At 54.2% G+C, this 115343-nt stretch carries 95 protein-coding genes and 1 pseudogene (2 of these 96 only partly in view); 37 read left to right on the forward strand and 59 right to left on the reverse strand.

Annotated elements, in window-relative coordinates:
• The 5 genes in view from pqiC to rlmKL are tightly spaced (at most 16 nt apart) and all read right to left on the reverse strand, a layout consistent with a single transcriptional unit that may run on beyond the window.
• Window positions 1–543, reverse strand: the 5' portion of a protein-coding gene (gene pqiC, locus C1N59_RS13395) for a membrane integrity-associated transporter subunit PqiC (protein WP_033737612.1). It extends 42 nt beyond the left edge of the window; only the first 543 of its 585 coding nucleotides appear in the window; the start codon lies at window positions 541–543; the stop codon falls past the left edge of the window.
• Window positions 540–2183 (reverse strand): intermembrane transport protein PqiB, encoded by a 1644-nt coding sequence (pqiB, locus tag C1N59_RS13400; protein WP_033737613.1) that lies wholly within the window; start codon window positions 2181–2183, stop codon window positions 540–542. Before pqiB ends, pqiC begins: the two co-directional genes overlap by 4 nt.
• On the reverse strand, window positions 2170–3438 hold the full coding sequence (pqiA, locus tag C1N59_RS13405; RefSeq protein ID WP_054634216.1) for a membrane integrity-associated transporter subunit PqiA: 1269 nt from the start codon (window positions 3436–3438) through the stop codon (window positions 2170–2172). Before pqiA ends, pqiB begins: the two co-directional genes overlap by 14 nt.
• A 16-nt stretch (window positions 3439–3454) precedes the next feature.
• The gene (locus C1N59_RS13410; protein WP_394549716.1) at window positions 3455–5380 is read right to left on the reverse strand and encodes an ABC transporter ATP-binding protein; all 1926 of its coding nucleotides are present in this window, start codon (window positions 5378–5380) and stop codon (window positions 3455–3457) included.
• Between the two features lie 5 nt (window positions 5381–5385).
• Window positions 5386–7500, reverse strand: a complete 2115-nt coding sequence (gene rlmKL, locus C1N59_RS13415) for a bifunctional 23S rRNA (guanine(2069)-N(7))-methyltransferase RlmK/23S rRNA (guanine(2445)-N(2))-methyltransferase RlmL (RefSeq protein WP_282498637.1) — start codon at window positions 7498–7500, stop codon at window positions 5386–5388.
• 108 nt (window positions 7501–7608) lie between these two features.
• On the opposite strand from rlmKL, the gene C1N59_RS13420 reads away from it, so the two are divergent.
• Window positions 7609–8718: a YcbX family protein gene (locus tag C1N59_RS13420; protein ID WP_033737617.1), complete on the forward strand. Its 1110-nt coding sequence runs from the start codon at window positions 7609–7611 to the stop codon at window positions 8716–8718.
• Window position 8719: 1 nt separating this feature from the next.
• On the opposite strand, the gene C1N59_RS13425 is transcribed toward C1N59_RS13420, so the two are convergent.
• From C1N59_RS13425 to C1N59_RS13440, 4 genes are all read right to left on the reverse strand, one after another.
• Complete coding sequence (locus C1N59_RS13425) at window positions 8720–9262, reverse strand: cell division protein ZapC (RefSeq protein WP_006118654.1); 543 nt, start codon at window positions 9260–9262, stop codon at window positions 8720–8722.
• A 142-nt stretch (window positions 9263–9404) separates the two neighbouring features.
• Entirely contained in the window at window positions 9405–10415 is a 1011-nt protein-coding gene (gene pyrD / locus C1N59_RS13430) for a quinone-dependent dihydroorotate dehydrogenase (RefSeq protein WP_033737618.1), read from the reverse strand.
• Between the two features lie 134 nt (window positions 10416–10549).
• Entirely contained in the window at window positions 10550–11851 is a 1302-nt protein-coding gene (locus tag C1N59_RS13435; protein ID WP_039341264.1) for a flippase, read from the reverse strand.
• 83 nt (window positions 11852–11934) lie between these two features.
• Entirely contained in the window at window positions 11935–12915 is a 981-nt protein-coding gene (locus C1N59_RS13440; RefSeq protein ID WP_110267713.1) for a glycosyltransferase family 2 protein, read from the reverse strand.
• A gap of 756 nt (window positions 12916–13671) precedes the next feature.
• On the opposite strand from C1N59_RS13440, the gene ssuE reads away from it, so the two are divergent.
• The 5 genes from ssuE to ssuB are packed head-to-tail and all read left to right on the forward strand — an operon-like array spanning window position 13672 to window position 17932.
• Window positions 13672–14223, forward strand: coding sequence for an NADPH-dependent FMN reductase (ssuE, locus tag C1N59_RS13445; protein ID WP_039341268.1), 552 nt, complete (start codon window positions 13672–13674; stop codon window positions 14221–14223).
• Window positions 14224–14232: 9 nt separating this feature from the next.
• A complete protein-coding gene (locus C1N59_RS13450) occupies window positions 14233–15186 on the forward strand; it encodes a sulfonate ABC transporter substrate-binding protein (protein ID WP_006118649.1) in 954 nt (317 codons plus the stop codon).
• Window positions 15187–15196: 10 nt separating this feature from the next.
• Complete coding sequence (gene ssuD / locus C1N59_RS13455; protein ID WP_394549718.1) at window positions 15197–16345, forward strand: FMNH2-dependent alkanesulfonate monooxygenase; 1149 nt, start codon at window positions 15197–15199, stop codon at window positions 16343–16345.
• A 10-nt stretch (window positions 16346–16355) separates the two neighbouring features.
• Entirely contained in the window at window positions 16356–17147 is a 792-nt protein-coding gene (ssuC, locus tag C1N59_RS13460; protein WP_033737624.1) for an aliphatic sulfonate ABC transporter permease SsuC, read from the forward strand.
• Window positions 17144–17932: an aliphatic sulfonates ABC transporter ATP-binding protein gene (gene ssuB / locus C1N59_RS13465; RefSeq protein ID WP_164483106.1), complete on the forward strand. Its 789-nt coding sequence runs from the start codon at window positions 17144–17146 to the stop codon at window positions 17930–17932. Before ssuC ends, ssuB begins: the two co-directional genes overlap by 4 nt.
• A gap of 32 nt (window positions 17933–17964) precedes the next feature.
• Here ssuB and pepN read toward each other — a convergent pair whose 3' ends face one another.
• Window positions 17965–20580 carry an aminopeptidase N gene (gene pepN, locus C1N59_RS13470; RefSeq protein ID WP_039341279.1) on the reverse strand — a complete coding sequence of 872 codons (2616 nt, stop codon included), beginning with the start codon at window positions 20578–20580 and terminating at the stop codon, window positions 17965–17967.
• A 241-nt stretch (window positions 20581–20821) separates the two neighbouring features.
• Here pepN and pncB point away from each other — a divergent pair, with 241 nt between their 5' ends.
• The 4 genes from pncB (at window position 20822) to C1N59_RS13490 (ending at window position 26395) form a co-directional block, all read left to right on the forward strand.
• Window positions 20822–22027 carry a nicotinate phosphoribosyltransferase gene (gene pncB / locus C1N59_RS13475; protein WP_006118645.1) on the forward strand — a complete coding sequence of 402 codons (1206 nt, stop codon included), beginning with the start codon at window positions 20822–20824 and terminating at the stop codon, window positions 22025–22027.
• 157 nt (window positions 22028–22184) lie between these two features.
• Window positions 22185–23585, forward strand: coding sequence for an asparagine--tRNA ligase (asnS, locus tag C1N59_RS13480; protein ID WP_039341285.1), 1401 nt, complete (start codon window positions 22185–22187; stop codon window positions 23583–23585).
• A 300-nt stretch (window positions 23586–23885) separates the two neighbouring features.
• Window positions 23886–24995 (forward strand): porin OmpF, encoded by a 1110-nt coding sequence (gene ompF, locus C1N59_RS13485; RefSeq protein WP_033737627.1) that lies wholly within the window; start codon window positions 23886–23888, stop codon window positions 24993–24995.
• A gap of 209 nt (window positions 24996–25204) precedes the next feature.
• Window positions 25205–26395 (forward strand): amino acid aminotransferase, encoded by a 1191-nt coding sequence (locus C1N59_RS13490; RefSeq protein ID WP_394549720.1) that lies wholly within the window; start codon window positions 25205–25207, stop codon window positions 26393–26395.
• A gap of 41 nt (window positions 26396–26436) precedes the next feature.
• On the opposite strand, the gene C1N59_RS13495 is transcribed toward C1N59_RS13490, so the two are convergent.
• From C1N59_RS13495 to cmoM, 7 genes are all read right to left on the reverse strand, one after another.
• A complete protein-coding gene (locus tag C1N59_RS13495; protein WP_058701021.1) occupies window positions 26437–27066 on the reverse strand; it encodes an MBL fold metallo-hydrolase in 630 nt (209 codons plus the stop codon).
• Between the two features lie 36 nt (window positions 27067–27102).
• Window positions 27103–27654, reverse strand: coding sequence for a YcbK family protein (locus C1N59_RS13500; RefSeq protein WP_033737630.1), 552 nt, complete (start codon window positions 27652–27654; stop codon window positions 27103–27105).
• 187 nt (window positions 27655–27841) lie between these two features.
• Window positions 27842–29656 (reverse strand): L,D-transpeptidase, encoded by a 1815-nt coding sequence (gene ldtD / locus C1N59_RS13505; RefSeq protein WP_133745113.1) that lies wholly within the window; start codon window positions 29654–29656, stop codon window positions 27842–27844.
• A gap of 169 nt (window positions 29657–29825) precedes the next feature.
• On the reverse strand, window positions 29826–34292 hold the full coding sequence (gene mukB, locus C1N59_RS13510; RefSeq protein WP_394549721.1) for a chromosome partition protein MukB: 4467 nt from the start codon (window positions 34290–34292) through the stop codon (window positions 29826–29828).
• Window positions 34289–35014: a chromosome partition protein MukE gene (mukE, locus tag C1N59_RS13515; protein ID WP_006118636.1), complete on the reverse strand. Its 726-nt coding sequence runs from the start codon at window positions 35012–35014 to the stop codon at window positions 34289–34291. The genes mukB and mukE overlap by 4 nt, the downstream gene beginning before the upstream one ends.
• Window positions 34995–36317: a chromosome partition protein MukF gene (gene mukF, locus C1N59_RS13520; RefSeq protein ID WP_033737632.1), complete on the reverse strand. Its 1323-nt coding sequence runs from the start codon at window positions 36315–36317 to the stop codon at window positions 34995–34997. Before mukF ends, mukE begins: the two co-directional genes overlap by 20 nt.
• Window positions 36314–37105, reverse strand: a complete 792-nt coding sequence (gene cmoM / locus C1N59_RS13525) for a tRNA uridine 5-oxyacetic acid(34) methyltransferase CmoM (protein ID WP_110267717.1) — start codon at window positions 37103–37105, stop codon at window positions 36314–36316. The genes mukF and cmoM overlap by 4 nt, the downstream gene beginning before the upstream one ends.
• Before the next feature lie 125 nt (window positions 37106–37230).
• On the opposite strand from cmoM, the gene elyC reads away from it, so the two are divergent.
• The gene (elyC, locus tag C1N59_RS13530; protein WP_394549723.1) at window positions 37231–38004 is read left to right on the forward strand and encodes an envelope biogenesis factor ElyC; all 774 of its coding nucleotides are present in this window, start codon (window positions 37231–37233) and stop codon (window positions 38002–38004) included.
• Window positions 38005–38104: 100 nt separating this feature from the next.
• Here elyC and kdsB read toward each other — a convergent pair whose 3' ends face one another.
• The 11 genes from kdsB to serC all read right to left on the reverse strand — a co-directional run bounded on the left by kdsB (window position 38105) and on the right by serC (window position 51079).
• Entirely contained in the window at window positions 38105–38854 is a 750-nt protein-coding gene (gene kdsB / locus C1N59_RS13535) for a 3-deoxy-manno-octulosonate cytidylyltransferase (RefSeq protein WP_394549724.1), read from the reverse strand.
• Window positions 38851–39033: a Trm112 family protein gene (locus C1N59_RS13540; RefSeq protein WP_006118631.1), complete on the reverse strand. Its 183-nt coding sequence runs from the start codon at window positions 39031–39033 to the stop codon at window positions 38851–38853. Before C1N59_RS13540 ends, kdsB begins: the two co-directional genes overlap by 4 nt.
• Before the next feature lie 84 nt (window positions 39034–39117).
• Window positions 39118–40335, reverse strand: a complete 1218-nt coding sequence (locus C1N59_RS13545) for a winged helix-turn-helix domain-containing protein (protein WP_394549725.1) — start codon at window positions 40333–40335, stop codon at window positions 39118–39120.
• A 21-nt stretch (window positions 40336–40356) separates the two neighbouring features.
• Entirely contained in the window at window positions 40357–41358 is a 1002-nt protein-coding gene (lpxK, locus tag C1N59_RS13550) for a tetraacyldisaccharide 4'-kinase (protein WP_054687942.1), read from the reverse strand.
• Window positions 41355–43103, reverse strand: a complete 1749-nt coding sequence (gene msbA / locus C1N59_RS13555) for a lipid A ABC transporter ATP-binding protein/permease MsbA (protein WP_006118628.1) — start codon at window positions 43101–43103, stop codon at window positions 41355–41357. Before msbA ends, lpxK begins: the two co-directional genes overlap by 4 nt.
• A gap of 34 nt (window positions 43104–43137) precedes the next feature.
• Complete coding sequence (locus C1N59_RS13560) at window positions 43138–45393, reverse strand: DNA internalization-related competence protein ComEC/Rec2 (RefSeq protein WP_394549726.1); 2256 nt, start codon at window positions 45391–45393, stop codon at window positions 43138–43140.
• Window positions 45394–45594: 201 nt separating this feature from the next.
• Complete coding sequence (ihfB, locus tag C1N59_RS13565; RefSeq protein WP_003849360.1) at window positions 45595–45879, reverse strand: integration host factor subunit beta; 285 nt, start codon at window positions 45877–45879, stop codon at window positions 45595–45597.
• Between the two features lie 82 nt (window positions 45880–45961).
• Complete coding sequence (gene rpsA / locus C1N59_RS13570) at window positions 45962–47635, reverse strand: 30S ribosomal protein S1 (protein ID WP_033737767.1); 1674 nt, start codon at window positions 47633–47635, stop codon at window positions 45962–45964.
• Window positions 47636–47756: 121 nt separating this feature from the next.
• Window positions 47757–48437 (reverse strand): (d)CMP kinase, encoded by a 681-nt coding sequence (gene cmk / locus C1N59_RS13575; protein ID WP_394550858.1) that lies wholly within the window; start codon window positions 48435–48437, stop codon window positions 47757–47759.
• Between the two features lie 189 nt (window positions 48438–48626).
• Entirely contained in the window at window positions 48627–49913 is a 1287-nt protein-coding gene (aroA, locus tag C1N59_RS13580; RefSeq protein WP_394549727.1) for a 3-phosphoshikimate 1-carboxyvinyltransferase, read from the reverse strand.
• Window positions 49914–49993: 80 nt separating this feature from the next.
• Entirely contained in the window at window positions 49994–51079 is a 1086-nt protein-coding gene (gene serC, locus C1N59_RS13585; RefSeq protein ID WP_006118621.1) for a 3-phosphoserine/phosphohydroxythreonine transaminase, read from the reverse strand.
• A gap of 310 nt (window positions 51080–51389) precedes the next feature.
• Here serC and ycaO point away from each other — a divergent pair, with 310 nt between their 5' ends.
• From ycaO to pflA, 4 genes are all read left to right on the forward strand, one after another.
• Window positions 51390–53153 carry a 30S ribosomal protein S12 methylthiotransferase accessory factor YcaO gene (gene ycaO / locus C1N59_RS13590; protein WP_058707603.1) on the forward strand — a complete coding sequence of 588 codons (1764 nt, stop codon included), beginning with the start codon at window positions 51390–51392 and terminating at the stop codon, window positions 53151–53153.
• A 378-nt stretch (window positions 53154–53531) separates the two neighbouring features.
• Window positions 53532–54392 (forward strand): formate transporter FocA, encoded by an 861-nt coding sequence (focA, locus tag C1N59_RS13595; protein ID WP_033737642.1) that lies wholly within the window; start codon window positions 53532–53534, stop codon window positions 54390–54392.
• Between the two features lie 72 nt (window positions 54393–54464).
• Window positions 54465–56747, forward strand: a complete 2283-nt coding sequence (gene pflB, locus C1N59_RS13600; protein ID WP_006118617.1) for a formate C-acetyltransferase — start codon at window positions 54465–54467, stop codon at window positions 56745–56747.
• Window positions 56748–56900: 153 nt separating this feature from the next.
• Complete coding sequence (gene pflA / locus C1N59_RS13605) at window positions 56901–57641, forward strand: pyruvate formate lyase 1-activating protein (RefSeq protein ID WP_039341323.1); 741 nt, start codon at window positions 56901–56903, stop codon at window positions 57639–57641.
• Window positions 57642–57748: 107 nt separating this feature from the next.
• Here pflA and C1N59_RS13610 read toward each other — a convergent pair whose 3' ends face one another.
• The 6 genes from C1N59_RS13610 to lrp all read right to left on the reverse strand — a co-directional run bounded on the left by C1N59_RS13610 (window position 57749) and on the right by lrp (window position 66823).
• The gene (locus C1N59_RS13610) at window positions 57749–58903 is read right to left on the reverse strand and encodes an MFS transporter (RefSeq protein WP_006118615.1); all 1155 of its coding nucleotides are present in this window, start codon (window positions 58901–58903) and stop codon (window positions 57749–57751) included.
• A gap of 316 nt (window positions 58904–59219) precedes the next feature.
• Window positions 59220–60512, reverse strand: a complete 1293-nt coding sequence (gene serS / locus C1N59_RS13615; RefSeq protein ID WP_039341327.1) for a serine--tRNA ligase — start codon at window positions 60510–60512, stop codon at window positions 59220–59222.
• A 91-nt stretch (window positions 60513–60603) separates the two neighbouring features.
• Window positions 60604–61947 carry a replication-associated recombination protein A gene (locus tag C1N59_RS13620; RefSeq protein ID WP_394550860.1) on the reverse strand — a complete coding sequence of 448 codons (1344 nt, stop codon included), beginning with the start codon at window positions 61945–61947 and terminating at the stop codon, window positions 60604–60606.
• Window positions 61948–61954: 7 nt separating this feature from the next.
• A complete protein-coding gene (gene lolA / locus C1N59_RS13625) occupies window positions 61955–62566 on the reverse strand; it encodes an outer membrane lipoprotein chaperone LolA (RefSeq protein WP_039341330.1) in 612 nt (203 codons plus the stop codon).
• Between the two features lie 182 nt (window positions 62567–62748).
• Entirely contained in the window at window positions 62749–66210 is a 3462-nt protein-coding gene (locus C1N59_RS13630; RefSeq protein WP_394549730.1) for a DNA translocase FtsK 4TM domain-containing protein, read from the reverse strand.
• 118 nt (window positions 66211–66328) lie between these two features.
• Window positions 66329–66823 (reverse strand): leucine-responsive transcriptional regulator Lrp, encoded by a 495-nt coding sequence (gene lrp, locus C1N59_RS13635; protein ID WP_006118610.1) that lies wholly within the window; start codon window positions 66821–66823, stop codon window positions 66329–66331.
• A 524-nt stretch (window positions 66824–67347) separates the two neighbouring features.
• On the opposite strand from lrp, the gene trxB reads away from it, so the two are divergent.
• From trxB to infA, 5 genes are all read left to right on the forward strand, one after another.
• Window positions 67348–68316, forward strand: a complete 969-nt coding sequence (trxB, locus tag C1N59_RS13640; protein ID WP_033737645.1) for a thioredoxin-disulfide reductase — start codon at window positions 67348–67350, stop codon at window positions 68314–68316.
• A 135-nt stretch (window positions 68317–68451) separates the two neighbouring features.
• A complete protein-coding gene (gene cydD / locus C1N59_RS13645) occupies window positions 68452–70218 on the forward strand; it encodes a heme ABC transporter permease/ATP-binding protein CydD (protein WP_033737646.1) in 1767 nt (588 codons plus the stop codon).
• Window positions 70218–71948 (forward strand): heme ABC transporter ATP-binding protein/permease CydC, encoded by a 1731-nt coding sequence (gene cydC, locus C1N59_RS13650; RefSeq protein ID WP_394549732.1) that lies wholly within the window; start codon window positions 70218–70220, stop codon window positions 71946–71948. Before cydD ends, cydC begins: the two co-directional genes overlap by 1 nt.
• Window positions 71949–71981: 33 nt before the next feature.
• On the forward strand, window positions 71982–72674 hold the full coding sequence (gene aat, locus C1N59_RS13655) for a leucyl/phenylalanyl-tRNA--protein transferase (RefSeq protein WP_006118606.1): 693 nt from the start codon (window positions 71982–71984) through the stop codon (window positions 72672–72674).
• Between the two features lie 344 nt (window positions 72675–73018).
• Window positions 73019–73237: a translation initiation factor IF-1 gene (gene infA, locus C1N59_RS13660; RefSeq protein WP_002211347.1), complete on the forward strand. Its 219-nt coding sequence runs from the start codon at window positions 73019–73021 to the stop codon at window positions 73235–73237.
• A gap of 90 nt (window positions 73238–73327) precedes the next feature.
• Here the strand turns inward: infA and clpA are convergent, their stop codons facing one another.
• Window positions 73328–75604: an ATP-dependent Clp protease ATP-binding subunit ClpA gene (clpA, locus tag C1N59_RS13665; protein WP_006118605.1), complete on the reverse strand. Its 2277-nt coding sequence runs from the start codon at window positions 75602–75604 to the stop codon at window positions 73328–73330.
• 53 nt (window positions 75605–75657) lie between these two features.
• Window positions 75658–75978 (reverse strand): ATP-dependent Clp protease adapter ClpS, encoded by a 321-nt coding sequence (clpS, locus tag C1N59_RS13670; protein WP_006118604.1) that lies wholly within the window; start codon window positions 75976–75978, stop codon window positions 75658–75660.
• Window positions 75979–76296: 318 nt separating this feature from the next.
• Here clpS and cspD point away from each other — a divergent pair, with 318 nt between their 5' ends.
• Window positions 76297–76521 (forward strand): cold shock-like protein CspD, encoded by a 225-nt coding sequence (gene cspD / locus C1N59_RS13675; RefSeq protein WP_006118603.1) that lies wholly within the window; start codon window positions 76297–76299, stop codon window positions 76519–76521.
• A gap of 67 nt (window positions 76522–76588) precedes the next feature.
• Here cspD and C1N59_RS13680 read toward each other — a convergent pair whose 3' ends face one another.
• Window positions 76589–78238 (reverse strand): ATP-dependent nuclease, encoded by a 1650-nt coding sequence (locus C1N59_RS13680; RefSeq protein ID WP_058707609.1) that lies wholly within the window; start codon window positions 78236–78238, stop codon window positions 76589–76591.
• Window positions 78239–78373: 135 nt separating this feature from the next.
• On the opposite strand from C1N59_RS13680, the gene C1N59_RS13685 reads away from it, so the two are divergent.
• The 3 genes and pseudogenes from C1N59_RS13685 to ltaE all read left to right on the forward strand — a co-directional run.
• The gene (locus C1N59_RS13685; RefSeq protein WP_033737650.1) at window positions 78374–79273 is read left to right on the forward strand and encodes a lysine exporter LysO family protein; all 900 of its coding nucleotides are present in this window, start codon (window positions 78374–78376) and stop codon (window positions 79271–79273) included.
• Between the two features lie 123 nt (window positions 79274–79396).
• Window positions 79397–81118, forward strand: a complete 1722-nt coding sequence (gene poxB, locus C1N59_RS13690) for a ubiquinone-dependent pyruvate dehydrogenase (RefSeq protein ID WP_033737651.1) — start codon at window positions 79397–79399, stop codon at window positions 81116–81118.
• A gap of 62 nt (window positions 81119–81180) precedes the next feature.
• Window positions 81181–82179 (forward strand): annotated as a pseudogene (ltaE, locus tag C1N59_RS13695) (low-specificity L-threonine aldolase); the annotation flags it as partial.
• 90 nt (window positions 82180–82269) lie between these two features.
• Here ltaE and C1N59_RS13700 read toward each other — a convergent pair.
• Both C1N59_RS13700 and C1N59_RS13705 read right to left on the reverse strand, forming a co-directional pair.
• Window positions 82270–83070, reverse strand: a complete 801-nt coding sequence (locus C1N59_RS13700) for an N-acetylmuramoyl-L-alanine amidase (protein WP_193751009.1) — start codon at window positions 83068–83070, stop codon at window positions 82270–82272.
• Between the two features lie 20 nt (window positions 83071–83090).
• Window positions 83091–83411, reverse strand: a complete 321-nt coding sequence (locus C1N59_RS13705) for a heavy metal-binding domain-containing protein (RefSeq protein WP_039341355.1) — start codon at window positions 83409–83411, stop codon at window positions 83091–83093.
• Between the two features lie 105 nt (window positions 83412–83516).
• Between C1N59_RS13705 and C1N59_RS13710 the strand changes: the two genes are divergently transcribed.
• The 6 genes from C1N59_RS13710 to C1N59_RS13735 all read left to right on the forward strand — a co-directional run bounded on the left by C1N59_RS13710 (window position 83517) and on the right by C1N59_RS13735 (window position 87993).
• Window positions 83517–84056: a lipoprotein gene (locus tag C1N59_RS13710; RefSeq protein ID WP_058701036.1), complete on the forward strand. Its 540-nt coding sequence runs from the start codon at window positions 83517–83519 to the stop codon at window positions 84054–84056.
• 222 nt (window positions 84057–84278) lie between these two features.
• Window positions 84279–85007, forward strand: coding sequence for an arginine ABC transporter ATP-binding protein ArtP (gene artP / locus C1N59_RS13715; protein WP_110267732.1), 729 nt, complete (start codon window positions 84279–84281; stop codon window positions 85005–85007).
• A 15-nt stretch (window positions 85008–85022) separates the two neighbouring features.
• Complete coding sequence (gene artJ / locus C1N59_RS13720; protein WP_033737655.1) at window positions 85023–85754, forward strand: arginine ABC transporter substrate-binding protein; 732 nt, start codon at window positions 85023–85025, stop codon at window positions 85752–85754.
• A gap of 6 nt (window positions 85755–85760) precedes the next feature.
• Window positions 85761–86477: an arginine ABC transporter permease ArtQ gene (artQ, locus tag C1N59_RS13725; RefSeq protein ID WP_033737656.1), complete on the forward strand. Its 717-nt coding sequence runs from the start codon at window positions 85761–85763 to the stop codon at window positions 86475–86477.
• Window positions 86477–87145 carry an arginine ABC transporter permease ArtM gene (gene artM / locus C1N59_RS13730; protein WP_058707612.1) on the forward strand — a complete coding sequence of 223 codons (669 nt, stop codon included), beginning with the start codon at window positions 86477–86479 and terminating at the stop codon, window positions 87143–87145. The genes artQ and artM overlap by 1 nt, the downstream gene beginning before the upstream one ends.
• A 116-nt stretch (window positions 87146–87261) precedes the next feature.
• Window positions 87262–87993 (forward strand): arginine ABC transporter substrate-binding protein, encoded by a 732-nt coding sequence (locus C1N59_RS13735; protein ID WP_033737657.1) that lies wholly within the window; start codon window positions 87262–87264, stop codon window positions 87991–87993.
• A gap of 60 nt (window positions 87994–88053) precedes the next feature.
• Here C1N59_RS13735 and rlmC read toward each other — a convergent pair whose 3' ends face one another.
• The 10 genes from rlmC to C1N59_RS13785 all read right to left on the reverse strand — a co-directional run bounded on the left by rlmC (window position 88054) and on the right by C1N59_RS13785 (window position 96933).
• Entirely contained in the window at window positions 88054–89199 is a 1146-nt protein-coding gene (rlmC, locus tag C1N59_RS13740; protein ID WP_394549734.1) for a 23S rRNA (uracil(747)-C(5))-methyltransferase RlmC, read from the reverse strand.
• Window positions 89200–89247: 48 nt separating this feature from the next.
• Entirely contained in the window at window positions 89248–89715 is a 468-nt protein-coding gene (locus tag C1N59_RS13745) for a YbjO family protein (RefSeq protein WP_033737659.1), read from the reverse strand.
• Window positions 89716–89788: 73 nt separating this feature from the next.
• Window positions 89789–90634 (reverse strand): putrescine ABC transporter permease PotI, encoded by an 846-nt coding sequence (gene potI / locus C1N59_RS13750; protein ID WP_375096527.1) that lies wholly within the window; start codon window positions 90632–90634, stop codon window positions 89789–89791.
• Window positions 90631–91593 (reverse strand): putrescine ABC transporter permease PotH, encoded by a 963-nt coding sequence (gene potH, locus C1N59_RS13755; RefSeq protein ID WP_039341374.1) that lies wholly within the window; start codon window positions 91591–91593, stop codon window positions 90631–90633. The genes potI and potH overlap by 4 nt, the downstream gene beginning before the upstream one ends.
• A 9-nt stretch (window positions 91594–91602) precedes the next feature.
• A complete protein-coding gene (gene potG / locus C1N59_RS13760; protein WP_033737661.1) occupies window positions 91603–92736 on the reverse strand; it encodes a putrescine ABC transporter ATP-binding subunit PotG in 1134 nt (377 codons plus the stop codon).
• 110 nt (window positions 92737–92846) lie between these two features.
• On the reverse strand, window positions 92847–93956 hold the full coding sequence (potF, locus tag C1N59_RS13765; protein ID WP_033737662.1) for a spermidine/putrescine ABC transporter substrate-binding protein PotF: 1110 nt from the start codon (window positions 93954–93956) through the stop codon (window positions 92847–92849).
• A 492-nt stretch (window positions 93957–94448) separates the two neighbouring features.
• Entirely contained in the window at window positions 94449–94928 is a 480-nt protein-coding gene (locus tag C1N59_RS13770) for a type III secretion system chaperone family protein (RefSeq protein WP_033737663.1), read from the reverse strand.
• Window positions 94929–95014: 86 nt separating this feature from the next.
• On the reverse strand, window positions 95015–95917 hold the full coding sequence (gene rimK / locus C1N59_RS13775) for a 30S ribosomal protein S6--L-glutamate ligase (protein WP_054687952.1): 903 nt from the start codon (window positions 95915–95917) through the stop codon (window positions 95015–95017).
• Window positions 95918–95939: 22 nt separating this feature from the next.
• On the reverse strand, window positions 95940–96662 hold the full coding sequence (nfsA, locus tag C1N59_RS13780; RefSeq protein ID WP_054687953.1) for an oxygen-insensitive NADPH nitroreductase: 723 nt from the start codon (window positions 96660–96662) through the stop codon (window positions 95940–95942).
• 16 nt (window positions 96663–96678) lie between these two features.
• Window positions 96679–96933 carry a DUF1418 family protein gene (locus C1N59_RS13785; RefSeq protein WP_054687954.1) on the reverse strand — a complete coding sequence of 85 codons (255 nt, stop codon included), beginning with the start codon at window positions 96931–96933 and terminating at the stop codon, window positions 96679–96681.
• Between the two features lie 236 nt (window positions 96934–97169).
• Here C1N59_RS13785 and C1N59_RS13790 point away from each other — a divergent pair, with 236 nt between their 5' ends.
• Window positions 97170–97433 carry a GrxA family glutaredoxin gene (locus tag C1N59_RS13790; RefSeq protein WP_033737667.1) on the forward strand — a complete coding sequence of 88 codons (264 nt, stop codon included), beginning with the start codon at window positions 97170–97172 and terminating at the stop codon, window positions 97431–97433.
• Between the two features lie 105 nt (window positions 97434–97538).
• Here the strand turns inward: C1N59_RS13790 and ybjM are convergent, their stop codons facing one another.
• Complete coding sequence (ybjM, locus tag C1N59_RS13795; protein WP_033737668.1) at window positions 97539–97904, reverse strand: inner membrane protein YbjM; 366 nt, start codon at window positions 97902–97904, stop codon at window positions 97539–97541.
• 254 nt (window positions 97905–98158) lie between these two features.
• On the opposite strand from ybjM, the gene C1N59_RS13800 reads away from it, so the two are divergent.
• Entirely contained in the window at window positions 98159–99847 is a 1689-nt protein-coding gene (locus C1N59_RS13800) for an aspartate:alanine antiporter (RefSeq protein ID WP_033737775.1), read from the forward strand.
• Window positions 99848–100214: 367 nt separating this feature from the next.
• Window positions 100215–100820 carry an undecaprenyl-diphosphate phosphatase gene (gene ybjG / locus C1N59_RS13805; RefSeq protein ID WP_033737669.1) on the forward strand — a complete coding sequence of 202 codons (606 nt, stop codon included), beginning with the start codon at window positions 100215–100217 and terminating at the stop codon, window positions 100818–100820.
• 91 nt (window positions 100821–100911) lie between these two features.
• Here ybjG and C1N59_RS13810 read toward each other — a convergent pair whose 3' ends face one another.
• A complete protein-coding gene (locus tag C1N59_RS13810) occupies window positions 100912–102114 on the reverse strand; it encodes a serine hydrolase (protein WP_058701041.1) in 1203 nt (400 codons plus the stop codon).
• A gap of 273 nt (window positions 102115–102387) precedes the next feature.
• On the opposite strand from C1N59_RS13810, the gene C1N59_RS13815 reads away from it, so the two are divergent.
• Window positions 102388–103044, forward strand: a complete 657-nt coding sequence (locus tag C1N59_RS13815) for an HAD family hydrolase (protein WP_058701042.1) — start codon at window positions 102388–102390, stop codon at window positions 103042–103044.
• A gap of 1 nt (window position 103045) precedes the next feature.
• Here the strand turns inward: C1N59_RS13815 and C1N59_RS13820 are convergent, their stop codons facing one another.
• Together C1N59_RS13820 and C1N59_RS13825 are read right to left on the reverse strand one after the other, a co-directional pair.
• On the reverse strand, window positions 103046–104182 hold the full coding sequence (locus tag C1N59_RS13820) for a PQQ-dependent sugar dehydrogenase (RefSeq protein ID WP_394549737.1): 1137 nt from the start codon (window positions 104180–104182) through the stop codon (window positions 103046–103048).
• Between the two features lie 159 nt (window positions 104183–104341).
• Window positions 104342–104977: a carbonic anhydrase gene (locus C1N59_RS13825; RefSeq protein WP_033737671.1), complete on the reverse strand. Its 636-nt coding sequence runs from the start codon at window positions 104975–104977 to the stop codon at window positions 104342–104344.
• 375 nt (window positions 104978–105352) lie between these two features.
• Between C1N59_RS13825 and rimO the strand changes: the two genes are divergently transcribed.
• The gene (gene rimO, locus C1N59_RS13830) at window positions 105353–106681 is read left to right on the forward strand and encodes a 30S ribosomal protein S12 methylthiotransferase RimO (protein ID WP_039341398.1); all 1329 of its coding nucleotides are present in this window, start codon (window positions 105353–105355) and stop codon (window positions 106679–106681) included.
• On the opposite strand, the gene C1N59_RS13835 is transcribed toward rimO, so the two are convergent.
• The 6 genes from C1N59_RS13835 to C1N59_RS13860 all read right to left on the reverse strand — a co-directional run bounded on the left by C1N59_RS13835 (window position 106678) and on the right by C1N59_RS13860 (window position 113466).
• The gene (locus C1N59_RS13835) at window positions 106678–107127 is read right to left on the reverse strand and encodes a DUF4385 domain-containing protein (RefSeq protein ID WP_033737673.1); all 450 of its coding nucleotides are present in this window, start codon (window positions 107125–107127) and stop codon (window positions 106678–106680) included. The genes rimO and C1N59_RS13835 overlap by 4 nt on opposite strands.
• Window positions 107124–108029: a glutathione ABC transporter permease GsiD gene (gene gsiD / locus C1N59_RS13840; protein ID WP_394549739.1), complete on the reverse strand. Its 906-nt coding sequence runs from the start codon at window positions 108027–108029 to the stop codon at window positions 107124–107126. The genes C1N59_RS13835 and gsiD overlap by 4 nt, the downstream gene beginning before the upstream one ends.
• Window positions 108029–108955, reverse strand: a complete 927-nt coding sequence (gene gsiC / locus C1N59_RS13845) for a glutathione ABC transporter permease GsiC (protein ID WP_058701044.1) — start codon at window positions 108953–108955, stop codon at window positions 108029–108031. Before gsiC ends, gsiD begins: the two co-directional genes overlap by 1 nt.
• A 109-nt stretch (window positions 108956–109064) precedes the next feature.
• Window positions 109065–110600, reverse strand: coding sequence for a glutathione ABC transporter substrate-binding protein GsiB (gene gsiB, locus C1N59_RS13850; RefSeq protein WP_033737674.1), 1536 nt, complete (start codon window positions 110598–110600; stop codon window positions 109065–109067).
• A 54-nt stretch (window positions 110601–110654) separates the two neighbouring features.
• A complete protein-coding gene (locus C1N59_RS13855; RefSeq protein WP_081049466.1) occupies window positions 110655–112544 on the reverse strand; it encodes a dipeptide ABC transporter ATP-binding protein in 1890 nt (629 codons plus the stop codon).
• A complete protein-coding gene (locus C1N59_RS13860; protein WP_033737675.1) occupies window positions 112507–113466 on the reverse strand; it encodes an isoaspartyl peptidase/L-asparaginase family protein in 960 nt (319 codons plus the stop codon). The genes C1N59_RS13855 and C1N59_RS13860 overlap by 38 nt, the downstream gene beginning before the upstream one ends.
• A 218-nt stretch (window positions 113467–113684) precedes the next feature.
• On the opposite strand from C1N59_RS13860, the gene moeA reads away from it, so the two are divergent.
• On the forward strand, window positions 113685–114920 hold the full coding sequence (gene moeA / locus C1N59_RS13865; protein ID WP_394549741.1) for a molybdopterin molybdotransferase MoeA: 1236 nt from the start codon (window positions 113685–113687) through the stop codon (window positions 114918–114920).
• Window positions 114921–115343: the 5' portion of a molybdopterin-synthase adenylyltransferase MoeB gene (gene moeB / locus C1N59_RS13870; RefSeq protein ID WP_394549743.1), read on the forward strand. Its footprint extends 345 nt past the window's final position; the window shows 423 of its 768 coding nt (coding positions 1–423); it begins with the start codon at window positions 114921–114923; the stop codon falls past the right edge of the window. It abuts the gene before it with no gap.

Genomic DNA, 115343 nt, shown 5'->3' on the forward strand with positions numbered 1-115343 from the left:
TGCAATCTGCTGTGCGATTTGCTGCCAGCCCTGTGCCAGCGTTTTAACCAGCGAATCATAGCCATCTTCACGCTGCGGTAGCACCAGATTAAAAGCCTGCTTTGTGAAGCGCCCCTGATGTTCCAGTGTCCACTGACCGCTGATTACCGCCTTGCCATCATAACGGCCCTGGAAATCATTCACCGTTACGCTCAGCGTATCGTGCTCCTGACCGATAAGCGTCTGGGTAACCAGACGGCCGGGTAACGCTTTCGTCAGATTAGTGATCAACGTTTGTTGCAATTGCTGATCGAGCGGGCTGGCCCACAGATTATTAGCGGCAATGACATATTTTACGTCGCTGGTCTGATAGACCAGCCCATTGCCCGCCAGATAGTCGGGGACCGTAATTTGCTGCACCCATAATGTCGGCTGCGCATTCGCCTCGCTGCTTATCACCTGCATTGAGGCTGCCCCCGAGGGCAGCTGATAATAGGTAGTATTGACCGTACTGCTACAGGCACTCAGTGCGAGAGCGGCAAAAAGCATTAATCCTTTTTTCATTGTTTCGCCCTCTTTGGCTGGGGATCCTGTCCCGGTTTGGCCTCAAACACTAACGCATTACTTTTCGCATTTAACGTTTTTAACACGGGCTGAAGTTCACGCAGCACCTGATCAAGCCGTTGCATATCGCCCACCAGCTTGCTGTAAGCCGGGGAGCCTGGCTGTAACCCTTTCATGCTACGGTTCAGCTCACGAAGCGTCTGCTGCGTTTCTTCTGGCAAGGTCTTCATCGCCGGACTGCTGGTCACCACATTGATGTTATCAATAGTACGCTGCAGATCCCTGAGCGTCTTCTGGCTCTCTTTCAGTGTGCCCGTGGCTTCCGTCACCATGTTGTTCAGCGGTAAACTGTTAATCTTATCCAGCGCCGCCATCAGTTTTTGCTGGATCTGACTGAGGCCGCCGCTTACTGTTGGAATCACTTCGTATCCCGCGACTTTATCCGGACCGGTATACGGCGGTGCGTTATTATAGAAGTCGATATCCACATACAGCGCACCGGACAGCAAATTGCCCGTTTTCAACGTTGCGCGCAGGCCACGTTTCTTACCATCCTGCAAATGCTGCTCAAGATCGAAGTTTTGCCCTAAACGGTTAATAAAGCGATCGGGTTCAATACGAATCAACACCGGCACGCGATAATCATTATTTAACGCCTGAGCGGTGCCCGCATTCATGAACGGCACTTCGGCAACGGTACCCAGACGAATGCCGCGGAATTCAACCGGCGCGCCCACCTGCAAGCCACGAATCGAATCCGAGAAGAACATCAGATAGTCGATATGATTGGTATACAGCGAATCCTGAATACTGCGTTGATCGTCGAACAAATGATATTCAGCCTGATTCTGCGCCGCTTTGCCTAAATCCCACCCGTCCGGGACGTCAAAACTCACTCCGCCGCTAAACAGCGTGGTCAGGGATCCCATTTCGACGCGCATCCCTGAGGCCGACATATCGACCGCGATGCCGCTGTCTTTCCAGAAGCGCACATTGGTCGTCACCAGGCGATCGTAAGGCGCGGCGATAAACAGCTGATAGGTCATCAGGCGTTTATCCGTGTCGAACGTGCTGGTTTCAACGGTGCCGACACGGAAACCGCGGAACAGAACCGGATCGCCCGGATTCAGTTGGCCTGCTTTATTACTGTCGAGCGTAATCCGGATACCTTTGGCATCCGGCGGGGCAAGCGGCGGTGAATCCATCAGGGTGTACTGCTCCAGAGGCGCTTTTTTGGTGCCGGGCTGCAGCTCAATATAGGCCCCGGAAAGTAACGTGCCCAGACCGGTGATCCCTTCACGGCCCACCTGCGGTTTAACTACCCAGAAGACGCTGTCGCTGTGCAACAGTTTTTCCATACCGGCATTCAGTCGGGCTTTAATTTCCACATGATGAAGATCGTCTGTCAGCACCGCACTTTCCACCACGCCAACGTTCACGCTGCGACTTTTAATCGTGGTTTTGCCCGCTTCGATCCCTTCTGCACTCTCGGTGATCAGGGTCACTTCGGGCCCCTGATGGCTGAAGTGATAAAACAGAATCCAGCCGCCTATTAATAACGTGACAATAGGGACGATCCATACCGGTGACCAGCGCTTAATCTGGTCCACTTTGGCATAACCGTGATTATTTTCCGTCAAGATGCGGCTCCTTCATGTTTTTCTCACCAGCACGATCCCAGGTTAAGCGCGGGTCAAACGTCATTGCCGCAATCATGGTCAGAATCACCACCAACGCAAACAACACCGCTCCCCATGCCGGATAAATTTTCATTAATTGCCCCATGCGCACCAGCGCAGAGAGCACGGCAATCACAAAGACGTCAATCATTGACCAGCGCCCCACAAACTCAACGACTTCATAAATCCGGTGCATTTTGTGACTGTCGCGCTGCCCTCGCCCACTGGCATCCCAGCACAGCCAGCCAATCGCCAGCATTTTCAGAGACGGCACCATAATACTGGCGATGAAAATCACCAGCGCGACCGGATAAGAGCCATCGCCCCATAGCAAAATGACGCCAGCCATGATGTTGGACGGCATCGCGGAGCCCAGGGTTTCCGTAATCATGATGGGCAGCAGATTGGCCGGCACGTAGAGCATAATGGAGGTGATCAGCAGTGCCATGGTCCACTGCAGGCTGTGCTTACGTCGGGCATGGGCGACTACGCCACAACGGGGGCATTCCTGCTGCGCCACGGGCAAGATCGCCGTACAGCAAGGACAGGATCGCAGCCCCTGCCTGAGTCCGCTAATGCCAGGCTGTGGCGCATGCGGCAAAGGCGGCGGTGCCTCAATTTGCAGCCAGAGCCAGCGACGGTCCAGGCACTGAAACGCCCGCAGTTGTAAAAGACAAAACAGACACCAGGGCCAGAAACTGGTTTCAAGGCTGATTTCGCCATAGGCCATGAGCTTCACAAAACTTACCAGCACACCGGCCATAAAAATTTCGGCCATGCCCCAGCTCCGCATATGAAACAGAATACGCGCCAGCCCCAGTTTCAGGCTAAGGGGCATCTTGACCTGGTTGACCAGCAGGACCAGCGTGACCATGCAAAACGCCGGAATCGCCTGAACAAACAGCAGAAACAGGGTGGCCAGGCTGGCATAGTCATCGGCCACCATGACACCAGGAATTTGCATCAGGCTAATCTGGCTGGAGAGCCCAGCCACTTTCATGGTGATAAACGGGAACAGATTAGCCAGGACTAACATAAACAGTGCCGCCAGCGCATAGCCGGTGGGACGTTTGCGTGGCTCTGACCAGTTGACTGTCAGGGACGTGTGGCAGCGCGGGCATGACGCGCGGCTGCCAACAGGGATATCCGGCAGTTTGACCATCAGGTCGCATTGTGGACAAAGCATCCACGCACTGGTTTTGTCTGCAGAACACATTCCCTGACCCTTATCGCTAGCCGCCGTTTTTCATTGATTCCAGTTCTTCCCAACGCGCAAACGCGGTTTCCAGCTGCGCTTCTACCTGAGCCAGTTCATCCAGCACCGGCTGCGTTTTATCGTGCGGCTGGCTGAAGAAATTCGGGTGGCTCATGCTTGCCTGCAGTTCGCCGATACGCGCCTCTAACTGTTCCAGTTTTTGCGGTAATTGCTCCAGCTCACGCGTCAGGTTATAGCTTAGTTTGTTCGCGCTGCGTTTGGCAGATTCATTTTTCGGTTCAGCAGACTGAGCGGCACGATTTGCCTCTTTCGCTTTCGCGGTCACCTGCGTTTTTTGCTGCTTATAGGCCGCACGCTGCTGTTGGGCATCGTGATAACCCCCGACGAAGGTGCCAATCTCACCATTGCCTTCAAAGATCCAGCACTCCGTCACGGTGTTATCCACAAACTGGCGATCGTGGCTGACCAGCAGCACGGTGCCCTGATAGCCGTCGATAAGCTCTTCCAACAGTTCCAGTGTTTCCACATCAAGGTCGTTGGTCGGTTCATCGAGGATCATCAGGTTACTTGGGCGCAGAAACAAACGCGCCAGCAGCAGGCGGTTACGTTCTCCACCGGACAGCGCTCTGACAGGTGTCATCGCCCGCTTGGGATGGAACAGGAAGTCCTGCAGATAACCCAGCACATGGCGGGGCTTACCGTTCACCAGCACTTCCTGCTTCCCTTCGGCGAGGTTATCCATCACCGTTTTGCCGGGATCGAGTTCTGCACGATGCTGATCGAAATAGGCCACTTCAAGCTTGGTGCCTGAATGCACGCGGCCATGGTCGGCCTTAAGCTGTTGCAGCATCAGGCGCAGTAAGGTGGTTTTGCCACAGCCATTTGGGCCAATCAGGGCAATCTTGTCGCCGCGCTGAACCTGCGCCGAGAAATCGTTGACCAGTTGCTTGCCGTCTACCGCGTAATCGACATTCTCCAGCTCAAAGACAATTTTGCCGGAACGGGACGCTTCGCCGACCTGCATATTGGCTTTACCCATCACCTCACGGCGCTCTGAGCGCTCGCGACGCAGGGCTTTTAACGCGCGGACGCGGCCTTCATTGCGGGTACGGCGCGCCTTAATCCCCTGACGTATCCACACTTCTTCCTGTGCCAGCTTGCGATCAAACTCGGCGTTTTGCATTTCTTCAACGCGCAAGGCTTCTTCTTTGCCTTCCAGATAGGCGTCGTAGTTACCCGGCCACGAAACCAGTTTGCCACGATCCAGATCCACGATACGGGTGGCCATATTGCGAATAAACGAACGGTCATGAGAGATAAACACGATGCTGCCGCTGAAACTTTTCAGGAAGGTTTCCAGCCAGTCAATCGTTTCAATATCCAGGTGGTTCGTTGGCTCATCCAGCATCAGTACGCGTGGATTACTGACCAGCGCGCGTCCGAGCGCGGCTTTACGTAACCAGCCGCCCGATAACGACGACAGCTCCGTATCCGGTGACAGGCCAATCTGCTGCAACACATCATTGATGCGACTTTCCAGTTGCCACAGATTGTGGTGATCCAGAATGCCCTGCAAGCGTGCCATCTCATTGAGGTTCCTGTCGCTCGGATCCTCCATGACCTGATGGGAAATCGCGTGGTAGGCTTTCAGATGCTCCGCCTGTTCCTGCACGCCTTCTGCCACAAAGTCGTAAACCGAGCCGGTAATATTTCGCGGCGGATCCTGTTGCAGACGTGCGACGACCAGATCGGTCTCATAAATGATGCGGCCATCATCCAGCGGTTGCTCGCCGTTGATGATTTTCATCAATGTGGATTTACCCGCACCGTTACGACCAACCAGACACACGCGCTCATTCTCTTCGATGTGCAGCTCGGTGTTATCTAACAGCGGCGCATCGCTGAAGGAGAGATAAGCGCCGTGGATACTAATTAATGACATGTAGCTTATTCCTTACCGGCATGTGTAATCAGCCAGCAGTTGTGAATTTGGCGATTACGCGCAAAATCCTGTGACAGGGTTTTCTGTGTGATGTCCTGCGCCTGAAGGCCTAATGCCTTAAGGCCGTCCAGATCCATTTTGAAACCACGTTTGTTATTCGAGAACATGATGGTGCCGCCTTTGCGCAGCAGACGCTTCAGATTGCGCATCAGCATCATATGGTCGCGCTGCACATCGAAACTCTCTTCCATACGTTTAGAGTTTGAGAACGTAGGCGGATCGATAAAGATCAGATCGAAATTTTCATCAGTTTCATTCAGCCAGCTCAGGCAGTCCGCATGCAATAAGCGATGCTGACGGCCTGTCAGGCCATTCAGCCGCAGGTTCCGTTCCGCCCATTCCAGATAGGTGCGCGACATATCCACTGTGGTCGTAGAACGCGCGCCGCCCAGCCCCGCATGGACGCTGGCGGTGCCGGTGTAGGCAAACAAATTCAGGAAATCTTTGCCTTGGCTCATCTGGCCCAGCATTTTGCGCGCGATACGGTGATCGAGGAACAACCCGGTGTCCAGGTAATCGGTCAGATTCACCAGGAAGCGGGCATTGAATTCCTGCACCTCGAAATAATCGCCCTTCTCGCTCAGTTTCTGATACTGCGCTTTGCCCTTTTGGCGTTCGCGGGTTTTCAGGATGAGGCGGCTGGACGGCAGCTCCAGCACGCTGAGCGTCGCGCTGATAACATCGAACAGGCGCTGACGGGCTTTATTTGCGTCGATAGTTTTCGGTGGCGCATATTCCTGTACCACTACCCAGTCCGCATAGCGATCCACCGCCACGTTGTAGTCAGGCAGATCGGCATCATAAATGCGATAGCACTCAATCCCTTCCTGGCGCGCCCATTTATCGAGCTTCTTCAGGTTTTTACGCAAGCGGTTAGCGTAATCTTCGGCAATCTGGTTGGCGCGCTCACCACTGGCGGCAGATAACTGATAATTCTTCTGTACGCAGTCCAGTGGTCCGTTTTTCGCCTTGAACTGTCGATCGGCGCGCAGTTGCAGGCAACTGAGCAGCTCGGGTGAGGCGCTGAACAGCGATAAGTTCCAGCCCGCAAAATGCTGCTTCATCAGCCGCCCCAACTGACTGTGCAGGGCAATAAGCGCAGGCTCGCTTTCCAGACGCTCACCGTACGGTGGGTTACTCAGTACCGTGCCCGTTACGCCGTTCTCAAGCGGATTGTTCAGCTTCAGCAGGTCCTGTTGCCCAAAGGTGAACAACTCGAAAACGCCTGCGCGGCGGGCGTTGGCTTTCGCCCATTCCAGCACCCGGCCATTATTATCGAAACCATAAAAACGTGCCTGACAGACCGCCGTGCCCGCACGGGCCCGCGCCTGCGCATCGCGTTTAACGTCCAGCCACAGGCTTTCGTTAAAGCCGGCCCAGGCCGTAAAGCCCCACTGGCTCCGGAGTAAACCTGGCGCACGATCGCAGGCCATCAGTGCCGCTTCAATCAGCAGCGTACCGGAACCACACATCGGGTCGATGAGCGGCGTAGTCGTTTGCCAGCCTGAACGCATCACAATGGCTGCGGCCAGGTTCTCTTTCAACGGCGCCTGACCGGTTTGCTGGCGATAACCACGCTGATGTAACGCGCTGCCGCTGAGGTCCAGTGCAATGCTGGCGCGATCGTCGTCGAGCCAGACGTTAATGCGGATCTCCGCCTGTTCACGATCCACATCTGGTCGTGGCAGATTGCGGCGGGTAAAGCTGTCAACAATCGCGTCTTTGACACGCAACGCGCCAAACTGACTGTTACGGATCGCCTCGTTAGTCCCGTTAAAATGCACCACAAAGGTTTTATCGCTGCCAAAGGTAGCAGGCCAGTCAATGCCCTGCACACCAAGATAAAGATCGAGATCGCTGTACACGCCCACCTCCGTCAGCGGAAGCAGAATGCGCGACGCCAGACGGCTCCACATCAGGCTTTGATACATGACGCGATCGTCAGCTTTGAAGTGAACGCCTCCCTGTACCACTTGCAGGTCCTGCGCGCCCAGCGCGTCCAGCTCATTTTTTAACAGCTCTTCGAGCCCACGCGCCGTGCTGGCAAACAGAGAATTCATATCGTCACTTTTTACTCTTGAGAAAATTGTTGCGCATTATAGCGAATCGCAGACCTATGTCATAAAGTTAGCTTCTTTTGTCTTGCGCGCCTGCTTCAGGAGACTGTCATGATTACGCTTTCCCGCTTGTTTATTCATCCTGTTAAATCAATGCGGGGGCTGCAGGTTTCCCATGCCTGGGCTGCCAACAGCGGATTGACCTTCGATCGCATTTTTATGGTGACCGAACCCGATGGCACTTTTATTACTGCGCGCCAGTTCCCGGAAATGGTGCAGTTTACGCCCGCCGTCACCCCTGAGGGATTATTTTTACAGGCGCCCGACGGCAGTCAGTCGCTGATTCGCTTCGCCGATTTTACGCAAACGGAAGCGCCAACAGAGGTATGGGGAAACACCTTTACCGCCCGTATCGCGCCGGAGGCGATCAACCAGTGGCTGAGTGCCTTTTTCCCAAGACCGGTCCAACTGCGCTGGACTGGACCACAGCCGTCACGCCGCGTGAAGCGCTTCACCGAGGTGCCGCTGGGGTTTGCCGATGGCTATCCTTATCTGTTAGTGAATAATGCCTCTCTGCGGGATCTGCAACAGCGCTGTCCGGCCAGCGTGCGCGTTGAGCAATTTCGTCCTAACCTGGTGGTCAGCGGTGCGCCTGCCTGGGATGAAGACAACTGGGCGGAGATTACGGTAGGTCAGGTACATTTTGCTGTCCCTAAGCCCTGCAGTCGTTGCGTGTTTACTACGGTTAGCGTTGAAAATGGCCAGAAACATCCTGACGGACAACCTCTCGCCACACTTCAGGGCTTTCGCACCGCACAGGACGGCAGTGGTGACATTGATTTTGGCCTGAACCTTATTGCGCTAAACAGTGGGATTATTCGTGTCGGTGATGACGTCAAGGTCGTCAAACGCCAGCCGCCACGCGCCTATGGTGCGGGAGAGGTTGTGGAAACCCTCAAGCCGCAGCAGCAATCCCCCAATGCGGTGACGATTTCGTATCAGGGCCAGACATTCAGCGGCGATAACCAGCAAATTTTGCTTGAGCAGCTCGAAGCCCAGGGGTTCCGCATTCCCTACTCGTGTCGGGCAGGTTTGTGTGGCAGTTGCAAAATCACCCTGGTGGCGGGAAAAGTGAAGCCCCTAAAACAGAGTGCCATCCGTGAGGATGGCACAATATTGAGTTGCAGTTGTATTCCTGCCGGCGATATTGATGTGAAGTAAGTTACACCGCGCGTGCATAACGCGTGGTTTTTTCCTGCTGATGCGGTTGAAGACGGTCGTTCATCACTTTAATCGCATCCCCTAACACCATTCCTTTGCCCGCCAGCGTTAACGCGGGCTGCGCCAGCAGGCAGAGCGCGGCGTTATCGCCATTTTCAACCACCAGCAAACGTGCCTGCTCGCCATTCTCGGCCAGCGTGACCTCAACCATCTCGCCGACCGCAGGTTGCATTGGCTGGCGATGTGCGGAGAAATGCCAGCTTTTGGGCATCAGGGGTTTTAGAAAGCGGGCGGCCACCAGCGCATTTAACACCAGTTCGGCGCGCTGATTACTGCTTAACGGGCTCTGGCGGCACTTCTCTTCAAAGGTGAAATAGAGCGCGGCGTCATCAACACAAAATCCGGATTCCGTGAAAGCATCCGGTGTCAGCATTTTGCGTGCATAGCGGGAACGAAAAAGCATACCGTCAGCCAGATCGAGCATCATCCGGTCGTGCTCGGCGTCATAATACCAACGCCAGTTGTCATCGGGTTTAATTTTCATCGTGTGCCCTGTATTTACCGCTGTGCTAAAGGCAAAATATCTGTCGAAGAATAATGAATGCTGAAAAATCGTGCAACAGGACAAAATATAAACGAGCCGGAGAGAGAAATAAACCCCCCGGCGCATTAATAGAGCGATTCTCTTAGATGTGGGTCACGATATCTTTAATTAAGCCCGGACCTTTATAAATAAAACCAGAATAAATTTGAACGAGCGTGGCGCCGGCAGCGATTTTTTCTCGTGCCGCGGTCAGCGAATCAATTCCGCCCACGCCAATAATGGGCAAACGCCCCTGCAGCTCTTGTGACAGACGCTGAATGACGGCGGTGCTGCGCGACTGAACCGGACGTCCACTTAATCCCCCGGCTTCCTCGCTATATTTCAGTCCATTCACCAGGGTACGATCCAGTGTGGTATTTGTGGCAATGACGCCATCAATTTGGTGGCGAACTAAACTGTCAGCCACCTGGATCAACTCGTCTTCAGAAAGATCCGGCGCGATCTTTACAGCGACAGGCACATATTTGAGATGCCGCTTTTCCAGTTCTTTTTGTTTTGCTTTGATGGAACTGAGCAGATCGTCAAGCGCCTCACCATATTGCAGAGAACGTAAACCTGGCGTATTCGGTGACGAAATATTGATGGCAATATAACCGGCATGGGCATAAATTTTCTCCATGCACAGCAGATAATCGTCTTTGCCCTGCTCCACTGGCGTATCTTTATTTTTGCCAATATTGATGCCCAGCACGCCCTTGAATCGGGATTTTTTGACATTTTCCACCAGATTATCCACGCCGAGATTATTGAATCCCATGCGGTTAATAATCCCTTCGGCTTCAACTAAGCGAAACATGCGCGGCTTATCGTTACCTGGCTGAGCCCGTGGCGTGACCGTTCCCACTTCAACAAAACCAAATCCCATTGCGCCAAACGCATCAATGCACTCGGCATTTTTATCCAGCCCGGCCGCAAGGCCCAGCGCATTATCAAACGTCAGCCCCATACAGGTCACGGGGCGCGAGGGTAAACGCTGGCGGATAAGGGCTTCCAGCGGCGTGCCGCTCATAAAGCGTAACTGCTGAAAGGTGAGATGGTGCGCGCGCTCAGGATCGAGCCTGAATAACGCCGGTCGGACGATTGAGTAAAACATGCACTCTCCTGGAAGACGGAAGCGACGGTGGAAATCAGTGCACAGGAAATTGTGCGCCAGAATGGTAAGGTGCTCTGGCGCAAAAGTAAATCGTGGGGCGTTAAGCGAGGAAACTGTTTGACGCAGATTTGATCTTACACAACGGAATCGTTTGCCGTGCGCGAATTCATCCTGTCCGGAAACGCATAGTCACGCCAGATATTGTGGCGAACCATAATGCCAAAAATACCGATACAGACCAGCACTTCCGCCAGCACCATTGACCATGCTGCGCCGATCGCGCCAAATTTCCACGCCAGCAAACAGCAAACAGGTACGTTGACGACGCCCGCGACCATCATCACCATCATGCGCTGACGCGCCAGCCCGTGCGGAATCAGAATCTGCAGTCCGGCGGGATAGGCGATATTGCCGAACAGGAAGCACAGCACAAAGACGCGGAGAACATCGGCTGACGGCAGGAAGTCTTTGCCTAACAGCAATGACACCACCTGATCGGCAAACAGCCAAGTAAAGATCACAATAGACAGACTGAGGCCAAAAGACAGCATCAGGCTTTTACGTGTGGCAGCAACCGCAGCCGCTTTATCGCGACCAAACAGATGGCTGACGCGCGGGAAAAACGCGCTGCCAATCTGCTCCGGTACAGAATTCGCGGCTTTGCGCAGCCTGTCCGCACCGTTGTAGATCCCCACCATGTAGTGGGAGGTAAAGCTGGCGAGAATCACGACGTTTACGCTGTTAAACAGGTTAGCACCGGCAATGGCGATAAACACATCTGCACTGTCGGTAATGCGCTGTTTGATCTCTTTCGGTTCGAAGCGATACGCGCCAATCACCTTCATTTCCAGCACAAACTTCAGCGTAATAATGGCGTTAATAATGGATACCGCGCCCGGTATCAGCGCCGCCAGCCAGGTATCGTCCGGTGTTTTCACCAGTAAAAACGTCAGCGGGATGGCACAAAAGTTGCCAAAGGTGGCGATCATCGCCGTTTTACCCAGCTTCTCAAAACCCTGCATCAGCCAGCCAAAGGAAAACAGTGAACCGACTAATGTGGTGCAGTTAGCCAGAATAATAAAAAACAATGAATGCCAGGACGGATTAAACCAGGTCGCCGTGAGCAATGTGCCGCTGGTCAGCAGCAGCAGCATCAGTTTGGCATTGAATGTTGACCAGAAGAGTTGCGTCACGCGCGCCTTGTCATCACGGTGGTGGGCAATGTCTTTAGTCGTAAAAACATTGAACCCCCAGTCAGAAATCGTACTGCAGTAAAGTACGCAGGCGATGGCCAACGCCAGAATCCCCATATGATCGACACCCAGCACGCGCGCCAGGTAGGGTAAGGTCGCCAGCGGAAACAGGAAAGAAGCTCCCCGGTACGCCAGCAAAGATAAGATATTGACTACTAAACTTTTATCGAGCACTTTTGCCATGTCGCAACAACCTTATACACATTGCATGCCTCACCTTCTCATTTCGCTCAGGTGCAAACAATATCACTTGCCATTTTTCGGAATTACGGAACGCGTTTGAGTTCTTTTTTCACTTTATGGCTTTGCAATAAAATGAAGGTTTCCGGACTGTTGAACAGCAGCCACTCTTTCAGACTACTGGCTTTAACTCTGCGCCCGAAATAACGAATCGCATTAAGCACATAGTCAGGAACGGGCGTCTGGTTGTAGAGCGACAAATAAATCATCAACCGGAAGGAATGAAACAGGTAGGCTTTTTCTAAATCCTTTTTCAATTCACTTTTATGCAGTGAACGGCACAATGTGTTGAAGGTTGTAATAAATGCATTGTAGCGTTGAATAAAAAAGGTCGGGTTTTTGCTACTGTTGGTCAGTGAGCCGCCACGGATGCGCTGTTTGTAATAGGTTTGACGGCTTACCCAGACCTGATTGCATTTCATAAACACCGATAACGTAAAATTATGGTCTTCATGAACACGATCGATAAAACGTAACTGATGCTGCTGGATGACGCTTTTTTTCACGACATAATTCCAGGCGGCGGAAGTATACGAACCGTTTTGTAACAATCCCAACAGGACATCCTGCGGGCGCTGAATGCCAAACAGGCCGTGCCTGACTTTCGGCCACGTAATTTCCGGTTTGTCTTCACGGTAAGCACTGGAATTAAAACAAAACAAATCCGTATCCGGATAATGCTCAATGACCTGAGCCAGTTCGCTGACAAGGCCGTCCACCACCACATCATCAGGATCGCAGAAAAAAACAAACTGTCCTTTAGCGGCCTCTACGCCTTTGTCGCGCGCATTGCCTGCTCCTCCATTCGGAATCGTGATCACCTTGACCTGGGGCAGGTGCGCATAATGCTGTTCAATTAACGCCACTGTCCCGTCAGTCGAACTGTCGTTAACAATGATAATTTCATTCGGCGCGCGAATTTGACTTACCAGGGAGTCAACGCATTCAACAATATATTTCTCAACGTTGTACGTTGGAATAATGACCGATAACAGGATGTCAGACATACATGATTTCTCTGCTGTTAGAAAATGAAAAATAAAATCCACCAGCCTGAGACAGGCACTGACTAAAGGCGAATAGTTATATTTAAAATAACAGGCGCTTACATTGAGCTGCGTTATTTTAATGCCTGGTGCCGCAAAATGCCTGCCTCAATATCGTGCGGAGGCAGCACAGGCAAAAACCATCGTAAGAAAAACTAAAGTTTAATCACTTAACTTTCGTCACTTCGTTGAGAAATCATTTAATAAATACATCAGTAGCCTTTTCACTTTCGCCCTGCCGCCTGTAACCAGTTGTGAAATTCCATTAAAATTTTTATAAATGCTGGCCCTGTTTATCTGACACTTTTGTGGAACCCGTCTTAAACCCAGGCTTACTGCATCACAAAACCCCGTTGAAACATCGAATCTTTTTCGCTTTGTCCATTTTGATAACCCACAGTCAGAGAAGACCACTCTTTTCTTTCATGGATTTATTTCAATCTTGCGATATTCAAGTAACCAAATGTACGAAATCCATCTGCGACAGAGAATTCATTCATCCGGATTAATGTATCCCGTTGCGTACCAGGCCGTTTTTAAGATTTGTCGTAGCGGTTTTCTCCTGGATTCCAGATGCCACGCCTTATCTTCCTTTTGCGGTTTTCACCTTTAGATTGTCAGAAAAATCATTTAAGCCCTGCCGTGGCCTCTGCCAGGATGAAAGCCTGAGTTCTCAACAACAGATAATCAATAACTTTCAGTTATAAGGAGTAGTGAATGCGAGTGCTTACCTTGGCAGGCAGTCCACGGTTTCCTTCACGGTCCACCTCGTTACTGGCGCTGTGCCAGCACAAACTGGAAGCGCGCGGCGTGGAAGTTATTCCGTGGAATATTCATAACTTTCAGCCGGAAGACCTTATTAACGCCCGCTTTGATTCCCCGGCGATTCTGGCGCTGAGTGAGGACTTGTCTGCCGCCGATGGTCTGGTGATTGCTACGCCCGTTTACAAGGCGTCTTTCTCGGGTGCGCTGAAAACGGTACTGGACCTGTTGCCCGAACGCGCACTGGCCCACAAAGTCGTGCTGCCGCTTGCCAGTGGTGGCAGCGCAGGCCACATGCTGGCCCTGGATTACGCGCTCAAGCCCGTTTTAAACGCGCTGAAAGCGGAAGAAGTGCTTCATGGGGTTTATGCCGAAGATAAACAGATCACGCATTACGATCGTCAGCCAGAACTGGATCCCCTTCTGGCCACCCGCCTGGATGAGGCGGTGGATTCTTTCTCACTGGCATTGTCACGCCGTCATCAACCGGTTGCCTGGGCAGTATAAGGATTAAGCATGAAACGGATAGTAAGCGCGTGGTTACTGGCAGGGATGTTGATAACGGGAACTCAGGTTTATGCTGCTGAGCCAGCCCCCGAACAGGTGCGTATCGGCTACCAGAAAGGATCGGTCAGTATGGTGCTGGCAAAAGCTCACCGGTTACTGGAAACGCGTTTCCCTCAGACCAAAATACAGTGGGTTGAATTTCCAGCCGGGCCGCAAATGCTGGAAGCCCTGAACGTTAACAGTATTGATATTGCCAGTACCGGCGATATTCCACCCATTTTTGCCCAGGCGGCGGGGGCAGATTTACTCTATATCGGCTCGGAGCCGCCTAAGCCCAAAGCCGAGGTGATTCTGGTCAGCCAGGACAGCCCGCTGAAATCGGTGGCCGACCTGAAGGGCAAAAAAGTGGCCTTTCAGAAAGGCTCCAGCTCGCACAACCTGTTACTGCGCGCACTGGAGGAGGCCGGCCTGTCAATAAAAGATATACAGCCGGTTTATCTTACGCCTGCCGATGCCCGCGCGGCCTTTCAGCAGGGTAACGTTGATGCCTGGGCGATATGGGATCCCTATTATTCCGCAGTGCTGCTTCAGGGGCACGTTCGCGTTTTAAAAGACGGTACCACACTCAATCAGACCGGTCCGTTCTACCTTGCGACGCGCGCATTCGCCCAGAACCATAATGACTTTGTCTTAGCAACGCTCAAAACCTTTAGCGATGCGGAAGCGCTGACGCGCAGCGAACGTGACCAGAGCATTCATCTGCTTGCCACCTCCATTGGCCTGCCTGAGGCGGTCATTGCCAGTAATCTGGATCATCGTCCCCCTAGCCCGGTCAGTCCGGTCAGCGCGCACACTGTTGCGTTACAACAGAAAACCGCCGATCTGTTTTATGCCAATCACCTGATTCCCGTGAAAGTATCAATTGCCGATCGCATCTGGCATCCCCGTAGCGTGACGCAATAAGGAGAGAAAAATGAGTGTTTCCGTATTCTGGTTCCTGCCCACCCATGGTGACGGTCACTACCTTGGCACGGCCGAAGGTGCGCGCCCGGTCGATCATGCGTATCTGCAGCAGGTCGCGCAGGCAGCCGATCGCCTGGGTTTTGGTGGCGTGCTGATCCCGACCGGCCGCTCGTGTGAAGATGCCTGGCTGGTGGCCGCCTCATTAATTCCGGTCACTCAGCGCCTGCGTTTTCTGGTTGCCCTGCGCCCTGGCGTGATTTCACCGACTCAGGCCGCCCGCCAGGCCGCGACGCTCGATCGCCTGTCTAACGGACGTGCACTGTTTAATCTGGTAACGGGCGGCGATCCCGAAGAGCTGGCAGGTGATGGCGTTTTCCTCGACCATCGTGAACGCTATGCCGAATCGGCCGAGTTCACCCGCGTCTGGCGCCGGGTGCTGGAAGGTGAAACAGTGGACTACGAGGGCAAGCATGTGCATGTGCGCGGGGCGCGCCTGATGTTTAAGCCGGTGCAGCAGCCTCGTCCACCGCTGTGGTTTGGCGGGTCATCAGAGCCCGCTCAGGATCTGGCCGCTGAACAGGTTGATGTGTACCTCACCTGGGGCGAGCCACCTGAACTGGTAAAAGAAAAAATTGAACAGGTGCGCGCTAAAGCCGCTGCTCAGGGCCGCCAGGTTCGTTTTGGTATCCGCCTGCATGTCATCGTCCGTGAAACCAATGAAGAAGCCTGGCAGGCTGCCGACAAACTGATTGCTAACGTCGATGACGCCACTATTGCCAGAGCGCAAAGCGCCTTCCAGCGTACCGATTCCGTTGGGCAGCAACGCATGGCCGCCCTGCACGGAGGTCGCCGTGACAAACTGGAGATTAGCCCCAATCTCTGGGCTGGCGTTGGGCTGGTTCGCAGCGGTGCCGGTACCGCGCTGGTGGGCGATGCCCCAACCGTAGCGGCGCGAATGAAAGAGTACGAAGCGCTGGGCATTGAAACCTTTATTCTTTCCGGCTATCCGCACCTGGAAGAAGCCTATCGCGTGGGCGAGCTGCTGTTTCCCCATCTGGATCTGAAGATACCTGAAGTGCCTCTACCTCGGGTCGTTCAGGCGCACGGTGAAGCAGTTGCGAACGATTTTACCCCCGAGAAAAAAGCCGCACGGGCCTGAGGAGATCGCCATGATCCGATTACGTCAATCCTTCTCAGCGGCGCTTGTGCCCTGGCTGTTACCGGTATTACTGGTCGTGGTCTGGCAGATTGCGTCGCAGACCGGCTGGCTCTCCAGCCGTATCCTGCCGGCACCGGAGAAGATCGTCACCACCTTCTGGCAACTGGCCGCCAGCGGCGAGCTGTGGCGGAATCTGGCTATCAGCAGCTGGCGCGCGCTGCTGGGCTTTAGCATCGGCGGTTCGATCGGGTTAGTGCTGGGATTGATTACCGGCACCTCACGTCTGGGCGAGCGCCTGCTGGATACCTCGGTACAAATGTTACGTAACGTGCCTCATCTGGCGCTTATCCCGCTGGTCATCCTGTGGTTTGGTATCGATGAAACCGCCAAAATTTTTCTGGTGGCGCTGGGCACACTGTTCCCGATTTATCTGAATACGTATCACGGCATTCGCAACGTGGATCGGGGGCTGGTTGAAATGGCACGCAGCTATGGCTTATCGGGCTGGAGCCTGTTTGTGCAGGTGATATTGCCGGGTGCGTTACCGAGCATCATGGTCGGCGTGCGTTTTGGTCTGGGATTAATGTGGCTCACGCTGATTGTGGCTGAAACCATTTCCGCTAACGCCGGGATTGGCTACCTGGCCATGAATGCCCGTGAATTTCTGCAAACCGATGTGGTGATGGTCGCCATTATTCTTTATGCCCTGCTGGGGAAACTGGCCGATGTCAGTGCGCTACTGCTGGAACGTGTCTGGTTACGCTGGCATCCGGCTTATCAACATAAGGAGGAAGCAGCATGATTAACTCCGCTATCCCGGCGCGTCTGACGGCCGGTACGCCGGTTGGTGTAAAGGGCGTCAGCAAAAAATATGGCGAGCGTACGATTCTTAATAACCTCGACCTGCACATACCGTCTGGACAATTTGTGGCCGTCGTGGGCCGCAGCGGCTGCGGCAAAAGTACCCTGCTGCGTTTGCTGGCCGGGCTGGAAAACAGCACTGAGGGTCAGCTACTGGCCGGCACTGCGCCATTGCACACGGCGCGCGACGAAACCCGTCTGATGTTCCAGGATGCGCGACTGCTGCCCTGGAAAAAAGTGATTGATAACGTGGCACTTGGTCTGCGGGGCAATGCCTGGCGGGAAGCCGCACACGAGGCGCTGGCGGCCGTTGGGCTGGCCGATCGCGCCAGTGACTGGCCTGCCGCCCTGTCTGGCGGTCAGAAACAGCGCGTGGCACTGGCTCGCGCCCTGATTCATCGCCCCGGTCTGCTCCTTCTGGATGAGCCACTCGGCGCGCTCGATGCGTTAACCCGAATTGAGATGCAGGAGCTGATTGAATCACTGTGGCAGCAACACAATTTTACGGTGTTGTTGGTCACCCATGATGTCAGTGAAGCGGTTGCAATGGCGGATCGGGTTCTGCTGATTGAGGAAGGTCGGATTGGGCTGGATTTGCAGGTTGATTTGCCACGTCCCCGGCGGCGGGGTTCCGCCCGTCTGGCCGAGCTGGAAGCGGAGGTGCTGGATCGGGTGATGCGTCGCAGTGCGGCAGATAAACCGCCGCGCTATGCGCAACAGCGCTGATGAAACGGCGGGCCATGGCCCGCCGTTTTTTATCAGGCGTTAAGCGCCTTGGTAATTTTCTCGTACAGATCGCCCGACAGTTTCTCCAGACCCTGTAGCTGCTCCAGCGCCTGGCGCATCAGCGCCTGACGGCGAGTATCGTAACGTTTCAGACGAATCAATGGCTCAATCATGCGCGACGCAACCTGCGGATTTCGGGTATTTAAATCCGTCAACATCTCGACCAGGAAGCGATAGCCGCTGCCATCTTCGGCATGGAAGGCCGAGGGGTTCCCCGATGCGAAGGCACCGATCAATGAACGAATACGGTTGGGGTTCCCCATGCTGAACGAACGGTGCGACAGCAACCGGCGCACGTTAAGTAACGCATTCTGCGCCGGGCTGGTGGCCTGCAACATAAACCATTTGTCCATCACCAGGCCATCGCGATGCCAGCGATCGTCATAGTCAGCCAGTAAGGCGTCACGGCACGGCAACTGCGCCGCCACGGCGGCCGAGAGTGCCGCCAGGGAATCGGTCATATTATTCGCGCGCTGATACTGTGCCTGAACCAGTTTATCGGCCAGATCCATGTCACCAAACGCCAGATAGTACAGGCAGATGTTTTTCAGTGACCGTTTGCCTGTTTCCGCATGATCAACGTGATAGTCCGCCTGCTGATTGGCGTTATACACGGCAAAGAATTCATCCGCCAGTTCACGCGCCAGCGTACGGACCAACGCTTCGCGCACCAGCGCAATGGCCTGCGGATCGATAATCTCAAACAGCTCGGCAATTTCGTTCTCACTCGGCAATGTCAAAATCAGCGCCGTCAATGCCGGGTCGCTGTCTGCGTCAAGCAGCACGGTGCGGAAAGCATCGGCAACGTGCAGCGGCAGTGACAAATGCTGCCCCTGCTGATGACGCGCAACATTGAGACGTAAATAGGTTGCCAGCAGACTTTGCGCCGCATCCCAGCGGGAAAAATCGTTACTGGCATGGCGCATCAGGAAGGTGAGCTGGGCATCGCTCCACTTGTAATCAAGTTTCACAGGTGCGGAGAATTCACGCAGCAGTGACGGCACCGGCTGGAAATAGACGTTATCAAACGTAAACGTCTGGAACTCTTCCGTCACGTTCAGGACGTGATGCACAGGATGGCCATCGCGCTGCAACGGAATCACCTTGCCCTGGCCGTCATACAGTTCGATATCCAGCGGGATGTGTAGCGGCAGTTTTTCTTTCTGATCGGCTGTCGGTGGCGTGTGTTGCGTAACGTGCAACGTGTACTGCTCCAGTTCCGGATTGTAGTCGTCGCGTACCGTGACGGTTGGTGTACCTGACTGGCTGTACCAGCGGCGGAACTGAGACAGATCAACGCCAGACGCGTCTTCCATCGCCTGAACAAAATCATCGCAGGTGGCGGCGCTGCCGTCATGCCGTTTGAAGTACAGTTGCATCCCTTTCTGAAAGTTCTCCTCTCCCAGCAAGGTATGCATCATGCGGATCACTTCCGATCCTTTTTCATACACGGTTAAGGTGTAGAAATTATTCATTTCGATCACCTGATCCGGCCGGATCGGGTGCGCCATCGGACTGGCATCCTCAGCAAACTGCGCGCCGCGCATGATACGGACATTATCGATACGATTAACGGCACGCGATCCCAGGTCTGAACTGAATTCCTGATCGCGGAAGACGGTCAGGCCCTCTTTGAGGCTCAACTGGAACCAGTCACGACAGGTGACGCGGTTGCCGGTCCAGTTGTGGAAATATTCATGGCCTATCACGGCCTCAATCCCCAGGTAATCTTTATCGGTTGCGGTTTCGGCTTTTGCCAGCACATATTTGGAGTTAAAGATGTTAAGCCCTTTATTCTCCATCGCGCCCATATTAAAGAAGTCCACCGCGACAATCATAAAGATGTCGAGGTCATACTCCAGGCCAAAGCGCTCTTCATCCCACTTCATGCTGTTTTTCAGCGAGGTCATTGCCCAGTCGGCACGGTCCAGATTGCCTCTGTCAACAAAGATCTCCAGTGCGACATCACGACCCGAACGCGTGGTAAAGCTGTCGCGCAGCACGTCAAAATCACCTGCCACCAGCGCAAACAGATAGCAGGGCTTCGGGAACGGATCCTGCCACTTCACCCAGTGACGTCCCTGCTCGTCATGACCACTGTCGATACGGTTGCCGTTCGACAACAGGAAAGGATAGCGGTTGCCATCGGCAATGATGGTGGTCGTGAAACGCGCCAGCACATCCGGCCGATCCAGATACCAGGTAATATGGCGGAAGCCTTCGGCTTCACATTGCGTACAAAGTGCCTCACCTGACTTGTACAATCCTTCAAGCGCGCTGTTGCGGTCAGGATGAATGTCATTCACGATTTTCAGCGTGAAACTGTCTGGCAACTGGCTGAGTACCAGTGCGCCTTCTTCCTCTTTATAAGCCGTCCAGGCCTGGCCATTAACTTCCAGCGAGATCAGGGTCAGATCTTCACCGTCCAGACGCAATTCAGCCCCGTTATCACCCTGGCGTTTAACCTGACTGATGGCCGTGACGCGCGTGGTCGACTCATCCAGTTCAAAGGTTAAATCAATATCGGTGATGGTATAATCGGGAGCCCGGTAATCGTGGCGATATTTTATTTTTGGCTGCTGCGTCATATTTCGTCTCGCAATGAATAGTTTACCCGTCAAAGTCTAAGCCTGATGCGTTAAGCTTGCCATGCGTAATGCATGTCGTGGGCAAAATGGCTACACTTTCTTAACAATGACACAATTCGGCCTCGACTCGCTATCCTGAAATATGCTGTGATCGCCGTCTGTTAGTGATTTATACTTTTGCGTCTTTGTGACGTTTAATACACCGGGCTCTGCGCCACCGAACAGGATGCCGAAACGCGCCATGACAGGACATGCTTCCCCGATACTGACTTCGCTGCTGGATACTGACGCGTATAAGCTTCATATGCAGCAAGCCGTCTTCCATCGCTACTATGATGTTACGGTAGCGGCGGAGTTTCGCTGCCGCAGCGATGAGTTACTGGGTTTTTATGCTGACGAAATCCGTGCAGCGATCAATGCCATGCAGACGCTGGCGCTGACCGACGCCGAATATGCCTGGTTATCTGACCTCCCCTTCTTTGCTGACGACTACCTTAACTGGCTGCGCAATTTTCGCTATGACCCCCAGCAGGTCGACGTGCAAAATCACAACGGCAAGCTGGCTATCCGAATTCAGGGGCCCTGGCGTGAGGTCATCATGTGGGAAGTTCCCCTGTTGGCCTTGATCAGCGAAGTGGTGCATCGCCATCGTACACCACACACCGGCAGTCAGCAGGCCGTGGACTTTCTGCACCAGAAACTGGCGACGTTTAAAACGCAAATTGCGGATACCGATATGTCACGTTTTCGGTTGATGGATTTTGGTACCCGTCGCCGCTATTCCCGGTCGGTGCAGGAAGCCATTGTCAGTACGCTGAAGCAGGACTTTCCCTGGCTGATGGGCACCAGCAACTATGATCTGGCCCGCCGTCTTGAACTGACGCCTGTCGGCACGCAGGCGCACGAATGGTTTCAGGCTTTTCAGCAAATCAGTCCGGTGCTGGCGAACAGCCAGCGGGCCGCGTTACAGGCCTGGCTGGATGAATATGATGACAAACTGGGTATTGCGTTAACGGACTGCATCGCTATGGACGCCTTCCTGCGCGACTTCGGCCCGGTCTTCGCCCGCCGTTACCAGGGTTTACGCCATGATTCGGGCGATCCGGTTGAATGGGGTGAAAAAGCCCTGGCGCATTATCAGCAACTGGGCATAGATCCACAGAGTAAAACCCTGGTGTTCTCCGACAACCTGAATCTGGATAAAGCGCTGGCGCTCTATCGCCACTTTGGTCAGCGTACTCACGTTGTGTTTGGCATTGGCACCCGACTGACCTGCGATATTCCCGGCGTGACGCCACTCAATATTGTCATTAAGCTGGTGCAGTGTAACGGGAAGCCGGTTGCCAAGCTGTCAGACAGTCCGGGCAAAACCATTTGTCAGGATAAAGCCTTCGTCAGAGCCTTGAGAAAAGCCTTTGACCTGCCGCTGGTAAAAAAAGCCAGCTAAGCGCTATGTGACTGGGGCGCTCTGCGCCCCGCTTTCCTGGCAATAAATCTGCCCTTCCCCCTGAATTTTGCTTGTTTCCTGTTGACTCGCAAGTAACATAGCAACACCCCAGTCTGGGGAATTCATTCACACACTTCTTCTATATAGAGAGATATTTATGAGCGTAGTGCCTGTAGCGGATGTACTGCACGGTCGCGTCGCGGTTGACAGTGAAGTCACCGTACGTGGTTGGGTACGTACCCGAAGAGATTCAAAAGCCGGTCTGTCCTTTATCGCCGTGTATGACGGCTCCTGCTTTAATCCCGTTCAGGCCGTCGTCAATAATTCTCTGAATAATTATCAGGACGAAGTGCTGCGCCTGACTACCGGCTGCTCCGTCATTGTCACCGGTACCGTTGTGGCATCTCCGGGCCAGGGGCAGGCGTTTGAAATCCAGGCGACAAAGCTGGAGGTGGTAGGCTGGGTGGAAGATCCCGACAGCTATCCTATGGCGGCCAAACGTCACAGCATTGAGTATTTGCGTGAAGTGGCCCACCTGCGTCCACGCACGAACCTGATTGGTGCCGTAGCCCGTGTTCGTCACACGCTGGCGCAGGCGCTGCACCGTTTCTTCCATGAGAACGGCTATTTCTGGGTTTCTACGCCGCTGATTACCGCTTCCGATACTGAAGGTGCGGGTGAAATGTTCCGCGTATCAACGCTGGATCTGGAAAACCTGCCGCGTGACGATCAGGGCAAAGTCGACTTTTCAGAAGACTTCTTTGGTAAGGAAGCCTTCCTGACGGTATCCGGCCAGCTCAACGGCGAAACCTACGCCAGTGCGCTGTCAAAAATTTATACCTTCGGCCCCACCTTCCGGGCCGAAAACTCCAACACCAGCCGTCATCTCGCGGAATTCTGGATGCTGGAGCCGGAAATAGCCTTCGCCTCCCTGGATGATGCGGCCGATCTGGCGGAAGCCATGCTGAAGTATGTGTTTAAAGCCGTCCTGGAAGAACGTGCAGACGACATGGCGTTCTTTGCCGAGCGGGTTGATAACGACGCCATTGCTCGTCTGGAGCGCTTCGTCACCACAGACTTTGCGCAGGTCGACTATACCGATGCCGTCGAGATTCTGATGAACTGCGGCCAGACGTTTGAGAACCCTGTCTCCTGGGGCATTGATTTGTCTTCTGAGCATGAGCGTTACCTGGCGGAGAAACACTTTAAAGCGCCTGTCGTTGTGAAAAACTACCCGAAAGACATCAAAGCGTTCTACATGCGCCTTAACGAAGACGGTAAAACCGTGGCCGCGATGGATGTGTTAGCGCCTGGCATTGGTGAAATTATCGGCGGTTCACAGCGTGAAGAGCGTCTGGATGTACTGGATGCGCGTCTGGAAGAGATGGGGCTGAAAAAAGAGGATTACTGGTGGTATCGTGATCTGCGTCGCTATGGCACTGTTCCCCATTCCGGATTCGGATTAGGTTTCGAACGTTTAATCGCCTATGTCACAGGCGTACAAAATGTAAGAGATGTTATCCCGTTCCCACGCACGCCACGTAATGCGAGCTTCTGATTTTCAGCATTTAATATAAGAAATTCATATATATAAAGAGGTCGGCTTCGCCGGCCTTTTTTTATTTTTGTAAATTTTGATATGACTCACAAAGTTCCGTTATTTTTACATTTGGAAATACATTTTTTATATTTGAAACAAGATTACGACTTTTGTAGCATTTTCGCAGTAGAATTACCCGATGGGGGATGGAAAGATGCGTGCAGACACAGGAGACACCAAACTTCTTTCAAGGTTCATGTAAAGATTTCTTGACGGCAGTGGCAGGTGTCCAAATAACTCCAATGAGGGTAATAAATAATGATGAAGCGCAACATTCTGGCAGTGGTTATCCCTGCTCTGCTCGCCGCTGGCGCAGCCAATGCAGCAGAAGTTTATAACAAAGACGGCAATAAGCTGGACCTGTACGGTAAAGTGGATGCACGTCACCAGTTCTCTGATAACTCAGGTGATGACGGCGATCAGACTTATATTCGCTTCGGCTTCAAAGGCGAAACCAAGATCAATGACCAGATGACTGGTTATGGTCAGTGGGAATACAACATTCAGGGTAATAACTCTGAAGGTTCTGATGCGCAAACTGACAATAAAACCCGTCTGGGCTTTGCTGGCCTTAAGTTCGGCGATGCCGGCTCAATCGACTATGGCCGTAACTACGGTGTGGTTTATGATGCAATCGGCTGGACCGATATGCTGCCAGTATTCGGCGGTGACTCAGGTAACTCAGACAACTTCATGAACGGTCGTAGTGGTGGTCTGCTGACCTACCGCAACAGTAACTTCTTTGGTCTGGTAGATGGCTGGAACTTTGCGCTTCAGTATCAGGGCAAAAATGAAAATTCAAATCGCGCTGATCGTAGAGCAAATGGCGATGGATGGGGTGCATCAACATCTTACACCTCGCCAATCGGCGTAGGCATTGTTGGTGCATATAGCAGCAGCGATCGTACTGACTCGCAGGCTCAGGGTGTTGCAGCCAACGGCAATATTGTTGGCGCTGGCAAACATGCTGAAAGCTGGGCAACCGCTCTGAAATATGATGCTAACAATGTTTATCTGGCAGCGATGTATGGTGAAATGCGTAATGCAGCACCAATTTCAATCGTTACTGGCCCAACAACTACCGCTCCTGCCTTTGCAAACAAAGCTCAAATCATTGAGATGGTTGCACAGTACCAGTTTGACTTCGGTCTGCGTCCTTCACTGGCTTACGTTCAGTCCAAAGGCAAAGACATTGAAGGTATCGGCGATGCGGATATCTACAAATACTTCGATGTGGGCGCAACCTACTACTTCAACAAAAACATGGCCACCTACGTTGATTATAAAATCAACCAGCTGGACAAAAACAACCCACTGGGCATTCCTAACGACGACGTAGTCGGCCTGGGTGTGGTTTACCAGTTCTAAGTTTGTTGATGCAGTACAAAAAACGGAGCTTCGGCTCCGTTTTTTATTGCCTTTATTCAGCGCAGCCGATACGTGGCCCCCTTCTCCCTATAAGTACTGGTAATTCTGCCGACCGGACAATGAATTTTATCGCAAACGGTTGGCATTTCGCCGTGCTGACGTTAACCTGATGCTTCATTTGCTAAAGTTCACGCTACTGGACCCGACTCATGTTTGAATCGATCTCTGCTGCACCTGCCGATCCTATCCTTGGCCTGGCCGATCTGTTTCGTGCCGATGACCGCCCGAATAAAATTAATCTCGGTATTGGCGTTTATAAAGATGAAACCGGGAAAACCCCGGTGCTCACCAGCGTTAAAAAAGCAGAGCAATATCTGCTGGAAAACGAGACCAGCAAAAATTACCTGAGCATTGACGGTCTGCCGGATTTCGTATACTGCACTCAGGAATTGTTATTTGGTAAAGGCAACGCCCTGATTTCGGCGGGCCGCGTACGTTCCGCGCAGACGCCAGGCGGGACAGGTGCACTGCGTGTCGCTGCGGATTTTCTGGCCACGCAGACGTCGGTGAAGCGCGTATGGGTCAGCAACCCGAGCTGGCCGAACCATAAAAACGTGTTTAACGCCGCGGGTCTCGAGGTGTGTGAATACTCGTATTATGATGCGGTCAACCATACGCTGGACTTTGACAGCATGCTGGCCTCGCTGAAAGAGGTTAAAGCCGGTGATGTGGTGCTGTTCCACGGCTGCTGCCATAACCCAACCGGTATCGATCCGACAGCAGAGCAGTGGCAACAGCTGGCTGCGCTTTCCAAAGCCAATGGCTGGTTGCCGCTGTTTGACTTCGCCTATCAGGGCTTTGCCCGTGGGCTGGAAGAAGATGCAGCAGGTCTGCGCCTGTTTGCGGCCAGCCATCAGGAGCTGATTGTGGCCAGTTCCTATTCCAAAAACTTTGGTCTGTATAATGAACGCGTGGGTGCGATTACGCTGGTGGCGAGCGATGCAGCCACGGCCGATACCGCCTTCAGTCAGGTGAAGTACACGATTCGCGCGAACTACTCTAACCCACCGTCACACGGTGCGGCAGTGGTGGCAACCATCCTGGGAAATGACGCGCTCCGTACCATCTGGCAGCAGGAGTTGTCCGATATGCGTCAGCGTATCCAGCGCATGCGTCAGCTGTTTGTGAATACGCTGGCGGAAAAAGGGGCGCAGCAGGATTTCAGCTTTATCATTAAGCAGAACGGTATGTTCTCGTTCAGCGGGCTGACCAAAGATCAGGTCATTCGTCTGCGTGAAGAGTTTGGCGTATATGCGGTGAACTCAGGCCGGGTGAACGTGGCCGGGATGACGCCCGATAATATGTCTGCCCTGTGTGAAGCGATTGTCGCCGTGCTGTAATCCTGTCCTTATGAAAAAAATGGGCCTGACTGGCCCATTTTTTATTGCAGAAAAGGATTCGTCAGACGTTCACGACCTAAAGTGGATAGCGGACCGTGACCGGGCAAAAACGTCACATCATCTCCCAGCGGCAACACTTTGTTTTTGATGGCATCAATCAGATGCTGATGGTTACCCTGCGGAAAGTCGGTGCGTCCTACACCACCGTTAAAGATCACATCACCGGAAACCAGTAAACGCCCCTGTCGGTCAAAAAACACGATATGACCTGGCGTATGACCGGGACAGTGCAGAACCTCAAGATTAACCTGACCAACCTGAACAGTGTCCCCCTCTTCCAGCCAGCGATCGGGCGTAAGCGGCGCGCAGTACTCAAGTCCAAACATCTGGCTCTGCGTGGGCAATGCCTCAAGCCAGAACGCATCCTGTTTGTGCGGGCCTACCAGTGGTATGTTCCAGCAGGCCGCCAGTTCCGCCGCGGCCCCGACATGATCAAGATGACCATGCGTCAGCAGGATCTGGCCAGGCGTTAAATCAAGCTGTTTCAGCGTTTGCCTGATTGTATCGGCGTCACCACCCGGATCCACTATCGCAGATTCACGTGTGGTGTCGCACCAGATAACCGAACAGTTCTGCGCGAAGGCGGTAACGGGGATAATGTGATAATTCATAACGCTCCATGGTCGGCACCCGCAGCGTTGCCGACGTTACGACCAGTGCCTGACCGGACCGGTATCAATATGTACAAAGTTGCTGCTGGGGTAATATCCTACACCACCCGCCCGCATTTTTAACGCGGCTTTCCGGACATTCGCCAGACTAATCCCCTCAATATGGAAATCCATCGCCTGACCTTTGGTGTGGTAGCTGTGTTTTGCGACACCAGGACCAGATTCGCGCAGCATATTATTGGTGGCCAGAGTGCGGTAGCCCGAGATCAGCTGAACGGGCTTACGCGTTTCCAGCAGCGCCTGGAGGCGGTAGAGCTGATCGAAAAGGTGGGGATCGATACTTTTGATTTTATTGGCGCGGTAGTCACGGAAAAAATGGTTAAGACGCGATAACTCGCTCTTGTCGTAACTTTTACCGTTGAAGAATTCTGTTTTGAGGGTTTCACCCGTGTGAAGGTTATTCAGCGTTAAGACGCGCGGTCGTGACGTAGAGAGTGAAGCCATCGCTGACGTCGGCAACAAAGCCAGTCCCGCAGCGGCACTTCCGCAAAACAACAGTTTGCGACGGACAGAATCAATTGTAGACATGAAGCGTTTTACCTGAGAACAGAGCCAATGACACGTGCAAAAAACGCACTGGCGGAACCATAACTTTCTCGCGGTAGCACGTCAACCCATGTCTGGCAAGTTTGGAAGACGGCGCCTCATCGGAGACACCGCCTTTCTCAGGTCATCTTCCCGTGCGCAATGCGCACTTACGGTTAAAAATCAACCGTTAGAGGAGCAACTGCTGCGCGCGACTCAGCACCAGACTCCCGGAACGGGCAGTATTATCATAATTGTAAATATCTGTACGAAACTGCGTTTTACCATCATCCGCGACCCAGGCGGTTAAATAATACAGGTTAACCGGTATCCGATGGCGAATAGGCACATAGCGCGTATCACCCTGTTTTAACGTCCCTGAGATACGGGCATCATTCCAGCCTACATCCTGCAGCAGAATGCCCGCCAGTTCTGACGCTTTGTTGACCCGCACGCAGCCCGAGCTGAGTGCGCGAATATCACGCTGGAACAGATTATGATTGGGCGTGTCGTGCAAATAGATAGCATCTGAACTGGGCATATTAAATTTGAAACGGCCCAGTGAATTGGTCTGCCCCGGCGCCTGACGAATTCGGTACGGGAACGACGAGGCAGACACCATGCTCCAGTCGATCATGGTGGGATCGATCACCTCCGCATCCGCACTCCAGCCCGACAGCAGGGTATATCCGTGCTTATACAGGTACGTCGGGTCCTGTTTCACTTTTGGAATGATGTCCTGGCGCACCAGCGTGGTAGGCACATTCCAGGGCGGATTCAGCACCACGTTGTTGAGCGCGCTGCGCATCAGTGGCGTTTTACGGTCTGGCCGGCCCACAATCACCCGCGATGTCAGCACCCGGGTGCCGTTGTTGTAATAATTCAACGAGTAATTGGGAATGTTGACCATAATGCCGTTGTGCATATCATCCGGCAGCAAACGCAGGCGTTGAATGTTCAGCGCCAGCAGGGCGGCACGTTGCTGAGGTGACACATTCAGCCATTCACGTGTACGCGGACCAATGGCTCCATCCGCGTCCAGCCCCTGCCACTGTTGAAAGCGTTTTACCGCTGCGACCAGATTATCGTCATAGACATTGACGCCACTTGTCGCCGTAGGTGCCACTTGTACGTTGTCCGGCGCGCCTGGCGGTGGCGGCGGAATAGCGTTCACGGCAACGGCAGACGGGCTGACCGCGACAGGTTCACTGTGGCTGACCGTAACTGGCGCAGTAGGAACCGCATCGTCATTCGGTGCAGGTGCCGTCGTCTGTGCACTTAACATACCGCTGCGCCGCAGGATTTCCCGCAGCGCCGGTACATCATCACTGACCTGACCGGGCCTTACCGTGTCGCGATTTTTGATTTGCGGCCACGGCTGTTTATCGTTAAGCAGGTTTATTAACGCTTTGTGCATTAAGGGATACTGTGGATGTTGCGGTTCCAGCGAATTCACAAAGGCCGCTGCCCGCCCCGCATTCACGGCGTTCTGCCAGGCATTAATGACGGACACCGACGGCACCGCCAACTTATAGGGCACCGTACTGTAGAGCCACGTTTCCCCCTGTGCGGGAACCGATGAGACAAACTGCAGATAACCCAGCATGGCATCGGACAGTGTCACATCGCGGGCGAATCCGGTAATGGATGGATCGGTCAGACGCTCCACCCACCGGGTAAATTGTGGCTGGACGCCGGATAACGCTACCTCAGCCAGCTGCTGCTGAAACTTCTGCACGGCGTCATGATCCTGCCAGATCGGTTGCATATTTCGCGCGGCATACAGGGCGGCCAGTGAAGCACCGTAAAAAGGCTGACTGTCACTGGCAAACGCCTGGCGAATTTTTTGCTGACTGGCAGAAACAGAGGTGGTGGCCTGGGTCGAATGGACACCGGGCATGGCCGCGATGATAGCCGCCTGGGACGGCACGCACGGACTCAGGGCAAGTGCCAGCACCAGCCATGAACTAACCTGATGAATTGTTAAGCCTTTATTCAGTAACATCCCTGCCCCCTTCATTAATCTACCGCGCAGCCTGAGAGGAAAAAGCTGCAATCGGGCTGTTACTCATATGACTGAGTATACAAACAAAAACGGCATTTGCCTCCTGCGACAAATGCCGTTACCAGATTAACCAATGGCGCTGTTTTTGACTATCCTTGCCGCACGAATATTATGTCGTCGTTTCACTGGCTGAATCGGCTTCACTGCCGCGTTTGGCAGGCAGCGGATCGGCGGCGAAACCCCGTAATCCCACGACATGAACGTGTTCCGTGTTGTTAAACAACTTACGCATCAGTTTGTAGGTCGTGCCCTTCTCAGGACTGATGTTCTCAGGTGCAGCGATGACCAGTTGCATCTCCAGGCGCTCACAGAGTTCAAACAGCGTGGCGATTGAACGCGCATCCAGACGGGCGGCTTCATCCAGGAACAGCAAGCGGCAGGGTGAGATATCTTTCCCACGCAGACGGCGTGATTCCTCTTCCCAGCTCTGCACGACCATGACCAGAATCGACATACCGGTACCAATCGCTTCACCGGTAGAGAGCGCACCACTTTCTGCACGCAGCCAGCCATCGGAGCCACGATTCACCTCGACTTCCATCTCCAGGTAGTTACGGTAATCCAGCAGTTCTTCACCAATTGTCTGCGGCGTGCGCTGTCCCATATCAATCTGTGGATTGAGGCGTTGATACAGTTTTGCTAGCGCTTCCGAGAAGGTCAGTCGGTTGCTGTTAAACAGATCCTGATGCTGTTCATGCTCTTCGGACAAGGTATCGAGCAGCATCGCGTGTGTTTCCCGCACGTTCACGTTGAGCCGCACGCTGCGTACCTGTCCAAAGCTGACGGTCTGTAACCCCTGGTTCAGCTGGCGAATACGGTTCTGTTCACGCTGAATCGTTTTGCGAATAATGTTCGCCACGCTGCGTGAACTGATGGCCAGCGTTTGCTCGCGAGCAGTCAGCTCTTCCGTCAGACGGTTCAGCTCGATTTCCATCTGTTCGATGGCTTCAACCGGATCGTCGGTACGGATAATGTCCTGACGGATACGTTCGCGCAGATGCTGATACACGGCGATAAAGAACTGAATTTTACGCTCTGGCCGTTTGGGATCTTCCGACAGGCGCAGCACATCGCGCAGGTGTTCGTTATCCGCCACCGCCAGGCGCAGTGCACCGAGTGCCTTATCCGACATTGAACGCAGCTCATCCGCGCTCAGGTAAGCCAGCTCCCGACGATGCAGACGCCGCTCCACGCCATTGTCCTTCACCAGACGCAGCACCATGCACCAGCCTGCTTTGGCACTGACCACCTGTTCGCGGATCTGATGATAGTTGCGCTCAAGCTGGCGCAGCTTCTTCTGCAGATTGTCCATTTCGGCTTCGCAGAAGGTGAGCTGTTTCTCCAGCTGATTACGACGGGCACGATTGTGACTAAGCGCGGTATACAGCTCGTCACGGCGGATACGGGCGCGTTCTTCCGCGCTGGCATCGGCCTGCACACCGATATCCTGCATCTCCTGCTGCAACTCTTTCAGCATGTCGCGTTTGGCGTCATAAGCGCTTTTCAGCGATGCCAGCACCTGAGAATACTGGGTCAGCTGCGACTGATGCGCGCGCAGGCGCTCACGGCAGCGGCTGCGCTCCGCTTCCGCCTGCTCCAGACGCTGGCGCAGCTTATCACTCAGATCGGTGTTGCCACCGAGCATACTGGCCGAGTCGTCATAGCTGAAGTGGGCGCGACGCTGTACCACCTCGGTCAGCGCAAAAGCCTGCTGACGCGCGCGCTGCTGCTGCTGCTGTGCATGCTGGTAATCTGCCTGCAACTGATCGTGCTGTTCCGGATCGCTCTGCAGCACCGCCAGCATCGGTTCAAGTTTGGCCAGCTTCGCCCCATGCTGATGGAGGAAGCGTGCGGCTTCCTGCGCGTCTTCCACCTGCTCACGGATCTCTTCACAACGGTCTGCCAGCGTGTCGTCCAGTAACAGATTCACGCGCGGCAACAGGCGGTTAAGCTGCGCAACGCCCTCTTTGGCCAGGTCAAACTGCTGACGTTGCTGCTGATTGTTGCTTTCATGCTGGTTGAGCGCACGTTCCAGCTCACCCCGACGGGCGCCGAGCTGACGAATCTGCGCTTCGGGATCGTCATCAAAGGCGACCGCCAGATGGCTACCGATAAAACGGCTGAATGACTGATGAAGCCGCTGCGTCTTTTGAACGTCAAACGACAGGGTGGCATACCGTTCCGCCAGACGATCGCGTTCGTTATTGAGCAACTCCAGCTGGTTTTCGCGTGCCGCCCGGCCGAAAAGCGGGATTTTAGGGAAGCGGGAATAGCGCCACTGGCGCTCGGCCACCTTGACCACGACGGCATTTTGTAACTCGTCGACGCTGAACACGCTGTCATCAAAGGATTGCGGATCGCCCTCGATCAAATAGAGATCTTCCGGGCACTCTTCCAGGCCATCCAGTTGCTCACGCACCAGCGAAAGATCGGGCACCACAATGGCGTGACGTGACGGGCCGTACAGGGCGGAGAAGTAAGGCGCATCGTCGAGCGTGACATCGTCATAAATCTCAGACAGCAGCACACCGCCAAAGCGTTCGGCCAGCTGGTTCAGTCGCGGATCTTCCGCACCGCCCGGCTGGCTCAAGCGCTCAATCTGCTGCTCAATTTCACGTTTCCTTGCGGCCACTTCATCACGTTCAACAGTGGTTTCACGTTCCCGCTCCAGCAGCTGCTGCATGTATTCCGTAACGTCCTGGCTGCTGGTCAACGCCTGACCGGTTTGCTCGCTGAGCTGCGTCAGGATTTCTTGCGCAGCCAGCCAGTGCGGCGCACGCGCGGTCAACGTCGCGATGCGCTGACGGAGCTGTTCCAGCTCCTGACGCATCAACATACGCTGTTCGCCCGCATCGGCAACGCTGCTGTTCAACTGCTCGATTTGGGCTTCCAGTTCACGCTGCAATCCTTCCAGCGCATCGGGCTCATATTGCTGCCCCTGACGCTTGCAGAATTCCGCCAGCAGACGTTCTGCTTCCTGCTGCTCGCGCAGGCGCTGTTCAAGTTCGCTCAGACGCAGGCGCAGTGAAGCAAGCTGATCGGCGTGGTGACGCTGATTGCTGGCATCACGCAGGAGATCGCGCCCGACTTGCCAGGCCTCTTTACGGCTGACCTCACCGGCAATGCTGGTCACCAGCGATAAGGCCTGCTCAAACTGACTGTGCGCCGCTTCGGCCACACTCAGTTTCTGCTCCAGGCGCAACAACTGCCCGGTTGCTTCTTCTTCTTTGGCCTGGAAGCTGGCCTGCCATTCCGCCGCGTTGTCAATGTTCAGCTCAGGCAATTCACACAGCGAACGCGCACGTTCCAGAGCCTGTAACGCCTGCTGATACTGAATGGCACGGGTTTGCTGCACGTCCAGCGCCTGCTGAAAATCGGCCAGCTGACTTTTCAGCTCATCCACTTCCAGTTCGGCCGCTTCAGCACGGGCTTCATTTTCTTCCTGGATTTCACGCGCTTCGGCCACGACTTCACTCTGTTCTTCCAGGCGAAGTGTCAGATCCTCGATATCACTGTCATAACGGGTAATTTTTTCCTGCTGGCGCATTGCCGTCTGCACCAGATTCAGGTGATCGCTGGCCGCCTGATAATCAATTTCAAGATCGTTCTCTGCCCCGCTGTGTTCAGCCAGCTCTCGTGCCATTTCCACGTGGCGATACTGCTCCGACGCCAGCTGCTTGCGGCTGGTGAACAGTTCATTGCGCAGCTGTAGTGCGCTATCCAGGTGGATGCGTCGTTCGTTGGCATGACGCATATAGTCGGCCGATACATAGCTGGTGGCTTCAGAAATCAGGTGCTTAAACAGATCGCGATCAGACTGGGTTACGCGGATCGCTTCCAGCGTCATACGGTTTTCGCGCAGCGCAGCTTCCATGTCCTGGAACGCTTTACGCACGCCACTGTTTTCAGGCAACAGATAATCGCGCAGAGAACGGGTGATGGCGCTGGAGATACCGCCGTACAGAGAGGCTTCAATCAGGCGATAAAACTTACTGCGGTCGCTGGCGGTACGCAGACGACGCGGCACAATCCCCAGATCAAACATCATCGCGTGATAGTCCGTTACCGAGCTGTACTGCCGATACTGGACACCTTCCAGCGCCTCGACGCGTTCTTTGACCTCATTAAGCGGTAACACGCGCGCCTGACGGCTGTTCAGAATTTCCGTGAGCATGTCCGTGGGCAGCGTATCCGTGGGCAGGCCATGGATACTAAAGGGCTTGATATCAACCTTTTTGTCACGTCCTGCCACCTGCTGTAACCGGACCCCGACCACCACACGTTGATGGCGTGAGTTCACTACGTCCAGCATCGCGTAGCAGACGCCTGCCCGCAGTTTACCGTGCAGGCCTTTATCGCGTGAGCCTGAGGTTGCGCCCGCTTCGGTGGTGTTACGGAAATGCAGCAGGGTTAAGTCAGGAATCAGCGCCGTGACAAAGGCTGCCATTGTGGTGGACTTACCTGCCCCGTTTCCGCCCGACAGCGTGGTGACCAGTTCATCCAGATCAAAGGTTCGGGCAAAAAACCCGTTCCAGTTGATCAGGGTTAGCGAACGAAATTTGCCGCGTTCAATCATGCCTGCTCTTCCTCCGCGATATCACCCGCATCGCTGTCATTCTCTTCACTGTCATCAGCCTCTGTGGCTGCCGTCGTGTTGTCCAGCAACATCGCTTCGCCATCGCGGATCAGGCGCAGTTGCGCTTCACGCGCATCATCACCGCTACGGACATCGGCACCAAAGCGGAAGACAGACTCGGTAATACGAAACTTGCTGCTGTCGTTGCCAAAAAACCACACCATGCCCAGACGGCGCAGGCGGCTTAAGGACGCACGCATTTTTTCCTGTAACTTAGCCCGATCGAGATCCGACCCGGTTGAACGCTGGTTAACCAGCTTCAGCAGCTTGCTTTCGTCCGCTAGGGACAGCAGTTCATCATAGAGTTCCTGTTGCGTGAAAATGCCTTCATTCGCCAGGCGTTCCGGGCTGAGATACAGATAGCAGAGGATTTTCCCGACCATCATGTCCAGTTCGGAAAGCACGGAACGGGGAATCAGCGTGGTTGAGCGTGGACGCAGATAGAAAAAGCCCTCTGGAGCACGGATCAGCTCAACGTTGTAGCGCGTGTAAAACTCTTCCAGATACTGCTGGTAATCCATCAGAAAAGCGTGGTTATCCAGCTCTTCAATGCCAATATGGCGACCGGCACGTAACTGGCTGTCCAGCGCCGGAAAAATCGGATTTGCCAGTGCCTGTGCCAGCTTAACCGGCATCACTTGTTCAATATTTGTCGATGACATGTGCCTGCACCTTGGCTCCGTAATCATTAATGGCTTGCCATTCCACAGGCAAACCGGCTAAATCGGCTTCCGCTACACCTAATCGCACCGCCTGGTCCACGACAATGCGCGCAAGGTCGAAGTGACGCGCGCGCGGGTACTGGGCCAGATAGTCGCGCATGACGGCGGCGAGGTTAAGCGGTTTTTGCTGCGTTTTATAAATCGTTAAGGCTTCTTCGATCATGGCCGCCAGCTGCTCGCGAATTTCATTAAATTCTTCGAACTCCAGTTCAGCAGGTAATTCGCCCATCACTTCGTCATTACGCAGCGTCAGCTCATCGTCACGCATATCGTAAAGACGTTCGGCATTGGCATAAGTCAGCGCCCAGGGTGAGTCAAAATAGTTCTGTACGGATACGCGCAAGCGCTGGGCAAAAACACGGTTTTTGTCCATGTCGATAGCGGTGCGGATAAATTTATGTACGTGGCGGTCATAACCAATCCACAGGTCAATGGCCTGCTGCCCCCAACTGGTGATGCGGTCGAGTTTACTTTGCAGATCGAACACCAGTTTATCGACGAAGCCCAAATCCGGGCTGTCCAGCGTCGCGTCCTGAATACGCAGCAGATTTTCCTGGAGTTTGTCACCGGCCGCTTCCAGCGTATCCTGCAATTCACGCAGCGTACCGGAGGTTTCCGACAGTAACATTTCACAGCTTGAAATCGCGGCGCGCCAGTCTTTATTCAGTAGCTCCGCAATATCCGCTTTCACCGCCTGCTGCTGCTCATCCATCAGGCGTTGCGTCATATCAATGCTGTCGAAGATTTCGGCTACGGAGTATTTCAGCGGCGCGAATACGTTACGATGCCAGTGAAATTCATCGCCATTCTCCTGCGCCGCGTCGGCGGCACGCTTAAGTTCAGCGGCAACGATGGAAAGCTGCATGGAAAGCCGCAGCGTGGAGAACTCGCGCTGGCGGATATAGTAATCCGTGATGCCGATGGCCAGCGGCGTCAGACGATAAATTGCATTGCCTTCAGTTAATTCACTGGTGAAACGGTTCAACAGGCGCTGACGCACCATATCATTGATGGCGTTGTTGGCCCGCACCAGTACGGTTTCGCTGGTTTGTTCAAACGCTTTGCTGACATGACGAAACGCATCGACCAGGTCACCTTCACTCATTTCTCCGTCCATGCGCTCGCCATTCAGCGTGGCGATGGCCAGCAAAAAAGCCAGACGTTCAACGGGCAGCGCAAGGGAGAAGTCGTTCTTGCGCGCCCAGGATACCAGCTCCGGTACCGTCTGGGAAAATTCACTCATAATTCGTCCTTCTGCCCGGGTTTGCGCGCGGTCACGTGGATGTAACGCCCTAAGCTTAAAAAGGGTTCCTGACGGCAAAAACGCCGCTCCATCTCAATGATTTCGTCGTCGCTTTTTGGCTCGCCTTTAGGCGGCTTCATATAGTCGCTGAACACCCGAATCCCGGCACGCTGTTCAATCTGGAAACCGCAGGCCTGTAACCAGCGTGACACATCGTCAGGATCGCGCGGAAAGTCCGGTGACAGCGTGCGCTTCTTACGCTTGGTTAAGTTGGTACGAAGGTAACCAAAATTGCCCAGCGTCAGGGTGCGTAATGTTAACCCATGCAGGTTATAAAACATCAATGACAGCACGCCTCCCGGCCGCAATGTATCAAACAGGGCTTTCAGCACGGTTTCCGGTTCAGCGACCCATTCAAGCACAGCGTGAAACAATACCAGATCCACCGGCTTATCCAAATGTTCACCGACCTGCTGCGCGCTAATTTGTTTGAATTGCATGTTATGGCTCACACCCAGCGCATCCGCATTTTCCTGGGCACGCCGCAACATTTCACCTGAGAGGTCGCACAGCAGAATCTGATGGCCCCGCGCGGCCAGTCCACTGGAAATTTGCCCAATGCCACCGCCCGCATCCAGCACGTTCAGTGAGGGAGACGAGGACGTCAGGCTGGGAAGCAAGGCTTCAAGCTCATCCCAGACGATTGCCTGACGCACCCGGCCTTTGGTGGTGCCGTAAATATTTTGCGAAAATTTATCCGCGAGATCGTCAAAGTTACGATCCTGCATGGCATGGACTCCGGTATGCTGCGGTAAAACGTATGCTATTTTGTCACAGGTGCCGTAAGAATGAAGCTTTCATGCTCTTCTTCTGCTCTGGCTGCTGTTTTTTCGGACAACAAGAGGGATTTTACATGTTTTTTATGCTGAAAAAGGCATTTGGCAACCTGTTACTGCCCCTGCCTTTTCTGCTTCTTTTGATGGCTGTCGGCATTTTGCTGCTTTGGTTCAGCCGCTGGCAGAAAAGCGGTAAAATCTTTATCTCAGTGAGTTGGCTGATGTTATTACTGATAAGCCTACAGCCGGTCGCCGATCGCTTACTGTTGCCCGTCGAATCGCATTACCCGACGTGGAATGGGACTGAAAAAGTCGATTACATCGTGGTGTTAGGGGGCGGCTATACCTATAACCCGGCCTGGGCGCCCAGCTCGAACCTGCTGAACAACAGTTTGCCTCGCGTGACAGAAGGTGTGCGTCAGTGGCAGCGCCATCCGGATGCTACCCTGGTCTTTACCGGTGCTGCGGCAGGGCAAAATCCCAAAAGTAATGCCTGGGTCGCCGCACAGGTTGCCGAAAGCCTGGGCGTACCTTCATCGCACATTCGTCTGCTGGATCAGCCAAAAGATACCGCACAGGAGGCGCAGGCTGTCAGCACGCTCATCGGGCACCACCCTTTCCTGCTGGTTACCTCAGCTAATCATATGCCGCGCGCGATGCGGTTTTTCACTCAGGCAGGACTCAAGCCGATTGCAGCGCCCGCCAATCAGCTGGCGATTACTTCGCCACTTAACTGGTGGGAACGTTTTTATCCTTCCCCGCTCTGGATGAGTCACAGCGAACGCGCGATCTATGAAACGCTGGGAAGCGCATTGCAACGTTTCTCATCCGCCTCACCTTCTGATGGATAGACGCAAAGGCGCACATCCGTCATGGCGCAGGCTGAGTGCGACCGGAACCCGGCGCCTCAGCCGCGTGCGCAGACGGTCATCGCACAAGAAGCGGAACAGGTCAGCGAAGCATCGCGGCGCGAACCCGGGTGAGATCCTCTGGCGTATCCACGCCAACGCCCGGAATCGTTTTTGCCACCGCAACGTGGATCTTTTCGCCGTACCACAGCACGCGCAACTGCTCCAGCAGTTCGATCTGCTCAAGCGGACAGGGTTCCCAGCTGATATAGCGACGAATAAACCCGGCACGATAAGCATAGATGCCGATATGGCGCAGCAGCGTGTCACCGATCTGTTCCCGGGACTGCGCATAACGTTCACGATCCCAGGGAATCGTCGCGCGTGAAAAATACAACGCGTAGCCTCTGGCATCCATGACCACCTTGACGGCGTTGGGATTGAACGCCTCTTCCGCATCCGTAATCGGCACCGCCAGCGTCGCCATGCCGGCGTCAGCCTGAGCCAGGTTGTTCGCCACCTGATGGACGATATCAGCGGGGATCATGGGTTCGTCGCCCTGAACATTGACGATGATCTGGTCATCCGCGAACTGATATTTTTCAATCACTTCTGCAAGGCGTTCCGTACCGGAATGATGGTCGGCGCGTGTCATACACACCTCGCCACCGGCAGCCTCGACAGCGCGGGCCACCTCAGGATGATCGGTCGCGACAATCACACGGCTGGCACCCGATTCCCGGGCGCGCGCCATCACATGCACCACCATTGGCTTGCCATGAATATCAACCAGGGGTTTACCCGGTAAACGGGTGGAAGCATAACGCGCAGGAATGATGGCAATAAAACTCATGGATGGATCTCTTCAACCGATAACGTACGGGCTTCGTTTTCCAGCAGTACCGGAATACCGTCACGCACAGGGAAAGCCAGCGCGTCGGGCTTGCAGATCAGCTCTTGCTGTTCTTTGTTAAAGTACAATTTGCCATTACAAACCGGGCAGGCAACGATTTCGAGTAAACGGTGATCCATATGTCCTCCATCTCGGACCGAGAGCGTAAGGACTAAAGCATATCACAGCGCTGATGAGAGCGGGTAAATCACACCCGCGCTGCATCAGGAATTGTTAAGCTGCCAGCGCGTTGGCCAGTGTGTCAGTAACGCCGAAGGCGCATTCTTTAGCAAAACCGTTTCGGCCCCCTGCCAACGGGCGAAGCGTTCAATAGCACGTTGCACGTCATTGAGAAAGGAAACGGTTACCGCGACGTCAGGTTCCAGCCAGATGTTGTTAATTTCCAGCAAGGCTGTTGAGCGCACCATCCGTGCATCCAGACGGGCTTTGAGTTGGCCCCGATGCAGCACCGGTAAGACAAAATAGCCATATTTACGTTTGGCCGCAGGCGTGTAACATTCAATGCGGTAGTCAAAGTCAAACAACGCAAGCGCACGTTTCCTGTCCCATACCAGCGGATCGAAAGGGGATAACAGCGTGGTATGTGTTGCGATCAACGGCGTGGCTAATGCGGCCTGAGCGTCCCGATGCAGCCACATCTCTCCCATGCCGTCGACCTCAACCGGCATGATTTCGCCGGCCCCCTGTGCCCATAAGATAAAGTCTTTAACGGGCGCGCGCTTTAGCCGGTAATAGTCTGCCAGCCACTCACGGCGAAAAATGCCCAGACAGCGTGCGCTGTTCACTAACATCAGGCGGACAGCGTCATCCTCACTGATAGCATGCAGCGCATCCTGCCAGTCAGGCATGACACGTGAGCGTAAGTCATAGACGCGCTGAAAATTATGGCGCGCTGACACCATTAGCTCCCCTGAACTGAACAGGTTTTCGAGATGCCGCTTGTGGGGTTTCCTTGCCCACCATCCTGGCTTATGATTTTTTCCACTGGCGAAATCAGCCGATCTGACGGGCCCGTTGTCGCGTATATAGGTAAGTAGATCAGCGATTTCCTGCTGATGTTCCGTTGCCCAGTCTGCACTGTACTTCCAGCCCAGGCGCTCTGGCGACAGCATGCGGTGCCGCAGTAACCGGTAATCTGCGCGGGGAATAAAACAGGCTTCATGCGCCCAGTATTCGAAAATCTCCCCCTGCGCCAGCGACTCGTCCAGCCAGACGGGCGGATAGTCGCCTAAGCGACTGAATAAGACAAGATACGGACTGCGGGCCACCACATTGATGGTGTCGATTTGCAACAGCGACATGCGGCTAATGCAGGCTGAAATATCCTGAAAACGTGCCCTACGTTTCACCGGACGCAATAACCCCTGCGCCGCGAGCTGAATATTACGTGCCTGCTGTCGTGAAAGTGAATGCGTGCCCATTCTCTTCCTTCTCAGTGGGAATTAGTGCGGCTCCCGTGGTGAATACGTGCCACACAGGCGTTGTATATCGTCTAACAGTAGCGTCGCTGCCTCAGCCTGCAGATGGGCATCGACTGGAAGATACCACCATGAGGATTGCGCGAATGCGCGGCATTTAACGGCATCTTTCTCCGTCATCAACAGCGTTTGGCCGGGCGTGACCAGACGCGACAGTTCCTCTTCGCTGTAAGCATGATGATCGGCAAAGGCGATCTCCGCAACGGGCGTCAGACCGTGCTGTTTTAAGGTATGAAAAAAGCGCGGCGGATGACCAATGCCGGCCATGGCGACGACATCGTGCAACGTGTTGAGCGGTCGTTGTTCACCGCTGAGCAGATGGGTTGCCATCCCCGCCTGCAGTTGCATGGCAATTTCGCCTTGCTGCGCTTCACCACCGTTAACGATCACCGCGTCTACCGTCTTAAGGCGGGATGCCCGTTCCCGCATGGGTCCGGCAGGTAACCACCAGCCGTTGCCAAAACGTCGCACGCCATCCACCACCACAATTTCCCGATCGCGCTGGAGCGCATAATGTTGCAGGCCATCATCAGTCACGATGAGATCCAGTGAATGATGTTGCAGAAGGGCTTCGATCGCCTCACGGCGTCGCGGTGCCACTGCCACGGGTGCAGCTGTGCGCTGCGCAATCAGCACCGGCTCGTCACCCGCCTGATCGGTGGCGGTTTCCGCAGTGACACGCAGCGGATAGCGGTCTGCTTTCCCCCCGTAGCCGCGGGAAATCACACCTACCCGTAATCCTCGCTGCTGCAGGGCGTCAACCAGCCAGATGACCACGGGTGTTTTACCATTCCCGCCCGCGGTCAGATTCCCCACCACGACAACAGGCAAGGGCGCACGCCAGCTTTTACGCCAGCCACGCCGGAAACTGAGACGGATCAGCGCCGTGATGGCACCATAGAGCACACTGAGTGGCCACAGGACTAACCATAATGGCGATCGGCCACTCCAGATGCGCTCAATCATTGGCCGAACTGCATTTTATGGAGTTGAGCATAAGCACCTTTTTCCGCCAGCAGGTCGGCGTGCGTACCGCGTTCGATGATATTGCCCTCTTCCACCACCACAATTTCATCCGCTTTTTCAATAGTAGAAAGGCGATGCGCGATCACCAGTGAGGTGCGGTTTTTCTGCAGCTCATCCAGAGCAGACTGGATAGCACGCTCGGACTCGGTGTCCAGCGCAGAGGTGGCTTCATCAAGAATCAGGATAGGACAGTCACGCAGCAGAGCGCGGGCGATGGCGATACGCTGGCGTTGACCGCCTGATAGCAGCACACCATTTTCCCCGATGACGGTATCCAGCCCCTTGTCCATGTTTTTGATAAAGTCCATCGCGTGTGCCATCGTCGCCGCCTTTTCGATTTCCTCGCGGCTATACTGTTCACTGCGCGCATAGGCAATGTTATTGGCAACGGTATCGTTGAACAGATGCACATTTTGCGACACAAGTGCGACCTGATTACGCAACGACGCTAAGGTGTATTCACGCAGGTCATGGCCATCCAGTAAAATCTCGCCCTGCTGAATATCATAAAAACGCGTCAGCAAACTGGCGATAGTCGATTTACCTGAGCCGGAGCGCCCGACTAAGGCAACGGTTTTTCCGGCAGGCAGCATCAGGTTAATGTTTTTCAACGCAGGTGTTTCACGGCCGGGATAGGTGAAGGTCACACCTCGGAATTCGACATCACCTTTTGCGCGCGTGATTTCACGCGTACCGGTGTCGTTCTCCTGCTCACTGTCGAGAATGGAGAACAGCGTCTGACAGGCCGCCATACCACGCTGAAACTGCGCATTCACGTTTGTCAGCGATTTCAGCGGGCGCATCAGAGCAATCATAGATGAGAAGACTACCGTAATGGTCCCCGCAGTCAGCGTATCCATCACGCTGGGGAAACTGGCGGCGTACAGAACGAATGCCAGAGCCAGAGAAGCAATGAGCTGAATAACCGGATCGGAGATTGAAGAGGCTGAAACCAGCTTCATCCCCTGCTGACGCATGCGGTTACTGACCTTGGCAAAACGCTCGGATTCAATGTCCTGGCCACCAAAAATCAGCACTTCTTTGTGCCCTTTCAACATCTGCTCGGCACTGGTCGTCACCTGTCCCATGGTGTTTTGCATCGATTTGCTGATGTTGCGGAAGCGTTTTGACACGGTACGAATCGCGAAGGATACGATTGGAGCCAGAACAATCAGAATCAACGACAGCTGCCAGCTGTAATAAAACATCATGACAAACAGGCCAATTATTGAAGCGCCCTCACGCACAACGGTGACCAGCGCCCCCGATGACGACGAGGCGACCTGTTCCGAATCATAGGTGATGCGAGAGAGTAACGTACCCGTGGACTGCTGATCGAAGAACGCGACCGGCATGCCCATCATATGGCTGAACAGACGACGGCGCATATTCATCACCACATTGCCTGACACCCATGAGATGCAGTAGCTGGAGATATAGCTGCTTACGCCACGAACCAGCATCAAGCCGATGACTGCCAACGGCATCCACAGCATCACGGATCTGTCCGCTTTACCAAAGCCGTCATCCAGCAAAGGCTTCAACAGGGAGAGCATTAACGTATCGCCTGCGGCATTAATAATCAGGGCAATAGCCGCCACAATTAAGCCAGCTTTGTTGGGTGCGATCATCGGCCAGAGTCGACGGAATGTCTGCCACGTTGAGAGATCTTTATCTTGATGCATTATTTATTCACGTTGTTGGAAATAGCCGGTCATTCTACCTGGATTCGCGTTTGACGCCAAACCACTGATGATACCAACGGGGCACTAATTGTTCTCTGAAGGAAAAAACCTGCACGGTGTTTGCCTCTATTTTGATACTTATTTGTCCGGACTGACCGGTATCACGCCAGTCATAAGCGTGTTCACGGTAATTTCGCAGCACGGACTTCGCGGGCATTCGCCACGCATTATAGCGTGCTACAGAGGCGATGGCGGTATGGCCGGCGATGCTGCGCAGCAGTAAGCGCGATGAGGATGTCCGGCTGCCATGATGAGGTACCTGCAGAATATCCGCCTTTAACTGCTGCTTTTCCAGCCGCACTAACTGCCGCTCCGCCTCGGTTTCCAGATCGCCCATGAGTAACAAACGGACGCTTCCATCATCCACACTCACCACGCATGAATCGTTGTTTTCCCCCTGGTTGGGAGACGTTGCTGGCCAGAGCACCCGGAAATGTAGCCGTTTCCAGCGCCATGTGGTACCGCGTACACAGGGTAAATGCCCGCTTTCTGTAAGTCCGCTGCGCACCCATACAGTAGGGACATGTTGCAGAATAGCCGACAGCCCGCCGGTATGGTCAAGATGCCGGTGGCTGAGAATAACCTCCCGCAGTCTGAGTCCTTTACGTTCAAGCCAGGGCAGAATAACGCGGCTCCCTGCATCGCTGTATTTCCAGCGTGGACCGGTATCGTAGAGCACCGCTTCACCGCCCTGACTGATGACGACGCTCAATCCATGCCCCACGTCCAGCATATCAATGCGCCATAGCGCTTCCGGCTTAGCATGGCGGGAAAACAGGATTGCCAGTGCGACAGCGCTACAACTGAACGGCATGGAGAACAGTACGCCGGAACGCCACAGGAGTAGCCCTCCCCATATGGCTATTATCAGGAAAGGTGCGCCTTGCAGCGGCCACCAGCCTGCCGGTAGCAGGGCAAGGCCGGAGAACAGAAACCGCAGGGACAGATCGGCCGCCTGCCACCCCCACACTGATAATGCCGGGAAAGGTAGCAACAGGGTGATGAGTATCAATGGCACCGTAATAAACGACACGACAGGAATCGCAAACAGATTAGCGAGCAGCGCGGTCAGGCTGATGCCATTAAATAATGCGGCCTGAAGCGGCACCATCAGGATCATCATTCCCAGTTGCAGATGAAGGAGTTGCAGTAAAAACCAGCGCCGCCTGTCACGAAAGCGCTCGGCCAGAGGAAACCAGCGATACCAGGTCAGCAACATCCCCACCGCCAGCACCGACAGCCAGAAGCTGTCCGAGAGAACGGTAAGCGGATCCAGTGCCAGCAACAACCCTACGCAGAGCGTCCAGATTTGCCAGGGGCTGAGCTGGACACCTGCTATACGTGTTATTGCCCATAGCGTCAGTGCCAGTAATGCCCGCTGCGCTGGCGCCTGGGCCCCTGAAAGCCACGTATAGAGTGCGGCACAGAGCCAACTGACAATGAGCGGATACAGATAGCTAATGCAGCGTGCCGGTAACAAAAACTGGCTGCCCCGCGCCAGTAGCCATCCGGTGCCCGCGGCCAGGCCAATGTGCATACCTGAAATGGCCATAAGATGCGCCGTTCCGGTATCACGTAACAGCTGACGGGTTGCCTCACTCAGATTGTCGCGAATGCCAAAAGCCAGTGCCTCAAGCGTAGCCGAAGCGGGTAAATGTTCGTAATGTTGCCTGTGGCCACGAATATGCTGCCAACGCCAGCTGCATTCAGACTGCACAGGATGTTGCTTGATAATGCGCCCCTGCACCGGGGTATGATTCGCCATGGCAAAGCGTTGTGCGTCGAATTCTCCCTCATTAAGTCTGGCATGAACAGCGCGTAACCTGAGCCGCATTTGCCAGCGCTGCCCCGGACAATAGGCTGTAGCGTTATCCTGCAGTGACAGCCAGGCAAAACGGGGAGGAAAGAAAATCCGGTTTCCCGCTTTCAACATTCTGACCCGAATACGTGACGCGTCTTGTTTTACCTCTTCAATTTGCACGACAAACCAGGCGGGTCGGGTACTCATCCATTCCGTGTCGTTGACCAGGGATTGCGCATTAACCAGCCCCCAGGCGGCCAGCAAAAGCGCACAGCCTGCGATGCGGACATAACGTACGGACATCCCCACCAGACAAGTGCCACACAGCAGCATCACGACAATAAACGTTCGCGAAGGGAGCTGAGGCACGATCAGTAAGGGTAACGCGGTCAGCGAGGCCAGTCTCGCCAGTCCAATCCATGTCAACATACCGTATCCCGCTGATGAACTGGCGTAAGTATGTCCTTCAGACTTTCAGGGTAAAGCGCGTAAAGAGTGAATTAAGAAAGGGTTTCCAGAGAGGATAATTCGTTGCAGCGCAGACGCATTTTTTTGCGGGAGAGCGAACATAATCACGCGGGCAAAAAAAAACGACATCCGGAGATGTCGTTTAGGCGTTTCGGTATCGGCTTAGCCGTAGATGTTAGCACGGTCACGCAGTTCTTTGCCCGGCTTGAAGTGGGGAACGTATTTACCTTCCAGATCCACTTTGTCACCCGTTTTCGGGTTACGGCCAGTGCGCGGTGCGCGATAGTGCAACGAAAAGCTGCCGAATCCCCGGATTTCAATGCGTTCGCCCTGTGCCAGCGTTGTGGCCATGTGCTCAAGCATCTCTTTGACTGCATCCTCAACGACTTTCGCCGGTATATGAGTATGCTGTCCCGCCAGCCTTTCAATCAATTCTGACTTGGTCATGTAACCTCCGGTTAATCCCTACAGGAATGTATGACAGCCTTTACCGAAACCGGGCGGATAAATCCGCCCGGTGCAAGGTCGATTACTCGCCTTTAGCCGCTTTGAACGCTTCAGCCATTGCGCTTGAGAAGTTGCCTTCTTCCTGTTTGGTGTTAACAGTGTTGATAGCTTCTTTCTCGTCAGCCTGGTCTTTCGCACGAACAGACAGGCTCACTACGCGGTTTTTACGGTCAACGCCAGTAAATTTAGCTTCAACGTCGTCACCGACGTTCAGAACCAGTGTAGCGTCTTCGATACGGTCCATTGAAGCTTCAGAAGCGCGCAGGTAACCCTCAACGCCGTCTGCCAATTCAACTGTAGCACCTTTCGCATCAACTGCAGTCACTTTACCGGTGACGATAGCACCTTTCTTGTTCAAAGTGATGTAGTTGTTGAACGGATCTTCTGCCAGCTGTTTCACGCCCAGAGAGATACGCTCGCGCTCTGCATCAACCTGCAGTACAACGGCAGCGATTTCGTCGCCTTTTTTGTACTCACGAACTGCTTCTTCGCCAGTCGCGTTCCAGGAGATGTCAGACAGGTGAACCAGACCGTCGATGCCACCGTCCAGGCCGATGAAGATACCGAAGTCAGTGATTGACTTGATTTTACCTTCAACGCGATCGCCTTTGTTGTGGGTCTCAGCGAACTGCTGCCATGGGTTAGATTTGCACTGCTTCAGACCCAGGGAGATACGACGACGCTCTTCATCGATGTCCAGAACCATCACTTCAACCACATCGCCTACGTTTACAACTTTAGACGGATGGATGTTTTTGTTGGTCCAGTCCATTTCTGAAACGTGTACCAGGCCTTCAACGCCTTCTTCGATTTCAACGAAGCAGCCGTAGTCAGTCAGGTTGGTTACACGCCCAGTCAGCTTGGTGCCTTCTGGATAGCGCTTAGCGATAGCCACCCATGGATCTTCGCCCAGCTGCTTCAGACCCAGAGATACACGGGTACGCTCGCGGTCGAATTTCAGGACTTTAACGTTGATTTCATCGCCAACATTCACGATCTCGCTTGGATGCTTAACGCGCTTCCAGGCCATGTCAGTGATGTGCAGCAGGCCGTCAACACCGCCCAGATCAACGAATGCGCCGTAGTCAGTGAGGTTCTTAACGATACCTTTAACTTCCATGCCTTCCTGCAGGTTTTCCAGCAGCTGATCGCGCTCTGCGCTGTTCTCAGATTCGATAACCGCACGACGTGAAACCACGACGTTGTTGCGTTTCTGATCAAGCTTGATCACTTTGAATTCAAGCTCTTTGCCTTCCAGGTGCAGTGTGTCGCGTACTGGACGCACATCAACCAGTGAACCTGGCAGGAACGCACGGATACCGTTCAGCTCAACTGTGAAGCCACCTTTGACTTTGCCGTTGATAATACCGGTAACAGTTTCAGCTTCTTCGTAAGCTTTTTCCAGCGTGATCCAAGCTTCGTGACGCTTAGCTTTCTCACGTGACAGCAGAGTTTCACCGAAGCCATCTTCCACTGCGTCCAGAGCAACGTCAACTTCGTCACCAACCTGGATTTCCAGTTCGCCGGCTGCGTTTTTGAACTGCTCTGCAGGGATTGCAGATTCAGATTTCAGGCCCGCATCAACCAGAACAACGTCTTTGTCGATAGAGACAACAACGCCACGAACGATGGAACCCGGGCGGGTTTCGATTTCTTTCAGGGATTCTTCAAATAGTTGAGCAAAAGATTCAGTCATATTGATAATCTTAGGATTCTTCAATTTAACGTCCATCTGACATCATGTCGGATGGGGTTGTTTCACATGCCCTGCACCGGATCCGTGGCACAGGGTTAATACATTCGTTTAAGCCGGAAGATTACACACCAAGCGTTTTGCGGGCATAATTTAACGCGTTATCAATAACCTGCTCGATGGACATCTGGGTTGAATCCAACACCAAAGCATCAGCGGCAGGGACTAACGGTGCGATAGCGCGGTTGCGATCGCGGTCGTCGCGTTCTTTTATCTCGGCTAAAAGGCGATCAAAGTTAACATTAAAGCCATTCGCCTGCAACTGTAGCATACGTCGCTGAGCACGTTCTTCCGGGCTGGCATCAAGGAAAATCTTTACAGGCGCATCGGGGAAAACGACGGTGCCCATATCCCGCCCGTCTGCAATCAAACCGGGTTCCTCGCGAAACGCGCGTTGACGACGTAACAGCGCTTCCCGAACGCGAGGAAAAGCCGCGACGCGTGAGGCGGTATTACTGACTTCCTGGGTACGAATTTCGCTGGTGACGTCTTCCCCTTCCAGGATGACCTGCATTTCGCCATGATGAGAAAGGAAACGCACATCAAGATGGGCGGCGATAGGGACTAACGCCTCTTCAGACTCAATATCGACCTGATGATGTAATGCGGCTAAGGCCAGTACACGATAAATTGCGCCGGAATCCAGTAAATGCCACTGTAATGCTTCCGCCATCGCCTTGCACAGGGTGCCCTTTCCCGCGCCACTTGGCCCATCAATTGTTATGACCGGGGCAGTTGCTGTCATCATTCCCTCCTGTTGCTGCGCGCATTTTGGCCGGTTGGCCGTCACAAATGTCGGGCATTATACGCTGCCCGGCGACGCTTAGTTACCTTTTGAGAAGAGGCAATGAGAAATTTAGCCAGGAAAAAGGCCTCTGGCGTGGAAAAGCGTCCTGAAGATGATGAGCCCGATGCACGACATCGGGCGAGGGGATTAGGCGTTTTCGCTAATTTTTTGCAGCTGTTCAAAATAATCAGGGAAGGTTTTTGCCGTACAGCCTGGATCAAGAATGGTAACGGGCGTATCGGACAGCGCAACCAGCGAGAAACACATCGCCATACGGTGATCGTTATACGTGCCGATGTCGGCATGCTTCAACGTCTCAGGCGGCGTGATGCGAATAAAATCGTGCCCTTCTTCCACCTCGGCACCGACTTTACGCAACTCGGTTGCCATAGCCGTCAGACGATCCGTTTCTTTAACTCGCCAGTTATAAATATTGCGCAGTTGCGTCGTACCTTCTGCAAACAATGCCGCAGTGGCAATGGTCATGGCAGCATCAGGAATATGGTTCATATCCATATCAATAGCGCGTAATGTCCCGGCCGTGCAGGCAATATAGTCATCGCCCCACTCAATTGATGCCCCCATCTTTTCGAGTACATCCGCAAAGCGAATATCGCCTTGTACGCTGTTGCGACCAATGCCGGTGACACGCACGGTACCGCCTTTGATTGCGGCTGCGGCAAGAAAATAGGAGGCAGAAGACGCATCCCCCTCCACCAGATATTCACCTGGTGACTGGTAGTGCTGTTTACCCTTAATCAGGAAGTGTTGATACTGCTGATTCTCAACCTCGACACCAAAGCAGCGCATCAGGTGCAGAGTAATGTCGATGTAAGGTTTGGAAACCAGCTCACCTTTAATGCTGATACGGGTAGGATTTTCAGCTAACGGAGCCATCATCAGAAGCGCGGTCAAAAACTGGCTGGATACGCTGCCATCTACTGTAACGTCGCCGCCAGTAAACCCACCCCGCAGGCGGACTGGGGGATAATCTGTATTTTCGAGATAGTCTATAGTAGCCCCACCTTGCCGTAGTGCATCGACCAGGTGCCCGATAGGGCGTTCTTTCATGCGTGGTTCGCCCGTCAGGACGACATCCTGCACACCCAGGCAAAGCGCTGCCGCAAGCGGCCGCATGGCAGTGCCGGCGTTGCCCAGAAACAGCTCTGTGGGCTGTGATGCATGCAGCGGCCCACCCTTTCCTGTCACCTCGCACACCGTACGATCGCTGGAAAGCGTGAACTCAACACCCATTGCATCAAGCGCATTAAGCATGTGCTTAACATCGTCGCTGTCCAGCAGATTAGTTAATCGGGTTTTACCTTTCGCCAGTGCAGCAAGCAGAAGCGCACGGTTTGACACGCTTTTGGAACCGGGCAAATTAACCGTACCATTAACGCGAGCGATGGGCTGAAGGGTCAGGGAATCTTGCATGTGAAACGTAATCCTTAAAAAACGATGACTCCGCCAGAGGGCGGAGTCGGGTGTCAGTCATTCCACTGACAGTGAAAGACTTAGCCGTGGCGGCGTTCGAAATCAATCATGAAATCGGTCAGCGCTTTAACGCCTTCCAATGGCATCGCATTGTAGATTGAGGCACGCATGCCGCCCACAACACGGTGACCTTTTAATGCGTGCAGACCTGCCTTAAATGACTCTTCCAGGAAGAGGCTGTCCAGCGAGGCATCAGCCAGTTGGAAAGGAATGTTCATCCGGGAACGGTTTTGCAGTGCCACATCGTTACGGTAAAAATCGCTGTTATCGATGAGACCATAGAGTAATCCGGCTTTTGCCTGATTAATTTTTTCCATCTCAGCGACACCACCCTTCTGCTTCAGCCACTTAAAGACCAGGCCACTCAGATACCAGGCAAACGTAGGTGGCGTATTAAACATGGAATCATTTTCAGCCAGAACGGTGTAGTCAAGGATGGAAGGCACGCTTTGATGCGCGTTGCCGAGAAGATCGTCCCGTACGATAACCAGGGTAAGGCCAGCCGGACCAATATTTTTCTGCGCACCTGCGTAAATCACACCATAGCGCTTGATATCAATTGGGCGTGACAGAATCGTGGAGGAAAGATCGGCGACCACAACCTTGTCACCAAAGTCAGGCTCTTCGTCAATAGCCAGACCGTCAATGGTTTCATTTGGGCAAAAATGCAAATAGGCGGCCGTGTCGCTGACATCCCATTCGCGCATCGGCAGGATGGCGCGCTTACCTTCTTGGGTCGTTTTGACATCCAGCGTCCGCGGTGAGCAATATTTTTCCGCTTCTTTAATGGCACTGTGAGCCCAGTAGCCTCCATCTGCATAGTCCGCACTGGTCGCACTGCCGAGTAAATTGCCCGGTACAGCAGCAAACTGCGCACGTGCGCCGCCATGACAGAATAATACTTTGTAATTGGAAGGAATTTTCAGCAGATCGCGGAAGTCCGCTTCAGCCTCTTCTGCCACCTGAATAAATTCTTTACTGCGGTGGCTGATCTCCATTACTGAAGTTCCCAGACCATGCCAGTTTGTCAGTTCTTGTTCTGCACGGCGGAGTACTTCGCTCGGCAGCATCGCTGGCCCAGAGCTAAAATTATAAATTTGCGTCATTTCCCTCACCACTGTCATATCGAACGGTTATGAATAACGATTCGGTTTTATCACTGCCTTCTGGTGGCTGCAATCATAAATCGAACTGCGGTCACATTTTTTCGGCATGACGCACCGAAGGTTATATTACCAATGTAATCCGGCACGAAATATTGTGAGGCGGCTTCCTTTCATGCAGTCCCGGCTTTGGCTCAGATGACAAAGCATGAGAAAAACGACGGTAAAATTGCGGCGTCTTGATAGCGAACAGACGGTAAAAAACGTATCATTGCGCGCTTTATGTCTCCCCATTTACAGAGAGAGCGGCACCATGACGCAAACTTTTATCCCGGGCAAAGATGCCGCCCTGGAAGACTCCATTTCACGCTTCCAGACCAAATTACAGGATCTGGGTTTTAATATTGAAGAAGCCTCCTGGCTGAATCCTGTGCCACACGTCTGGTCTGTCCACATTCGTGATCGCGACTGCCCCCTCTGCTTCACCAATGGTAAGGGCGCCAGCAAAAAAGCCGCTCTGGCCTCGGCGCTGGGGGAATATTTTGAACGCCTGTCCACGAATTACTTTTTTGCTGATTTCTGGCTTGGCAACAGTATCGCCCAGGGGGATTTTGTTCACTATCCCAATGAAAAATGGTTTGCTCTGCCTGAAGACGACAGCCTGCCTGAAGGCATTCTGGATGCGCGCCTGCGCGCCTTTTACGATCCTGAAAACGCCCTCTCCGCTTCAGATTTAATCGATCTCCAGTCGGGTAACAGCGCACGCGGCATCTGCGCCCTGCCCTTTACCCGTCAGTCCGATCAGCAGACCGTTTATATTCCGATGAATATTATCGGTAACCTGTATGTGTCGAACGGCATGTCCGCCGGCAACACGGCCAACGAGGCACGGGTACAGGGGCTGTCAGAAGTTTTCGAGCGCTATATTAAAAATCGTATCATCGCCGAGTCCATCAGCCTGCCTGCCATTCCTGAATCCGTGATGGCGCGTTACCCCGATGTGGTTGAAGCCATCGCCCGTCTGGAAGCCGAAGGGTTCCCGATTTTTGCCTATGACGCGTCACTGGGTGGGAAATATCCGGTTATCTGCGTTGTGCTGTTTAATCCTGCCAACGGCACCTGTTTCGCCTCTTTTGGCGCGCACCCTGATTTTGGTGTCGCGCTGGAGCGTACCGTTACCGAACTGCTTCAGGGCCGCAGCCTGAAAGATCTGGATGTGTTCACGCCGCCCACGTTTGATGATGAAGAAGTGGCAGAGCACGCCAACCTGGAAACCCACTTTATCGATTCAAGCGGCCTGATCTCCTGGGATCTGTTTAAAGAAACAGCGGATTATCCCTTCGTTGACTGGAAATTTGATGGCACCACCGAGCAGGAATTCAGTACGCTCATGGCGATTTTCAAAGCCGAAGGTCAGGACGTTTACATCGCTGATTATGAGCACCTCGGTGTGTATGCCTGCCGCATTATTGTGCCCGGTATGTCAGATATTTATCCGGCTGAAGACTTGTTGCTGGCGAATAACAGCATGGGTGCAGGTATTCGTGAAACGCTTCTGGCCCTGCCCGGCAGCAACTGGAATCCGGAAGAGTACCTGGATTTAATTTCTCAGCTGGACGAAGAAGGTTTTGATGACTTCACGCGTGTCCGCGAGTTGCTGGGACTGGCGACAGGCAAAGATAACGGCTGGTACACGCTGCGCATTGGTGAACTCAAAGCCATGCTGGCCCTGGCTGGCGGTGATCTCGATCAGGCGCTGATCTGGACGGAATGGACAATGGAATTTAATGGCTCCGTATTCAGCCCGGAGCGTGCAAATTATTACCGCTGTCTGCAAACTCTGCTGCTGCTGGCGATGGAAGATGAGCGGAATCCGCTTGAGTATCACGCAGCCTTTGTGCGTATGTATGGTGCTGACGCTGTCGACGCCGCCTCGGCGGCAATCAGCGGTGAGGCGGCCTTCAATGGCCTCCAGCCGGTAGACAGCGATCTTAAGGCTTTCCCTGCTCATCAGGCTTTGCTTGCTGCCTATGAAAAGCTGCAAAAGGCGAAACGTCTTTACTGGAAAAACGCCTAATCTTTCGCGGCTCTGTTTCAGGATAAAGCGATAATAATCTCACAGGCACCTTATTTAATGGGTGCCTTTCTTTTTTTTGAGAATAAGTATTTAAGGGATGTATTGTTCAGCGTTTTTATCATCATTATTTAAAGCAACATAACAGATGCATTTCGTTAACTCTGCAGAGATCGTCCTGACGGCACACCGCCATCTCTTAAACAAAAATTGCATAATTTAAAATATTTTTAATCATTATATTTCAATAAATTAACCCCAAAAATCCCGTCTTTCAGTCAAACACGCACCGTCCTTGCATGGCTGATCATGATCCAAATCAACTTCTGTAACTGTTGCCTTTGTTATCATTTTTTCAGACAACTTTTGGAGTGAGTTAGTGTGAAAGCTGACAATCCTTTTAATCTGTTATTACCCGCCGCGATGGCGAAAGTGGCTGAAGATGCTGGCGTTTATAAAGCCACTAAACATCCCCTCACCACGACCTTTCTGGCCTTTACTGCGGGCATGTTCATCTCGATTGCTTTCGTGTTTTACATCACGGCTACCACGGGCAGCGGTGCTGTGCCTTATGGCCTGGCAAAACTGATCGGCGGCATCTGTTTTTCACTGGGACTCATACTGGTCGTGGTATGCGGTGCCGATCTGTTCACATCTACCGTCCTCATTGTGGTCGCCAAAGCCAGTGGACGCATCACCTGGGGGCAACTGGCACGAAACTGGATAACCGTTTATATCGGTAACCTGGCTGGCGCGTTATTTTTCGTCACGCTCATGTGGTTCTCCGGTGAACAGATGGTGGCAAACGGCGCGTGGGGATTAAACGTCCTGCAAACAGCCGACCATAAAATGCATCATACTTTTATCGAAGCCGTTTGCCTCGGCACATTGGCCAATTTGATGGTCTGCCTGGCGGTCTGGATGAGCTATTCAGGACGGACATTGACCGATAAAAGCCTGATTATGATTTTGCCGGTGGCCATGTTTGTCGCCTGTGGTTTTGAACACAGTATCGCCAATATGTTTTTGATTCCTTTCGCGATCGTGATACGCGACTTTTCCGGGCCTGAGTTTTGGCAGGCCGCAGGGGCCACAGCAGCACAGTTCCCGGCCCTCACCGTTAAAAACTTTATTTTCGACAATCTGATTCCGGTCACGCTCGGTAACATCATTGGCGGCGGCCTGCTAGTCGGATTGACCTACTGGGTAATTTACTTACGCGGTGGTAAAGAAACGCACTAATCCTGTCTCAACGGCATATCGCAGCCTGGTACGCCCGAGAGCAAAAGTCTCCTTAAATAAGGCAGGTATATTATGACCGAACGTAATGCAAAACTCGCTTCAGCCTGGCAGGGATTTACTGAAGGCGAATGGCAGAACAGCGTCAACGTACGCGACTTTATTCAGAAAAACTATACGCCTTATGAAGGCGACGAGTCCTTTCTGGCCGGTGCCACCGAGGCCACCACAACACTGTGGGAGAGCGTGCTGGAAGGCATCAAAATTGAAAACCGCACCCATGCACCAGTCGATTTTGATACCGATCTTGCCTCAACCATCACTTCCCACGATGCCGGTTACATCAATAAATCACTGGAAAAAATTGTTGGCCTGCAAACCGAAGCCCCGTTGAAACGCGCCATTATTCCTTTTGGCGGTATTAAAATGGTTGAAGGCTCATGCAAGGTCTATGGTCGTGAACTCGACGCGTCTCTGAAAAAGATTTTCACGGAATACCGCAAAACGCATAACCAGGGTGTTTTTGATGTTTATACACCTGACATTTTACGCTGCCGTAAATCCGGCGTATTGACCGGCCTGCCTGATGCTTATGGTCGTGGACGCATCATCGGTGATTATCGTCGTGTTGCCCTATACGGCATTGATTATCTGATGGCGGATAAGTTTGCTCAGTTCACCTCACTGCAAAACGATCTTGAAAACGGCGTAAACCTGGAAGCCACGATTCGCCTGCGCGAAGAAATTGCTGATCAGCATCGGGCGCTTGAACAAATTAAAGCGATGGCAGCCAAATACGGTCATGATATTTCTGGCCCGGCCACCAACGCGGCTGAAGCCGTTCAGTGGACCTATTATGGCTATCTGGCTGCAGTTAAATCACAGAACGGCGCGGCCATGTCTTTTGGCAGGGTGTCGACTTTCCTCGATATCTACATCGAACGCGACCTCCAGGCAGGAAAACTGAACGAAGAGCAGGCACAGGAACTGATTGACCATCTGGTCATGAAACTGCGCATGGTCCGCTTCCTGCGTACACCGGAATACGATGAGCTGTTTTCTGGCGACCCTATCTGGGCCACCGAATCGCTGGCGGGGATGGGCGTTGATGGTCGCACGCTGGTCAGTAAAACCACGTTCCGTTTCCTGAACACGCTTTACACCATGGGCCCCTCCCCTGAACCAAACATGACCATTCTGTGGTCTGAAAAACTGCCCGTTAACTTCAAAAAATATGCGGCTAAAGTTTCAATCGACACCTCGTCACTGCAGTATGAAAATGACGACCTGATGCGTCCTGACTTTAACAACGATGATTACGCCATTGCCTGCTGTGTCAGCCCTATGATCGTCGGCAAGCAAATGCAGTTCTTTGGTGCCCGCGCCAACCTGGCAAAAACCTTGTTGTACGCGATCAACGGCGGCATGGACGAAAAACTGAAAATGCAGGTGGGGCCGAAAGAAGCCAAAATCATGGATGAAGTGCTCGATTTCGACGTCGTGATGGCCCGTCTGGATCACTTCATGGACTGGCTGGCAAAACAGTATGTCACCGCACTGAACATCATCCACTTCATGCATGATAAATACAGCTATGAAGCGTCACTCATGGCGCTGCACGATCGTGATGTTTACCGCACCATGGCCTGCGGTATCGCCGGACTGTCTGTGGCTGCGGATTCACTCTCAGCCATTAAATATGCCAAAGTGAAACCCGTGCGTGATGAAGATGGCCTGGCAATTGATTTCGACATCGAAGGCGACTATCCCCAGTTCGGTAACAACGATCCGCGCGTGGACGACCTGGCATGCGACCTGGTTGAACGGTTTATGAAGAAAATTCAGAAACTGGAAACATATCGCAACGCGGTGCCAACGCAGTCCGTTCTGACCATTACCTCTAACGTCGTTTATGGCAAGAAAACTGGTAATACGCCAGACGGCCGCCGTGCAGGCGCCCCCTTTGGCCCTGGCGCTAACCCCATGCACGGTCGCGACCAGAAAGGAGCGGTAGCATCGCTGACCTCGGTAGCGAAATTACCCTTTGCGTACGCTAAAGACGGTATCTCTTATACTTTCTCCATCGTGCCTAATGCGCTTGGCAAAGATGATAATGTACGTAAAACCAATCTGGCAGGACTAATGGATGGTTACTTCCATCATGAGGCCAGTATTGAAGGCGGCCAGCATCTGAATGTTAACGTGATGAACCGGGAAATGTTGATGGACGCAATGGATAACCCTGAGAAATATCCTCAGTTAACCATCCGCGTTTCGGGCTATGCCGTTCGCTTTAACTCGCTCACCAAAGAGCAGCAGCAGGACGTGATTACCCGTACCTTTACCCAGTCACTCTAGTTCACCCTTGAGGCTCCTTCATGGAGCCTCTTCTTTCGAGTCAGGTTTGGTCGCTGTCTGTATGACGGATAACCACCAAAATTGATTTCCCGTTCAGAGCGCACCGGAGAGTGCGCCACCTGCTTCGCAGGCTCATCAGGAGAATACATCGCAATGTCTGCCATTGGTCGCATCCACTCATTTGAATCATGCGGAACCGTAGACGGTCCCGGCATCCGTTTTATCACCTTTTTTCAGGGCTGCCTGATGCGCTGCCTGTACTGCCACAACCGTGATACATGGGACACGCATTGCGGCAAAGAAATTACCGTCGACGCGCTCATGGCGGACGTTCTGTCTTATCGCCATTTCATGAATGCGTCCGGTGGCGGGGTGACGGCTTCAGGCGGTGAGGCCATTTTGCAGGCGGAGTTTGTGCGCGACTGGTTTCGCGCATGTCAAGCTGAGGGCATTCATACCTGCCTTGACACCAACGGCTTTGTCCGCCGCTACGATCCCGTTATTGATGAATTACTGGATGCAACAGATTTGGTGATGCTTGACCTCAAGCAGATGAACGATGACATCCACCAGATTCTTGTCGGTGTGTCGAATCATCGCACACTCGATTTTGCGCGCTATCTTCAGAAGAAAGGAAAACGGACGTGGATTCGTTTCGTCGTCGTGCCCGGCTATTCTGATGATGATGACAGTGTCCATCGCTTAGGTGCATTTACGCAGGATATGGCAAATGTGGAGAAGATTGAGCTTCTGCCTTATCACGAGCTGGGTAAGCATAAATGGATTGCGATGGGTGAAGAGTACAAGCTCGACGGCGTAAAACCGCCCAGTAAAGCGACCATGGAACGGGTCAAGCATATTCTTGCCAGCTACGGACATGAAGTGATGTATTGACAGACCACGTCACCGCAGTCAGTAAACGATAACCGTCTGACAGTCAGCGCAGCCAGACGGCGATAATTAAGCCCAGGCGCCCTGTCACCGCCTGGTTATCGTTATGATCAGGCATGTGCCACTGGCGTGGCATGGTGATCGGCCTTACGCAGTAACATGACTAAGTAAACCAGCGCTACCGCCGCGATCATAACGAACAGCAGACGGTCGGAATAACTTTGCATCAGCATGGCCGTCATGCTTGGTCCGGCCAGGCTGCCCACGGTGTAGCTCAGTAACAGCGCCTGGTTCATTGCCACCAGTTCATGGTGCGCCACGGTTTCGCAGGCCCATGACATGGCGACCGGATAAAGCGTAAAACCTGCCAGCCCCAACACAAACAGGGCCGGGGCCATCGCGGCATTTGTCAGCATCGCAATCGCGCCGAGGATCACCACAAATACCTGCACTCGCAGTACCATCATGCGGCCAAAGCGGTCAGCAAGCCGACCAATCGGCCACTGCCCGACAATGCCGGCACTCACCAGCAAGGCCATCCAGTAACCCACGTTGGCATCACTCATACCCTGATGAGAAAGATAGAGCGGCATCAAGCCGTACAGCGATCCCAGAACAATGCCAGAAATAATACAGCCGTTAATACCGAGACGAGAACTGCGACGACGCAGCATAGGTAAAATTCGTCCGCCTGGCGTAGCTTCTACGGTATCGCTGTTGGCAGAAACCTGCGTGAAGATTAACGGTAAGATGGCGCTGATGACCGTGGCGGTTACCCAGGGAATCACACTCAGTAATTCGGTAGACAGTTTGCTCACCAGCAGTTGTCCGGCAACCGTACCCAGGTAATAGACGATCATATAGGCAGCGAGCAACTGCCCACGGTTACGTACTGTTCCACTGCATAACAATGCGCTTTCCACCACGACCCAGACTAACGCGCAGCCGATACCGGCCGTGAAGCGCAGCAATGTCCATGCCCAGAATCCTTCCAGCGCCAGCATGCACAGTGTCGACAGCGCAAAAAGGCCGGTCGCCAGATAATAGCTTCGGTTAAAACCGTATCGCTTGATCAGCCAGCCAGCCACTAAAGTGCCCAGCAGGTTACCGGTGTAATACGACGAACTCACCACGCCTACCTGCCATGTTGCCAGCGCATCATGCGTCAGCCAAAGGGGCACTAGCGTATTCAGTACCGCAATGGAAACTGTCATCAATAACAGGCCGCAGAGCAGCAATATCACAGGACGTGACCAGGTCGACATAGGGGATAAAAACCAAAAGAAATGAAGGAAATTGCGCGCAGTTTGCCATCGCGCGTTGTAAAGTCAACGGGAGGAATGAGGGTGCAGCACATTTTGCTGCGTGACCATTTAAATTATTTATCTTCAGTAAGTTAGCCATCTGTCAGGCATCAGATAACTTTGCGCTATCTCTATGATAATCTGGATTTTTACGCTTTCTGCCCGCGTCGTCATCGATAATGTTTATTTGTGATAAATTTTAAACGTGTTGAGGATGCCTCGCGGTAAAGATAAAAAAACCCAGCCTGAGCTGGGTTATTTTAGACAGGATGAACGCTTAGCCAATAAATTCCAGGCCGTTCATATAAGGACGTAATACCTCTGGCACGGCGATGCGGCCGTCCTGCTGCTGGTAATTTTCCAGCACGGCAACCAGCGTACGTCCTACGGCCAGGCCCGAGCCATTCAGGGTATGCACCAGACGCGGTTTTTTATCCTGCTTATTGCGGGTGCGCGCCTGCATACGGCGAGCCTGGAAATCCCCCATGTTTGAGCAAGAAGAGATTTCACGGTAGGTATTTTGCGCCGGTAACCATACTTCTAAATCGTAGGTTTTTGTCGCACCAAAGCCCATATCACCGCTGCACAGCAAGACCTTGCGATACGGCAGGTTCAGCAGTTGCAACACTTTTTCAGCATGGCCAACCAGCTCTTCCAGCGCATCCATAGAGGTTTCAGGCGCGACGATTTGTACCATTTCAACTTTGTCGAACTGGTGCATACGGATGAGCCCACGCGTATCACGGCCATAGGAGCCTGCTTCAGAGCGGAAGCAGGGTGTATGTGCCGTAAGCTTCAGCGGCAGGCTCTCTTCTTCAACGATTTCATCCCGCACAAGGTTGGTCAGCGGCACTTCAGCGGTCGGAATGAGCGCGTAATGGCTGCTTTCGGATTCTTCTTCCAGCGGACGTGTATGGAACAGATCTTCACCAAACTTAGGTAACTGGCCTGTACCGTATAAGGTCGCATGGTTAACCAGGTAAGGGACGTAAGTTTCCAGATAACCATGTTGTTCCGTGTGCAGGTCAATCATGAACTGGCTGAGCGCACGGTGCAGGCGAGCAATCTGGCCTTGCATAACCACGAAGCGTGAGCCGGTGAGTTTCACTGCCGCAGCAAAGTCCAGCCCTTTAGCCGCTTCACCCAGCTCAACGTGATCTTTCACCTCAAAATCAAACTGGCGGGGTTCACCCCAGCGACTGATTTCCAGGTTTTCCGTGTCGTCTTTCCCCAGCGGCACTTCATCCGCAGGAAGATTCGGCAGCGCCAGGCTGAAATCGCGGATCTGATTTTGCAGCTCGTCCAGTTCTGCTTTAGCCGCATCCAGGCGTTCGCCCAGGCTGTTCACTTCCTGACGCAGTGGCTCGATGTCTTCCCCACGTGCTTTGGCCTGACCGATGGATTTGGAGCGGGAGTTGCGCTCGGCCTGCAGGTTTTCCGTTTCAACCTGCAAGACTTTGCGACGCTCTTCGAGCGAACGCAGCATTTCCACATCCAGTTTAAATCCTCGGCGTGCCAGTTTTTCTGCGACTGCGTCTGGCTCATTACGCAGCAGATTGGGATCGAGCATGCTTATCCTGTGTATTTATGAGTTAAAAGAAGGGGACGCACTCCCGCTGGAATGCGTTGAAAACATTGACCACATTACCGCAACGTCTGTTTCAGCGGTAGCGTTTTGTCGGGCTATTTTGATCGAGTTCAGCCAGCCAGGCCAGCTTTTCGCCAATTTTGCCTTCAAGACCGCGTTGAGTGGGATGATAGTAACGCGTTTGCGCCATTTCGGGTGGGAAATAGATTTCACCCGCAGCATAGGCATTGGCTTCGTCATGCGCATAGCGATAGCTTTCGCCCAGCCCCATCTCTTTCATTAGCTTCGTGGGGGCATTGCGCAAATGATCGGGAACATCGAAATCTGGATGGTCGCGTGCATCACGCATCGCCGCCTTAAACGCGTTATAGACGGCGTTACTTTTTGGCGCACAGGCGAGATAGACAATGGCCTGCGCAATCGCGCGCTCCCCTTCTGCCGGACCAACCCGGGTGAAACAGTCCCAGGCCGCAATAGCCACCTGCATGCCTCGTGGATCGGCATTGCCGACGTCTTCAGACGCAATGGCCAGTAGCCGACGCGCGACATACAGCGGATCGCCACCGGCGGTAATAATACGGGCGTACCAGTACAGGGCGGCATCCGGCGCCGATCCCCGGACGGATTTATGCAAGGCAGAAATCAGGTCATAAAAGCGATCGCCTTTATTATCGAACCGGGCAGACCGTTCCCCCGCCACTTCGGTCAGCAACTGGGGCGTCAGCTCACGTTTGCCTGTGCCGTTGGTTTCGGCCATATCGGCCATCATTTCCAGCGTATTCAGAGCACGACGTGCATCGCCGTTGACCAGTTCCGCAATCATACGCCGCGTATTGTCAGGTAACAGGATATCGCTGTTGCCATAACCCCGACTGGCATCCTGCATCGCCTGGTCAAGCACCTGCTCAATATCTTCTGTGGTCAGGGATTTAAGTAAATAGACACGAGCACGTGACAGCAGTGCGGAGTTAAGCTCAAAGCTGGGATTTTCTGTCGTGGCACCGATAAACGTGATAGTGCCGTCTTCAATATGGGGAAGAAACGCATCCTGCTGACTTTTGTTGAAGCGATGGACTTCATCTACAAACAGGATAGTGCGGCGGCCCGCCTGCTTGCTCAGCCTTGCGCGTTCAATGGCTTCACGAATCTCTTTGACACCAGAGGTGACCGCAGAAATACGCTCAACGTCCGCATTGCCATAGTGAGCGATAATCTCGGCCAGCGTTGTTTTTCCTGTCCCTGGCGGTCCCCAGAGAATCATGGAGTGCAGGTGCCCCGCTTCGATCGCGCGCGGCAACGGTTTACCCGCAGCCAGCAGGTGCTGCTGTCCAATGTATTGCTTCAGGGTTGCTGGCCGCATACGCGCGGCCAGCGGTTTAAAATCTTCACTGGAAAAATCCAGGGACAGGTTACCCACTACCACCTCACTGACGTTGGTCATCCACCGTGACGCCTTTTGGCGGGGTGAATGTGAATTTATCCGGGCTAATCGGGCCGTTTTTCTGGCTCTTTAGCTGGTAGTTACTGCGCTGCCCATCCTGCTCGATGGCGCTAAACTGATTAATGGTGCCATCTGGCGTCACGTCAATCGTGAACTGCTTGAGGTTGCCATCGCTTTTCTTCGGCGTTAGTTCAAATTTGTCACCCTGCTGTTTTACGTTGTATTGCTGCCAGTCACTGGCCTGGTTACGGGCAATCAACATAAACGGTGTATTGCTTGTCGCATTCTTTAACAGGCTGACCGTAGCTTGTTCAACAAACGGGTTATAGAACCATAACGATTTCCCGTCAGAAATAATGATGCTCTCGTCGGGTGCGGTCATATGCCAGTTGAACAGGCTGGGGCGCTTAACCCAGAGCTCGCCTTCACCCTCCTGCACGTTGGCACCGCTGCCATCGGTCACCTTTTGAGTAAAGCTGGCGTGGAAGCTGTTAACTTTATTAAGGCGCTGTTGCAGGTCGCTCGACGCATCGGCGAGAACGTTGGCTGACCCCAAAGCGGCCAGCAGGCCTAAGGCGATTACGCGTAATTTCATCTGCTTAAATCCTTATTAAATCGTTTCCCGTTGATCACGTGACTAAGCCTGGTCGCTGTCCTGCGTTTAATACAGGAGAAAAAACCGAAACACTAATCAACTATGGGGGTTAACCGCTAAAAAACAATGAGCCAGTGGAAACTGGCTCATTGTTTTGTGTTTCAAAGCTTATCGTTCAGGCTTTACATATCATGGGGTGGTGGAGAGAGCACTTCACGGTTACCGTTGTGGCCCGGTGACGAGACGATGCCCTGTGCTTCCATCTGTTCAATGATGCGCGCAGCACGGTTATAACCGATACGGAACTGACGCTGTACGCCCGAAATCGAGGCGCGTCGCTTATCCACCACAAAGGCAACAGCCTGATCGAACAACGGATCGAGTTCTTCATCGCTGTCAATGCCGCCCCCGCCTTCACTTTCTTCGCCCGCTGTAATGCTTTCAATATATTGCGGACGCCCGCGCGCTTTCCAGTCCTGCACGACAGCATGTACTTCCTGATCGCGCACAAAGGCACCGTGAACACGCACCGGCATTGATGAGTTGGGCGGCATGTAAAGCATATCGCCCATCCCCAGTAACGATTCTGCACCGCCCTGATCAAGGATGGTTCGCGAGTCAATTTTACTTGAGACAGTAAACGCGATACGGGTAGGAATGTTGGCTTTGATGAGGCCGGTAATGACGTCAACTGACGGACGCTGGGTTGCCAGAACAAGGTGGATTCCCGCCGCACGCGCTTTCTGTGCAAGACGTGCAATCAGTTCTTCCACTTTCTTACCGACAGCCATCATCAAATCGGCGAACTCATCCACCATCACCACGACGTAAGGCAGTTTTTCCAGCACTGGCGGCGTCATATCCATGCTGTCGCCTGGCTTCCAGAACGGATCGGGAATCGGCCGCCCCATTGCATCCGCCTGCGCCACTTTTTCGTTGTAGCCAGCCAGATTACGTACACCTAGCGCCGACATCAGCTTATAGCGACGCTCCATCTCACCGACACTCCAGCGCAGCGCGTTCGCCGCATCTTTCATATCGGTCACGACTTCGGTCAGCAGATGCGGAATGCCTTCGTAAACGGAAAGCTCGAGCATCTTGGGGTCAATCATAATAAAGCGCACGTCTTCCGGCGTGGCTTTATACAGCATGCTGAGGATCATCGCATTCACGCCGACGGACTTACCGGAACCGGTTGTACCCGCTACCAGTAAGTGTGGCATTTTAGCCAGATCGGCGACGACCGGCTGGCCGGCAATATCTTTACCCAGCACCACAGACAGCGGCGAGGGATTGTCACGGAATTTTGGACAATCCAGCACTTCACGCAGGTAAACGGTCTGGCGATGACGGTTGGGTAATTCCAGACCAACATAGGGTTTGCCAGGGATCACTTCAACCACACGCACTGCCGTAGTCGACAGGGAGCGGGCCAAATCGCGTGACAGGTTAGAGATACGCGCCGCTTTTACGCCCGGCGCGAGATCCAGTTCAAAACGGGTAATCACAGGTCCTGGCGAAATGCCCACCACCTCGGCCTTGACGCGGTAGTCACCCAGACGCGCCTCAACCAGTCTTGCTGTCTGCTCAAGGGCGAACATATCAACCGGTTCTTCCTCTTCCGGCGGCGCGGTCAGGAGATCGAGTGACGGTAAGGGTGTAGAAGGTTTTTCGAGTGGCTGCTCGTGACGCATCAGGAAGGGGTGAATCAGGCTGTCATGCACGGATGGCTTCGCCTCCGTGACCGGCTCCGGCTGCTGCGCAGGCGCGGCAAAATGATCGGCCGCAAAGGTCTGGGCCGATTCTACACGCTGAGCCGCAGGCTGTTCTGGTGCAGCCTGAACGTGCTGCCAGGGCTCATGTTGTGGCGCGACCTCGCTGACGTCCGGCGATGCTGCAATGGTGAACAGCGGCTCGACAGGGCCATCGTCGACCAGGTCCTTCATTGGGGAGAAATCGAAGGCCGCTGACGTATCCAGATTGAAAACGGGTGCATTGTCTTCAGGCACCGTTTCATAGCGCTGTTGCTGTTGCTGTGCGAACTGACGCGCCAGCGAGGCCTGCTGCAATGCCAGCTCATCGTCCTCGTGCGCGTCGTCCTGCTGCCAGCTTTCGCCATAGCGTTGCTGCTGCTCTGACTGGAACGCCTGACGCAACTCTGCCTGTTGCAGCGCATCCTGCTCCTCTGCTGACCAGTCAGTGAGTGACGCATCTTCTTTCGTAGGTTGTGATGACGGCAGTTCAGCACGTTTGGCTTTTTCTTCCGCCATACGCTGTGAAGGCAGTTTAATGCCGTACGAGGCCAGCTCACGTCGGGTAGGCAGTTTAACCGGATTAGGCCGCGGCAGCGCCGGACCAATCCCCTGTTTCACCTGTGGATTCGACACCGTTTCAGGGACAGGCTCAAACAGCGGTGAGGATGCTGACGATGCTGCGGTTGCCGCAGCACCGGCGACGGCAGCGCTGTTCAGCGAGGCTGCTGACGTGGCTTCACGCCAGTTACCCATTTTGGGTTCGTCATCCTCATAAGCGGTAAAGTGCGGGGCAGCAGCCGGTGCATCGTCGGGTAACTCAAAGCGGTAGCGCGGCGGTTCAGTGAGAGGCTTCTCCTGTGACACCGGCTCGCGCGGTGCAGTGTGCGTCACCGGGGCAGGATGAGGCGATGCCGCAACAGGCGAAACAGGTTCAGGCGTCGCTGCAACCTGTTCAGGCTCAGGTGAAGCTGATGGCGCACTGACAGGCGTTGCCGCCATTGTTGCGGCAGCAGGCTGCGCAGGTGCTGTGGCAGTAGCCTGAGCGCTTGCCGTCGGTGTCGTGGTCGCAGATACTTCGGCTGTGGCCGCAACAGCGGCGCGGGTGGCGGTGGCGGCCCTGGCTAACAGTGGATCATGCGCATCCAGATCGGGCTGCGCCTTACGCGGCGCGGTTAGCAATACGTCATCGTCGTCGTCCGTCTGAGCATGAAGGACGGGTGCGCTCTCGTGATAATCGTCTGCTTCGTCCTCTTCATGCCAGGGTTCATCATGACGTGAGCGGTTGCTGGCGAATGTCAGCACGCCCATGACCACGCCACCGATTCTTTCCGCAATGGTTAACCATGACCAGCCCGTATACAGCGTGATCCCTGCGGCCCAGATGCAGAGCAAAGTCAGTGTGCCACCTGCCGGACTGAACCAGGGTGAAATGGCATTACTGACGAGGCTGCCAATGACGCCTCCGGAAGCAAAATACCAGATGTCGTCCGCGTTGAGCGCGGCCATCCCACAGGTGGTGACGACCAGGGCCAGGACACCGATTAAGCGTAAACCAATGGCAAAGTAGTCCACATAATCCTGGTTATCCCGCTGGCGAAACGCTATCCAGCACAGCCCCAGTATGACCGGCGGAATGGCATAGGCCATCACACCAAAGATGAAAAGCAGCGTATCAGCCAGCCATGCGCCGACTGTGCCACCCATGTTATGGATAGGTTCATGCCAGGCCGTTTGCGACCAGCTCGGATCGGAAGGATTAAAGCTGACCAGGGAAACCATCAGGTAGATGGCGAACAATGCCACCAAAATAAGTAACGCTTCCAGCAGACGGCGTCCGCTGCTCAGCGACTGTAACGAAACGTCTTTATCTTCTGTGTATTCCTGGCTCAAGAGATCTCTCCAGGTGCCTGTAAAGTAAGAAACAACAGCGTCGGGCTCACCCGACGCTGGTCCTGTATGTATTCACAGGAGTGTACCGAAATTTCCCAGGCTTTGCACCTGCCACGCATCAGCGCGTTTTGATCACCAGACGATTGCTCTGTTTGACCTCTTCCATCACCACATAAGTACGCGTGTCGTTTACGCCTGGCAGGCGCAGCAAGGTTTCACCCAGCAGCTTGCGGTAAGCGGACATATCAGGCACGCGCGTTTTAAGCAGGTAGTCGAAATCACCAGAAACCAGGTGACACTCTTGAGTTTCCTCAAGTTTTTGCACAGCGGCGTTAAATTGCTCAAACACATCAGGTGCGCCACGATTCAGAGTAATCTCAACAAATACCAGTAATGAAGCATCCAGGTAGTGAGGGTTGAGTTGCGCAGTATAGCCAAGGATGAACCCCTGACGTTCAAGACGGCGTACACGCTCAAGACAAGGTGTAGGAGATAATCCTACACGTTTGGAAAGTTCCACGTTTGAGATGCGACCGTCTTTCTGCAATTCATTGAGAATGTTTCTGTCGATCCTGTCGAGATCCTTACCGGGGCGTTTCTTATTATCTACCATTATTATTGTCTCTCTTCATTCCTTCCCTTTACCTGCCATCCCCTGAAAACGGTCATTGTTCGGGGCATTTTTGAAGTGAAATAACGGCGTCTGAGCGCATTCGTACCTATTTGTATGACGCATGCTGTCTGTCCACCGCATGCGTCATGACCAATATCAGACGATAAAATTCGTTCGGTACTCTGCCCAAAACGCGGCGGCAACACCCGTTTTGTTCAGACTAAGTTATTCGCTTCTCACACTGTTTTCGCAAATGCGCAGGCGATTGTCAAAGTAAAATGTCTAAATTCAGGACAAGATGCCAGACACTTCGCTGGGTCACTGTTTTTAAATGAGTATTTTCGTGCGATGGTGGTCTGTAAACTGAATTTTTGCCCCCTTTTGGCACAGGAGGCAGGCGAAAAAGCCATTCATCGTCTACGCCGTTTGCAGCAATCGCTAACAAAAGTGCGCAAGTGTTGTCTTTGCTACGGCATATTCCCTACAATCGCAGGTTATGTCAGGTGAATAAAACTGAGGAACGCATGAGTACGGCTAAACACAGTAAGTTGCTCATTTTGGGCTCTGGTCCGGCAGGTTATACCGCGGCCGTCTATGCTGCACGCGCCAATTTGAATCCAGTACTGATTACCGGGCTGGAAAAAGGCGGTCAGCTGACCACCACGACGGAAGTGGAAAACTGGCCGGGCGACCCGCATGATCTGACAGGTCCCTCGCTGATGGAACGTATGCATGAGCATGCCGAGAAATTTAACACGGAAATTATTTTCGATCATATTCATACGGTCGATCTGCAGAACCGTCCCTTCCGTCTGACCGGTGACAGTGGCGAATATACTGCCGATGCGCTGATTATTGCCACGGGTGCATCAGCACGCTATCTGGGCTTACCGTCGGAAGACGCTTTTAAAGGCAAAGGCGTTTCGGCCTGTGCGACCTGTGATGGTTTCTTCTACCGCAACCAAAAAGTCGCCGTTATCGGTGGCGGAAACACCGCGGTTGAAGAAGCACTTTATCTGGCGAATATCGCCTCTGAAGTGCATTTAATTCACCGCCGCGACAGCTTCCGCGCAGAGAAAATCCTTATTGATCGTCTGATGGAAAAAGTCAGCAACGGCAATATCGTGTTGCATACACACAGAACGCTGGAAGAAGTGGTCGGCGATCAGATGGGCGTGACGGGCCTGACGCTACGTTCAACGCTGAATACCGAAGAGACCGAAACGCTGGATGTTGCCGGCCTGTTTGTTGCTATCGGACACAGCCCGAATACGGCGATTTTCGATGGTCAGCTGGCGCTGGAAAACGGCTACATCAAGGTACAGTCCGGCCTGCATGGTAATGCCACGCAAACCAGTATCCCTGGCGTGTTTGCCGCGGGTGACGTCATGGACCATATCTACCGTCAGGCCATTACCTCTGCCGGTACCGGTTGTATGGCTGCGTTAGATGCAGAGCGTTATCTTGACGGATTGGTTAAGAACGATAAGTAAGTTGTTAATAACCTGATCTTAATTGTTTGAGGCGACTGTTTTTCAGTCGCCTTTTTTATTATCACCATGCTAAATTCAGGCGCCGGGTGTGAGGACCAGCCTCATTTCATTTGTCTTTGCCACATTGGGTTTCGCATGAATAAATCGCGTCAGCAGCATCTTACTCGTTGGCTTCGTCAACAGTGTCATCATGCTGGCCCCTGGTTGCGCGTTACGTCGTTGCTGGGCTGCGCTGGCGCGCTTCTGATTATCATGCAGGCATGGCTTTTAGCGTCGCTACTGCAGGCGCTGATTATTGACAGGCATTCTCCAGCCTCCCTTTTGTCCTCATTTTCACTTCTGATCCTGTGCTTTGTTCTGCGCGCCGCGCTGAATTATGCCCGTGAGCAGGCTGGATTCCGTGCAGGGCAGGCCATCCGTCAGGCTTTGCGTAAACAGGTGCTGGATCGTCTGGCCGCGTTGGGTCCGGCCTGGATACAGGGCAAGCCCGCCGGCAGCTGGGCAACGTTACTTCTTGAGCAAACCGAGGATATGCAGGCCTATTACGCGCGTTATTTGCCACAGATGACGCTGGCGGCGGTCATTCCCTGTTGCATATTGCTCACCCTGTTTCCGTTAAACTGGGCGGCAGGTCTGATCCTGTTCGCGACCGCGCCGTTGATCCCGCTTTTTATGGCCCTGGTCGGCATGGGCGCGGCCGAGGCTAATCGCCGTAACTTTGTGGCGCTCGCACGCCTGAGTGGCAACTTTCTGGATCGCTTGCGTGGTCGGGAAACCCTGCGTCTGTTTCATCGGGCAGACGCCGAAAAACAGGCGATTGCTGACGCCACGACGGATTTCCGTCAACGGACGATGGAGGTTCTGCGCCTGGCCTTTCTTTCTTCGTCAGTACTGGAATTTTTTGCGTCACTGTCCATCGCCGTTGTCGCCGTTTATTTTGGCTTTTCCTATTTGGGCGAACTGCACTTTGGTGATTATGGCCGCGGCGTGACGCTGTTTGCCGGCTTCCTGGTGCTGATTCTGGCCCCGGAATTTTTTCAGCCTCTGCGCGATTTGGGCACATTCTACCATGCTAAAGCGCAGGCAATTGGCGGTGCCGATGCGCTTGAACGCTTTATGCAGGAAACGCCAGAGGCCGAAAACACATCCGCCAGCGACGCCTTTAGCGCAACGGCGCCAGTAGAGCTGGTGGCAGAAAATCTGACGGTGCACGCGCCCAATGGCCATCAGCTCTGCGGCCCGCTCACCTTCACCCTGCGCGCAGGCACGCGCGTCGCGCTGGTGGGCAAAAGCGGTGCAGGCAAAACCGCACTGTTAAATGCCCTGCTGGGCTTTTTACCTTATCAGGGATCGCTGAAAGTTAACGGCATTGAACTTCACCGTATCGCACGCCATGACTGGCATCGGCATCTTGCCTGGGTCGGCCAGAATCCCCAGCTACCCGCCGCAACGTTACGGGACAATATCATCATGGATGCGCCGCACGATCCCGCACGGCTAAGTGCCTTAACCGCATCATGTGGGATCGATGAATTTCTTTCCCGACTGCCTGCCGGACTGGATACCGAACCGGGGGATGCCAGTCATCACTTATCGGTCGGTCAGGCACAGCGCATTGCCGTAGCCCGCGCGCTGTATAAACCCGCCCAGTTATTGTTACTGGATGAGCCCGCTGCCAGCCTGGACAGTCAAAGTGAACATCATGTGATGCAGGCATTAAATCAGGCGGCCACGCGCCAGACGACACTGATGATCACCCACCAAATTGATCTGCTTCAGACATGGGATGCGATCTGGGTAATGCAGGCCGGTCAGATCGTACAGCAGGGCGACTGGCAGACGCTGACTGCGTCCGGTCCGTTCAGTGATTTATTACAACACCGGCAACAGGAGATTTTCTGATGACGGCTCTGCGTCCCTTTCTGCGGCTATGGCTGCGTCATCCCTTCCGCCTGACGTCAGGGATCGTGCTGGCGATTGTCACGCTGTTAGCCAGTATCGGCTTGCTCACGTTGTCGGGCTGGTTTCTGGCCGCCTCTTCTGTAGCCGGTGTGGCTGGCCTGTATAGTTTCAACTATATGCTTCCCGCCGCTGGCGTGCGCGGCGCAGCGATTACCCGTACCGCCGCCCGGTATTTTGAGCGGTTAGTAAGTCACGACGCAACGTTTCGGGTTTTACAGCATCTGCGTGTCTTCACGTTTAGCCGCCTGATTGCGCTTTCTCCCGGCCAGCTCGCGCTCTTTCGTCAGGCCGATCTGCTTAATCGTTTTGTTGGTGATGTGGATACGCTGGATTATCTCTATTTGCGGGTCCTCTCGCCGCTGCTGGGCGCGTTTATCGTTATCGTCGTGGTAACAGCCGGCCTCAGCCTGATTGATCTGCACCTGGCGCTGGTGCTGGGCGGCATTCTGCTTACGCTGCTCTGCCTTTTTCCCCCGCTGTTCTACCGTCTGGGCGCGCCCACCGGCATCGCGATTGCCAGGCAGCGATCGCGCTGGCGAGAGCAGTTAATGCACTGGCTGGCGGGACAGGCAGAACTGACACTGTATGGTAACGCTGCCCGCTGGCGGGCCAGGCTGGACGAAGATGAGCAGCAGTGGCAGGACGCACAACGTCAGCAGGAGCGTTTACAGGCGCTGGCGCAAAGTCTGCTGCTGTTATGCAGTGGCCTCACTGTTACTGCCCTGCTCTGGCTGAGCGCAACAAGCATTGCGCAGCAGCAACTGCCCGGACCGCTCATTGCCCTGGTGGTGTTTTGTGCCCTGGCAGCTTTTGAAGCACTGGCGCCGATCGCGAGCGCCTTTTTGCCCCTGTCTCAGGTAATCACAGCAGCACAACGCGTCAATGACGTTATCGATCAGTCGCCTGCCATCCTCTTTCCATCCACAAGCACGGTTCCCGCCGGTGCGCTGCAACTCAGGATTGACGCGCTGGATTTCCGTTATCCGGGACGACCTGAAAAGGTGTTGGATCAGTTTTCACTGACGATGAAAGCCGGTGAACGTATTGCCCTTCTCGGCCCCACAGGCTGCGGCAAGTCCACCTTGCTTGGGCTGCTCACCCGCGCCTGGGAGGCGCAACAGGGCGAAATCGTATTGAACAGCGTACCGCTTGCGGACTGGGATGAAGCCCAACTTCGCCAGCGCATCAGCGTAGTCACCCAGCGCGTCCATGTGTTTAGTCAGACGCTACGGGACAATTTGTTGCTGGCCTGCCCCACCGCCAGTGATGCAATGCTTGAAAATGCACTGGTGCAAACCGGGCTTCAGGGCCTGCTGGAAAATGAAGAAGGGCTTAATGCCTGGCTGGGTGAAGGCGGCCGTCCGCTGTCGGGTGGAGAGCTACGCCGCCTGGCCATCGCCCGGGCGATGTTACACAACGGCGACTTATGGCTTCTGGACGAGCCGACTGAAGGACTTGATGCCACCACCGAGCAGCAGATTCTCGCCCTTCTGCAGCAGATCACCACGGGTAAAACGGTCATTATGGTAACGCATCGTCTGCGCGGCCTGGCGCAAATGGACCGAATTTGCCTTATGGACAGCGGTAAGATCGTCGAGCAGGGAAATCATTCTGAATTAGTCGCAAAAGGTGGACGTTACTGGCGTTTCCAGCAGCGCTTTGCGCTATAGTGCTGAGCAAACGCTGAGGGGTACATTACCGCGATGAGACTGGTTCAACTGTCACAAGAGTCGTTGCGCTTTCCGCCACCGGAAACCGCGCTGCGCGAGCCGAACGGCCTGCTGGCGATGGGCGGCGATCTCTCCCCTGCACGCCTGCTGAGTGCCTATCAGCAGGGTATTTTTCCCTGGTTCTCGCCCGGCGATCCGATTTTGTGGTGGTCACCCGATCCGCGAGCGGTGTTATTCCCGACGCAGTTCCATCTCAGTCGCAGTATGAAGCGGTTTCATCAGCAGTCACCTTATCGGGTGACGATGAATGAGGCCTTTGGCGATGTCGTTGACGGCTGTGCCCTGGGCCGCGAAGAAGGTACATGGATTACGTTTGAAGTGAAACGCGCCTGGCAGAAGCTCTATGAACTGGGCCACGCGCATTCGATTGAAGTCTGGCGCGATCAAACCCTTGCAGGTGGCATGTACGGTCTGGCGTTGGGACAAATCTTTTGCGGCGAATCGATGTTCAGCCTGCAACCCAATGCGTCAAAAACGGCCTTACTGGTATTCTGTCAGCATTTTATTAAGCACGGGGGCCAGTTAGTGGATTGTCAGATACTTAACCCCCATACCGCTTCGCTGGGAGCGGTTGAGATTGCACGCGATCGTTATCTTGAGCAGGTAAAAAACCTGGCATCCCTGGCCGTTGACAGCGGCTGCTGGCGTAATCAAACCCTTTTTTAAAAGTTGCGTAGATGTTTTGCACACATAAAGTCGGTTAAGTGATATAATAGCCAGGTTTGGTATGTCGTCCGCGCTTGGTTTTCAAGCCGGAATTGCCAGGCTGGGAATCTCATCGCACTCTCGGAACTGTTTCAATCGTGCGCGTGTTACCGGTTGATTCAGATTCTTAGCCCGCTAATCCCCCGCAGACGTCACATAAACACCCGAATTTAACCGACATGCTCGCGTTGACACGCGAAGCACGGCGATGCGTTGGCTTTATTGCCGACGGTTCTTTACATAACTTGTTGAATTGGGCATTATCTTGCCGATTCAACTGAAAGGTAGTACACCCAGAGGATTCGATGGCCAAAGAAGACAATATTGAAATGCAAGGTACCGTACTGGATACGTTACCTAACACCATGTTCCGCGTAGAACTTGAGAACGGACACGTGGTTACCGCTCATATCTCCGGTAAAATGCGTAAAAACTACATCCGCATCCTGACGGGCGACAAAGTGACTGTCGAGCTGACCCCGTACGACCTGAGCAAAGGCCGCATTGTCTTCCGTAGTCGCTGAGTTGCGTTGATGCTGCTGCCTGCGTGCGCGCAGGCGGACAAAAAAAAGGCCGGATTTTATCCGGCCTTTTCTCTTTCTGTGAAACGGTGCTTAGTGCACCGTCCCTTCCGTTTTGCGTTTTTGCGCGCTGAGGAAGTGATAGGTCAGTTGCCCCTTCTCTTTATCCAGCGCAACGGAAACCGATCCCCCGTCGACCAGAGAACCAAACAGCAGTTCGTTCGCCAGCGGTTTCTTCAGGCTCTCCTGCACGGTACGCGCCATTGGACGGGCACCCATCGCTTTGTCATAGCCCTTCTCTGCCAGCCAGTCACGCGCTTCGTCACTGACTTCCAGCGAAACGCCTTTCGCATCCAGCTGCGCCTGCAGTTCAACAATAAACTTGTCGACCACCTGGTGAATGACGTCCGTTGACAGGTGGCTGAACCAGATAATGTTGTCCAGACGGTTACGGAATTCAGGCGTAAAGATTTTCTTAATCTCTTCCATTGCATCCGTACTGTTGTCCTGATGAATCAGGCCAATAGATTTACGCTCAGTTTCACGCACGCCGGCGTTGGTGGTCATCACCAGCACCACGTTACGGAAGTCCGCTTTGCGACCGTTGTTATCAGTCAGCATGCCGTTGTCCATGACCTGCAACAACAGGTTGAACACGTCCGGATGCGCTTTCTCAATTTCATCCAGCAGCACAACGGCGTGAGGATGTTTGATCACCGCATCGGTCAGCAAGCCGCCCTGATCGAAACCGACATAGCCGGGAGGCGCACCAATCAGACGGCTGACGGTGTGACGTTCCATATATTCGGACATGTCGAAGCGCAGCAGTTCGATGCCCAGCGCTTTAGCTAACTGGACGGTCACTTCGGTTTTACCCACACCGGTAGGACCGGCAAACAGGAACGACCCTACCGGCTTGCGATCCTGACCCAGACCTGCGCGGCTCATCTTGATGGCTTCAGTCAATGCCTCAATGGCATTATCCTGACCGAAGACCAGCATTTTCAGACGGTCGCCCAGATTTTTCAGCGTATCGCGATCGGTTGCTGACACACTTTGCTCCGGAATACGGGCAATACGCGCCACCACCGTTTCAATGTCCGCCACATTCACCGTTTTCTTACGTTTGCTGGCAGGCATCAGGCGCGCACGGGCACCGGCTTCATCAATGACATCGATAGCCTTATCCGGCAAATGACGATCGTTGATGTATTTCACCGCCAGCTCCACCGCCGCGCGCACGGCTTTCGCGGTGTAACGTACATCATGGTGCGCTTCGTATTTGGTTTTCAGACCATTAAGAATCTGCACCGTCTCTTCAACAGAGGGCTCGGTAATGTCAATTTTCTGGAAACGACGCGCCAGGGCACGATCTTTCTCAAAAATATTGCTGAATTCCTGATAAGTGGTTGATCCCATTACGCGGATTTTGCCACTGGAGAGCAGCGGCTTAATCAGGTTAGCGGCATCCACCTGTCCACCCGATGCGGCGCCCGCACCGATAATGGTGTGAATTTCATCAATAAACAGGATGCTGGAGTTATCTTGCTCAAGCTGTTTCAGCAACGCTTTAAAACGTTTTTCAAAGTCACCACGGTACTTGGTGCCCGCCAGCAGCGAACCAATGTCCAGCGAGTAAATGGTGCAGTCCTTCATCACCTCTGGCACGTCGCCCTGAACGATTCGCCAGGCTAATCCTTCCGCAATCGCGGTTTTACCGACGCCCGACTCACCCACCAGCAGGGGATTATTTTTACGGCGACGACACAGAACCTGAATCGTACGTTCCAGCTCTTTGTCGCGGCCAATCAGCGGATCAATGCCGCCAACGCGAGCAAGCTGATTAAGATTGGTGGTGAAGTTTTCCATACGTTCCTCCCCGCCTGCTTGCTCTTCGTTAACCGGATTTTCAGCACCAGGTGCCTGGCCCGGTTCGTCTTTGCGCGTACCGTGAGAGATGAAGTTCACCACATCGAGGCGGCTGACTTCGTGTTTGCGCAGCAGATACGCTGCCTGGGATTCTTGTTCGCTGAAGATGGCGACCAAAACATTCGCGCCATTGACTTCGCTGCGTCCGGATGACTGAACGTGGAACACGGCGCGTTGCAACACGCGCTGGAAGCTGAGCGTCGGTTGCGTATCGCGCTCCTCTTCACTGGCGGGCAGCACAGGCGTGGTTTGTTCAATGAAGGCTTCAAGCTCCTGCCGCAGAGCCACAATGTCCACCGTACAGGCTTCCAGTGCCTCTCTTGCCGACGGGTTACTGAGCAATGCCAGTAACAAATGCTCGACAGTCATAAACTCATGACGGTGCTCACGCGCTCTGGCGAAAGCCATGTTTAAACTGAGTTCCAGTTCTTGATTGAGCATTAGGCACCTCCTCCAGTTAATCGCTCTGACCTGCTTCCTGTATGGAGAGAGGCTCAGGCTTTTTCAAGCGTACACAGCAACGGATGATGATTGTCCCGCGCGTAATTGTTCACCTGTGCCGCTTTCGTCTCAGCGACTTCTGCGGTAAATACACCACAGATGGCTTTACCGTGGTAGTGAACTTTCAGCATCAGTTGCGTTGCACGTTCAATATCATAAGAAAAGAACTTTTGCAGAACGTCAATAACAAATTCCATAGGTGTATAATCGTCATTATTCAGAATGACTTTATACATCGAAGGTGGCTTTAACTCTTCGCGTACTTTACCTTCGGCTAAGTGTTCGAAATTTAGCCAGTCTTTAGTGTTTGCCATAGTGTTCCGTTGTGAGTCAGTACGTCATCATCAAACCCGGTGTCATCTGTAGAGTTTAACACGTGTGTCAAGTGCACTGCCGCTAATGAATCGGTCAGCCAAAAATTCGTTACGCGACCTGTATCACAAAATTTCAAATAGCGTTAACTACCTCAAATTTTGATGATTTTCTCCCCACCTGGCCCGGTGGTTTGCTTGACGATCGCGGCGATTTTTCTACATTCTAGCTTCACAAGCTGATTGAGTTTTAATCAAACCCGACTCACAGCTTACGTCACCTCACCTACTTATAAAATGTCTTGCGAGGGAAGTAAAAGCATGGAGACAGGTACCGTTAAATGGTTCAATAACGCCAAAGGTTTCGGCTTTATCTGTCCAATCGGGGGCGGCGAAGATATCTTCGCACACTACTCAACAATACAGATGGATGGTTACAGGACGTTAAAAGCGGGCCAGCAGGTCCATTTTGACGTTCATCAAGGCCCGAAGGGCAACCATGCCAGTCTTATTGTACCCGTAGAAGCGCAGCAGGCCGTGGCCTGACATCCCCAACGTTGGACCGCTCCGTCAAAAATGCCAGCCTGATGCGCTGGCATTTTTACTTTATGCCTTAACCCGCCTTCCCCTGCGCCAGTTGGATGACGCGAACAAACATCTCTTGCAGACAGGTCGGAACAGACGCGGTTCCGCGTTCTGCGGCCGCCATAGCGACCGTGATGGCCAGTTCCGGTTTTGATGCGCGATGAATCGCTTTGGTAATAATACGCCTGGAATTAACAGGCACGTTTAACGGCAGATGCGCTGCCGCATGGTAAACCTCGCTAAAGCCGTTGTTGTAGAGGAACTGTTCCATATCGGCCGCCGGAAGCTGGGTCAGATGATGCTTTTCATTATCATGCGGCTGAAGCTGGCTGCGCGCCGTGGCGGCATATTTTTTTCCTGCCATGTCGCCATCCGTCAGGACATGCCAGGCGATGCCCATGCGTCGGGCAAATTTCAGCAACGGCTTCAGACCTGACTGCGCATATTCAATGACTTTTATCCCTTCTGCCGCGAAGTGATAACCGCATTGTCGTGCCATCTGATTGATAATCCAGACTTCGGTTTCACCTTCCACCAGCAACCAGCAACGGGCAAACAACGCTGAGGGGCGGTTAACACGAATATGAAAGCCGATGCGACGGCTGTCTTCTGCACTCAATCCTTCAGGGCCGATGCGCCACGCCGCCACGCGCGTGGGTTCGCGTACCAGTCGACACACATCCTCTACCGCCACCTGCGACAATAACTCGCCCGAGTTGGTCGTGGCAATCTTCTGCAACGGCAGCAGCGCAAGCAAGTTCCAGGCCACCGAAAGCATGATGGGATGCAGTCGTGTTTCCGGATCTTCAATTAACAACAGCGGTCGCGCACCCGGGAGCAACGGCTCATTGCCCCTTGCCTGCATCAGTAAGCTAAACATCCGCAGCAAAATCAGCTGACGGCTGCGCACATCGGTCGCAGCAATCAGATGATTAAGCTGATCTAGCGAACGCCAGCCCTCAACGCCATCCCGTGACTGTGGATCGACGCGGAACGCCTGGCTCCCGTGATCCGGATGCTGCACCAGAAAATAGTGCTCCATCAGTTGCTGTAGCGTTTGCACGCCCTGACGCAGGACCGCATCGCTCAACTGTTGGGGATGACGGTCCAGATCGCGCGTCAGGTTATCCAGCTCCTGCGTCAGTTGATTTAATGTCGTCAGACGTTCATCCACCCGGCTGGCAATGGGACGCAGGCGGCGGCTAAAACGCGCATCGCGCAGGCGTAATACCGGATTCATACGCAGAAGAACATCGATCGCCTCAGCCGTTCCCGCTTCAGGCAACACCTGGCCCTCGCTGTCGATAAAGCGTCGCGAGGATCGAATCTGGCCAGCGTGTCGTCTGGCCTGGATGCTGTAACGCAGATAGCGTTGTCCGGGTATCGCGCCTCGCCAGAAAGGCGCAAGTGGTCCGCTGGTTTCTGCCTCATCCTCACGAAAATGAAAAACCACAGACAGGCGATGCACCTGGTCGTCCCTGTCACCTGGCGTAAAATGAAAATCGTCAGACGTAAAAACATACTCGCGCGTGTGCGGTGACAGCAGCAGACTCAGTGCATCCAGCAGACTGGATTTCCCCCAGGCATTTTCGCCGATCAACAGGTTAATGCGCGTTAACGGAAGAGAAAGCTGATTAATGCCGCGAAATCCCCGGATATCGATATGTTCCAGATTCATAGCGCTTTATCCTCTGAGCTGACCGAAGAAGGGAACGCGTTGCTCTGGCGGTCAGGTGACTTTACCGTCAGGGTTTACTCCCCTGTGCTTTTTCGTTAGCGTAGCGTCAATTTTAACATGGACGATCTTTTCATTATGTATTCAGGACTGTTACTGATTCTCCTCCCGCTTTTCGCTGGCTGGCTGTTACCCGTCCGGCAGGCCAGGTTTCTTAAGGCGGTAAATCGTCTGCTGGGCTGGATGGTCTATGTCATTCTGTTTTTTATGGGCATCAGCCTGGCTTTTCTGGACAACCTTAGCAGCAATCTGATCACCGTTTTTTATACGGCATCCGTCGCTGCGGGCTGTATTTTACTGTGCAACCTGCTGGCATTGCGCTGGCTGGAACAGCGGATGCCCTGGCAACATCATCATAAACAGCAAAAACTGCCGTCACGTTTACATATGGCGCTGGAATCGCTGACGTTGTGCGGCGTCGTAGTCCTCGGCTTTGCGCTGGGCCTTACGCAATGGCCCTGGCTGCACCATGCATCCGCAGCCAGTGAATATGCCTTGATCTTCCTGCTCTTGCTGGTCGGTATTCAACTGCGCGGCAGCGGCATGACGCTGCGTCAGATTATCCTGAATCGCCGGGGGATGACGATTGCCTGTGTCGTCCTGCTGAGTGGCTTACTGGGCGGCATTATAGCGGCGCTGATACTGGGGCTCCCCCTTAAAACCGGCCTGGCACTCGCCAGTGGCTTTGGCTGGTATTCCCTTTCCGGCATTCTGATGACAGAAGCCTTTGGGCCAGTGATCGGCAGTGCCGCGTTTTTTAATGACCTGCTGCGAGAGCTTATCGCCATTATGCTGATTCCCGCGCTGATCGCCCGCCACCGCAGCAGCGCGCTGGGCTTGTGCGGCGCGACGTCGATGGATTTTACCCTGCCCGTTTTACAACGTGCAGGCGGTACCGATATTGTGCCGGCGGCGATCGTGCATGGATTTATTATGAGCCTGGCCGCGCCCGTGCTTATTGCGCTGTTCTCAGCCTGAGCGCGAAATTCAACTTTTGATGCAATTTTTTACGGTAGAGTTGAATGACTCTCGTCTACGCTTCTTGGTAGCTGTTTAATTCTGCCCTCCCCGGGATGGCAACGAATGACCAAGGAGATGAAGATGAAACAAACCGTCGCGGCGCTGGTGGCCAAAACGCTGGAAAACGCCGGTGTAAAACGTATTTGGGGCGTCACAGGTGACTCGTTAAACGGACTCACTGACAGTCTGAACAAAATGGGCACCATTGAGTGGATGCCTACCCGCCATGAAGAAGTGGCAGCTTTTGCTGCGGGTGCGGAAGCACATGCCAGTGGCACGCTTGCGGTCTGCGCGGGTTCCTGTGGGCCAGGTAACCTGCATCTGATTAACGGGCTGTTCGACTGCCACCGCAATCGCGTTCCGGTACTGGCCATTGCCGCCCACATCCCCTCCAGTGAGATCGGCAGCGGTTACTTCCAGGAAACGCATCCACAAGAGTTGTTTCGCGAGTGCAGTCACTATTGCGAACTGGTCTCCAATCCCGAGCAGTTGCCCCAGGTATTGGGCATTGCCATGCGCAAAGCGATTCTGAACCGTGGGGTTTCCGTGGTGGTGCTGCCGGGCGATGTGGCGCTGCAACCTGCTCCCGATGCTGCGCGTGCAGAGTGGTATCCACCGCAGCTACCCGTCGTGTTGCCGTCTGCCGATGAACTGGCGACCCTGACACAAACACTGAATGACGCCCGCAATATTACGCTGATGTGCGGCAGCGGCTGTGCCGGTGCGCATGAGGAAGTGGTGCAACTGGCGGCAACGCTGAAAGCCCCTGTTGTGCATGCGTTGCGCGGCAAAGAGCATATCGAATATGACAACCCGTACGATGTGGGCATGACCGGGCTAATCGGTTTCTCCTCGGGTTATCATGCCATGATGAATGCGGATACGCTGGTGCTGTTGGGTACTCAGTTCCCCTATCGCGCCTTCTACCCTGAGAAAGCCAACATCATTCAAATCGATATTAATCCCGGCAGTCTGGGATCGCACTGTCATGTCGACCAGGCGTACGTCGGTGATGTCAAAACGACGCTGCGCGCGTTACTGCCGAAGCTGCAGGTGAAAACCGATCAGCATCATCTCGACAGTGCGCTGAAACACTACGCGGAAGCGCGTAAGGATTTGGATGCGCTGGCCACCGCGAACGACAGGCAGCCCATTCACCCGCAGTATCTGGCTCAGCAAATCAGTGAACTGGCTGACGAAGATGCTATTTTTACCTGCGATGTGGGCACGCCGACCGTGTGGGCGGCGCGTTATCTGAAGATGAACGGCAAGCGTCGCCTGCTCGGATCGTTTAATCACGGTTCGATGGCGAACGCCATGCCACAGGCGATGGGTGCACAGTCGCTTAACCGGGACCGTCAGGTCGTGGCGCTCTGTGGCGATGGTGGATTCAGCATGCTGATGGGTGATTTTCTGACCGTCGCACAGCTGAAATTGCCTGTCAAACTGGTCATTTTTAACAACAGTTCGCTGGGGTTTGTCGCCATGGAAATGAAAGCGGGCGGCTACCTGACTGACGGGACGGATCTGCATAATCCTGACTTTGCGGCCATTGCCGAGGCCTGCGGCGTGAAAGGTATTCGGGTTGAAAAAGCGTCAGAACTCAATGGCGCACTGGAACAGGCCTTTGCCCATGACGGCCCGGTGCTGGTGGATGTGATCACCGCGAAGGAAGAGCTGGCTATGCCGCCGGAGATCAAGCTGGAACAGGCCAAAGGATTCAGCCTCTATATGCTTCGTGCCATCATCAATGGACGGGGTGACGAAGTGCTGGAGCTGGCAAAAACCAACTGGCTACGGTAAAACAGAGTGCTCTTGCGGGCGGGTTCTCTGCCCGCCTGTTTTCCGCAGACCAGGAGCGCCCGATGATCGATTTACGCAGTGATACCGTCACCCGTCCCGGCAGCGCGATGTTACAGGCGATGATGGCCGCTGAAACCGGTGATGACGTCTATCGCGATGATCCCACCGTCAATGCACTGGAAGCCGAAGCCGCACGTCTGAGTGGTAAAGCGGCAGCGCTGTTTTTCCCTACCGGCACGCAGGCGAACCTGGTGGCCCTGCTCAGCCACTGCGAACGCGGCGAAGAGTATATTGTGGGCCAGCAGGCGCACAATTATAAATATGAAGCCGGCGGCGCGGCGGTGATGGGCAGTATCCAGCCCCAACCCATTCTCGCAGCAGCAGACGGCAGTTTGCCGCTGGATGTCGTGGCAGACGTTATTAAACCCGACGACATCCATTTTGCCCGCACCCGGCTGCTGAGCCTGGAAAATACCCATCATGGTAAAGTGTTACCCGCTGCCTACCTGGAGCAGGCCTGGCATTTTACCCGAGCACATAAACTGGCGCTGCATATCGACGGCGCTCGCATTTTCAATGCGGTCGTCGCACAGCAAACCACGCTGGAAAACATTGCCCGCTATTGCGATACCTTGACCATTTGTCTGTCGAAGGGCCTGGGCGCGCCGGTAGGCTCGCTACTCTGCGGCGAGGCAGCCTATATCGAACGTGCACGCCGCTGGCGCAAAATGGCCGGCGGAGGCATGCGCCAGGCCGGTATTCTGGCGGCGGCGGGCCTGTATGCGCTGCAACACAACGTTACGCGTTTGCAAACGGACCACGACAACGCCGCCTGGCTGGGACAGGAACTGCAAAAGATGGGGATTGACGTCGCTGAGCAGCAGACGAATATGCTGTTCGTGCGCATCCCGGTCGATCAGGTTACGGCGCTGGGCCAGTGGATGCATGCGCACAACGTCCTGATGAGTGTGGGCCCGGTAACACGGATTGTGACCCATCTGGATGCTGAGCGTCCCGCGCTTGAAACGGTGCTCGGTCATTGGCGGGCCTTCCTGGCACAGCACCGTCCTGATGCGGCAACGGATGCGGTGAACCTGCCCGCCTCGCCTTACGCAGGCCGCTGACCTCGCCACAGCGCCGTGATCGAGGGATTATTGCGCTGTGCCGTATTTCTCCAGCAGGGCCTGCGCTATCGCCAGGGTTTCGGCATCCGCGAAGCCCTGAATATTTGCAGAACGAAAATGCATCTGAAAGGCGGCAATCAGTTTCTGTTGCGCGTCCGCGCTCATTCCTTCCGTTACCTGATAACCATAACGCTGCAAGCACTCCAGCAGGGTTACGGCTGGCACAGCGGCGTAACGATCGCGTCCGGCCAGATAAAACGCCACGCGTTGTGGATCGGGCCACGCGCCAATGCCCTCAGCGGCCAGTTGCTGCCAGGGAAACAGCGGGCCGGGATCCTGCTTACGCTGCGGCGCGATATCGCTGTGGCCCACAATATTTTCCGGTGCGATGCCATAGCGCTGCGTTATATCCCGTACCAGCGCCGCCAGGGTGCGAATCTGCGCAGGAGGAAACGGTTGCCACGTCACTCCGGCCGGCGTCCGGCGATAGCCGTTGTTCACCAGTTCGATGCCCACCGAGGTGTCGTTAATACGGGTTGCGCCGCGCCAGAAGCTGGCGCCGGCATGCCAGGCCAAATCCTGCTCCGGTACCAGTTGCCAGATAATGCCTTTACCGTTGCGCTGCGGTGGCTGGCGAGGAATAAGATAATGCACGCTGACGTCACGGTCAGTCAGCGTAGCCAGCGAGGAGGAGAAATCCTCAGCGGTATAGTGAATCACTACCACCTTCACGCGCGGACGCGCCCCCTGTGCGGGATGGCGCAAATCAACCCAGTAGCCCGATCGTGATTCAATGCCTGAGTGGCAGCCCGCCAGCAGCAGCGCCATCAGACAGCACAGGAGGCGTTTCAACGAATAACAACCGCCGTGCCGCTGACGCTAACCATCAGCATGCTGCTGTCTTTCCCTACGGTTTCATAGTCAATATCAATGCCCACCACCGCGTTCGCCCCTAGCGCTCTGGCCTGCTCTTCCAGCTCTTTAAACGCGATCTCGCGCGCTTTACGCAGTTCTTTCTCATAAGCGCCCGAGCGGCCGCCCACAATATCGCGAATCCCGGCGAAAAAATCGCGGAATATATTGGCCCCCAGAATCGCTTCACCGGTGACTACGCCGCAGTATTCCGTGATGCTGTGTCCTTCCAGCGTCGGGGTTGTTGACAATTTCATCGTACTCTCCTGTTACCGAAACGGGTCAAAGGCTCTTTCACCTAAAAGCAGGGCTATACTCTATGTTAAAAAAGCACCTTGCCAGAGAACAATAAGGAAATCGAGATGAGAAACAAAGGTTTTGCGCTTTTGCTCCCGGCTGCGCTGCTGCTGAGTGCCTGTACGACGGTCGAGCCGGTAATTAAGGATAATGGCCCGCGCATGGCCCCCTGCGTGGAAGGTGGCCCGGACACCGTCGCCCAGCGTTTTTACGACATGCGTATTGAGCATCCTTCATCCGGCCTGCCTGATACCGCGACGCTGGCACAGTATCGCCCTTACCTGAGCGATGGGCTTTATCAGGCGCTGCTGCAAGCCAGCCAACGTCCGGATGCGGCGACGTGGCGCAACGGCGATCTCTTCTCCAGCCTGGCTCAGGGGCCAACCGGGGTTGACGTTGCCGATGCTTCCACGATTCCTAACCGGGATGCCCGTAACATTCCCCTGCGCGTGAAAATGAGCCGCGGTGACAAACAGTGGCAGGACGAAGTGCTGATGATTCATCAGGGCAGTTGCTGGGTCGTCGATGATGTCCGCTATGTGGCAGATGTCCCGCATCCTGGCGGAGGATCGCTTAGCCAGCTGCTTGAAAAAACAAAGAAATAAACGCTTTTTGACATCAGCAGATAAAAACGCCGGCGGCCAGGCCGTGCGTTTTTATCCCGTGCCACCTCCGGTTCCCCGTCTTCTCACCGCCTTGTCTCGCGATATCTTGTGCTAATCTTTTGTGTGTTTACCGCTTATTCGTAAATTTTAAGCCACCTTAATTGCATAACTATTTTGGTGACGTTAAAATCCGCAAAACTAATAGCTATTCAAAATTGGCGCATGAGTATTCAACTAAACGCGATTAATTGTTTCTACGGTGCTCACCAGGCGCTGTTTGACATTAACCTGGAATGTCCGCAGGGCGAAACGCTGGTGCTGCTTGGCCCAAGCGGCGCAGGAAAAAGTTCGCTGTTGCGCGTGCTGAATCTGCTTGAGCGCCCACGCTCAGGCCAGTTGCACATTGCAGGTAATGATTTCGACTTCAGCAAAACCCCTTCAGAGGCCGCGATACGCGAGCTTCGTCAAAATGTCGGGATGGTCTTCCAGCAATATAATCTCTGGCCGCACCTGACGGTGCTGCAAAACCTGATGGAAGCCCCCTGCCGTGTACTAGGCCTGAGCAAGGCCGACGCACGGGCCAGAGCCGACAAGCTCCTCGATCGTCTGCGCCTGACCAGCTATAGCGACCGTTTCCCCCTGCACCTTTCTGGCGGGCAACAGCAACGCGTAGCCATTGCCCGTGCGCTGATGATGGAGCCGCAGGTGCTGTTATTTGATGAACCCACTGCCGCGCTCGACCCTGAAATCACCGCCCAGATCGTCAGTATTATCCGCGAACTGGCTCAGACGCAGATTACACAGGTTATCGTGACGCACGAAGTGGACGTGGCCCGTAAAACGGCCAGCCGTGTGGTTTATATGGAAAACGGGCATATCGTGGAACAGGGTGATGCCAGCCGCTTTACACAGCCGCAAACCGAGGCGTTTGCACATTATCTTTCGCACTAAGTCAGGATGCTAAAAATGAAAAAAGTCGTACTTGCTGCACTGCTTGCCGGATTGAGTTTAAGCGCCTCCGCCGCTGAAACTATTCGTATTGCCACCGAGGCCTCCTATCCTCCGTTTGAATTTGTCGATGCCAACAACAAAATTCAGGGCTTCGACGTCGATCTGGCGAATGCGCTGTGTAAAGAGATGGATGCAACCTGTACCTTTACCAACCAGTCTTTTGACAGCCTGATCCCAAGCCTGAAATTCCGCCGTTTCGATGCCGTTATGGCCGGTATGGACATTACGCCTGAGCGCGAAAAGCAGGTGCTGTTCAGCAAGCCTTACTACGATAACTCCGCGATTTTCGTGGCGCAGAAAGGCAAAGTGGCCAGTGTTGACGCGCTGAAAGGTAAACGTGTAGGCGTGCAAAACGGCACCACACATCAGAAATACCTGGCCGACAAACACAGTGACATCACCGTTGTCCCTTATGACAGCTATCAGAATGCCGTGCTTGACCTGAAAAATGGCCGTATTGATGCGGTCTTTGGCGACAGCGCCGTGGTGAACGAGTGGCTGAAACAAAACGCGAATCTGGCCCCGGTGGGTGAGAAAGTCACGGATAAAGCCTATTTTGGCACCGGCCTGGGCATCGCCGTTCGTCAGGGCAATACCGAGCTGCAAGGCAAGTTCAACACCGCGCTTGATAAAATCAAGGCCAATGGCACTTACAAAACCATCTACAACAAATGGTTTCAGCAGTAATTTCTGATGAATGAAATAATTCCGCTTGCAAGCGCCGCCGGCATGACCGTCGGCCTTGCTGTTTGTGCCCTCATCGCTGGCCTTGTGCTGGCGATGATTTTTGCTGGCTGGGAGTCAATGCGGCTGCGTCCGCTCGCCTGGGCAGGCACCGCACTGGTCACCCTGATTCGCGGCCTGCCAGAGATTCTGGTGGTGCTGTTTATCTACTTTGGTGCCTCGCAACTGCTCCTGACGCTGTCTGACGGTTTTACGCTACATTTCGGTCTGTTCAGCGTACCGGTTAAGATGCAGATCGAAAATTTTGATGTCAGCCCGTTCCTGTGTGGCGTGATTGCACTGGCTATGCTTTACGCCGCCTATGCGTCACAAACGCTGCGCGGTGCGTTAAAAGCCGTGCCGGTCGGTCAATGGGAATCGGGCCAGGCGCTGGGCATGAGGAGGTCGGCGATCTTTTTCCGCCTCATCATGCCGCAGATGTGGCGTCATGCGCTGCCCGGTCTGGGTAACCAGTGGCTGGTCTTGCTGAAGGACACTGCGCTGGTGTCGCTTATCAGCGTTAACGACCTGATGTTGCAAACCAAAAGCATCGCTACGCGTACGCAGGAACCCTTTACCTGGTTCCTGATTGCGGCGGCCATTTACCTGGTGATTACGCTGTTTAGCCAGGCAGTGCTGCGTCGTATTGAACACCGTACGACCCGTTTTGAACGGGGGAACAGCTGATGCTGCAATATTTACCCGAACTGTTGAAAGGGCTTCATACCAGCCTGACACTGACTGCGGCATCGCTGGTGGTCGCGCTGTGTCTGTCGCTGATGTTTACCATCGCACTGACCCTGAAAACACCGCTGTTTTCGCCCCTGATTAAAGGATTTATCACCCTGTTTACCGGCACCCCGCTGCTGGTGCAGATTTTCCTGATCTACTACGGGCCCGGTCAGTTTCCCAGCCTGCAAAAACTGCCGTGGCTGTGGCATCTGCTGTCACAACCCTGGTTGTGTGCCATGCTGGCGTTGTCGCTGAACAGTGCTGCCTATACCACGCAGCTGTTTTACGGTGCGGTGCGGGCGATACCTGCCGGTCAGTGGCAGTCCTGCGAGGCGCTGGGCATGACGCCCAGACAAAGCCTGCGCATTTTGCTGCCTTATGCATTTAAGCGTGCACTCTCCTCTTACTCCAATGAAGTCGTGTTGGTCTTTAAGGGCACCTCGCTGGCGTTTACGATTACGCTGATGGAAGTCATGGGACACGGTCAGTTACTGTATGGCCGGACCTACGATGTCACGGTTTATGCGGCTGCGGGACTGATTTACCTGTGCGTTAACGGCCTGCTTACCCTTCTGATGCGCCTGATCGAAAAACGCGCTCTGGCCTTTGAGCGTCGCGACTAATCTTCAGGCAGGGAAACCTGCCTGAGTAATTTCCAGTCACATTTATTGCATAAAAATTCATTATCTGGCATCTTACTCCGCTGTATGTTATGTGACTGATGGCCAGGGAGCCTGTAATGAAAAAATGGATGATTGCTGCAGTACTGGTAAGCCTGGCGGTAAGCGCGCAGGCCGCTGAGAAAATTCGTTTCGCCACCTCTGCTACCTATCCCCCTTTTGAATCGCTGAACAGCGACAACCAGATTGTCGGCTTTGATATTGATCTGGCAAAGGCCCTTTGCCAGCAGATGAAAGCGGAATGCTCGTTTACCAATACGGCATTTGACAGCCTGATCCCCTCGCTGAAGTTTCGCCGATATGATGCCGTCATTGCCGGCATGGACATCACGGCCGAGCGCAGCAAACAGGTCGATTTCACCCAGCCTTATTATGCCAACTCGGCGATTGTGATTGCCCCGAAAGGCAAATTCAGCGCGATAAGTGACCTGAACGGTAAACGCGTAGGCGTCGAAAACGGCACCACGCACCAGAAATACCTACAGGACAAACATCCGGACATCAAGGTGGTGGCTTATGACAGCTATCAGAATGCCATTCTGGATATGAAAAGCGGCCGTCTTGACGGCGTGTTTGGCGACAGCGCGGTGGTCAATCAGTGGTTAAAAACCAACAGCGATCTGGCCAGTGTGGGTGAGCATGTGACGGACGCCGATTATTTTGGGACCGGCTTAGGCATTGCGGTACGCAAAGGTAACGACGGCCTGCGTGAGAAACTTAATCAGGCACTGGCGGCACTTAAAGCCAACGGCACCTGGCAGAAAATCAACCAGCAATGGTTTCCTGAATAAGGTTTATGGGCCAGCCGCGTACTCTGCTGACCGGTTCTGCACTGTCCTCAGTTCAGCAGCTTATCTGGCTGGCCCGCCCTGACGTTGATGCGTCAACAGCGTCAGCACCTCATAATGCGCGGTGTGCGGGAACATATCAAACAGCTGGACCTGCGTTACCCTGTAGTCACTGAGCCGGGCGATATCCTGCGCCATGGTCTGTGCATTACAACTTGAATAAAGTACATAATCCGGTGCCATCGCACGGAGATACTCACACAACTCACGGCCAATCCCCCGACGCGGTGGATTGACCAGCACCAGCTGCGGCACCGCTTCGCGTCCCAATGCAAACGCGGTGGAATCCAGCGCGGCAAAACTGACATTATCCAGGCCCAGCATAGCGGCAGAGCGTTCTGCACAGCGAATCGCTTCGGCGCTGATTTCAATCCCGGTAAGCTGCAGGGCCGGCGAGGCGCAATGCAGGCCAAATCCGCCCACCCCGCAGAACAGATCCCACATGCTGGTTACCGGGAGCGCACGGACCCAGTCGCGCGCCGTGGCATACAGTGCACTGGCGACCTGAGGATTGGTCTGGAAAAAACTCTGAGGGCGGATCCACAACGGCACCCCATTGAACGTTTCTGCCAGCGACTGGGTCGGCGTTAACGGAATCTCCTCCTCCCCTTCCAGAATGGCCATATGAACCGGCTGGATATTGGCGGAGATCACCGTCAGTTGCGGCAGCTGTTGCTGAAGCCAGGGCAGCGCAGCTCGCAGTTGTGCCAGCTTCGTGTGCGAGCGCAGAACAAAGCGCAGCATCATGCCGCCCTGCGTGCTTTCCGTCAGCAGCAGATACTTCAGCTCACCGCGCTGGCGTTCAATGTTGTACGGCGTTAACCCCGCGCGCGCGATAAACGGTTTTAAGGTTGCCAGCACTGGTGAAAAACGGTCAGGGTAAAGCGGACAGTCCGACAGATCGACGGCCTCGCCGTTGCGCTGCACGATGCCAAAAACAGGCCGCTCTACACTTCCACTGACCACCATCTTCGCTTTATTACGAAACCCTTCCTGGGCCGAGACGACCGGCGGCAGCCAGGTTGCAACCGGAACATCAGCCAGCAGTTGGGCCAGCAGAGACTGTTTTTCATCAAGCTGCTGTGAATAGGGTTTTTCGAGCCACTGGCATGAGCGGCAGCGGTTAGCGTCATAGAGCGCGCATTGCATGGTAAAGCCTGTATTGCCTGTCGGGAGGGTGAGCGGAGCGCGATTGTATCACCGCTTACGAAAAAATGCGCGGCTACTGGCGGGCAGAAACAACAGCAGGAATACCGCCAGGTCGGGCAGTTTTTGCTGCAAGGTGTGGTGAATGATCTGCAGATTACTTTCGCCGTCAATACTGAAAATTTCCGGATAGATCCCGCCCGTGGAGGCCATCAGCATGTAGCACAACACCACAATCTGCACCACGACAAATCCCCAGCGCCCGCGATTGCTCCCGCGCATCAGGGTAAAGGCACAGCGCAGCTCAAATAAAAAAATGATCTGACTGGCAATGAAAATCAACGTGGAATCCCAGGACTGCGCACTGCGATGGAGAAAGTTGATGATTTCGGTATAGCCCAGCGCGTTCACCAGCATCAGCACGCTGAGGCAGCGCGTGGCAATAATGGCGATGCCGGCCACCGTAACGGGCACCGGCGCATCCGGTAAAACAGAACTGTGCTTCAGGGTTTCCGACATGTCCTCGACTCCGCCACGCGATAAAAAGGCTGGATAAACCAGCCTTTATCTATATTGGCAAACGTCAGGCATTTCAGCCACGTTTAGCTTTCTGAATATCGCTTAAACGCTGTTTTTCTTCATGCGCCATCACGCGCCAGGCGATAAAACCGACAATGCCCACGACAAACAGGATGAGTGACGCCAGGGCGTTAATCTCCGGATTGACCCCACGACGCACCGTGGCAAAAATCGCCATCGGCAACGTTGTCGCGCCCGGCCCGGTGACAAAGCTGGCAATCACCAGATCGTCCAGCGATAAGGTAAAGGCCAGCAGCCAGCCGGTGACGATAGCGGGTGCAATCATCGGCACCGTAATCACGAAAAACACCTTCAACGGCGTTGCGCCCAGATCCATCGCCGCCTCTTCAATGGAACGGTCCAGCTCACGCAGGCGCGAGTTAATCACCACCGCCACGTAGGCTGTACAGAAGGTCACGTGCGCCAGCCAGATGGTCAGCGTGCCGCGTTCGCTTGGCCAGCCCAGCGCATTACCCAGCCCCACAAAGAGCAGTAACAGCGACAGACCGGTAATCACATCCGGCATTACCAGCGGTGCAGTCAGCATAAAGGCAAAGCCGTTATGCCCACGAAAACGCCCAAAGCGCACGATAATTACCGCCGCCATGGTGCCCAGCACCACCGCCATGGTGGCGGAAAGCGCGGCGATGGTCAGGCTCAGCACCACCGCATCGATCATGGCATCGTCCTGGAACAACACCTTATACCAGTGGAAGGAGAAACCTTCCCACACCGTCACCAGCTGCGAGCTGTTGAAGGAGTAAACCACCAGCAGCAGCATCGGCGCGTAGAGAAATAAAAAGCAGCAGGCCAGGATGACTGTGCGCCAGGGAGAGCGGATCGTTGGCAGATTGTTCATCCCTTCTCTCCCATTTCGCGGTTTTGGTGTTTGTGGAACCAGATAATCGGCAAAATCAAAATCAGTAAGATGATCACCGCCAGTGCCGACGCCACCGGCCAGTCACGGTTGTTAAAGAACTCCTGCCACAGAATGCGGCCAATCATGATACTGTCCGGGCCGCCCAGCAGCTCAGGGATCACGTACTCGCCGACCGCCGGAATAAACACCAGCATGGATCCGGCAATGATGCCGCCTTTGGTCAGCGGCACAATCACGCTAAAGAAGGTTTTCAGCGGACGCGCGCCCAGGTCCAGCGAGGCTTCCACCAGCGAATAATCAATGCGCGTCAGCGCGGTATAGATCGGCAGCACCATAAACGGCAGATAGCAGTAGACGATGCCAATGTACACCGCCGTGTTGGTATACAGGATGATCAGCGGATGATCGATCACCCCCAGCCACAGCAGGAAACGATTAAGAATACCGTTATTGTTCAGCAGCCCCATCCACGCATAAACCCGCACCAGAAACGATGTCCATGAGGGCAGAATCACCAGCAGCAGCAGGATGGATCGCATTGAAGGCTTACTGTGCGCGACCGCCCACGCCAGCGGATAACCTATCAGCAGGCAAATCACCGTCGAGATAGCGGCCACTTTTAATGACTGCAGATAGGCGTCAATGTAGAGCGGATCGTCGCTGAGCGTGACGTAGTTGCCCAGATTGAGCACCAGGCTCAGCTGATCGTCAGCCCAGTTAACCAGTTCGGTATAGGGCGGAATGGCGCGCGCAATGTCGGCAAAACTGATCTTAAGCACGATCAGGAAAGGCAGCAGAAAGAACAGCGTCAGCCATATGTAAGGTAAGGCAATGACCAGCTTGCGCCCGTGCTGCATTTTGACGCGCGTTGCCCAGCGCTGCAGCGGCGTGCCCAGCAGTTTGGCAGGGGCTTTAGTGCGTTGAAAAATCTGGCTCATCCCGCCTCCTTAAACCGTCAACACCACGCAGCTGTCGCTGTCCCAGCACAGGCGAACTTCATCGCCCCATGTCGGTAGCCCTTTGCGGTAGCGATGTTCATTTTGCAACTGGGCGCTCAGCATCTGACCGCTGTGCAGGCGCACGTGATAAATGGACAGATCGCCCAGGTAGGCAATATGGACCACTTCACCGACGGCAAAGTTACAGCCATCCGCCGGCACCGTTTCGCACAGCATCACTTTTTCCGGGCGCAGCGCAACATGTACCGGCACGTTATCGACCACCGACACGTCCGAATCGACTTTAAGCGGATGTTTCAGGCCCGGGCTGTCAATCACCAGGCCATCTGCCTGACGCTCACGCAGCAGACCTTCAAACACATTGACCGAACCGATAAATTCCGCGCTGTAGCGGCTGGTCGGATGCTCATAAATCTCCTCCGGCTCGCCGATCTGCACAAATTTGCCCCGGTTCATGATAGCGATGCGCCCCGCCATCGTCATGGCTTCTTCCTGATCATGCGTCACCATCACGCAGGTTGCCCCCACCCGTTCCAGGATATCCACCACTTCCAGCTGCATCCGATCGCGCAGCTTTTTATCGAGCGCGCCCATTGGCTCATCCAGCAGCAGCAGTTTTGGCCGTTTTGCCAGGCTGCGCGCCAGCGCCACGCGCTGACGCTGGCCGCCCGAAAGTTGATGGGGTTTGCGCTTAGCAAACTCCTGCATATGTACCAGCGATAACATTTCTTCGACACGGCTGGTAATTTCGCCTTTAGCCAGCTTGTCCTGTTTCAGCCCGAACGCAATGTTCTGCTCCACCGTCATGTGGGGAAACAGCGCGTAACTCTGAAACATCATATTAATGGGACGCTGATAGGGCGCGACATGCGACAGATCGTGTCCATCCAGCACAATCTGCCCGCTGGTGGGCTGTTCAAAGCCTGCCAGCATGCGGAGTAAGGTCGATTTACCACAGCCGGATGCGCCGAGCAGGGCAAAAATTTCGCCTTTATAAATAGTCAGGCTGACATCGTCCACGGCATGCTGGCCGTCAAAGGATTTTGTCAGATTACGAATTTCCAGTAACGGCGTTAACGCTTTTGCCGTTTTAGTCTGCGGGCGTGGGATGGCATCGTTCACTCATATCTCTCCGGAGCCAGGCGGAACAACGCGGCAAACAGTGCCGCTAAAAATGGCACAACAGAGGCCGGGACTGCGCCTCTGTTGCTGTAGCAGGACATGCCGTTTCGTTACTTACCGCTTTTAACCTTAGTCCATGCACGCGTGCGCACACGATCCAGTTTAGGATCCTGTACCTTCAGTACAAACAATTTGGCCATGGCATCCGGCGTAGGGTAAATGCCCGGATTGTTGCGGATATCGGCATTAATCAGCGGCAGAGACGCTTTATTGCCGTTGGCATAATTCATTTTGTTGGACACGTCAGCGATGACTTTCGGATCCATGATGTAGTTCAGCCAGGTGTAAGCCGCGTCCACATCTTTGGCATCTTTAGGAATCGCCATCATATCAAAGAACGCCAGTGCGCCCTCTTTCGGTACGCTGTAGCCGATATTAACGCCGTTCTTCGCTTTTTCTGCGCGATTTTTTGCCTGAAGAATATCGCCGGACCAGCCGATCGCCACACAGATGTTGCCGTTGGCCAGATCGTTAATGTATTGCGACGAGTGGAAGTAACGAATATTTGGACGCAGCTTCAGCAGCAGATCGGTCGCGGCACCGGAATAATCCTTAGGATCGCTGCTGTTCGGATCTTTGCCGAGGTAGTTCAGCACGGTCGCGAAAATTTCTTCAGGTGCATCCAGGAACGAGACGCCACAGCTTTTCAGTTTTTCCAGGTTCTCAGGTTTCAGCACCAGATCCCAGCTGTTGACCGGCGCATCCGCACCCAGTGCGGCTTTGACTTTTTCAACGTTGTAGCCAATGCCAGTGGTGCCCCACAAATACGGAATGGCATATTTATTACCCGGATCGTGCTGGGCAACCTTCTCCATCAACGCCGGATCAAGATTTTTATAGTTGGGCAGTTTGCTTTTATCCAGCGGCTGGAACACGCCAGACTGCAGCTGACGCGCCAGGAAGCTGGACGAAGGCACCACCACATCGTAGCCGGTGCTGCCGGCCATCAGTTTGCCTTCCAGCACTTCGTTGGAATCAAACACGTCATAAACCACTTTAATACCGGTCTGCTTTTCAAAGTTCGGCACGGTATCGGGCGAAATATAATCCGACCAGTTATAAACGTGCAGCGTTTTATCTTCCGCCATGGTACTGGCTGAAGCAGCCATCAGCACCCCAGCAACCACACCTGACAACCATTTTTTACGTTGGTTGAACATGTTTTTAATCCTCCTGAGCGGGTTATAACAACGCTGCACATCAGTGATCCGACATTGCGTTTTTATGATTTAAAAATCAGTGACACAATGAATCATTATTCAGTGGACGTTTAATAGTAAAAACCTATACCAGCACGGTATTCCTGCGGTTAGTGCCGCACCGCAAGCATAGCCGCCCCGTTCGGGGTTAACCATACCTCAGCGTAAAAAACGCCTGAACGTAATATTTTATGCATGTTTAAGCTATGAGGTTCGGCTTTTACGGCATAAAGAACGTCATAAATCTGGCAATTAAGGGCTTAATGCAGAATAAAACATTACGGTTACAAAATAATCTACCTCCTTCACAATTGATAACATTGAGAATATTTGACGCTGAAGGAAAAAAACGATTGCATGACGCGTGCGGCAGGAAAGCCTGTGCCAGGGACAGGCAGCGTGACAGGCATAAAAAAGCCGTCCTGGCAGACGGCTTAATCACGGCGGTGAGGATCAGTGAAGAACGGAATGCATGCTGCTGGTGGCAACATGCTCTTCATCTTCACCCATCATCAGCAGGTTGTTGGCGAAGGCTTCCATGATGACCATGGAAATTTCTTCTTCGCTCTGCTTCATGAAATGCGAAAACTGGCCGAAGGTTAATCCGGCTGTGATCATCATCGACTGGCACACAATCAGCTTCGGCAGATTGTCATCCTGAATATCGATAAACGCTTTCACCGTTAACGAACTGGCGTTAATTTGCGACAGGTCACCCACCAGCGGAATTAACGCCGTCGGCTTCACTTCCGCCAGTGCTGAAAACAGAATGACGTTGTCTACCAGGTCGATTTTAGCGTCAAACACCCCGTCGAAGTTTTGCATATGCGGCAAATGCAGCGCCTGACAAGCATCACATTCAAACCAAGTGATATTTTGCTGATCCAGCCAACGACGCAGCAGGTCGATATCCGGAACGACAAGAGAATCCATTGTAAAATCCCATGGGGTGATAAATAAGCGACTTAGCTTACGGAAAAATGTGGTGAGTTTCCACGAAAACCACTGAAAAGCGCGGGTCAACCTGCGGTTTTAGGACGGTGCCCGGGGGCAGCGTACCGCTCAATATGATCGATCATCATACCTGCAATGTTAAGACCACTTGTAGTTTCAATACCTTCCAGACCGGGCGAGGCATTCACTTCCATCACCAGTGGACCGCGATTTGAACGCAGAATATCTACACCCGCGACATCCAGCCCCAACACCGCCGCCGCTTTAACGGCCATCAGACGTTCCTGCTCACTGATGTCAACGATGCGGGCTTTGCCGCCCCGGTGCAAATTCGAACGAAAATCGCCCTCTTTTGCCTGACGCTCAATCGCCGCCACGACCCGGTCGCCAATCACCAGACAGCGTACATCGCATCCGCGCGCTTCCTGAATAAACTCCTGCACCAAAATATGCGCATTCAGTCCACGAAACGCATCGATGACACTTTCAGCCGCCTGGCGGGTTTCCGCCAGAACCACGCCGATGCCCTGCGTGCCCTCGACGAGCTTTACCACCAGCGGCGCACCGCCCACCATGGCGATCAGGTCCTGTGTATCATCGGGCGACGAGGCGAATCCGGTCACCGGCATGTCGATGCCATCACGGGCGAGCAGTTGCAGGGAACGCAGTTTGTCCCGGGCACGCGTGACCGCAGCGGACTCATTGAGTGGATAGCTGCCGCACATCTCAAACTGGCGCAGCACCGCCGTGCCATAGAAGGTGATTCCGGTACCGATACGGGGAATCACGGCATCGAAGTGACCCAGCAACTCGCCACGGTAATGGATACCGGGCGAGGCAGAATTGATGTTCATGTAGCAGGAAAGAGGATCAATGATTTGTACAAAATGACCACGCTGTTCGGCGACTTCACGTAAACGGCGGCAGGAATAGAGCGATCCATCGCGCGACAGAATAGCCATTTTCATCAATTAAAATCCTTGGGTTGTATTAGCGTGTTGCCCAGCCCTGCTGATGCAGGTAGTCCAGCATAAACGGGCGCGTTTCTTTAATAATCAGGCGCTGAATCAACTGACTCCAGGTTTCGCTGCGCTGGTTGCTGTCGCGTTGTTCGTAATAGATCGCCGTCCGGTTATCGTAATCAGCCAGCACGGCCGGATCCACTGGTTGATAGCGATTTTCATGCACTAACATGGCCTGGGGAATACGCGGCTTCACATCCGGCACCGATTCGGGATAGCCCAGACAAAAACCAAACAGCGGCAGGACAAATTTTGGCAGCCCCAGCAGTTCTGTTACCTGAGCGATACTGTTACGGATGCCACCAATAAAAACGCCGCCCAGCCCCAGCGACTCTGCTGCAACCATGGCATTTTGCGCCATCAGCGCCGTATCGACACAGCCCAGCAGCAGTTGTTCTGCGCGGCCCAGCTGCGCATCAGGACAAATTTGCAGATGACGATTAAAGTCAGCACAAAATACCCAAAACTCAGCGGCTTCCCCTACCCATGTCTGTCCGCCTGTTAATGTCACCAGCTGCTCACGCATGGCCGGATCGGTGATACGGATGATGGATGAGCACTGCAAAAAGCTGGACGTGGACGCCGATTGCGCCGCAGCAATAATCGCTTCGCGCTGTTCAGCGCTTACCGGCTGGTCAGTGAACGCGCGAATTGAACGGTGGCTGCACAGTAAATCGATTGTCGGTGTCATAAAGTCTCCAGCTGATTTATCTTTTTTTGTCGGAAAGGTTGAACAACTGCGGCGCAAGCGCTTTCGCACTGCGCCACATCAGGAGCCAGGCGGCAGGCAACATTAGCAGAATGCCGATGATAAACAGCGCGGTAGCCAGCCCGGGTGTAGCCAGGCGGCCCGGCAGGCCAGGGAACCAGTGATTCACAACCAGCAATGCACTGGCAATCAGTAACCCACCCAGCGCTTCCATCACCAGCAGTGCTTTCGGCAATTTAGCGACGTTTTGCATGCGTTTCTCCTGCCTCAAGGCCAATCGCCCCCCAATTATGGTTAACATCCGCAAATTTGCACATCAGAGGTGTCGGGATTGTTCCGCTCTGCCGACGTGCGACGGATTCATCGGGGACGGGCATTAGACTAACAGGTAATTCCTGCTTTCTTTAAGCGCAACGAGCGGGCATCATAAGCGGCTTTTCTGACGTGATTCCGTGTCACTCACACGACGTCCCTTGCAAGGAGTTTTCGATGATTGCTGTTATTTTTGGTCGTCCCGGCTGCCCGTACTGCGTTCGCGCAAAAGAACTGGCTGATAAACTGCAAGCTGAGCGTGATGATTTCAACTATCAATACGTAGATATTCAGGCGGAAGGCATTACTAAAGCGGATTTAGAGGCCAGTGCGGGGAAACCGGTCAGCACCGTGCCGCAAATTTTCCTGGATGAGCAGCATATTGGTGGTTATACCGAGTTTGCCGCATGGACGAAAGAGAATCTGGGCTTCGTGGCCTGATTTCGCTCACCCGGTCAGCGCGCTGACCTCACGGGTGAGTTCTTCGTTGCCTGCATCAGATACCGTTCGCAGAGTGCCGGGTCTCTGATGCAGGCCGTTCCGGCCTTACTGTCTGATTGCCACAATCAGCTTCATCAGTCTGACGATTAATGCGCCGCATCCTGCCCAGAACATCCCGCTCAGGCTCCAGACCATAATATAGTCCCAGCGTGCCGGCACAGCGAAAATACCGTGCAGCAACAGCGCCGCCAGCAAGGTGCCAACAGAGGCCATGATCAACGTACTTTTCAGCGGTGCCGAGTGCTGCATAAACGCCATCAATCCACCCGGCAGTAAAAAAAGCAACAATGCAGGCTGACTGTGCAACGCATGTTTATCCAGGGCACAAAAATCCTGGGCAAAAATAAACACCAGACAATAAAGCAGACCTCCTGACAGACAGGTCGCCCAAAAATAATAACGCTGCGGCATAACTCCCCACTCATTTAAAACACGCCAAAACATCGCTTTTGACCTTGATGAGCCTGGTGGAAATAAAAATAAACAGTCGTTTTGTGTACGAATGAAAGTCGCCAATGGCTGAGAAAGTATTTTCTGATTAGAATATTACCCGCGTTATCCGCGCAGTCATTATGGATGACGTAACGGCACGCTTACGGTCTGGACAAGATAGCGAAAAACAGACCACTCTTCAATACGTTACACGTAAACAAGAAGTTAAAATGTTGAATGTTAACATCGCAGAATTGTTAAGAAGTAATGACATTTTGTTATTATTTTTCGTACTGGCGTTGGGACTTTGCTTAGGAAAATTACGTTTTGGCTCCGTCCAGCTCGGAAATTCCATTGGCGTATTAGTCGTTTCGTTATTATTAGGCCAGCAACACTTCTCGATGAATACCGATGCCCTGAGCCTGGGCTTTATGCTGTTTATTTTTTGTGTCGGCATTGAAGCCGGCCCTAACTTTTTCTCTATTTTCTTTCGGGACGGGAAAAATTATTTCATGCTGGCCATTGTCATGGTCGCCAGTGCTCTGCTGCTGGCGCTGGGCTTTGGCAAGCTTTTCGGCTGGGACATCGGTCTCACCGCCGGTGTTCTGGCGGGTTCGATGACGTCGACGCCAGTCCTGGTGGGCGCGGGCGATACGCTGCGTCAGAGCATTAGCGACCCCAGGCAGTTAGGCATCATGCAGGATCAACTCAGTCTGGGCTATGCGGTTACCTATCTGGTGGGGCTGGTCAGCCTGATTTTCGGTGCACGTTACCTGCCACGTCTGCAGCATCAGGATCTGTCCACCTGTGCTCAACAGATTGCGCGTGAGCGCGGTCTTGATGCCGACAGTCAGCGTAAGGTTTTTCTGCCCGTTATCCGCGCCTATCGCGTGGGCCCGGAGCTGGTGGAATGGAGCGGCGGTAAGAATCTGCGCGAGCTGGGCATCTATCGCCAGACGGGCTGCTATATCGAACGTATCCGACGCAACGGTATTCTCGCCAGCCCCGATGGCGATGCTGTGCTCCAGCTGGGCGATGACATTTCGCTGGTGGGCTACCCGGATGCGCACGCGCGCCTGGATCCCAGTTTCCGCAACGGGAAAGAAGTCTTTGATCGCGATTTGCTCGACATGCGAATCGTGACCGAGGAGATTGTGGTGAAAAATCACAATGCCGTGAACAAGCGGCTGAGCAAACTTAACCTGACCGATCACGGCTGCTTTTTAAACCGCGTCATTCGCAGTCAGATAGAAATGCCTATCGACGACAATATTATGCTGAACAAAGGCGATGTGTTGCAGGTCAGCGGGGAAGCCCGCCGGGTGAAAAGCGTCGCGGATCGCATCGGCTTTATTGCTATTCACAGCCAGATGACCGACTTACTGGCTTTCTGCGCCTTTTTTATCATCGGCCTGATGACAGGACTGATCACGTTCCAGTTCAGCAACTTCAGTTTTGGCATCGGTAACGCGGCCGGGCTGTTATTTGCCGGTATCATGCTGGGCTTCCTGCGGGCTAACCATCCTACCTTTGGCTATATTCCGCAGGGTGCGCTGACGATGGTCAAAGAGTTTGGTCTGATGGTGTTTATGGCAGGGGTTGGCCTGAGTGCAGGCAGTGGAATCGATCACGGTATTTCCAGTAACGGGGCGCTGATGCTGTTGTGCGGCCTGCTGGTCAGCCTGCTGCCGGTGGTGATTTGCTACCTGTTTGGTGCCTATATACTGCGCATGAACCGGGCACTGCTGTTTGGGGCGATTATGGGTGCCCGCACCTGCGCGCCAGCCATGGAAATTATCAGTGATACCGCGCGCAGCAATATTCCGGCTTTAGGCTATGCCGGCACCTATGCTATTGCCAACGTCCTGCTGACGCTGGCCGGCACGCTAATCGTCATTATCTGGCCGTTATTGCCCTTATAAAATTTTTTTACTGACGTCCAGAACTTTTTATTTTGATCACAGTCTGAATAAGTGCCACTGCTTTTCTTTGAAATCCCCAAATTGTGGAGCCCGCTGGTCTTTTTCCCGGCGGGTTTTTTTATGCCTGCTTTTCTCCCGTCCTTTTTAACACAAAAAAGTCATAAAAGTTAAACCGCATTGCAACCTCTGTGCAGATTAAGAACCTTGTGATGGACTCGCCGGGCATCTGGATTCAGGATAGCTGACTTAATTTGTTAGCAATGTGTGCTGGCAGATGCGACAGACTCCATCCGGTTTGACCTGCTTGTCAGGCTTTTTTTGGATCGAGAAAATCTGAACATCAGTAAAACGAGGAACCGTTCACGTAATGGAAGAATTAAACCGTACCCTGTTCACGGCGATTAACGCGACGCCCGACTCACCTCACTGGTTACTGCAGCTTGCCACGTTTATTGCCAGAGACGTCATTGCCATCGTGCCACTTTTGATTGTGGCGTTGTGGTTATGGGGCCCGCGCGATCAGGTTGCGTCACAGCGTGTGCTGGTGCTGAAAACCGGCATCGCGCTACTTTACGCACTGGCGATATCCTGGTGCGTTGGTCAACTGTTACCGCATCCGCGGCCTTTCGCCATTGGTTTCGGTTATCAGTTTCTTCATCACGCACCTGACGACTCGTATCCGAGCGATCATGGCACCACCATTTTTACTTTTGCGCTGGCCTTTCTCTTCTGGCACCGCCTCTGGTCAGGCGTCATCCTGATGGTCGTAGGTACCGCAATCGCCTGGTCACGTATTTATTTGGGCGTGCACTGGCCAATGGATATGCTGGGCGGCTTGCTGGTAGGTATGCTGGGTTGTCTGGCGTCGCATCTTGCCTGGCAGCTTTATGGTGAACGCCTGTTGAATGTTCTTAACCCCGCTTACCGACTGCTGTTTGCGCTACCGATTCGTAAAGGCTGGACGCAGAGTTAATCTTTTGCTGATGTCGGCGCAAACGTACGTGGATTTCAGGGCCAAACGGGCCGCCTGCCGTAAAAAAGGGACGCCCTCGCGTCCCTGATTGTTAGCTGAACCACTTCCCGAACCAGCCGTTGAACTTCATCATCACAAAATCGATCATCCGGCTGAAGAAGCCGCCCTCCGGCACATCCTGCAGCACGACCAGTGGCCTTTGTTCAATGGTTTTGCCATCCAGCTGGAAATTAATGGTGCCGACGACCTGATTTTTCTTCAGCGGCGCTTCTAACTGGGGCGATGACAGCGTATAGCTGGCTTTCAGGTTTTTCATCTGACCTTTTGGAATGGTCAGCGCGGCATCCTTCGCCACGCCCAGACTGACCTGACTCTGATCACCAAACCAGACGCGCTGCTGGGCGAACGGGGCATCCGCTTTTACTGGCGTAACCGTTTCGAAGAAGCGGAAACCCCACGTCAGCAGCTTTTCGCTTTCGCGGAAGCGAATGGCATCGCTGGCGGTGCCCAGCACCACCGAAATCAGTCGCATATCGCCCTCGGTTGCCGAGGCGACCAGATTATTACCTGCGCCTGACGTATGGCCCGTCTTGATGCCGTCAACGTGAAGGTTGGTGCTCCAGAGCAGACGGTTGCGGTTCATCTGGCGAATATGATTGAAGGTGAACTCTTTCTCTTTATTCAGTGCGTACTCTTCCGGCACGTCGCGGATCAACGCCTGACCAAGCAGCGCCATATCCCGTGCGGTACTGTACTGCCCTTCCGCATCCAGACCGTGTACCGTCATGAAATGTGTATTGGTCAGCCCCAGCGCTTTAACGTAGTTATTCATCAGCCCGATAAACGCGTCCTGACTGCCTGCCACATAGTCGGCCAGCGCGATACAGGCATCATTGCCTGACTGGATCACAATGCCTTTATTCAGCTCATGCACCGGAATACGATCGCCCGGTTTAAGAAACATCAGCGACGATCCGCGCAGTTTGGGGTTGCCGGTCGCCCAGGCATCCTGTCCTACGGTCACCATGTCATCTGGCTTAATTTTGCCGGCTTTAATTGCCTGCCCAACCACATAGCTGGTCATCATTTTGGTCAGGCTGGCTGGATCAAGCCGCTGGTCCGCATTGGACTCGGTCAGGACCTTGCCGCTGGCATAGTCGATTAAGATCCAGGCTTTGGCATCAATTTGAGGAGCATCCGGTGCCTGTACTGCCAATACAGTCATCGGTGCAATCAGTAGCAAAGAGGTGGCAGCGACGCGCCGCAGGTGAGATGAGAAGCTAGTTTTTGTCATGAGCTTGACCGGATTGTCCTTGTTAAAACGGAAAGTCAAAGGCGTGAAACCCTCTGTCAGAACGCTACCCGCTGGCGTGACTGAAAAAAACCGCTTAATCGTAAAGTTTTATAGATTTTAGTAGATTAACCCTGGCATGACCGCCGCGCGCGTGCCATTTTCCGGCAACAGTGTCGTCCATAAAAATGCGTTAAATTCCGAAATTTTCATCAGAAAGTTAAGGCCGTCACAAAACTGGGTTAACCTGACGCTATTCACTCGAGGAGAACCCGTATGGACCTGGCACTGTTTGATCTGGATGAAACGCTGATTAGTGAAGACAGCACCGGCCTGTGGCTGCGCTGGCTGGTTTCACAAGGCTTTGCGTCCAGTGAGCTGATTGAGGAAGAGCAGGCGCTTATGCGCCAGTATTACGCCGGGACGCTGTCCATTGAAAACTATATGCATAAAACGCTGTCCCCGTTAAGCGGCATGGCGACCCTGACGGTTGAGGGCTGGATCCGCCGCTTTATTCATCGCGACATTATGCCGCGCGTCTATCCTGAAGCCCGGGAACGTCTCAAATGGCATCAGTCACGTGGCGACAGAATCATTGTTATCTCCGCCAGCGGTGAACATCTGGTGACGCCGATTGCCCGCCAGTTAGGGGCCTGCGGTGCCCTCGCCATCGGTGTGGAAGTGGTGGATGAGCGCTACAGCGGCAACACCTACGGAACGATGACCTTTCAGCAGGGCAAAGTGACGCGTGTGGAAGAATGGAAAGCCCAGCGGCCGGATGAACACTACTCACATACCTGGGCTTACAGTGATTCTCTGAACGACCTGCCGATGCTGGTGCAGGCCGATTATGCTCACGTGATTAACCCTGCGGAACCGTTACGCCAGGAAGCCGAAAAACGCGGCTGGCCGGTTTACCACTGGGCGCGTTAAGTTAACCGCGGGAGGCGCTGGCGTCCTGCGCCAGCCCTACCTTCAGGAGCTTGCCGTTAGCTTCATCCGTCAACACATACAGATACCCATCCGGCCCCTGGCGGACATCACGAATGCGTTCGTTTCGCTCACCCAGCAGGCGTTGCGCCTCAACGACTTTTTCACCATTGACACGCAGTCGAATCAGTTGCTTCTCTTTCAGCGCCCCGATAAAGAGCGAGTTTTTCCACTGGGGGAAACGGGCACTGTTATAAAAGGCCATGCCGCTTAGCGCCGGTGAAACTTTCCAGTAAAATACCGGCTGTTCCGTGCCCGCCACGTGCGTGCCTTTCGATTCAGGAACCTTGCTGCCGTTGTAATCAATCCCATAGGTCGCCAGCGGCCAACCATAATTTTTCCCTTTTTCGATCACGTTGACCTCATCGCCACCACGTGGGCCGTGCTCACTTTCCCACATGACCTGTGTCCAGGGATTAAGCGCCAGGCCTTGTGGGTTACGTAAACCGTAGGCCCAGATTTCAGGCCGGGCGCCCTGCCTGCCCACGAAAGGATTATCCCTGGGGACGCTACCGTCGCCGTTCAGGCGCAGCAGTTTTCCCTGCAGCTTGTCGAGATCCTGGGCGGCGCTGCTGACAAAATTATCCCCGAAGGCAATCCACACGAACCCCTGACGGTCAAAGGCCAGCCGGGTGCCAATATTGTTGCCGCTTGAGAGCCGGGGCGTTTGGCTGATGACTTCATGAAAATCGGTCAGCTGGCGATGATCGTCGCCGAGTGTGCCATAACCCACGACGGCCCCCGCCTTGCCGTCGCTGTCCGCTTTGGTATAGCTGAGCCACACCCGACGGCTCTGGGCAAAATCCGGGGCCAGCACCACATCCAGCAGGCCGCTCTGTCGCTGCGCCCACACCGCGGGCACGCCCTTAATCGGCTCAGATAAACCGGTATCAGGTCGCCAGCTACGCAACTGGCCGGCACGTTCAGTGATGAGTAACGTCTGGTTATCCGGCAAAAAGGCCACCGACCAGGGATGGTCCAGCTTATCCTGAAGCACCTTCACCGTCAGATCATCCGCCCATAACGGGCTGGAAACGAGTAACGCGCCATTCAGTAACAGTAGGGTGGAAACACGGGTCATAGCATTCTCCAGACAGAGGCAGTGTGTTTAAGCGTAGTCAGCCTGTCCGGCATGATGTTGAGGATTTACAAAAGATTAAACAGCGTGGGCGTGATAAAGACGGGATGAAAAAACAGGCGGTAAGGGGCCCGCGACCTGAACGGCGCGGGCAAACGGAACTTACTCGAAAAAGGTCTCGGGATTATCCGCCAGTGAGATGAACTCTTTACCGCCCGGCGTGAGCGCCAGAATGGTGCCCGACTCAATGTCGTAAACCCAGCCATGCAGACGCAGCTTGCCCTGACGTAACCCTACCGACACCGAAGGATGGGTTTTCATGTTGTTTAGCTGCGCAATCACGTTCTCCTGCACCATAGCGTTGAGCTTTTTCTCGGGTGATTCATAGTCACGCTGCTCCACCACCGCTTTGGCCGCATCGGCAAAGCGCAGCCAGTGCTCGACGGCTGGCATGCTGTCCATGCAGGCACAGGACGAAATCGCGTTCATCGCACCGCAGTTAGAGTGACCACAGATGATGATGTCAGAAACGCCCAGCACCATCACCGCATACTCAATGGTGGCTGACACGCCACCCGGCTCCGGCCCAAAAGACGGCACAATGTTGCCCGCATTACGGATAACGAATAGCTGCCCGGGTTCCTGCTGCGTGACCAGCTCCGGCACCAGACGGCTGTCTGAGCAAGAGATAAACAGGGCTTTCGGGTTCTGATTTGAGGCCAGACTTTTAAACAGCGCCTCTCTTTCAGGAAAGACAGTCTGCTGAAAACTCAGAAACCCGTTAATGATCTCTTTCATTATTTTGCTCTCACATTATCCACGTCATTGTCTGAAAGGCCAGGCTCTCAGCACTTGTTAAGCGAATCATTATTAATGAAAACAAGCAAATATCAACCAACAATATGACCTTCAAATGGCGTTATCACCTGCGTTGATAAGAAAATTAACGAATTAATTTTTAGCTATTTATTAGAAATCCTTTTGCAAAACGGCGGGTTACTGCGGTTTTCTTCCTTTCCGATCATCGGCTTAAACGCCTGTCACTCTCGGGAACCCTTTACGGTTTTTTGCGTGACTTTACACTGTTATGCCTGAGGTCAGATAACGCTACAATTTTCATCGCAACACAGGTAAAATCGCGCGCCATTGCTGTGCTGAACCGGAAACCACCTTATGTCCACTACTACTACACTGCCGCCGCGCGTGGGATTTGTCTCGCTTGGCTGCCCCAAAAACCTTGTCGACTCTGAGCGCATTCTGACGGAACTGCGCACCGAGGGCTATGAGGTGGTCCCACGCTATGACGATGCGGAAATCGTTATCGTCAACACCTGCGGATTCATCGACAGCGCCGTCCAGGAATCGCTGGAAGCGATCGGTGAAGCCCTGAACGAAAACGGCAAGGTGATTGTGACCGGCTGCCTGGGGGCGAAAGTCGACCAGATTCGCGAAGTGCACCCGAAGGTACTGGAAATCACCGGTCCGCACAGCTATGAACAAGTGCTGTCGCACGTGCACCGCTACGTGCCGAAGCCCCAACATAATCCGTTCCTGAGTCTGGTGCCGCAACAGGGCGTGAAGCTGACGCCGCGTCATTACGCTTACCTGAAAATTTCTGAAGGCTGCAACCATCGCTGCACCTTCTGTATCATCCCGTCTATGCGCGGCGATCTCGACAGTCGTGCCATTGGCGAAGTGCTGGACGAAGCAAAACGGCTGGTTGAAGCGGGCGTGAAAGAGTTGCTGGTCATTTCGCAGGATACCTCGGCTTACGGCGTGGACGTGAAACACCGCACAGGGTTCTGGAACGGCGCGCCGGTGAAAACCAGCATGGTGAGCCTGTGCGAGCAGTTAGCGAAACTCGGCGTGTGGGTTCGCCTGCATTATGTTTATCCTTATCCTCACGTGGACGACGTGATTCCACTGATGGCAGAAGGCAAGATTCTGCCGTATCTGGATATCCCGCTTCAGCACGCCAGCCCACGCATTCTGAAGCTGATGAAGCGTCCGGGTGCCGTGGAACGCACGCTGGAGCGCATTAAGCGCTGGCGTGAGATCTGCCCGACGCTGACGCTGCGCTCAACGTTTATTGTAGGCTTCCCCGGCGAAACCGAAGAAGACTTCCAGATGCTGCTCGACTTTATTAAAGAAGCGCGTCTGGATCGTGTGGGTTGCTTCCAGTACAGCCCGGTTGAAGGCGCAACGGCAAACCAGTTACCCGATCCGGTCGATGACGCAGTGAAACAGGAACGTTATGACCGCTTTATGCAGTTGCAGCAGCAGATCTCTGCCGAGCGCCTGCAGGAAAAAATCGGCCGTGAAATTATGGTCATCATCGATGAAGTCGATGAAGAAGGCGCGATTGGTCGCAGCATGGCTGACGCGCCAGAGATCGATGGTGCCGTCTATCTGAATGGCGAGAGCAACGTTAAGCCGGGCGATGTTCTGCGTGTCAAAGTGGAACATGCTGACGAATACGATTTATGGGCGAGCCGCGTCTAACCATACTTCTGCTGGTGCGCTTTTTTGCGCGCCAGATAATCGTCATCTGCCCGTAGCTTATCCCAGTACGCTTTGAAAATGGCCGCCGCAGCGGCCTTTTCTTCGTCCCTGCCCCGGGGCAACTCCTTGCCCTCCGCATCGTATTTCCGTCCGCCCTTATGGTTGCTGTAGCGGCGCGCACGGGTGTAGCCCATTTGAATAAATTTGCGCGCCATGTCCATGCCCACAAAGTCATCCTGCTGGCGATAGGCTTCGAACAGCCGCATGATTTCTTCTGCCGAGGCTTTCGCAACCTCAACGGTACGAAAACGCCAGTGCGGCAGGATTTCGCCTTTATAGGGCTGGACCATCAGCACGCCCTGCTCACCGCGCCCGACCTGATAACGTTCAGGATGTTTGCGGAAGTCGATAGTGCTGAAGTCTTGTTCATAGTCAAAAGGTTTCATGTCTTCAGTTTAGGATCAAGTGCGTCACGTAGCCCGTCGCCAAGCAAATTAAAGGCTAAAACCGTGAAAAAAATAGCCAGTGCCGGAAAAATCGCCACGTGCGGCGCGATAACCATATCCGCGCGCGCTTCGTTGAGCATCGCGCCCCACTCTGGCGTCGGTGGCTGCGCGCCCAGCCCCAGAAATGACAGGCTTGCGGCGGTGATAACCGAGGTCCCGATGCGCATGGTGAAGTACACCACAATAGAGGATACCGTGCCGGGCAGCAGGTGACGTATCATGATCGTCCAGTCTGACGCTCCGATACTGCGGGCTGACTCGATGTAGGTTTGCCGTTTCAGTACCAGCGTATTGCCACGCACCAGGCGGGCAAAGGCAGGAATACTGAATATCGCCACGGCGATAATGACGTTACTGATGCCACTGCCCATGATGGCCACGACGGCAATCGCCAGCAAAATGCCGGGAAACGCAAACAGCACGTCGCAGATGCGCATGGTGATCCTGTCCCACCAGCCTTCATAGTAGCCCGCCAGCAGTCCTGCCAGCGTCCCCACTATCGCCCCTATCGCGACGGAAACGAAGCCGGCGAGAAGCGAAATTCGGGTTCCCACCAGCACGCGGCTAAAGATATCGCGTCCCAGTGAATCCACGCCAAACCAGTGCACCAGTGAGGGGCCGTCGTTAAGTCGGTCGTAATCAAAGTAATTTTCTGCATCGAATGGCGCAACATACGGTGCCGTAAACGCCAGTACGATCAGCACCAGGACAAACAGGCCCGCCAGCAGAGCGACCGGCTGACGACGAAAGCGTCGCCAGAATTCCCGCCAGGGCGTTCTTACCCGGTTGCTGTCCAGCAGTGGCATGTGTTTGAGTGCCGCTTCCCGTCGCCAGTTTTTCATCAGGTGTCCTTAAAGCGAATCGCCGGGTTAATGACGGCATACAGCATATCGACAATCAGATTGATCAAAATAAACTCCAGCGAAAACAGCAATACCTCTGCCTGAATCACCGGATAGTCACGCATCTGTACCGAATCCACCAGCAGGCGTCCCAGCCCCGGCCAGTTGAACACGACCTCAACCACAATCGAGCCACCCAGCAGGAAACCAAACTGCAGGCCCATCATGGTGACCACCGGTATCATGGCATTCCGCAGACCGTGCTTAATCACCACGCGGTACTCACTGACGCCTTTGGCACGCGCGGTGCGCATGTAATCTTCCTGCATCACCTCCACAAAGGATGCCCGGGTGAAACGGGCCATCACAGCCGCTACCGCCGCGCCCAGCGTGAGAGAGGGCAAAATATAGTGCTGCCAGCTGTCTGCGCCCACCGTAGGCAACCAGCCCAACTGGACGGAAAACACGTCCATCAGTAACATGCCCAGGGCAAAAGCCGGAAAAGAGATACCCGAAACCGCGAGCGTCATGCCGAGGCGATCCGGCCAGCGATTGCGCCATACGGCCGAAACAATGCCGATCGCCATGCCCAGGATCACCGCCCACACCATGCTGGTGAGCGTCAGCCACAGGGTTGGCATAAAACGCGTAGCGATTTCCGCCGAAACCGGACGCCGGGAAACCAGCGACTGACCAAAATCCCCCTGCAGCGCATTGACGATAAAGTGCACAAACTGCACCGGCAGGGGTTTATCCAGGCCCAGCTCCTGACGGACCAATGCCACAACAGACGCATCGGCTTCCTGTCCGGCAATCAGCCGCGCCGGATCGCCCGGCAGCAGATGGACAAACAGAAACACCAGCACTGCCACGATAAACAGCGTGGGAATCAGGCCCAGCAGGCGTTTAAGAAAATAGTTAACCATGTGACATCCCACACAACAGTCAGCAGCGCAGCTGACCTGCCCGGTGCCTCATTGCTGACGAGGCACCGGGCATCACACATCCTGTTCAGGACAGAACAGGTCCGGCGACTTACTTCATCTCGGCGTCATCAAAACTGAATGACGTATCCGGCATCATGTAAAAACCGCTCAGGTTTTTGCTGTGTGCGGACACCAGTTGCTCCACCACCAGCGGGATCCACGGATGATCGTTCCAGATGGTGTCCTGCGCATCTTTATACAGTTTGGCTTTTTCCGCCTGATCGGTCGTTTTCAGCGCGTCGGCCAGGTCTTTATCCACCTTCGGATTGCTGTAAAACGCCGTGTTGAAGATCGCCGGTGGCCAGGCTGCGGTTGCGAACAACGGCGTCAGCGCCCAGTCGGCTTCACCCGTTGAGGCTGACCAGCCAGTGTAGAACATGCGCACGCCGCTCTCTTTCTGGCCCTTGCCTTCCACTTCCGCTGCGCGCTGTCCCGCATCCATCGCGGTCACTTTCACCTTCACGCCGACCTGTGCCAGTTGCTGCTGAACAAACTGCAACACTTTCTGTGCCGTGCTGTGGTTATGCGACGACCAGAGCGTGGTGTCGAAACCGTTCGGATAACCCGCTTCTTTCAGCAACGCTTTTGCTTTAGCGGGATCGTAAGGAATGGGCGGATACGTTTGCGCATAGGCAATAGAGGGAGGCACTACGCCGGTAGCAGGTGTGGCATAACCGGCGAACGCAACTTTAACCAGTGCCTGGCGATTGATCGCGTACTCCAGCGCCTCACGCACTTTCGGATTATCAAACGGTTTTTGTGTCACATTCAGGCTGATGTAGCGCTGCATGATGGAGGGCGATACCACCACGTCCAGCTTGCTGTCCTTCTCCAGCAATTTGGCCTGCTCATAAGGCACCGGGAAGGCAAAGTTCGCTTCACCGGTCTGCAGCATGGCCGCACGCGTATTGTTATCCACGACCGGGCGCCACGTAATGCTGTCGAGTTTGGGATAGCCTTTTTTCCAGTAGCCGTCCCATTTCTTCACCTTCACAAAGTCGGTCTGATTCCAGGTCACAAATTCGAACGGCCCGGTGCCCACCGGATGAAAACCGATGTCCTTACCGTATTTTTTCAGGGCGGCAGGGGAAATCATCACCGCCGCAGGGTGCGCCAGAATATTAATAAAGGCCGAGAACGGCTGCTTCAGCGTAATTTTCACCGTCGTGGGATCGACCGCTTCCGTGCTGGCGATGTATTTAAACAGGTTATAACGTTTGAGATGGTTGTCGGGATTACTGGCCCGATCCAGGTTGACCTTGACCGCCTCGGCATTAAAGTCGGTGCCATCCTGAAACTTCACGCCTGAGTGCAGCTTAATGGTGTAGGTCAGGCCATCGCCGCTCACCGTGTAACTGTCCGCCAGCACATTGGTCAGTTTCATATCTTTATCAAAGCCAAACAGCCCCTGATAAAATGATTTCGCGACCGCCTGGGACAAGGTGTCGTTAGCGTCATAGGGATCAAGCGTGGTGAAATTAGAGGCGACGGCGATCACCGCATCACCCGCGGCCCAGGCGGGCAGCGTCATGACGCTACTTAATATCCCTGCTGCCAGTAAGCTTCTACGCATCGTTATCTGCATTGTTTTCTCCTGTAATCCCTGTCTGATTTATCGCCGTGGCGATAGCGTATTATTTCAGATCGCGCTGGTGGCAGAGCGAGCCACAAAATGACCGGGGGCCACTTCCATCAGCGAAACCCGTTCGGGTTCATCGCCCAGTGCACGAATCGGGCTGGGGATCTCATCGACCAGCAGACTGCGCTCGCGTTGCCGACGTGTCGGGTCGGCAACCGGCACGGCGGCCATTAATTTTTGGGTATACGGATGATGTGGCTGCCCGAATACCGACTGACGTGGGCCGATTTCCACAATCTGTCCAAGATACATCACCGCTACGCGGTGGCTGATGCGCTCAACCACCGCCATATCATGGGAAATAAACAAAAAGGCGATACCAAATTCACGCTGAAGGTCTAGCATCAGGTTGATGATTTGTGCCTGAATGGAGACATCAAGCGCGGACACCGACTCATCGGCAATCACCACTTTGGGGTTCAGCGCCAGTGCCCGCGCGATGCAGATACGCTGACGCTGGCCACCCGAAAACTCATGCGGATAACGCTTTGCGTGTTCCGGCAGTAAGCCAACCTTTTCCAGTAACCAGGCCACGCGCTGTTCCGCTTCGCGTCGTGGCATCACCTTGTGAACCAGCAGCGGCTCCATAATCGAAAATCCCACCGTCAGGCGCGGATCGAGCGATGCATAAGGGTCCTGGAAGATAAACTGAATATCGCGCCGCAGATGCGCCAGCGCCGCTCCCGAAAGATCGTTAATACGCTGCCCGTCAAAGATAATGCTGCCTCCCTGACTGGCGACCAGTTTTAGCAGTGAACGTCCGGTGGTCGATTTACCGCACCCGGATTCCCCCACCAGCGCCAGCGTTTCGCCTGCATACAGATCAAAGCTGATGTTCTCGACCGCGTGCACCCGGCTCGTTACGCGATTCAGTAATCCTGAGCGAATATCGAAGCGCGTGACCAGATTGCGCACCTGCAGGATGGGCGGGCGATCGTGACGTACGGTGTTTTGCGGTACGTCGGGTGCCGCATCGTTGAGCAGGAGAGGAAATTTCGCGGGCAGCGGCTGGTCCTGCATCGCACCCAGGGTCGGGACAGCGGCCAGCAACGCCCGGGTGTAAGGCTGCTGCGGTGCGCTGAACAGCTCGGCGGTAGGGGCGTTTTCCAGCACCTCACCGCGATACATCACCTGGACGCGGTCCGCCATTTCCGCCACCACGCCCATATCGTGAGTGATAAAAATCACGCCCATCTGCATCTCTTTCTGCAGCTCGCGGATCAGTTGCAGGATCTGGGCCTGAATCGTCACGTCCAGAGCAGTAGTCGGCTCGTCGGCAATCAGCAGCGCAGGCTTACACGACAGGGCCATCGCAATCATCACGCGCTGCCGCATACCGCCGGAAAGCTGGTGAGGATAACGGCGCAGCATACTTTGTGCGTCAGGAATGCGTACCCGATCCAGCATACGACGCGCTTCCGTCAGGGCTTCGGACTGGCTTTTACCCTGATGCAGTCGAATGGATTCTGCGATCTGATCGCCTACCGTAAACACCGGATTCAGCGAGGTCATCGGTTCCTGAAAAATCATGGCCATATCCGCGCCGCGCACCCTGGGCATCTGACCGCGCGGCATCCGCATCAGATCCAGTGCCTCACCACTGCGTCGACGCAGCCGTATCTCACCACTGACCTCTGCGCTGTCCTGCGCCAACAGGCGCATGATCGCCAGTGAGGTGACGGATTTGCCCGAGCCGGACTCGCCCACTAAAGCCAGCGTTTCGCCGCGAAACACATCAAGTGAAAGATGACGCACGGCTTCGGTCACCTGGCCGTCATGGTGAAAACGTACGTTCAGGTCGCGCACCGCCAACACCTGTTCGGGAGACAGAGGGAGCCTGTCAGGCTGGCTGTTAGCTTTCACGGTAAATTGCGACCTCTGCGACGTCATCCACCCGGGCAACAGCCCGGTACATGCCTTCGCTGTTGAACGGCAGTGCCACATTGCCCTCCCGATCAACCGCAATCAGCCCACCGCTGCCGCCCAGCTCCAGCACGCTGTCATGAATCACATTGACGCTGGCCTGTTGTAATGTCCGCCCGGCGTAACGCATTTGTGCCGCCACATCGTAGGCCGCCAGGGTGCGGATAAACACTTCGCCAGTGCCGGTGCAGGACACCGCCGCGCTGTCGTTACTGGCATAGCAGCCTGCGCCAGGCAACGGTGAGTCGCCTACGCGCCCCTGCTGTTTATTGGTCATGCCGCCGGTCGACGTCGCCGCCGCCAGGTTTCCCGCCAAATCCAGCGCCACGGCACCGACCGTGCCAAACTTACGATCCGGGTCAAGAGGATCGCCGCCCTGGGCGGCGCCATCGTGGTCAAGCACAGCGGCATCGCTGCGCAGCGCCCGTTGCAGTTGCTCCAGGCGTTCAGGCGTGGAAAAGAAATCCGGTTCAACCTGCTCAAGCCCCTGCGCAAACGCAAAGGCTTCGGCCCCTTCCCCGATCAACAGGACATGCGGGCTGTGGTCTAACAGCGCACGCGCTGCCAGTACCGGGTTGCGCAGCCGGGAGACGCCCGCCACTGCCCCAGCCTGCAGCGTTCTGCCATCCATGATGCTGGCATCCAGCTCATGCGTGCCCTGATGGGTAAACACAGCACCTTTACCCGCATTAAACAACGGGCACTCTTCCAGCCTGCGCACCGCTTCAGTCACCACATCCAGCGCGGATGCGCCCTGCGCCAGCAGGGTTTGGCCATGTGTCACAATATCGTGAAGCGCCTGACGATAAGCCTGTTCTTTCTCTGCGCTCATGGCAGCACGCGTAATTGCGCCTGCGCCGCCATGAATGGCGATCACTGCTTTAGCCATAATGCGTTACCCTGTGGTTGCATCAGAAGGAAAAACACTGATTTTGAATGGTTTTACGTCTTGTTAGCGTATTTTTGAATATAGAAAGCCCGCCATAGCTTGTAAAGCGGAAACTGGTCCCGCGCTAATAACCTTTCGTTGTGGCTTATACCGATGTGACTCTGAGGATAAAAGCCACCATAATAGTCAGCAATTGCAACAGACAGACTGAGACAATAATGGAAAGCTTTACTGCCGGACTGATTTCCCTTGAAGACGCGCAACAGAAGATGCTGGCGCAACTGACGCCCATCACCGAATCCCTGGATGTGCCCCTGACTGACGCGGCCGGGCGCATCACCGCCTGCAGCGTGACCTCCCCCATTGATGTACCGCCTTTTAACAACTCAGCCATGGACGGTTATGCCGTCAGGCTTGCTGATGTACAAGAGGGTCAGCCCTTAACGGTTGCCGGTAAAGCCTTTGCCGGTGCGCCGTTTTCGGGTGACTGGCCTGCGGGCAGCGTCATCAGAATCATGACGGGCGCGCCGGTACCGGACGGCTGCGATGCCGTCGTCATGCAGGAGCAAACCCATCTGCAGGGCGAACAGATTGTTATTGATGCGCCCGTAAAAGCCGGAAAAAACATCCGCCTGATCGGCGATGATATCCGGGCAGGCCATCAGGTCCTTGCGCCTGGCGTGCGCCTGGGCGCTGCGGAACTGCCGTTGCTGGCCTCATTAGGCATCGCCACGGTGAAGGTGCTGCGCAAATTGCGCGTGGCAATTTTCTCCACCGGGGATGAGCTGCAACCCGTGGGCCAGCCGTTGTCTGACGGGCAAATCTATGACACCAACCGGTTTGCCATCTCCCTCATGCTGCATAAGCTGGGCTGCGAGGTGATCGATCTTGGCATTGTTCGCGACGATCCGGTCGCCCTTCGGGCTGCCTTTATGGACGCCGATCGCCAGGCCGATGTGGTCATCAGCACCGGCGGTGTCTCTGTCGGTGAAGCCGACTTTACTAAGGCGATGCTGGAGGAACTGGGCAGTATTCGCTTCTGGAAGCTGGCCATTAAACCGGGCAAACCTTTCGCCTTTGGCCGCCTGGCAAACAGCTGGTTCTGCGGCCTGCCCGGCAATCCGGTCTCGGCCGTCGTGACCTTTTATCAACTGGTGCAGCCCCTGCTGGCCCGTCTGACCGGACAGTCAGCTTCGGCTTTACCGCCACGTCAGCGCGTGCGTACAGCAAGCGCACTGAAAAAATCGCCAGGCCGTCTGGATTTTCAGCGCGGTGTGCTGCGGCGAAATGCTGAGGGTGAAACAGAAGTCATCAGCACGGGTGCCCAGGGTTCGCATGTGTACAGCTCGTTTTCACAGGCTAACTGCTTTATCGTACTGGAGCGTGAGCGCGGCTATGTCGAGGCGGGAGAATGGGTAGATGTTGAGCCCTTCAACGCCCTGCTGGAGGGATAAATGCTGCCCGAACTCAGCCACGAGGAAATGCTGCGCTATAACCGGCAAATTGTCCTGCGGGGGTTTGACTTTGACGGACAGGAAGCCCTGAAGGCCAGCCATGTGTTGGTCGTGGGCCTGGGCGGTTTAGGCTGTGCAGCCGCACCTTATCTGGCGGCAGCGGGCGTCGGTCACCTGTCTCTGCTGGATTTTGATACGGTTTCGCTCTCAAACCTGCAGCGACAGATTCTGCATCATGATGCGGATATTGGTCGGGCCAAGGTCGAATCCGCCCGGGCACGCCTGGCGGAGATCAATCCCCACTGTCATTTATATCCTGTCCACGGCCAGTTGGACGATAACGCGCTGCGGGCGATCATCGCCAGGCAGCAGGTCGTGGTCGACTGCACGGATAATGTCAGCGTGCGTGAACAGCTTAACCGG

The sequence above is a fragment of the Pantoea sp. SGAir0183 genome (assembly GCF_043545505.1).

Excerpts from the sequence above, each read along its gene's own strand:
- ompF (WP_033737627.1), top strand. The coding sequence starts at position 23,886 with ATGATGAAGCGCAACATTCTGGCAGTGGTTATCCCTGCTCTGCTCGCC.
- gsiC (WP_058701044.1), bottom strand. The coding sequence starts at position 108,955 with ATGGTTAACTATTTTCTTAAACGCCTGCTGGGCCTGATTCCCACGCTG.
- cydD (WP_033737646.1), top strand. The coding sequence starts at position 68,452 with ATGAATAAATCGCGTCAGCAGCATCTTACTCGTTGGCTTCGTCAACAG.
- aroA (WP_394549727.1), bottom strand. The coding sequence starts at position 49,913 with ATGCAAGATTCCCTGACCCTTCAGCCCATCGCTCGCGTTAATGGTACG.
- lpxK (WP_054687942.1), bottom strand. The coding sequence starts at position 41,358 with ATGATTGAGCGCATCTGGAGTGGCCGATCGCCATTATGGTTAGTCCTG.
- C1N59_RS13420 (WP_033737617.1), top strand. The coding sequence starts at position 7,609 with ATGATTACGCTTTCCCGCTTGTTTATTCATCCTGTTAAATCAATGCGG.
- aat (WP_006118606.1), top strand. The coding sequence starts at position 71,982 with ATGAGACTGGTTCAACTGTCACAAGAGTCGTTGCGCTTTCCGCCACCG.
- C1N59_RS13435 (WP_039341264.1), bottom strand. The coding sequence starts at position 11,851 with ATGGCAAAAGTGCTCGATAAAAGTTTAGTAGTCAATATCTTATCTTTG.
- rlmKL (WP_282498637.1), bottom strand. The coding sequence starts at position 7,500 with ATGAATTCTCTGTTTGCCAGCACGGCGCGTGGGCTCGAAGAGCTGTTA.
- clpS (WP_006118604.1), bottom strand. The coding sequence starts at position 75,978 with ATGGCAAACACTAAAGACTGGCTAAATTTCGAACACTTAGCCGAAGGT.
- C1N59_RS13835 (WP_033737673.1), bottom strand. The coding sequence starts at position 107,127 with ATGAAACCTTTTGACTATGAACAAGACTTCAGCACTATCGACTTCCGC.
- ybjG (WP_033737669.1), top strand. The coding sequence starts at position 100,215 with ATGGAAGAATTAAACCGTACCCTGTTCACGGCGATTAACGCGACGCCC.
- pyrD (WP_033737618.1), bottom strand. The coding sequence starts at position 10,415 with ATGTTTTACTCAATCGTCCGACCGGCGTTATTCAGGCTCGATCCTGAG.
- C1N59_RS13710 (WP_058701036.1), top strand. The coding sequence starts at position 83,517 with ATGAGAAACAAAGGTTTTGCGCTTTTGCTCCCGGCTGCGCTGCTGCTG.
- ssuB (WP_164483106.1), top strand. The coding sequence starts at position 17,144 with ATGATTAACTCCGCTATCCCGGCGCGTCTGACGGCCGGTACGCCGGTT.
- C1N59_RS13700 (WP_193751009.1), bottom strand. The coding sequence starts at position 83,070 with ATGGCGCTGCTGCTGGCGGGCTGCCACTCAGGCATTGAATCACGATCG.
- cydC (WP_394549732.1), top strand. The coding sequence starts at position 70,218 with ATGACGGCTCTGCGTCCCTTTCTGCGGCTATGGCTGCGTCATCCCTTC.
- C1N59_RS13500 (WP_033737630.1), bottom strand. The coding sequence starts at position 27,654 with ATGTCTACAATTGATTCTGTCCGTCGCAAACTGTTGTTTTGCGGAAGT.
- C1N59_RS13705 (WP_039341355.1), bottom strand. The coding sequence starts at position 83,411 with ATGAAATTGTCAACAACCCCGACGCTGGAAGGACACAGCATCACGGAA.
- pflB (WP_006118617.1), top strand. The coding sequence starts at position 54,465 with ATGACCGAACGTAATGCAAAACTCGCTTCAGCCTGGCAGGGATTTACT.
- C1N59_RS13610 (WP_006118615.1), bottom strand. The coding sequence starts at position 58,903 with ATGTCGACCTGGTCACGTCCTGTGATATTGCTGCTCTGCGGCCTGTTA.
- C1N59_RS13560 (WP_394549726.1), bottom strand. The coding sequence starts at position 45,393 with ATGTTGACATGGATTGGACTGGCGAGACTGGCCTCGCTGACCGCGTTA.
- elyC (WP_394549723.1), top strand. The coding sequence starts at position 37,231 with ATGTTTTTTATGCTGAAAAAGGCATTTGGCAACCTGTTACTGCCCCTG.
- lrp (WP_006118610.1), bottom strand. The coding sequence starts at position 66,823 with ATGGTAGATAATAAGAAACGCCCCGGTAAGGATCTCGACAGGATCGAC.
- lolA (WP_039341330.1), bottom strand. The coding sequence starts at position 62,566 with ATGAAATTACGCGTAATCGCCTTAGGCCTGCTGGCCGCTTTGGGGTCA.
- C1N59_RS13680 (WP_058707609.1), bottom strand. The coding sequence starts at position 78,238 with ATGAATCTGGAACATATCGATATCCGGGGATTTCGCGGCATTAATCAG.
- serC (WP_006118621.1), bottom strand. The coding sequence starts at position 51,079 with ATGACGCAAATTTATAATTTTAGCTCTGGGCCAGCGATGCTGCCGAGC.
- ssuD (WP_394549718.1), top strand. The coding sequence starts at position 15,197 with ATGAGTGTTTCCGTATTCTGGTTCCTGCCCACCCATGGTGACGGTCAC.
- cspD (WP_006118603.1), top strand. The coding sequence starts at position 76,297 with ATGGAGACAGGTACCGTTAAATGGTTCAATAACGCCAAAGGTTTCGGC.
- msbA (WP_006118628.1), bottom strand. The coding sequence starts at position 43,103 with ATGCATCAAGATAAAGATCTCTCAACGTGGCAGACATTCCGTCGACTC.
- cmk (WP_394550858.1), bottom strand. The coding sequence starts at position 48,437 with ATGACAGCAACTGCCCCGGTCATAACAATTGATGGGCCAAGTGGCGCG.
- mukF (WP_033737632.1), bottom strand. The coding sequence starts at position 36,317 with ATGAGTGAATTTTCCCAGACGGTACCGGAGCTGGTATCCTGGGCGCGC.
- C1N59_RS13410 (WP_394549716.1), bottom strand. The coding sequence starts at position 5,380 with ATGTCATTAATTAGTATCCACGGCGCTTATCTCTCCTTCAGCGATGCG.
- moeA (WP_394549741.1), top strand. The coding sequence starts at position 113,685 with ATGGAAAGCTTTACTGCCGGACTGATTTCCCTTGAAGACGCGCAACAG.
- serS (WP_039341327.1), bottom strand. The coding sequence starts at position 60,512 with ATGCTCGATCCCAATCTGCTGCGTAATGAGCCAGACGCAGTCGCAGAA.
- C1N59_RS13855 (WP_081049466.1), bottom strand. The coding sequence starts at position 112,544 with ATGACGTCGCAGAGGTCGCAATTTACCGTGAAAGCTAACAGCCAGCCT.
- pqiA (WP_054634216.1), bottom strand. The coding sequence starts at position 3,438 with ATGTGTTCTGCAGACAAAACCAGTGCGTGGATGCTTTGTCCACAATGC.
- pflA (WP_039341323.1), top strand. The coding sequence starts at position 56,901 with ATGTCTGCCATTGGTCGCATCCACTCATTTGAATCATGCGGAACCGTA.
- ihfB (WP_003849360.1), bottom strand. The coding sequence starts at position 45,879 with ATGACCAAGTCAGAATTGATTGAAAGGCTGGCGGGACAGCATACTCAT.
- C1N59_RS13735 (WP_033737657.1), top strand. The coding sequence starts at position 87,262 with ATGAAAAAATGGATGATTGCTGCAGTACTGGTAAGCCTGGCGGTAAGC.
- potF (WP_033737662.1), bottom strand. The coding sequence starts at position 93,956 with ATGTTCAACCAACGTAAAAAATGGTTGTCAGGTGTGGTTGCTGGGGTG.
- C1N59_RS13815 (WP_058701042.1), top strand. The coding sequence starts at position 102,388 with ATGGACCTGGCACTGTTTGATCTGGATGAAACGCTGATTAGTGAAGAC.
- pepN (WP_039341279.1), bottom strand. The coding sequence starts at position 20,580 with ATGACGCAGCAGCCAAAAATAAAATATCGCCACGATTACCGGGCTCCC.
- ssuE (WP_039341268.1), top strand. The coding sequence starts at position 13,672 with ATGCGAGTGCTTACCTTGGCAGGCAGTCCACGGTTTCCTTCACGGTCC.
- pncB (WP_006118645.1), top strand. The coding sequence starts at position 20,822 with ATGACAGGACATGCTTCCCCGATACTGACTTCGCTGCTGGATACTGAC.
- ssuC (WP_033737624.1), top strand. The coding sequence starts at position 16,356 with ATGATCCGATTACGTCAATCCTTCTCAGCGGCGCTTGTGCCCTGGCTG.
- gsiD (WP_394549739.1), bottom strand. The coding sequence starts at position 108,029 with ATGAAAAACTGGCGACGGGAAGCGGCACTCAAACACATGCCACTGCTG.
- asnS (WP_039341285.1), top strand. The coding sequence starts at position 22,185 with ATGAGCGTAGTGCCTGTAGCGGATGTACTGCACGGTCGCGTCGCGGTT.
- C1N59_RS13425 (WP_006118654.1), bottom strand. The coding sequence starts at position 9,262 with ATGAAAATTAAACCCGATGACAACTGGCGTTGGTATTATGACGCCGAG.
- infA (WP_002211347.1), top strand. The coding sequence starts at position 73,019 with ATGGCCAAAGAAGACAATATTGAAATGCAAGGTACCGTACTGGATACG.
- mukE (WP_006118636.1), bottom strand. The coding sequence starts at position 35,014 with ATGTCATCGACAAATATTGAACAAGTGATGCCGGTTAAGCTGGCACAG.
- artP (WP_110267732.1), top strand. The coding sequence starts at position 84,279 with ATGAGTATTCAACTAAACGCGATTAATTGTTTCTACGGTGCTCACCAG.
- ldtD (WP_133745113.1), bottom strand. The coding sequence starts at position 29,656 with ATGTTACTGAATAAAGGCTTAACAATTCATCAGGTTAGTTCATGGCTG.
- cmoM (WP_110267717.1), bottom strand. The coding sequence starts at position 37,105 with ATGCAGGATCGTAACTTTGACGATCTCGCGGATAAATTTTCGCAAAAT.
- C1N59_RS13490 (WP_394549720.1), top strand. The coding sequence starts at position 25,205 with ATGTTTGAATCGATCTCTGCTGCACCTGCCGATCCTATCCTTGGCCTG.
- rimK (WP_054687952.1), bottom strand. The coding sequence starts at position 95,917 with ATGAAAATGGCTATTCTGTCGCGCGATGGATCGCTCTATTCCTGCCGC.
- C1N59_RS13450 (WP_006118649.1), top strand. The coding sequence starts at position 14,233 with ATGAAACGGATAGTAAGCGCGTGGTTACTGGCAGGGATGTTGATAACG.
- C1N59_RS13545 (WP_394549725.1), bottom strand. The coding sequence starts at position 40,335 with ATGGGCACGCATTCACTTTCACGACAGCAGGCACGTAATATTCAGCTC.
- potI (WP_375096527.1), bottom strand. The coding sequence starts at position 90,634 with ATGAACAATCTGCCAACGATCCGCTCTCCCTGGCGCACAGTCATCCTG.
- ycaO (WP_058707603.1), top strand. The coding sequence starts at position 51,390 with ATGACGCAAACTTTTATCCCGGGCAAAGATGCCGCCCTGGAAGACTCC.
- C1N59_RS13785 (WP_054687954.1), bottom strand. The coding sequence starts at position 96,933 with ATGCAAAACGTCGCTAAATTGCCGAAAGCACTGCTGGTGATGGAAGCG.
- C1N59_RS13810 (WP_058701041.1), bottom strand. The coding sequence starts at position 102,114 with ATGACAAAAACTAGCTTCTCATCTCACCTGCGGCGCGTCGCTGCCACC.
- C1N59_RS13685 (WP_033737650.1), top strand. The coding sequence starts at position 78,374 with ATGTATTCAGGACTGTTACTGATTCTCCTCCCGCTTTTCGCTGGCTGG.
- artQ (WP_033737656.1), top strand. The coding sequence starts at position 85,761 with ATGAATGAAATAATTCCGCTTGCAAGCGCCGCCGGCATGACCGTCGGC.
- C1N59_RS13770 (WP_033737663.1), bottom strand. The coding sequence starts at position 94,928 with ATGGATTCTCTTGTCGTTCCGGATATCGACCTGCTGCGTCGTTGGCTG.
- gsiB (WP_033737674.1), bottom strand. The coding sequence starts at position 110,600 with ATGCAGATAACGATGCGTAGAAGCTTACTGGCAGCAGGGATATTAAGT.
- ybjM (WP_033737668.1), bottom strand. The coding sequence starts at position 97,904 with ATGCCGCAGCGTTATTATTTTTGGGCGACCTGTCTGTCAGGAGGTCTG.
- C1N59_RS13820 (WP_394549737.1), bottom strand. The coding sequence starts at position 104,182 with ATGACCCGTGTTTCCACCCTACTGTTACTGAATGGCGCGTTACTCGTT.
- rlmC (WP_394549734.1), bottom strand. The coding sequence starts at position 89,199 with ATGCAATGCGCGCTCTATGACGCTAACCGCTGCCGCTCATGCCAGTGG.
- mukB (WP_394549721.1), bottom strand. The coding sequence starts at position 34,292 with ATGATTGAACGCGGCAAATTTCGTTCGCTAACCCTGATCAACTGGAAC.
- C1N59_RS13540 (WP_006118631.1), bottom strand. The coding sequence starts at position 39,033 with ATGGATCACCGTTTACTCGAAATCGTTGCCTGCCCGGTTTGTAATGGC.
- C1N59_RS13495 (WP_058701021.1), bottom strand. The coding sequence starts at position 27,066 with ATGAATTATCACATTATCCCCGTTACCGCCTTCGCGCAGAACTGTTCG.
- trxB (WP_033737645.1), top strand. The coding sequence starts at position 67,348 with ATGAGTACGGCTAAACACAGTAAGTTGCTCATTTTGGGCTCTGGTCCG.
- C1N59_RS13860 (WP_033737675.1), bottom strand. The coding sequence starts at position 113,466 with ATGGCTAAAGCAGTGATCGCCATTCATGGCGGCGCAGGCGCAATTACG.
- kdsB (WP_394549724.1), bottom strand. The coding sequence starts at position 38,854 with ATGAGTTTTATTGCCATCATTCCTGCGCGTTATGCTTCCACCCGTTTA.
- C1N59_RS13745 (WP_033737659.1), bottom strand. The coding sequence starts at position 89,715 with ATGTCGGAAACCCTGAAGCACAGTTCTGTTTTACCGGATGCGCCGGTG.
- clpA (WP_006118605.1), bottom strand. The coding sequence starts at position 75,604 with ATGCTCAATCAAGAACTGGAACTCAGTTTAAACATGGCTTTCGCCAGA.
- potH (WP_039341374.1), bottom strand. The coding sequence starts at position 91,593 with ATGAGCCAGATTTTTCAACGCACTAAAGCCCCTGCCAAACTGCTGGGC.
- rpsA (WP_033737767.1), bottom strand. The coding sequence starts at position 47,635 with ATGACTGAATCTTTTGCTCAACTATTTGAAGAATCCCTGAAAGAAATC.
- artJ (WP_033737655.1), top strand. The coding sequence starts at position 85,023 with ATGAAAAAAGTCGTACTTGCTGCACTGCTTGCCGGATTGAGTTTAAGC.
- C1N59_RS13440 (WP_110267713.1), bottom strand. The coding sequence starts at position 12,915 with ATGTCTGACATCCTGTTATCGGTCATTATTCCAACGTACAACGTTGAG.
- artM (WP_058707612.1), top strand. The coding sequence starts at position 86,477 with ATGCTGCAATATTTACCCGAACTGTTGAAAGGGCTTCATACCAGCCTG.
- nfsA (WP_054687953.1), bottom strand. The coding sequence starts at position 96,662 with ATGACACCGACAATCGATTTACTGTGCAGCCACCGTTCAATTCGCGCG.
- C1N59_RS13825 (WP_033737671.1), bottom strand. The coding sequence starts at position 104,977 with ATGAAAGAGATCATTAACGGGTTTCTGAGTTTTCAGCAGACTGTCTTT.
- poxB (WP_033737651.1), top strand. The coding sequence starts at position 79,397 with ATGAAACAAACCGTCGCGGCGCTGGTGGCCAAAACGCTGGAAAACGCC.
- C1N59_RS13790 (WP_033737667.1), top strand. The coding sequence starts at position 97,170 with ATGATTGCTGTTATTTTTGGTCGTCCCGGCTGCCCGTACTGCGTTCGC.
- rimO (WP_039341398.1), top strand. The coding sequence starts at position 105,353 with ATGTCCACTACTACTACACTGCCGCCGCGCGTGGGATTTGTCTCGCTT.